Genomic DNA, 113,429 nt, shown 5'->3' on the forward strand with positions numbered 1-113,429 from the left:
ACCCACACCCCCTACCAGCACAAACCGGCAGAAAAGCTCGCCCTCGCTGCTTGACAAAAACCATAGGGACACCCCCCCCGGTGGGTGGGGTTGGGTGTGAAAGAGAGGGAGCGGCCTACCCCTACCAGGGCCGGCAGTCACTGGGCGAGACGCAGCCGCGGAGAACGGGAAGGGCAGGTTGCCGGGTGAGTTGGTGGTGAGATGGCGGTCGGTGCTCGAAGTCAGGGAACGGAGTGGTCATGGCTGACGCTGATCTGGTGTTCGTCGGGGGGCACGTCTTTGCGGCCGAGGAAGCAGCCACGCCCCGATCGGCGCTGGCGGTCAAGGACGGGCGGATCCTCGCGGTGGGCGGGGACGACGAGATCCGGGAGATGATCGGCGACCGGACCGATGTGGTGGAGCTCGGTGGGCGGCTTCTGCTTCCGGGGTTCCAGGACGCGCACGTCCACGCGGTCATGGGCGGGGTCGAGATGGGGCAGTGCGACCTCACCGGAACTGTCGACCGCGACGAGTACCTGCGACGGATCCGGAACTACGCCGACGAGCACCCGGACGCCGAGTGGATCGTCGGCGGTGGCTGGTCGATGGAGAGCTTCGAGAACGGGGTTCCCGACCGGCGTCTGCTCGATCAGGTGGTGCCGGACCGGCCCGTGTATCTGCTCAACCGGGACCACCACGCGGCCTGGGTCAACACCAGGTCCCTCGAGCTGGCGGGCATCACCGCCGGCACGCCCGACCCGGCCAGCGGGCGGATCGACCGTGACTCCGACGGCAACCCGGTCGGCGCCCTGCAGGAGGGGGCGATGGATCTTGTCACCGTCCCCGAGATGACGCAGACGGAAATGTACGAGGGGCTGCTCCGCGCGCAGGAGCTTCTGCACGGGCTTGGCATCACGGCCTGGCAGGACGCGATGCTGGCCGCCTCGAACGGATACGCCGACGTCTCCGACGCGTACGCGAGGGCGGCGCAGGACGGCACTCTGAGCGCGACCGTCGTCGGCGCCCTCTGGTGGGATCGGGACCGCGGGCTCGAGCAGATCCCGGAGCTGCTGGCCAACCGCGACCGTCTCACCGTCGGCCGGCTGCGCTGCGACTCGGTCAAGCTGATGCTGGACGGCATCGCCGAGAACTTCACCGCTGCGATGACCGAGCCCTACCGCGACTCCTGCGGCTGTGCGACGGCCAACCGCGGGCTCTCCTTCATCGATCCTGAGGCGCTTCCGGCGTACGTCACCGAGCTCGACAAGCTGGGCTTCCAGACACACTTTCACGCGCTCGGCGACCAGGCCGTCCGTAACGCCCTGAACGCGATCGAGGCCGCGCGGAAGGCGAACGGCCCCAGCGACACCCGCCCCCACCTGGCTCACCTGCAGGTGGTGCACGCCGACGACGTGCCGCGGTTCGCCCAGCTCGGGGCCACGGCGAATCTTCAGCCGCTGTGGGCCGCCCACGAGCCGCAGATGGACGAGCTGACCATCCCGTTCCTGGATCCGAGCCTGATCGCCCGTCAGTACCCGTTCGGCGACCTGCACCGCAGCGGCGCCCGGCTGGCCGGGGGCAGCGACTGGCCGGTCAGTTCGCCCGACCCGTTGCAGGGCATCCACGTGGCGGTCAACCGGGTGCTGCACGGGCAGCAGCGGGATCGCTTCCTGCCGGAGCAGTCGCTCGGCCTGCGCACCGCGCTGACGGCTTACACGGCCGGTTCGGCGTACGTGAACCGGCTCGACGACACCGGCAGCCTGCGCCCGGGTTTCCGGGCCGACCTCGTGGTCCTCGACCGGGACCCGTTCGCCGCGCCGCCCGGCGAGATCGGCGACGCCTCGGTGGCGCTCACTTACGTCGCGGGTAGTCGGGTGTACGGCTGACCGCGGCGGGCGCCACGCGCTGGGACGGGACGGTCACCACGCCGGGTCTCGGCACCAGCGCGCCGACGATGACGATCAACCCGAGCACGGCGATCGCGTCGACCCAGTAGTGGTTGCCGGTGACCACGACGACGATCACAGTGAGCACCGGGTGGGCGATCCACAGCCAGCGCTTCCAACCGGCGGTGGTGGCCATGAGCGCGAGCGCCACCACCACGGCCCAGCCGACGTGCAGGGACGGCATGGCCGCGTACTGGTTGCTGAGCGTGTCGGAGTCGGGCGCGCCGTAGACGGAGGGGCCGAACAGCCGGCCGGTGTCGACAATGCCGGCCCAGGGCAGCATGCGCGGCGGCGCGAGCGGGAACACCGCGTGGATGACCAGCGCGAACGCCGTCAGTGTGGCCAGGGTGCGGCGCATCCACAGGTACGTCTCGGGCTTCTTGACGTACATCCAGATGAGCGCGACCGCTGTGGCCGGGAAATGTACGTACGCGTAGAAGCAGTTGGCCGCCCGCACCCACCATTCGTGCGAGAGCAGGCTGGTCTGCAGGCCGGCCTCGTTGGGCAGGTGCAGCACCCGTTCGAAGTGCCAGATCGCCCCGGCGTTGTTCATCGCCTCGGTGACGTGGCCGTCGACGAGCAGACGCCCGGCCTTGTAGGCGAGGAACAGCACGGCCACCAGGGCAAACTCTCGCACCGCACGACGCACCGCTGTGCCGTTCATCTGCACCCCCAAGACGACCAAGGATCGTCCCGAAGTTGCAGACCCGGCAATCATTCACAGTGAGAAACTGATCACTGCCGGCGGCTGACGTTCGGGCGACGCGTACGTGAAGATCAATCGAACGACGAAGGTACCAGCGGCATGCCAACCCTGGTGATCAGCTCGTCGATCGAGATCCCGAACGTCTCGACGACCCGGACCCCGTCCGGTTCGACGGCGAACGTCGCCACGTCGGTGTAAACCCTGCTCACACAGCCACGTCCGGTCAGCGGATAGGTGCACTCGGGCACGAGTTTCGGCCGCCCGTCCTTGGCGAACAGGCTCATCATCACGAAGACCTGCTTGGCCCCGATGGCCAGGTCCATCGCTCCGCCGACGGCCGGGATCGCGTCGGGCGCGCCGGTCGACCAGTTGGCCAGGTCGCCGCCGGCTGACACCTGGAACGCGCCCATGATGCAGACGTCGAGGTGGCCGCCGCGCATCATGGCGAACGAGTCGGCGTGGTGGAAGTACGAGGCGCCGGGCAGCTCGGTGACCGGCTGCTTGCCCGCGTTGGTCAGGTCGGGGTCGATCTCGTCGCCGGTGGCCGGGCGGCCCATTCCGAGCATGCCGTTCTCGGTGTGCAGCACGACGCCGCTGTCCGGCCGCAGGAAGTCGGCGACCATCGTCGGCTGCCCGATGCCGAGGTTGACGTACGCGCCGTCCGGGATGTCGCGCGCGACGATCTCGGCCATCTGCTCGCGGGACAGACTCATCGCGGCACCTCGACGATCCGGTTGACGTAGATGGCGGGCGTGACGACGACCTCGGGATCGAGCGAACCCACCTCGACGATCCGCGACACCTGAGCGATCGTCACGGCGGCGGCGGTGGCCATCACCGGCCCGAAGTTGCGGGCCGTCTTGCGGTAGACCAGGTTGCCCATCCGATCGGCGACGTGGGCCCGGATCAGCGCCACGTCGCCGCGGATCGGGTATTCCAGCAGGTACTCGCGGCCGTCGATGACCCGCGACTCCTTGCCCTCGGCCAGCGGCGTGCCCACCCCGGTCGGGCTGAAGAACGCGCCGATCCCGGCTCCGGCCGCGCGCAGTCGCTCGGCCAGGTTGCCCTGCGGCACGACCTCGAGCTCGATCCGGCCCGCGCGGTACAGCCCGTCGAACACCCACGAGTCGGACTGCCGCGGGAAACTGCACACCACCTTGCGTACGCGACCGGCCGCCAGCAATGCCGCCAGCCCGGTGTCCCCGTTGCCCGCGTTGTTGCTGACGATTGTCAGGTCGCCCGCGCCGTGCTCGATGAGCGCATCGATCAGGTCGACCGGCATCCCGGCCATGCCGAACCCGCCGACGAGCACGGTGTCGCCGTCCTTGACGACCGAAACAGCGTCCTCCGCCGAAACGATCATGAAGGCTCCCCCAGCACCTGCTGGGCGATCCGGAAGGCCGTGTTGGCGGCCGGCACTCCGCAATAGATCGCGCTCTGCAACAGCACTTCCTTGATCTCGTCGTCGGTCAGCCCGTTGGTGCGGGCGGCGCGCAGGTGCATCGCCAGCTCCTCCTGGTGACCCAGGGCCACCAGCGCGGTCAAGGTGATCATCGAGCGGCTGCGGCGGTCCAGGCCGGGGCGGGTCCAGATCTCCCCCCACGCGTACGCGGTGATGAGCTCCTGAAAATCCCGGGTGAACGGTGTCGTGCCGGCCACGGCCCGGTCGACGTGCTCGTCGCCGAGCACCTGCCGCCGCACCCTCATGCCGGCCTCGCGCACCCGGTCGAGCGTGGCCGGGCCGCCGAAGTGGTCGTCGAGCAGCGCCGCCACCTCGTCCGGCTTCTCGGCCGGTGCGAGATGGGCCGCGTTCTCGAGCACCACCAGCCGGCCGTTGCGGACCCGGGTCGCTATCCGGGCCAGGCCCTCGGGCGGCGTCGGCAGATCGTCGGCGCCGGCGATGGCAAGGACCGGCGTGGTGATCTCGCCCAGCCGGTCCCGCACGTCGAACGCGGCCAGCGCCTCGCACACCAGCGCATAGCTTTCCGGGTCGGCTGCGCGCAGCGAGTCGAGCAGCGCCGCCGCCACCGCGGGCGACCGCTGGGCGAAGCCGGGCGCGAACCACCGCTGCTGGGAGGCGCCGACCACGGCATGCACCCCGTCGGCCCGGACGGTCTCGGCCCGCTGCCGCCAGCCGGTGCTCTCCCCGATCTTGGCCCCGGTGCAGACCAGCGCGGCCGACTCGACCCGCCCCGGCGCGTCGAGCAGCAGCTGCAACCCGACCGCGCCGCCCACCGAGACGCCCGCGTACCGGAACGGCTCGCCCGGCCGCAGCTGGTCGGCCAGCGTGAGGACCCCACGGGCCAGACCGGCGATCCCGAAGCCGCCGTACGCGGGTTCGCTGCCGCCGTGGCCGGGCAGGTCCCAGCCGACCACGTGGTGCCCGCCCTGGAGCTGCTCGGCTGCCCGCCGCCAGAGCGCCTCGGCCGAGGTGCCCAGCGACGGCCCGAGCAGCAGCAACGGGCGTCCGGGAGCGTCGACGAGCGTGGTCGCGGTCAGCATGGCTACTCCCCCGCTCGCGCCAGCACGGCGTCGATGATCTCGTCCGTAGCGCCACGGTACGGCCGCTGCGAACCGCCGCCGACCGAGCTGGCGTGGCCGGCAGGTTCAGCCGCCGCGGCCCCTTCGCGCGGGCCACCCGAAGCGGCGCCGGCGACTGAAGCGGCGCGGGTGGAAGATCCGTTTTGAACGCCGCCGGGGCCATCCCCACCCCCCGCCCGCCCTGGGGAAGAGGAAGGGGACTTTACGCGGCTGTCAAGCCCGCCCGGCCCGGTTATCCACAGGCCGGCCGCATCGGCACCACGCTGCGGGCCACCGGCCATGCCGTACTTGCGCTGCTCGGCGTCGATGCCAGGTCGGGCGGCGGCCAGCGTCGCGGCCATCCGCTGGTCATCGACGCGCAGACCCGCCAGCATGTCGGCGGTCTGGGAACCGGCGGTGACTGTACGGCGGGCGAGTGCGCGCAGGGTGGCCCACTCGACGTGCCAGGCGCCGTCGGCTCGCTCGTCCACCATCGTGGCGGCGGCCGTGTGCAGGGTCGCGGCGAGCGGCGGCCCGGCGAGAGCAGCCCGGCGCACCAGCACGGCCAGGGTCGGATTGCGCTTGTTCGGCATCGCCGACGAGCCGCCACTCTGGACGAGGGACAGTTCACCGATCTCGGGTCGCGCGAGCGTCAGCACGTCGTTGGCTATCCGGCCCCACGCGTCGGTGCAGGTGACGAGCGCGTCCCCGAACCGGGTGAACGACGCCCGGCTGGTGTGCCACGGCTGGTGCGGTGGCAGGCCCAGCCGCGCGGCAGTGGCGCCGACCCGGGCGACGGCCCGGTCGGGCGAGCCTTCGACGGCGACGACGGCGGCCAGGCTGCCGGCCGCGCCGCCGATCTGAACGGGCAGGTCGGCTGCGGCGGCGAGCAGGTCACGCGCGTCGAGCACTCCTTGCAGCCAGCCGGCGACCTTCAGACCGAACGTGATCGGCACCGCGTGCTGGGTGAGCGTGCGCCCCGCCATGTCGGTGTGCCGATGGCGGTCGGCCAGCGCGGCCAGGGTGACGATCTGGGCCGCGAGGTCGTCGCGGATGCGGGCGGCGGCGTCGCGCAGGCAGAGCACCAACGCCGTGTCGAGCACGTCCTGGCTGGTGAGGCCCCGATGAAGTTCTTCGGGAGCGTTCCGTGAGCGCAGGAGTGCCAGCAACGGGATGACGGGGTTGCCGCCGTCCTCGGACGCAGCGGCCAGCGCCGGCAGATCATCCGGCCCGGCCAGCTCGAGCAGGTCGGAACCGAGCGGACCGGCGCCGCGCGCATCGAGAGGGGGCGGGGAGGAATCGAGCCAGGCCGACTCGACGCGCAGCATGGCGGCCAGCACGCTCGCGTCGGTGCAGATCTCGCCGCTGCGGGCGTCGCCGGGCCAGAGCAGGTCGCTCATCGGCGCCGGCTCATCGGGCCTGCCGGGGATAGCTCAGGAACACCGTCTCACCCTCGCCCTGCAGGTGGATGTCGAAGAGCAGCCCACGCTGTTCGCGGGTGGTGATCAGCGTAGCGCGGCGCTCCGGTTCCAGGCCGTCGAGCAGCCCGTCCGGTTCGCTGCCGGGCAGGTAGGCGCGGGTGAAGAGCCGGTCGGTGAGGCCGCGGGCGAAGATCGTGACCGCGAAGAACGGGCGGCGGCCGGGCTCGGCCGGGCCGGGGGTCAGCGTCGAGAACCAGTAGTGACCGTCGCCGTCGGTCTGGGCGCGGCCCCAGCCGGTGAACGTGAAGCCGTCGCGGCGGATCGAGCCGGTCGCGCGCGGCACCCGGCCGTCCGGACCGGCCTGCCAGAGCTCGATCAGGGCGTCCGGCACCGGGGTTCCCTCGCCGTCCAGGACCCGCCCGTGCAGGCGTACGGCGTCGGGGTACCCCGCCGGGACCAGCAGGTTGCCACCTTCGAAGGGCAGCCCGAGGTGGAAGAACGGTCCGACGGTCTGACCGGGCGCGTAGCTCACGATTCCTCCAGGGGCGTGCGGTGCGTGCCGCTGAGCACGATGTCCCAGCGGTAGCCCAGGCTCCGCTCCGGTGTGGTCACGCTGTGGTCGTATGCGGCGACCAGCAGCTCGCGGGCCTTGGGGTCGGTGACCGACTGGTAGATGGGGTCGAGGTCGAACAGCGGGTCCCCCGGGAAGTACATCTGGGTCACCAGGCGCTGCGTGAAGTCCGTGCCGAACAGCGAGAAGTGGATGTGCGCGGGCCGCCAGGCGTTGACGTGGTTGCGCCACGGGTAGGCGCCCGGCTTGACCGTCCGGAACGTGTAGACGCCGTCGCCGTCGGTCAGGCAGCGTCCGGCCCCGATGAAGTTCGGGTCGAGCGGCGCTGGATGCTGGTCGCGCTGGTGCCAGTAGCGTCCGGACGCGTTGGCCTGCCAGATCTCGACGAGCTGGTGGCGCACGGGCCGGCCGTCGCCGTCGGTCACCCGGCCGGTGACGATGATCCGCTCGCCCAGGGGCTCGCCCGAGCGCTGGATGGTCAGGTCGGCCTCGGCGTCGTCGATGTCCGCGGCCCCGAAGCACGGCGCCCACAACTCGACGCCCTCGGGGTCGACCTGGTGCAGGTCCCGCGTCGGATACCGCAGCACGCTGCTGCGGTAGGGCGGGTAGTCCCGGCGCGGCTGCGGACCGCCACTCCCCCGCAGCTCGTCGATCTCGCGATAGATGTCCGCCTGGGTCGTCACGATGGCGACGCTAGACCAGCCCGCCGGACGCCACGATACTTACCTTCCATTGAACGGAAGGGGTGGCCTTGGCGGCCAGCGTGACCTCTCGTGCGCTCGATCTGCTGGGCGCGTTCGACGCCGAGCATCGCAGTCTGACGCTGAGCGAGCTCGCCCGCCGGGCCGGGCTGCCGCTGGCGACCGCCCACCGGCTGGTCGGCGAGCTGCACCGGTGGGGCGCGCTGTCGCGGCTGGCCTCGGGCGAGTACGTGATCGGGCGCCGGCTGTGGGATCTCGGGCTGCTCGCGCCGGTGCAGTCCGGGTTGCGCCAGGCGGCTTCGCCCTTCCTGCACGACCTGTACGGGGCCACGCTGGCCACGGTGCATCTCGCGGTCCGCGACGGGTGCGAGGTGCTCTACGTCGACCGGCTCGCCGGGCACGTCTCGGTCCCGGTCGTCAGCGCGGTCGGCTCGCGGCTTCCCCTGCACGCCACCGGGGTGGGCAAGGTCCTTCTGGCGTACGCCCCGGAGGCCGTCCGCGCCGAGGCGTTCGGCCGGCTGACCCGGATCACGCCGTACACCGTCACCCAGCCGGCGCGGCTCGCCGAGCAACTGCGGCGGGTCCGGGCCGAGGGGTACGCGACCACGGGCGAGGAGATGAGCCTGGGCGCCTGCTCGGTGGCCGTGCCCGTGGGCGGCGACAGCGTGGTGGCCGCGCTCGGCATCGTCGTGCCCGATCTGCGCCGCGACAAGGCCCGGCTCGTGGCCGCGCTGCAGGTGGCCGCGCGCGGGATCGCCCGTACGCTCGCTTCCGCTGAGTGAAAAAGGGGGCTTGCCGCCCGGCCCGCACTGCCGTTGGCTGACCCCATGCGCACCCAGGTCGCCATCATCGGCGCCGGCCCGGCCGGACTGCTCCTCGCCCACCTGCTGCACCGCGGCGGCGTCGACGCGGTGGTGCTCGAGACCCGCTCGCAGGAGTACGTGGCCGCACGCATCCGGGCCGGGATCCTGGAGAGCTCGACCGTGGAGCTGCTCGAGTCGGCCGGGCTCGGCGAGCGGCTGCGGGCCGAGGGGCACGAGCACCGCGGCATCTATCTGCAGATGCCCGGCGAGCGCCACCACCTCGACTTCGTCGACCTGGCCGGGCGGAGCGTGTGGGTCTACGGCCAGACCGAGGTGCAGAAGGACCTGGTCGCGGCGGGCACGGCCGAGGTCCACTACGAGGTGACGGATGTCGAGCCGCACTCGGTGGACGCGGACCCGTACGTCACCTTCATCGACTCGGCGGGAACCCGGCAGCGCCTCGACGCCGATGTCATCGCGGGGTGTGACGGCTCGTTCGGCCCGTCCCGCGCGGCGGCCGCACCGGCGGAGATGTACGAGCGGGTGTACCCGTACTCGTGGCTCGGGATCCTGGCCGACGTCGCGCCCTCGACCGACGAGCTGATCTACGCGTGGCACCCCGACGGTTTCGCGCTGCACTCGATGCGCTCCGAGACCGTCAGCCGCCTCTATCTGCAGGTGCCCAACGGCACCGACCCGGCCGACTGGCCCGACGACCGGATCTGGGCCGAGCTGGCCACCCGCCTCGGCCACGGTCAGGACGGCTGGAAGCTGACGCCGGGCCCGGTCACCGACAAGAGCGTGCTGCCGATGCGCAGCTACGTGCAGACCCCGATGCGGCGCGGCCGCCTGTTCCTGGCCGGCGACGCCGCCCACATCGTGCCGCCCACCGGCGCCAAGGGCCTGAACCTGGCCGTCGCCGACGTGGCGCTGCTGAGCACTGCGCTGATCGCCCTGCTGCGCGAGGGCGATTCCCGGCTCGCCGACAGCTATTCCGACGACGCGCTGCGCCGGGTCTGGCGGTGCACGCACTTCTCGTGGTGGATGACGACCATGCTGCACACCGGCGGCGACCCGTTCGACGCGCAGCTCCAGCTCTCCCAGCTGCGGTGGGTCACCACGAGCACGGCCGGAGCGACCGGACTGGCGGAGAATTACGCCGGCCTTCCGCTCGGATTCTGAGGATCCTTCCCGCGTACGCACCCCGGACGGAGGATCCCGACGCGGAACAGCCCTTGGCTGGATGCCGTGACCACGGACGACGATCGTGAAGTGGTCACGGACAGTCAAGGAGAAAATGATCGTGTCCGGCATCGCGGGCGCCCGCCTGCACGGCCGCTCGCCCCGCCTCATCATCGGCCTCGGGCTGCTGCTGATCGGCGCCGGCTCGGCCCTGACCGTGCTTCTGCTCGGGCCGGGCTCGAGCTGGCCCGCGCTGGTCGCCGGCTACGCGGTCATCGGCGCCGGCGTCGGCCTGGTCATGCCCACGCTCGCCGAGGCGGCGATGGCAGCGGTCCCGCGGGAGCGGGGCGGCATGGCCGCGGGCGCGGTCAACACGGCCCGCCAGCTCGGCTTCGCGATCGGCATCGCGGTGCTGGGCACGGCCTTCGCCGGACGCGCCCGGGCCCACCTGACCGACGCCGGCCTGCCGGACGCCGCGGACGCCGCCCACGGGCTGGCCGCCGGGCAGGCGGGCCGCATCCTGGCCGCCACCCCCGAGCCCGTGCGGGCCACCGTGGACGCCGCGCTGCGCGGCGCGGCCGTGGCCGGTCTGGACGCGGCCTTCCTGGTCGCGGCGGCCGCCGGCGTGGTCGCGGGCATCGCCGTGCTGCTGCTGGTCCGCCCGGCCCGAGCCGGACGGCCGTCAGACGACCGGGCCCCGCAGCAGGCCGTTCTCCATCAGTGAGACGGCCAGCTTGACCCGGGTGAACAGGGGCACGGTCTCGCACGTGCGGACCTCGCGGATCGCGGCGACCTCGCTGGTCAGGTAGCGGTACAGCGCCGCGGCGTCCGGGCACAGCGCGATGGCCACGAGCGACGCGGCGCCGGTCACCGCCGAGGCCCAGGCCAGCGGGCGGTGATCGGCGAGCCGGGCTCCCACCGAGGCGAGGTCGGCCGGCGCGACCGTGAACCACAGATACGCCATCTCGCGGAAGCCCAGCGCGGTGGTGGCTGTGTCCAGGTCGAACCGGATGTGGCCGGTCTCGGCCAGGTTCTGCAGGCGCAGCGCGACCTTGCGCTGCGTCCATCCGGTGGCCTCGGCCAGGGCCGCGTAACTGGCCCGGCCGTCGTGCCCCAGGGCGACGAGCAGCGGCCTGTCCTCGGCGGTCAGCCCGCCCGGGCCCGCGGGCTCGGGCGCGCCGGGCGCGCCGGCCAGCAGCTCGCGTCGCTGATCGCTGCCGAGCTGGTCGGCCGACGTGACCCAGTCCGCCTCGCCGCGCCCGATGAACCGGTGCAGCACCTGGTGCGACGTCAGTGACAGCACATTCGCCGCGCGGGGCAGGTGGTGGAGCAGCCCCTCCCGGCTCTCGGGCTGTCCCTCGTCCACGGTCACCTGACAGATCAGCTCGGCACCGCCGGCGCTGATCGAGACCCAGCTCGTGTCTGTTCGCTTGGCCAGCGCGGCCGCCGTGGCGGAGGCGGTGCCGGGCCGGCAGCCGATGCGCAGCAGCCACGAGCTCGTGGCGCCGGCCGAGTTCACGATGCCGAACACTCGTACCAGCCCGTGCGTGCGCATGCGCTGATAGCGCCGGGAGACGGTCTGCTCCGAGACACCGAGCACCATGGCCAGACGAGCGAAGGGAACCCGGGGCGAGAGCTGGAGCCCGTGAATGATCTGCCGGTCCAGCCGGTCGGTGGCGGCGGGCCCGGCCGGAGACAGCGCCGGCACTGCCGGATCGTAACCCCCAGCCCACGTCGCATGCATGCACAAGTGAATATATCCGCAGGTCAACGTGTGGGTGGATTCGACCGTGCGGGGACTGGCAAGGCGGGCCGGGACCGCTATCGTGGGGCGCGGCCGACCGCATTGGAGCATCTCTTGTCCTCGCCCCGCCTCGACGCCGAGGAACCCTCGCACGAGCTCGACGCCGGCCCGCCGTCGCCGGCGTCGACCAGCGAACGCCGGATCGGCTCGCTCGAGATCCTCGCCGGGCTGCTCGTGCTGCTGGTCGTCTTCCGCGACCCACTGTCCGATCTGGTCTCCGGGCCCGCGCTGCAGACCTGGACCACGGTGTTCGTCTCGGTGCTCGTGCAGGCCGCGCCGTTCCTGGCCTTCGGCGTGGCGCTGTCGGCAGTGATCGCGGTCTTCGTTCCGCGGTCGTTCTGGGCCAAGGCCCTGCCGAGCCATCCCGCGCTGGCCGTGCCGACGGCCGGGCTCGCCGGCGTGGTGCTGCCCGGCTGCGAATGCGGCAGCGTGCCGATCGCCGGCTCGCTCATCCGGCGCGGGGTCACCCCGGCCGCGGCGCTGGCGTTCCTGCTGGCCGCGCCGGCCATCAACCCGATCGTCCTCACCGCCACCGTCATCGCCTTCCCCGGCCGCCCCGAGATGGCTGTCGCCCGCGGGCTCGCCAGCCTGGTCGTGGCGGTGCTGATCGGATGGCTGTGGCTGCGCCTGGGCAAGAACGAATGGATCCGGCTGCCGCACCGGCCCGAGCTCGACACCCTGCCCAAGTGGCAGGCCTTCTGGGCCGCCTGCCGGCACGACGTGCTGCACGCCGGCGGCTTCCTGGTGATCGGCGCGGCCGCCGCCGCCACCATCAACGTGGTCGTGCCCGAGGCCTGGCTGACCAGTCTCGCCGCCAACGCCGTGCTGTCGATCCTCGTCCTGGCCGTCCTGGCCGTCCTGCTCTCGATCTGCAGTGAGGCCGACGCGTTCGTGGCCGCCTCGCTGAGCCAGTTCTCGCTCACGTCGCGGCTGGTCTTCCTGGTCGTCGGCCCGATGGTCGACCTCAAGCTGATCTCCATGCAGACCGGCGTGTTCGGGCGGCGGTTCGCCTCCCGCTTCGCCCCGGCCACGTTCGTGGTGGCGGTGCTGGTCGGCACGGCTTTCGGGGTGGTTCTGCTGTGAACAAGCTGACCCAGGGCGTCGTGTTGCTGCTGTTCGGCGGCGCGATCCTGCGCGCGTCCGTCACCGACCTCTACCTGCGCTACGTCAAGGAAGGGCTCCGCCCGTTCCTGATCGCGACCGGGCTGTTGCTGGTGACCGCCGCGATCATGACCCTCTGGTACTCGTTCCGCGAGACACCGTCCGACGAGGACGATCACGGGCACGAGCACCACGGGCCCAGCGTGGGCTGGCTGCTGATCCTGCCCGTGCTGGGGCTGCTGCTGGTCGCGCCGCCGGCCCTCGGGTCGTACGCGGCCAATCAGGCCGGCAGCGTCGTCGCCGAACCGGTCGGCGGGTCCGACTATCCGGCGCTGCCCGCGGGCGACCCGGTCGAGCTCAGCCTGGTCGACTACGCGTCGCGGGCCCTGTTCGACGCGGGCAAGAGCCTCGGCGGGCGCGAGATCAGTCTCACCGGGTTCATCACCGTCGCGCCGGACGGGTCGCCGATGCTGGCCCGCATGGTGCTCTCGTGCTGCGCCGCCGACGGCCGTCCCATCAAGATCGGCCTCGACGGGCGCACGCCGATCGACGTCCCCGCCGACACGTGGGTCCAGCTCACCGGCGTCTACACCGCACGCACGGCCAAGGACCCGGTCAACAACGTCGACGTGGCCTACTTCGACGTACGCACGTGGCAGGAGATCCCCGAGCCCAAGCAGCCCTACGCATGACCCCGACGGCGCCCGCGCCGGACCACCGACAGCGCCGGTGGCCGGCCGCAGCAGCCCTCGTGGTCGCCCTCGCCGCCGGTTCCTTCCTGTTGTTCGGCGGCACCGGCGACGCCCCCACGCCTCCGCCGCCGGCTCGCACCGACGCGAAGTCCGTGTGGCCCGGCGCGAAACGGGCCGACCTGCCCGCCGCCCTGCCCGACGGGCCGTTGTTCACGCCGACGATCTTTCTCGACGCGACGACCGCGGTCGGCACCGCGCCGTCGCCGGCCGGCGACCAGTCGCGGCTGCTGCTGCGCTCCGGCTCCCAGCTGCGCGAGCTGCGCCGTCTGCCGCTCGACGGCAACCCGCAGTTCGAGGCGTTCACGGCCGACGACAACCAGATCTTCTGGGCCGAGTCGACAGCCGGCTCTCCGGCCGTACGGCTGTGGACCGCCGACCGCAGCGGCGGCCCGGCCCGCCCGCTGACCGCCGACACCGGCCGGGCGGTGTTCTTCGGCAACCAGTACGACCTGGTGGTGGCCGACGGCGAGCTGCACTGGGCGGCCGCCCCGGGCGACGTCGCCGAGGCCACCGAGATCCGCTCGATCCCCGTCGGCGGCGGAAAGGTCACCGTACGCACCGAGCAGGGTCAGTGGTCGCAGTCGGCCTGGCCGTGGCTGGTCGACGACGGCAGCACGTCCGGCGAGCCCCGCCTGCGCAACCTGGCCACGTCGCGCGACGTGAAGATCGCCGTCAGCGGCCTCGACGTGCTCACCTGCGGACCGGTGTGGTGCCGGGCCATGGTGATGGGCGAGGAGACATTGACCCGCATCGACCTCGTCCGCCCGGACGGCGGCGACCGCCGCAAGATCGCCGGGGGCGCCGCCCAGTCCGCGATCACCGACGTCGCCGTCCTCGACCGCTTCGAGATTCTCTCGGAACCGGGCCCCGACACCGACCTCACCGGGGCGGCCGCGTTGGTCGTGTACGACATCACCACCGGTCGTACGGTCGACGTCGCGCCCGACGCCGACGGCGCCTTCGCCCGCGGCGGCATGCTCTGGTGGTCGACCACCACCGGCGACGAGGAGATCACCTGGCACACCCTGGACCTCCGGACCGTGCCCTAGGGTCTGTTGCGCAGCGGGGGTGGGAGCGAGGCGCGGTCCAGATTTCGTCTGGTGGTGGCCCGCGGAAGCCCGGCTCCCGGTGTTGGAACCGGGTTTTCGCGGGACGCCGCCAGGCGGGATCTGGGCCGCGCCGCAGCCCCGGCCCCGCTGCGCAACAGACCCTAGGTCTGTTGCGAGCCTGCGGCTCCCGCGCAGCCGGGCAACGGACCCTGGGCGATCATGACAAGTCCCACACTGCGCCACCGAACGTCCGCGCCCGCACGTCTTCACGGAGGACACTCACCTACCGTGAGGGAGCACGCATGCGGACGAGGGCCTTGACGGCGGCCTTGCTGATGGCAGTTGTCGCTGGTTGCAGGGCAGCCACCAGCCCGCCGAGCCGGCGCCCAGCGCCTCGGCCACCGTAACTCTCAGTGCGCCAACGGTCGCAGCGGAGAAGCCGCAGGCCCGCGCGGTCGCGTTGTCGCGCCTGCCAGCCAACCTGCGCGCCCGGGTGCCCCGGTTCGCGCCGCCACCCCCGGCCGCGCCCAAGGTGAAGGTGCCCGCCGACGGAACGGCCGGGTGGTTCTCCCGGATCCCGACCGACCAGAAGGTCGCCTTCATCACGATCGACGACGGCTGGGTCAAGCACCCGCTCGCGCTGCGGCTGCTCGAGGCCGCCGACGTGCCGGTCACGCTGTTCCTCGAGGTCGACGCGATCCGCTCCGACCCGCAGTACTTCGCCGAGCTCCAGTCGGCCGGGGCCACCATCGAGAACCACACGATCAGCCACCCCAACCTCAAGGGCCGGTCGTACGCCGCCCAGAAGCACGAGATCTGCGGCGGAGCCGACCAGCTGGCGACGCACTTCGGCCGCCGCCCGGTGCTGTTCCGGCCCCCGTTCGGCAGCCACGACCACACCACGCTGCGGGCGTCGCACGACTGCGGGATGAAGGCCGCCTTCTTCTGGAAGGAGACCACCAACAAGGGCAAGGTCCGCTTCCAGGAGGGCTCAGCCGTCAAACCCGGCGACATCATCCTCATGCACTTCCGCGACCGCTTCCCCGACGACTTCCTGGCCGTCCTCCAGGCGGTCCACCGGGCGGGCCTGACCCCGGCCCGCCTCGAGGACTACCTGCCCTGACCCCGGCGGCCACGGCGGCCTGAGACCAGCTGCCCTGGCGTCCACGGGCGCCGCGACCAGCTGCTCCGACACCGATGAGCGCCGCAACCAGCCCTCTGACGCCACATGAGCGCCGCAGCCAGCTGCTCCGACGCCGATGGGCGCCGCGACCGGGGACGAAACCGGTCGCGGCGCCCGCACCTGAAAGCGCGGCCGGCCTAGCCCGATGGCCGGCCGCGCGGCTCAGGCGGCGGAACAGGCCGCGCCGTTGAGAGTGAATCCACTCGGCGCCGCGCTGCTCCCGGTGTGGTTGGCCTGGAAACCGATCGAGACCGACGAGCCGGCCGCGATCGTGCCGTTGTAGCCGGCGTTCCGCGCGGTCACGGACCCCGACGTGGGCGAGTAGGTCGCGTTCCAGCCCGAGGTGATCGTCTGCCCGGCCGGCAGCGTGAAGCCGAGGCTCCAGCCGTTGACCGCCGAGCCGCCGGTGTTGGCGATCGTCACCTGCGCCGTCAGCCCGGTGTTCCACGAGTTCACCGTCGTCGTCACCCGGCACGCACCGCCGGCCGGCGGAGGCGTCGTCGTTGGCGGCGGCGTTGTCGGTGGCGGTGTCGTCGGTGGTGGCGTGGTCGGCGGCGGTGTCGTCGGTGGTGGCGTCGTCGGCGTGGTCGAATCCAAGCCGAAGAACGCGATGGCCAGCCGCGCCATCCCGCTCAGCGGCAACGAATGGCCGACCCCGGCCACGCTGATTCCCTCGACCGGCGCCGTCACTGCCGTGGACCCGTAGCGCGTACGGGTCCAATTGCTCTGCGGCGAATCGGTGAGCACCGGCGTCGCGCTCACACCGAGCACGTTCGTCCACTGCTTGATCTGCTCGCCGAAGTTCGGGTACCGCAGAGTGTCGTCCGTCGTGCCGTGGAAGACCTGCATGCGCGGGCGCCGGCCGGTGTAGCCGGTATAGGCCGCGCGCACCAGATCGCCCCACGCCTGCGCGGTCCGGCTCACCTGACCGTTGGCGCAGGCGCTGTTCCACATCGAGCCGTCGGTCGTGGCGAAACAGCCGAACGGGACGCCCGAGAACGCGGAACCGGCCGCGAACACGTCCGGATAGTCACCGAGCAGGACGTTGGTCATCATCGCGCCCGAGGACGCGCCGGTGACGAACGTGCGGTTCGGGTCGGTGCCGTACCGCTGCTGCACGTAACGCACCATCGACACGATGCCGGCCGGGTCGCTCGTGCTGTCGTGCCGCAGAGCGCCCGCCGTCGACACGTCGTAACACTGCCCCGACCGGGTCGCCGACGGGTACACGACGATGAACCCGTGCTGATCGGCGAGCGAGGCGAACTCCGTACCGGAGAAGAAAGCCGGCCCCGACCCGGTGCAGTAATGCACGGCGACCAGCAGCGCCGGGTTGGCGGCGACGCGGTCCGGCACATACAGGTGCATGCGCAGGTTGGTCGGGTTGGCGCCGAAGCCGGTGACCTCCTGCAGGCTCGCGGCCGACGCCGGCCCGGCCGGAGCAACGAGCGCGAGGCCCACCGCCATCAGCGCCGCGGCCAGGAGCCTTCTCATCGTGACGCGCAGGTCGCGGTGGACGGCCCGGTGCCGGTGCCCTGGAAGCCGAACTCGGTGCTGGCGCCCGCGTTCACCCCGCCGTTGTAGGCGACGTTGGTGAAGCTGACCGCGCCGCTCGAGCCGCTGGCCTGCGCGTTCCACGAGTTCGTGACCGACGAGCCGGACGACAGGGCGAGGCCGGCGGTCCAGCCGTTGATGCGCGCGGCGCCGGCGGTGACCTTCACGGTGGCGACGAAGCCGCCGGTCCACTGGTTCAGCGCGACCGTCGCGGTGCAGCCGTCACCGGCCGGAGGCGGGGTGGTAGTGCTCGGCGGCGGCGTGGAAGTGTTCGGCGGCGGCGTTGCCGTGCTCGGCGGCGGCGTGCTCCCGCCGTTCAGGGCGTCCAAGGCGGCGGTGTACGCGGCCTTCTTGTTGCCGCTGTTGTCGAACAGCAGCGGAGTGCCGCTGGCCCGCCACGAATCCGAGTCACGGATGCCCCACACGGTGATGCCGTTGCAGCGGGTCACCGCGAGACAGGCGCGCACGGCCGAGCCGTACGCGTTGGCCTGGGCCGTTCCGGAACCCTCGATGTCCAGCTCGGTGATCTGCACGTCGACGCCGAGATTGGCGAAACGCTGCAGGTTGGCCTGGTAGTCCGAAGGCAGCGGCGACTGCGCGTTGAAGTGCGACTGGAAGCCGACGCAGTCGATCGGGACACCGCGCGCCTTGAAGTCCTGCACCATGGCGAAGACGGCGTTGCTCTTCGCGTTCTGACCATCGGTGTTGTAGTCGTTGTAGCAGAGCTTCGCGGCCGGATCGGCGGCCCGGGCGGCCCGGAAGGCGGCCTCGATCCAGTCGTTGCCGGTCCGCTGCAGGTTGGAGTCGCGGCGGGCGCCGGAACTGCCGTCGGCGAAGGCCTCGTTGACGACGTCCCACGAGTCGATCTGACCCTTGTAGTGGGTCGCGACCTGAGTGACATGGTTGAGCATGGCGTTGCGCAGCGCGGTGCCGCTCATGTTCTGAGCCCAGCCCGGTTGCTGCTGGTGCCAGGCCAAGGCGTGGCCGCGCACCTTGGCCCCGATGGACTTGGCCCGGGCCACGATCTGGTCGGCGCTGCCGTACGAGAAACTGCCCTGGGTGGGCTCGGTGGCGTCCCACTTCATCTCGTTCTCGGGGGTGACGCTGTTGAACTCGCGGTTGAGGATCCCGGAGTACGTGGAGTCGGAGAGCTTGTACGCGGCTACGGCTGTGCCGAAGTAGCGGCCTTGCTCGGCAGCGGATGCGCCGAGGGTGGTGGCCGCTTCAGCGGTCGGGGCAAGGGCGACCGCACCGGCAGCAGCCACAACGGCGGCAGCGGCAGCGAAGAGGACACGGCGGTGCCTGGGGCGTGGGTCCATGGAGGTGCCTTTCCGAGCTGTGGAGCGTCGGTGGGAGCGCTCCCGGGGATGCGACAGAAAGTGACCCGGATCGATCGAGACATTATCGCCGTGTTTCGGTATCCACAACGGCCAATGTTCTTTCCAGTTGTTCGTTCGTGGTGTCGTTCGTGGGGTTGGGCTGGCTTTATGCCCGTGTTGTGTTGCCGGAAGTTTCGGGGATTCCCCTCCGCCGGGGGGCGCTTTTGCTTGCTTGCGCTGGGACGGCCGGGCCCGAGGGTGCCCACGCCAGGCTGAAAGGGAGCTACGCCTTGTGTGGGCACCCTCGGGCCCGGCCTTGCCGGGGTTTCACCTTGCGGTGGGGTTTGGTCGGCGCTTCTCTGAGCGCGTGGCTGGCCTTTGTCGGCCCGTGCGGGTGTGGGATCTGGCTTCCGCGTGGGGGACGAAGGTAGGGGGCCTGCTTGCGCGGGCCGGCGTGGGTGGTGGGGTGCGCGTTCGCACCGTGCCGCTTGCGCGGGCGGTGGGTGAGACCCCGCGATGGTTTGAGGTGGGGGGATCTCCACGGGTTGGCGAGGGCTTCGGCGTGCGCCCATCGGTTCGCTGGGGCGAGAGGCCAGGCAGGCGCTTCACTCCCCCAAGCCGCTGCGTGGTGAGGACACTCCGGAGCAGCTTCTTAAGCTTGCGCGCACGTGCTTTTCGCCGGCGTGCCTTTCTACGGCTGCCGCGGCGGTCACAACACCGCGCCGGTGCTGCTGTTTGCGTCTTCGCGGATGCGATGTTGGCGGGGTGGCGTTGAGGCGCGCTGCGGCTGCGATACGGTGCCGGGATGCAATCTGGGGTAGAGGCCGCCGTACCCGTGCTCTAGGTGCGTAACGTCGAATCCGCTCAAGCCTTCTATGCCCTGTTCGGCTATCGCAAGATGCAGACAGGCGGTGACGGCGACGCTCGCTGGTCATACCTGAAATGCGGTGAGCACACCCTCCTCCTGGCCTGCGTGCAACCTGCCCTGATCACGCACGAGTTGCCGCTGGTGATCTATCTCTACGTCACCGACCTCGGCGGGACACGCGAGCAGCTGGATTCCGCCGGCCACGACTACCAGCCGGCCGGCTACCCGGATCACGCGCCGGGCGGCGAGCTGCGCACCCAGGACCCGGACGGCAACGTCGTGCTCGTGGGTCAGCGCACGGCGGTAGCTGCAGACGCGCGAACCGCACCGAGCGCACCCGAGGCTCGTACCTCCTTGATGAAACAGGCGGCAGAGGCCATCAGCCGGCGCGGGGGCGCACCCGCAACCTGCCAAGTTCCGGCGGCCGACGGCAGCGCCTGTCCCCGGCCCGCGGAGATCAAGCTCGCCGACACCTGGGGAGCGACTGTCTGGGCGTGCCTGACGCACGCCGACGAGGCGCTGATCAACGCGCCGGGCGCGTTCATCGCCTCTGAAGACGCGCAAGGCCTCGGGCCCTGGCTCAGCCACCGCAGCGCAACGCCGTAACCGTATCGGGAGCGCGCTTCTTCGAGTGGGGCTCGGCGCGCGAATCGACCCGGGCCGCAGGGAGCCCGAACTTGGCGTTGTCGACGGCGGGAAACATCTAGTCTCATGCCGTGGACACGTCATTCGGATGGGTGTTGTTTGCGCTGCTGGGCGTCGCCCTGCTGTACCGGGTGATCCGAACGGCCGTCGCCCACGGCATCGCCGACGCCGAGGAGAAGCGGCGTAAGACCACCAGGAAGTCGCGATAGCCCGTTGGCCCGACATCGGCTGCCATCTCACCGAGACGCGGAAGACGCTCACAGAGCCCCCGCCACGAACTGCGGCTGTCTCCGTGCGCGGCTCACGCTACGGAGTGACACGGGTGTTCTGCCGATCCCCGTGTCAATCGTCAATGGTCATGCCTCAAGATCTGGTTGAGCACGACTCGCATTTGCGTGACCATGAGTTGTTTCTGCGTCAACCAGAACAATGTTGGTTGCCATTATTCGGGGTCGGTCGTGGATGTTCGGTGCGGCGGCGTGGAAGGTGTCGCAGTGCATGACGTAGACGTCGCCGGCTCGACCGGTCACCTCGACGACTCGTAGGTCCACGTCGTCGATACGGAGGCCGTCCATCATGTAGCGGCGCACACGTTGTTCGCCGCCGGCGTGTTCGGGTGGTTCCCAAAGCTCCCGAAGCCAGGAGTTCCCGCCGAGCGCGCGTCGAAGGCTACTGGGATGCGGGGCCTTGCCGGTGTCGTCGATGTAGCGGGTGACCAGGCGATGCGACCCCGTGAGGACAAGGGTGCCGCCGCCTCGCGCCGGGAGGTCCTGCAAGATCATGAAGAGTTGGAGGGCGCGCTCGCCGACGCCGGACCTCAGCGGGACGAAGTCGTTGTGCCAGGCGCCGCCGGTCGGTAGATCCCATTGCTTTGTCCGGGACGGAAAAGTGACCAGGAGCCGTCCCCATCGGCGCGGCGGTTGCCAGCGGCCGGCGCCAAGAAGATCGTCAAGGACGGCGCGGACCGTCGGACTGCCGAGGGCAGCGAACCCCGGCTCGGCCGTAAGAGCGCGCAGTCCGGTGGGCGGGCTCAAGGGCCACGTTGCCGCGCGGTCGCGCACAATCTGATTGCTGTCGCTGAGGTGCTCCCAGATTCGGTCGACCATTGCTGCCGCCTGAGATGCCTCTATCGCGCCGGGAAGAGACAGGAGGCCCGTGTCCCGGAAGCCAGCCAGCTGATCGTCATTCAGCATTGGGCTTCCTCTCGGTACACCGACTTCGTCAACCAGGGTGAACGAGGCAGCGAAACATGTCGCGTCAATTAGCGCGGGGCACCGCTCGAGAGCGGCGGATGAGCACGGTTTCAGGCTCGGGCTGCGTGATGGGTGTTGAGGCGTAGGTCGGCGTCTATTGCGGCGGTGGCGGCCAACAGCGGGGGTAGCAGGCGGCGGCGCATGGTGTCGACTGTGGCTCGGGCTGCGTGTACCGAGATGTTTACGGCGCCGGCTACTGCGCCTGCCCGGTTGTGGATGGGGGCTGCGATTGCTCGCAGGCCCTCTTCCAGTTCCTGGTCGATGATGGCGTAGCCCTGGGCGGCCACCCGGGTCAGCTCGGAGTGCAGCGCGGCGGGAGTCGTGAGCGTCTTGGCGGTCAGGCGGTCGAGGCGGGCGCGCGCCAGGTAGGCCTCCAGGTCGGGCTGGGGCAGAGCGGCCAGCAGCACCCGGCCCATCGAGGTGGCGTAGGCGGGGAAACGGGTTCCGAGGTTGATCGAGACGGCCATGATGCGGCTGGTGGGGACTCGGGCCACATACACGATGTCGTCGCCGTCCAGGATGGACAGCGAGGAGCTCTCGTGGACCTGGGAGACCAGGCGTTCCAGGTGGGGGGCGGCCACCTCCGGCAGGGAGAGGCTGGAGAGGAACGCGTAGCCGAGTTCCAGGACGCGCGGCGTCAGGCTGAAGTGGCGGCCGTCGGTGCGGACGTAGCCCAGGTCGGCCAGGGTGAGCAGGAAGCGCCTGGCAGCGGCCCGGGTGAGATCGCAGATGCGAGCGACCTCGCTGAGGGTCAGCTCGGGATGGTCGGCGTCGAAGGCCCGGATGACGGCGAGGCCGCGTTCCAGCGACTGGACGTGGTGGGGCTTCCTCATCGCAGCTCAGCCACGAGCGACCCCGGCGCGGGCGCGAGCAACACCGGCACGGCCACGAGCGGCCCCGGCGCGGGCGCGGGCAACACCGTCGCGGACCGGGGCGACACCGGGGCGGAAGTCAGTGGCGCCGGGTGGGGGGTGAACGGAGGGTCGGCCGATCTCGACCGCATACCGATCGATGAAGATCGTTGACGTGACACGGGCCACATTCTAGCGTTCACATCGAGAACCTTCGTTCGCAATGCGCACAGCCTACCGGAGGAACCGAATGCGACGTGTCTTCACGGGGATAGCTACGGGGATGGCGCTGATCGCGCTGATCGGCTCGGCTGCCGCCTGTGGATCGGACGGCGGATCCGGTGGCGACACCGATGCCGGCGGCGTCGACCAGGTGAAGGTGGGGGTCATCCCGATCGTCGACGTGGCCCCGATCTATCTCGGTCAGCAGAAGGGCTTCTTCAAGAACCGCAACATCGAGCTGACCATGGAGAGCGGGCAGGGCGGCGCGGCCATCGTGCCCGGTGTGGTCAGCGGGCAGTTCCAGTTCGGCTTCAGCAACTTCACGTCGCTGCTGATCGCGCAGACCAAGAATGTTCCGATCAAAACCGTAGCCAACGGCGTCGCGTCGACCGGCGAGCAGGGCAAGGACTTCGGCGCGGTCATGGTCAAGGCGGACAGTCCGATCAGGACGGCCGCCGACCTGGTCGGCAAGAAGGTCTCGGTCAACACGCTCGAGAACATCGGCGACACGACCGTACGGGAATCGGTGCGCAAGGCCGGCGGCGATCCTAAGAACATCAACTTCGTCGAGGTGCCGTTCGCGAACGCGCCGGCCGCGCTCGAGGAGGGTCAGGTCGACGCGGTCTGGGTCGTGGAGCCCTCGCTGACGCAGGTCAAGGCGGCCGGTGGGCGGATGGTGGCGTCCAACTACGTCGACGCGGCGCCGAATCTGAGCGTGGCCGCCTATTTCACCTCGGCCAAGCTCGCCGGTGAGGACGCCGACCTGGTCAAGCGGTTCACCGAGGCGATCAACGAGTCGCTGACCTACGCCGACGGACACCCGGACGAGGTGCGCGGGGTGCTCGGCAGCTACACGAAGATCGACGAGAAGACCCGGGCCGAGCTGACGCTGCCCAAGTGGCCGACCGAGATCAACAAGGAGTCGGTCGACACGCTGGCCAAGCTCGGCGGGCAGGACGGCATCTTCGACGGCGCCACCCCTGACGTGGCGAAGCTGCTTCCATGACGCGCGGCGCCGGCCTGCTCGGCGTGGCCGGGCTGGCCGGTCTGCTCGTCCTCGTCGAAGCGCTGCCGCGGCTCGGACTGGTCAACGACGACTACCTGCCGCCGACGAGCCGGATAGCGGCCGCCCTGGGCGACGAGCTCGTCACCGGCGAGTTCTGGCGGGCGGTCGGCGACACGCTGACGGGCTGGGCGATCGGGCTGCTCATCGCGGTGGCGGCCGGTGTCGTCGTGGGCATCCTCATCGGCGCTGTGCCGGTGCTGCGCGCGGCCACCGCGTCCACGATCGAGTTCCTGCGGCCGATCCCGTCGGTGGCGCTGATCCCGCTCGCGGTGCTGCTCTACGGCACCGACCTCGGCTCGACGCTGCTGCTCGTCGTGTACGCCGCGTTCTGGCAGGTGCTGGTGCAGGTGCTGTACGGCGTGGCCGACGTCGACCCGATCGCCGACGAGACCGCCCGCAGCTTCCGGTTCGGCCCGTGGGCGCGGGTACGGCACGTGCTGTGGCCGACCGCCCTGCCGTACGTCTTCACCGGCGTACGGCTGGCTGCTTCGGTCGCTCTCGTGCTGGCCGTCACCGCGGAGCTCGTCATCGGCGCGCCCGGCCTGGGCAAGTCGATCGCGGTGGCGCAGACGTCGGGGGCGGTGCCGCTGATGTACGCCCTGATCGCGGTGACCGGCCTGCTCGGCGTGGGCATCAACCTGGCTGCCCGGATGTTCGAGCGCCGGTCGCTGGCGTGGCATCAGTCCGTACGGGGGGAAGTGCCGGCATGAAGCGGGTGGCCTACGTCCTCGGGTTGCCGCTCGTGTTGTTCGCGGCCTGGTACGTGCTCAGCGCGGGCAGTGAGAGCTTCTACGCTCCCCCGCTGTCGAAGATCCTCGAGTCGTTCGGGAAGACGTGGACGCTCGACCGGCTCACCGCCGACGTGGTGCCGAGCCTGCTGCGGCTGACGGCCGGGTACGCGGTGGCCGCCGTGCTGGGGGTGGCCGTCGGCGTCACCATCGGCCTGAACCGGTGGGTGCGGGCCACGGTCGAGCCGGTGCTCGAATTCTTCCGCGCCGTGCCGCCGCCCGTGCTGGTGCCGGTCATCATTCTGTTCGCCGGCATCGGGGACGGCATGAAGGTCATCGTCATCGCCTTCGGGTGCGTGTGGCCGGTGCTGCTCAACACGGTCGAGGGCGTGCGGGCGGTGGACAGCATCCAGATCGACACGGCCCGGGCGTACGGGATAGGTGGCCCGGCCCTCATCGGGCGGGTGATCCTGCCCGCCGCGTCACCGCAGATCGCCGCCGGTCTGCGGCAGGCCCTCTCGATCGCGATCATCCTCATGGTGATCAGCGAGATGTTCGCGGCCAGCAACGGGCTCGGCTTCACCATCGTCCAGTTCCAGCGCAGCTTCGCCATCCCCGAGATGTGGAGTGGGATCATCCTGCTCGGTCTGCTCGGTTTCGTGCTGTCGCTGTTGTTCCGGCTCGCCGAGGGGCGGGCGCTCCGCTGGTACCACGGTCTGCGCGAGGCGCAGCGCAGATCCTGAGAGGTCCGACATGCTTGAGGTTTCCTCGCTGAACAAGGTCTACCGGTCGGGGGCGCGCGAGGTCGAGGCGCTGCGCGATCTGACGTTCACCGTCGACAGCGGCGAACTGGTCTGCCTGGTCGGGCCGTCCGGCTGCGGCAAGACCACGCTGCTGCGCTGCATCGCCGGCCTGCTCGAGCCCAGCGGCGGCAAGGTCCGCCTGGACGGGCGCGAGGTCAGCGGTCCCCCGCCGGGTCTGGCGATGGTTTTCCAGGAGTACGGGCGCAGTCTGTTCCCGTGGATGTCGGTGCGCGACAACGTCGAGCTCCCGCTCAAGCAGAAAAAGATCACTCGCCATCGACGGGCCACCCTGGTCGAACAGGCACTCGACGCAGTCGGGCTCGCCGGTACCGAGTCGGCATACCCGTGGCAGCTCTCCGGCGGCATGCAGCAGCGCGTGGCGATCGCCCGGGCGGTGGCATACGAGCCGTCGACCCTGCTGATGGACGAGCCGTTCGCCGCGGTCGACGCGCAGACCCGGGCCGACCTGGAAGACCTGGTGCGCGCGCTGTGGCAACGCCTCGAGGTGACCGTCCTGTTCATCACGCACGACATCGATGAAGCGGTCTACCTGGGGCAACGGGTCCTGATGCTGTCATCCTCGCCGACGGTCGTGCAGGACGAGATCACCGTCGACCTGCCCGCGGCCCGCGACCAGTTGCACACCCGGGCCGATCCGCGCTTCACCGAACTGCGAACTCACGTCTACGAGCAGATTCAGGCAGCCAAGCTTCAGCCCGGTGGCGCGAACGCGTCATCCTGAAGGGGAGAGCCTCAGGACGGGAGCTGTCACATGGAGATCTCCGGGATTTTCACCGCCATCATCATCGGACTCGTCATCGGCGCGCTGGGCCGGCTGGTCCTTCCGGGCCGGCAGAAGATCTCAATTTGGCTGACCCTGCTGATCGGCATTGTCGCCGCGCTGATCGGCACGTTCCTGGCCGCCGCGATCGGCGCCGACGACACCCGCGGCGTCGACTGGATCGAGCTGATCCTGCAGGTGGCGCTGGCCGCGGGCGGGGTGGCCCTGGTGACCCGGGCCCGGTCGCGCCGTTGACGACACCTTTGTTTCCGATCCATTGCGGAATACCGCCGGCGTGACGGATCACTGACGGCTGGTGACGGAGCAATGTCTTTTGTCGCTCCGTCGGTACCACCCTCATGGTGTGCATACGGGGCGATGTGCGATGCTGCGCGCCACATACGCAGCTCTCATTGTTCGGAGCCCTTCAGATGGCATCGTTCCTCTCCCTTGTTGCCGGGGTCGTCGTCGGTTTCGTGGCCGGGTGGCTGCTGCGCGCGCAGCGGTCCCCCAAGCCCGCCGCCGTTGAGACGCCCGCCCCCGGCGCCACCACCAGCGCGCCGGCGACGGCCGCCCAAGCCACTTCCACCGAGGACGAGCCGAAGGCCGAGCCGGCCACCGAGCCGACTCCCGAACCCGTCGCCGCCACTCACACCGAACCGGCTGCCGGCGCTGTCCCTGCCGCTGTCGCCGTCGCCGAGCCGGCTACGGAGACCAAGCCCGTCACGGACGCCGACGCCAAGCCCGTCGCGGCCGCCGAGCCGGCGCCGGCCGTGACTTCGGAGCCGATCACCGCCGAGCTCGAGCCGGTCGCCGTGGCCGACGAGCCCGCGGCCACCACCAGGCCCGAGGCCGCCGCCGCCCCGGAATTCGAGGCTCAGGCCGACGCGGAGCGCGTCACCACGCCCGAGCCGGTCGCCGCGCCCGAGCCGATCTCGGTCACCAAGGTGGAGCCGGTCGCGGTGGCCGTCGCCGCCGAGCCGGTGGCCGTGGTGGAGCCGCCCGCCGAGCCGGAGCCCGTGGCCAAGCCCGCCCCGAAGCCGCGCGCGGCCCGGACCCGTACGCCCGCGAAGCCCAAGCCCGCCGCCGTGACCGAGCCCCTCGCCGCGGGCGAGCCGGCCCCGGCCCCGGTCGCTGTCACCGAGCCCGCCGTCGCGTCGCCGGTGGTCGCCCCGGTCTTCTCCAGCGCTGACACCACCGCCGCCGTGCCCGGGATCGCCGAGGCCGACGAGGTCGCCGCCGTCCCGGCCCCGGTCGCCGTGGGCGCGATTACCGAGCCCGACGACCTCACCAAGATCGCCGGAATCGGACCCAAGATGGCGATGGCCCTCGCCGCCGGCGGCATCACGACGTTCCGCCAGCTGGCCGAGACCGACGTGCCGACCCTGCGCAACGCGGTCACCTCGGCCGGCCTGCGCCTCGCCCCCAGCCTGCCGACGTGGCCCGAGCGCGCCAAGCAGCTGGTCGACACCAGCAACTGAGCACCACCACGCGATGCCCGGCGGACTTCACGTCCCGCCGGGCATCGTCGTCTCTGCCGTTCGCCGACAACCGCACGACAGGCTCAGGGGCGGTGCGGCTCACGCGCCGGTTCGTCGCGGAAAGCGAGCCCGGCCGCGTCCATCGCCGAGCGCAGATGGCGAAGGGCGTAGGGCCCGACTCCGTGCAGTGCCTGCACCTCGCCGACACTGAGTTCGGCCACCTGCTCGAGCCGGACCACGCCGCGCGCGGTGAGCGCACGAGTCGCGGCAGCGCCGAGGTGTGGCAGTGGGATACCCGGTTCCGGTTCCGGCCGGCCGGCGGCAGACCGGGGATGTCCCTCGTGGTCCAGGACGGCGGCGCCGCGAGCCGAGAGCCGGTACCCGATGTCCAGCGATTCGGTCAGGCCGCGCTCCTTCAGCTTGCGCACGTTCTGCTTGAACGAGGCAGTGTCGCGGCCCATCCGTTGTGCGAGGTCGGGTGCCCGGGTGGCCGGCAGCTCGTCGACCAGCAACAGCGTCGCCCGGGTCCACGGCCCGGTCGGCGAGGCGCGATCGAGCCGGTCCAGCCACACGCCGATCGCGTCGATCTCCGCAGCGTCGGGCACCGCCTCCCGCAACGCCTGCCGCGGGTCGGCGCCGGCGTACCGCAGCCCGATCCGATACACCGGCCGGTCGGAGCGCAAACGGTCCAACCCCTGCCGCAGCGCCGCCAGCGAAGCCGCTCCGGCCCGGCGGGCGTCCGCAGCAGTCAGCGCCCTCACCGGCACGCGATCGACGGACGTGACCTCGACCAGTCCGACCGCGGTCCGCATCCGGGTACCGACCTTGACCCGGGGCCGCTCCCACCGGCGGAACGCCAGGTCGACATCGCCGGCACGGATCGCCGCCAATTCCGCGGGACGCATCTGCATGCCACCCATTCAACACACACCACGATCCATCCGACGGTCCCGCTCCGAAATCCGACGCCGTCACCGCAGGGACCTGATCGGGTGCACTACGACTCGTGCCCGGCCGGGCCGTCACTCTGCGCCTGTTGGTATGCGAGCCATCTTCTGGGCGATCGGCATCGTGCCCGCCTGCAGGCAACGGCAGCCGAGGCCGGACAGCGCCCCCACTCCAGACTCCGACAAGTAGCCCGCCTAACGCGTTGCGGCGGCGAGCCGGGCCGTGAGTGTCCGGATATGGTCCACCAGTTCGGCGGGCTCGTGCACCTGGAAGTCGAAACCCATGGTGGTCACATAGATGGCCAGCTCGTCGAGCGAGTGGGATCCGGTCCGCAGGGTGCAGCTGTGCTCATCGATCGGCTCCAGCGTTCCCGTGGTGGGCGAGACCCGTTCGGCTGCGGTTTCGAGGCCGACGTGCAGGGTGAACCGCGCCTGATAGCGGTAGGCCGAGGTGGAGATCGCCCGCGAGGTGTAGCCGCTGAGGTCGGGTTCCGGCAGGGTGCGCGGGGTGAAGCGGGGCCCGGTGGGCGTACGCGGTCGGAGGCGGTCCACCCGGTAGGTGCGCCAGTCCTGGCGGTCGACGTCCCAGCCGAGGAGGTACCAGCGCCGGCCCGCGTGTATCAGCCGGTGCGGCTCGGTCGTACGGATGGCGCCGGCGCCGTCGTGGGTGCGGTAGTCGAAGCGCAGGCACAGCGAGTCGCGGCAGGCGACCGCTATGGCGGTGAGGGTGTCCGGGTCGGCGGCGGGACCGGTGTGGGCCATCGGCACCGTGACCGCCTGCAGGGCGTTGATCCGGTGGCGCAGCCGGGACGGCAGCAGTTGTTCGAGTTTGACCAGGGCCCGCACCGAGGTCTCCTCGATGCCGGTGATCGAGCCGCCGGCCGCGGTGCGCAGGCACATCGCGATCGCGACGGCTTCGTCGTCGTCCAGCAGCAGGGGCGGCACGTCAGCGCCGGCGCTGAGCCGGTAACCGGCGGTGCCCGCCTGGGCCAGCACCGGGTAACCGAGCGCGCGCAGCCGCTCGATGTCGCGGCGCACGGTACGTGGGGTGATCTCCAGCCGCTCGGCCAGTTCGGCGCCGGACCAGTCCCGGCGGATCTGCAGGAGCCCGAGTAGTCGCAGCAGTCGTGCCGAGGTTTCCCACATGACCGAAGTCTGTCACCCAGCTAGGACCGAACCTGTCCTAAGTGGCTTCTAGCGTTGTGGGCATGGCAGACAACAGCGAGATCCGGCCCTTCACCATCGAGGTTCCGCAGGCCCAGCTGGACGACCTGCGAGACCGGCTCGCCCGGACCCGATGGACGTCGGACCTGCCCGATGTCGGCTGGAGCCGCGGAGTGCCGGTCGGCTACCTCCAGGGGCTCGCCGAGTACTGGCGCGACGGCTACGACTGGCGCGCGCACGAGCGCGAGCTCAACCGGTACCCGCAGTTCACCACCGAGATCGACGGTCAGAACGTCCACTTTCTGCATGTCCGCTCGCCCGAGCCCGACGCGCTGCCGCTGATCCTGACCCACGGCTGGCCGGGCTCGATCGTCGAGTTCATGAACGTCATCGGCCCGCTGACCGATCCGCGGGCGCACGGCGGCCAACCGTCGGACGCGTTCCATGTGGTGATCCCGTCGATCCCGGGCAGCGGATTCTCCGGGCCCACTCGGGCCGCCGGCTGGGACACCAACCGGGTGACCAGGGCGTTCGCCGAGTTGATGGACCGGCTCGGCTACGAGCGCTACGGGGCGCAGGGCGGCGACACCGGCGCGGTTGTCTCACCGGGACTCGGCCGGCTCAACCCCAGCCGGGTCGTCGGCGTACACGCGAACGGGCTGTCGGCGTTCACCGCGATCAACCCGGACGAGAGGGCCGAGCTGACTGACGCCGAGCGGGCACGGCTGGCACGCCTGGAGTACCTGAACACCGAGCAGTCGGGCTACGCCATGATCCAGATCAGCCGGCCCCAGACCCTCGCGCACGGCCTGCACGATTCCCCGGTCGGGCAGCTGGCCTGGATCGTGGAGAAGTTCAAGGAGTGGACCGATCCCGCCGCCGACCTGCCCGAGGACGCGGTGGACCGGGACCTGCTGCTCACCAACGTGATGCTGTACTGGCTGACCGGCACCGCCGGGTCCTCGGCCAACAGCTACTACGAGACCGCGCATGCCGGCGCGTGGGGTGCGAGCGAGCGGTCCACGGTACCGACCGGCGTCGCGGTGTTCCCCCACGACGTGTCGATCCGGCGCACCGTCGAGATCGAACACAACGTCGTGCGCTGGACCGAGTTCGACCGCGGTGGCCACTTCGCCGCCATGGAAGCTCCGGACCTGCTGGTCGGCGACGTCCGCGAATTCTTCGCCGGACTGCGCTGACCCCGGCGGGAAGGGTCTCAGAGCGACGCCACCGACTGTTCGACCCGGGCTCGTAGCTCTTCGGGCAGCGCGGCGTAGCCGGTGGCTACGGCCTTCTCCTGGCCTGCGCGGCTCGCGGCGTACGCCAGGAAGCTCTTGGCCAGTTCGGAGGAGCCCTGCCGGCAGGCGATCTCGTAGGTGACCAGGACGAGCGGGTACGCCAGCGGGTCGTCGATCCGGTAGTCGAGTTCCAGTCGCAGGTCGCCCCGGGTACCGATCACCTTGGCGCCGGATACGGTGCGGGCGGCTGCAGCGTCGCTCAGGGGCACGAAATCGCCGGCCGCGTTGCCGATTCCCGCGGTCGGCAGGTTGGAGAAGCGGGCGTACGAGGATTCGACGTAGCCGATCGCGCCGTCCGTGCGTTCGATCGCCGACACGACGCGGTTGCTGCCGTCGGCGGCCACGCCACCGACAGCCGGCCAGGCCGAGCCCGTCTTCAGCGTCCAGTCGGTCGGGGCCGTGGCGGCCAGGAACTTCGTGAAGTTGTCGGTCGTGCCGGAGTTGTCGGAGCGGTGCACCGGGCGGACGGGCGTGGACGGCAACGTCACGCCGGGGTTGTCGGCCTTGATCCTGGCGTCGTTCCAGCGGGTGATCCGGCCGGTGAAGATGCGGGCGATCGTGGGCGGGGACAGGTTCAGGTCGTCGACGCCGGTGACGGTGTACGCGAGGGCGATCGGGCCCACCACCATCGGCAGGTGCAGCACCGGGCCCCGGCAGCGCGCTGCCGCCTGCGCCTGTTCGGTGGCGGCGATCGGCGAGTCGGAGCCCACGAAGTCGCCGGCGCCGGCGTAGAAGGAGCGGCGGCCCTGGCCGGAGCCCACACTGGCGTACTCGATGGTCGCCTCGGCGCAGCTCACCTGGTAGTCCTTGATCCAGGCGCTCACGGCGTTGGTCTGCGCCGACGAGCCCTGCGCGGTGATCGCGCCCGGGGCGCAGTCGATCCAGGCGCGGTCGGGGGTGCTCGACGAGTCGCACGCGGCTACGCCGAGCAGCAGGAGGGCCGCGGCGATCACGCGGTTTCTCATGGCCGGCTCCTCAGCGGTATTCGGCGAAGCGTTTGCGGACGGACAGCGGCACCAGCAGGATCACCAGGCCCAGGGCGACGGCGGGGACGAACGGCCAGCCGGTGAGCAGGATGCCGGCGTCGCGCAGGGCCATGTCGAAGTCGTCCCGGCGGGACGCGGTGATCTCGGCGACGGCCGCGTCGTAGTACGAGAAGTCGAACGACGCGTCGCCGCGCCGGATGCCGGTCAGCGCGGTGATCGCTTCCGTCTTCCTCCCGGTGTCGGCGAGTTCGACGATCCGCTCGTGGCCGGCGCGGTACGCCTTCCAGCGCTCGACCACCTGCTCGGTGTAGTACGGGCCGATGTCGGGACCGCCGGCCACCGTCGGCAGACCGGAGTCGCCGGCCTCGAGCGCGTCGGCCTTGCGGTCGAAGTCCCGGCGGTAGACGTCGAGGCGGTTGCTGATCAGGTAACGCGACGTGTCGGCCGAGGCGTCGTAGCTGATCGCGCGGGCCCGGGTCAGGTCGAGGAACGGGATCAGGCTCTCGTCGCGGGCCCGGCTCAGCACCTGCCCCTGCAGGATCAGCACCGTCGCCATCGGCGCCAGCAGCAGCGCGGTCAGCACGGTGGCGGTGATCAGCGCCGGGTTGAACAGGCGGCGGAACCGCCGGGCCAGCCACACCTGGAACCCGATCAGCAGGATCAGCAACAACCCGCCCACGACCGCGGCGAGGGTCACTCCGGCGACCTCGGTCGCGCGCTTGTTCCCGTACGCCGAATCGAGCCTTTCCTCGCCGGCCTCGCGCAGGCTCGTGGCAGCCGGCAGCAGATCGAGGTGGAGGACGTTGGTGGCCTGTGTGTAATAGCCGGCGGCGGCCGTGCCCGCGGTGAGCGCCTGCCAGACGCGCTCGCGGTAGGCGCCCAGGTCGTGCAGGAGCCCGAGCACGATGGCGCGTTCCTCCTCGCTGGACGCGGTGGTGAGCGAGCGTTGCAGGCTCTCGTCGACCTGGCGGCCGCGCTCCCGGTAGGTGCCGAGCGCGTCGATGTTGCTGCCGGCCAGGTCGTCGCGGCCGGAGGTGAGCACGAGACGGGCGACCTGGGCGTCCATGTCGCTGAGGGCGAAGTAGAGGTCGGCCGCGTTGGCCGCCTGCGGGGCCGCCTCGTCGCCGATGATGCGGGCCTGCTGCTGCACGCGGGCCATGACCAGACAGGCCGCCACGAGCAGGACGGCGGCGGTCAGGACGGTGGCGCCGGCCCAGAGCCGCAGCCGGGCCGGAGTCTCGGGCCGGAAGGCCCTTTCCACTACGGGCACGGCCTCAAGGTAATGCACCCGCACCATTTACCGATCATCGGAGGACGCCATTTCCGGCCGTTAACCAGGCGTCCATCCGCCATTAAAGAATTGCTTGCGGAACCGCATTCGCACCATTATCCGGAAGTTGACCCGACCGCGCGGCCGGGCCACGGTCGGCCGCCATTCGGGACAGGACGGGCATCCCCGGTGCGATGCGGCACAATTCACCGGTGCGAATCGGTCGGATCCTGGCGGCGGCGGTCATCGTGCTCGCGGTGGTGGCGGGCTTCCTGACGTACGCGAGAGCGCAGTCCCACCGCGCGGTCAGCCTCGCCCCGTCCGGGCAGTATCCGGTCGGCCGTCTGACCGATCTGTGGGTCGACCGCTCCCGCACCGACCAGTTCGCCCCCGTCGGTGGCATGCCGCGCATGCTGTCGACCTGGGTCTGGTATCCGGCCGCGGCCGGCGCGCACGGACCCGAGTCGGCCTACGCGCCCGGCGAATGGGCGGGCCTGCAGCGTTTCGGCTGGGCCTCGACCAGGCTCGATCGCGTACGCACGGGGACCCGCGATCAGATCCCCTGGGCCGAGGGCCGCTTCCCGGTTGTGGTGCTGCTGCCCGACCTGGGGCTTTCGGCTCCGCAGTACGCGACGGTGGCCGCCGGACTGGCCGCGCGCGGCAACGTGGTGGTCGGGGTGACTCCGACCTACAGCTCGCGCCTCAGCGTCATCGACGGTCGCCCGGTCGCCGCCAGCGCCGCCGGCTCGTCGTCGGGCCGCGAGGATCAGCTGGTCTCGGTGTGGGCGGCCGACGCGCGCTTCGCCTCCGCCCGCGCCGGCCAGCAGTTCGGGGCCCGAGCCGACAACAGCCGGATCGCGTACGTGGGTCACGGCCTGGGCGGCACAGCAGCGATCGAAGCGTGCCGCCTGGACGGCCGATGCGCCGCGGCGGTCTCGCTGGACGGCTCCCCCACCGGGGCCGCCGCCACCGACGGCTTCAGCCGCCCGCTGCTGCTGCTCAACGCCGGCCCGAGCCCGTCCCTGCGCGGCCGCTCCTTCACCCTGACCGGCGCCGGCCGCCTGTCGTTCACCGACCTGGCCGCGTTCCGGGTGGCAGCGCCGTTGCGCTGGGCGCTGCCGCTCGGCTCCCTCGACGGCCGGCGCGCGCTGGACATCACCGTGGACTACACAGGCTCGTTCCTGCACTCCGCCGTCACCGGCGACACGTGGAAGGCGCCGGCCTACCCCGAGGTCCACGAGGCCACCGTTCTCAGCCGTTGAGCCCCCGGCGCGACACTCCGCTAGGGTGCTCCTTGTGACTGCCGGGTCGGCCTTGGGCCATTACCGAGTGGGGCGCCCGGCTGAGGCGTGACCCGCGGGCGGGCCCGTGGCCCGCCGCCGCTTTCTGTTCCGCCCGATCGTTCATTCCGGGACCGACAGAGAGCGACCCATGCCCAACCCTTTCAACCAGCAGATCATTGACGAGTTCCGCGCCAACGACGGCCGTGTGGGCGGCCCGTTCGCCGGCAGCGAGCTGATCCTCCTGACGACCCGGGGCGCCCGCTCCGGCAACGCGCACACCACTCCCCTGGGTGTCCTGCCCGACGGCGACCGCATCCTGGTGATCGCCTCGGCCGCGGGCGCGCCGCAGCACCCGGACTGGTTCCACAACGTCCGGAAGCATCCACGGGTGACCGTCGAGACCGGCTCCGAGACGTACGAGGCGACGGCCGTTCCCCTGGCCGGCGAGGAACGGGATCAGGCGTTCGCGCGGGCGGCCGCCGACGACCCCGGGTGGGCCGACTACCAGGCCAAGACGGCCAGGACGATCCCCGTGGTGGCCCTGAGGAGGATCTGAGAACGGCGGGCGGTCGTCACGGCCGCCCGCCGGCCCGGCTCACCACACCGGCCAGGAAGATGTCCACGCCGGCCAGGAACTGTTCGCGGTCGTCATGGCCGGGCAGCAGCGACGCCGACTCCTGGACGAGGGAGTCGGCGTCGTCCCGCGCCCACTGCCCGGCCAAGGCTTCGAGATACTGCTTCCGATCTGCGTCGTCCGCGGCCTGCCGGGCGCCCGCGGCGTGTTGGGCGGCCGCGCCGAGCACATAGTTGACCAGCGCCGCTCCCGCGTCGGCGAGGGCGGTTCCGCTGACGCCGAGCCGGTGCAGCGGCAATCCGAGGCTCTTCCAGATCTGCAGCACGGCCGGCTGGAACGGCTCGCGGGCGAGCTGCGCCCCGGCCCCACGGATGCGCGTCGATCGCATCGAAGATCCCCAGCGCCAGTGCACGGATCGCCAGTGCACGGATCGCCCGTGCCGGGTCGTCGTGGCCGGCCGCTTCGGCCAGCACCGGGCCGACGACACCGCCGGCCGCCGCGGCCAGCAGGTCGTCCTTGGTGGCGACGTGGTGGTAGATCGCGCCCCGCCCGGTCGACAGGTGGGCTGTGACCGCGCGCACCGTGAGGCCGCCCTCCCCGGCCGTACGGGTTCTCGACCAGCACGGCACGGTGCTCGCCGAGGTGCCCGACGACGGCTCCATGACCCGGCCCGAGGCACTTCGCGGGGACATCCGCCGCATCCTGCTGGAGTCACTCCCGGCCGGGACGGTGCGGTGGGGCAAGAAGCTGGTCGGCGTCACGCCCGGTCGCGAACTGACTTTCGCCGACGGTTCCACCGTCGCCGCCGAGCTGCTGGTGGGCGCGGACGGCACGTGGTCGAGGGTCCGGGCGCTGCTGTCGGACGAGAAACCGTCCTGTGCGGGCCTGAGCTATGTCGACACTTACCTGCACGACGTCGACGAACGCCACCCCGAGGCGGCGGCAGCGGTCGGCGAAGGGGCCATGTACGCGCTCGTCCCGGGTCAAGGATTTCTCGCTCACCGCGAGGCGGGCCGGGTCATCCACACGTACGCGGTGCTCAGCCGCCCGGCCGAGTGGTTCGCCGGCATCGACTTCGCCGACGGGCCGGCCACGCGGCAGCGGATCGCCGCGGAGTTCGCCGGATGGGCGCCCGGGCTCGTCTCCCTGATCACCGACGGGGACACTGTGCCGATCCTCCGCAGCATCTACCGGCTACCCGACCGCCATCGCTGGGAGCGCACCCCGGGCGTCACGCTCGTCGGCGACGCCGCCCATGTCACCGTGCCCGGCGGGGAGGGCGCGAACATCGCGATGCTCGACGGCGCCAAGCTCGGTCAGGTGATCGCCGCCCACCCGGACGACCCGGAGACCGCCCTCGCAGCCTACGAGGAGGTCATGTTCCGGCGGGCCGAGGTCGAAGCAGTCGCGGCCCACGAAACGATCGAGCTCATCTTCGGCGCCGGAGCGCCCCACGGCCTCATCGACCTCTTCAACGGCGCGAAAGCAGAAGATGCTCCGGCCTGACCCGGGGTTGCGGGCGTTACCAATTACGCAGGTCGCCCGGGCGGGGTGAGCGTTCTGGGCGCGCCAGCGCCCTGCTCACCCCGCCCGGGCCCTCGACGGGAGTTGCGGTCCGCACCACCCACCCCGCTACGACATCTGCATTTGGCCCTTGCTGTCGATCCGCGGAGAACTCAGGCGATTTTCAGCAGATAACTGTCGAGGGCTGCGTACGACTGTTCCGCTCCGCTTTCCATGCCGGATTGGATCATGCCGTCGCGGTCCTCCTGCGAGTCGAAGGTGGAGGTCGACGTCACCGTGGTGCGGCCGTTCTCCTCGGTGAAGACGTACTGCTCGGTCAGGATGTGGCCGGCCATCGGCTCGTACTCGAAGGTCCAGGTGAAGCCGTTGGGCGCATCGATGGCCCTGATCTCGCCCCGAAAGGCGTGCTCGTTGCCGTCGGCGTGCTCGACGAAGCGCCACTTGCCGCCGACCCGGAAGTCGATCTCGACGTCGAGCGGGTTGCCCCGGCCCCACCATTGACGAATGTGCTCCGGTTGGGTGTGGCAGGCGAAAACGACTTCGCGCGGCGCGGCGAAACTGCGGCTCATCACGATGGTCTTGTCGGTGGGGGTTTCCACGGCGATGCTCACGATTCCTCCTCGGAAACGAGTTGGCCCAGATAGGTGTCGAGCGCGTCGTACCTTTCCGTCCACAGCCGTTCGTATTGCGACGCCCAGTCCGCGACCGTGCGCACCTGGGCGGGGACGATGCGGCACCACCGCCGCTGGGCCTCGCGGGTGCGGACGATCAGGCCGGCCGCCTCGAGCACGTTCAGGTGTTTGGACACGGCCTGGGCGCTGATGGGAAAGGCTCCGGCGAGCTCCCCCGAGGTCGCGTCGCCCGTGGCGAGCCGGGCGAGGATCGCGCGGCGCGTGGGGTCGGCGAGAGCGGAGAAGACGCCGTCGATCTGATCCGGCATGACAACCACCTGGTTTATAAACTGGTAGGTTGAACATACGCCTCCGCGCCGGAAAGTCAAACCCCCGTCGGGTACGTCTCGAGTTCGAGGGTGTCCACGTGCAGCGGATGCAGCGGGCGCAGAGCGCGCGTCTCGTCGAACCAGAGGAACGCGTCGTAGCGGTCGCCGATCACCGACGGCACGTAGTTGGCCAGCCGTTCCTGCTCGGGGCGGTAGACGACGCCGATCGCCCGGTGCGGCAGCTCGTCGGCGAGCACATCGGGCCGCTCCCCCAGCGGCGGGAAGACGAACAGCGCCTGCGGCGGGGCCGTCGCGTGGAGCACGTCCTCGAGCGAGCCGGGACGACCGGGCGGCACCGGCAGCTCGGCCATCGGCGCGCCCCACGTGCGGCCGGCGATCACCGAGCCGCGGTGTCCGCCCAGGCCGACCAGAACGACCCGGTCGGCGCCGAAGCGTTCGCGGGCCAGCGAACCGATCGTGACCTCGCCCAGCGCGGCCTGATCGGTGGCGTTGGCGTCGCCGACGTGCGTGTTGTGCGCCCAGACGACCGCCCGCGAGTCGTCGCCGTAGTGATCGAGCAGGCGGGCCAGCGTGGCGTCCATGTGGCGGTCGCGCACGTTCCACGCCGTCGGGCCGCCGGCGACCATCGCGCGGTAGTAGTGCTCGGCCCCGGCCACGACCTCGGCGTTCTGCCACACGGCGAGGTCACGTCCGCGCAGGTCGATGAGCATCCGGACGACGGCGTCCGCGCAGCTCGCCCGCAGGAACTTCGCCGCCCACGCGTACGACTGCGGATCCTCGGAGTAGGCCGACAGACAGTGGTAGGCGGCCAGCGCCGGCTCGACGCCGCCGGGGTCGTGCTCGCGCAGCCAGGTCAGGATCTCGCGCAGCGACTCCCACATCGAGTAGACGTCGAGGCCGTGGAACCCGACCGGCACGTCCCGGGCGGCGTTGAACGCGCGCAGCCAGTCGGCGAAGTCGACGACCTCCTCGTTGCCCCACATCCACGTCGGCCACCGTTCGTAACCGAGCAGGGCCTCGACCGGCGTCGCGCCGCCACCCCGCACGGACGCGTCGACGCGCTCGCAGTCCGGCCAGTCCCCCTCGACCGCGACGAACGAGAAGCCACGCTCCGCGATCAGGCGCCGCGTCAGCGCGGACCGCCACACGTAGTACTCGTGCGTCCCGTGGCTGGCCTCGCCGATCATGACGACCCGCGCGTCGCCCACCCGGTCGAGCAGGACGTCGAGGTCCCCCTCGTCGACCAGGGGCCGGGCGATGGCGGCTACCTCATCCCCGTACCGGTGCATGGAACCGACGTACCCCGCCCGCTTTACCCCATACGTCCGACATTCCGCGACACGGCGGGCATCTCCAGAGTCGCCGGCAGCTGGCTGTGCAGCGGCCCGGGGAGGGCGTCGAGCGGGAACCAGCCGAGTTCGTCGAACTTGTGCGGCTCGCCGATCCGGGCCGCCGCCGGATCCAGGCGCACCGCGAAGATGATCGCCACCCAGTGCGAGCCGGGGCGCAGCACGTTGCGGACACCCAGCAGGTCGATCGCCAGCGGCGGGGTCGCGTACTCCTCGGTGACCTCGCGGGTGACCGCCTGCTCGAAGGTCTCGCCGAACTCGAGGGCGCCGGCGCCGCAGTCCCAGGCGCCGGGCTCGTCGCGCGCCCGGGCGGATCGGCGGGCGAGCAGGATGCGCCCGCCACCGTCGTGGCAGACGAAAACACAGGAAACGTCGGGGCCTTTCATGGAGATCATCATTCCGCATCGATGATCAGACCAATACGTACGGTAAAAGTCCGGTATCAGGTGATCGAAGGGACCCGATATAGCGTATGTTCTCCTACCGGTCCACCGTGGACCTCGATCTTGTCTAGGGGAGCCTTGGTGGAGGACCAGAAGCGCGAGGATCCCGTGCTGGTGCGGCCGTACGTCAAGGCCGTGGCCGAGGCCGAACGGGCGCCCGACGAGGAGGCCGAGACCTGGCCCACGCCGGCCGATCAGAAGGACGAGGCCGACACCCTCGTCCAGCCGGCCGTCGAGGACGAGCCGGCCGCGCCGGGCAAGCCGCGGCTGACCCTGCACCCGCTGGCCCGGGCCGGAATCTTCGTGGGCGGTGTCGCGCTCGCGCTCGGCGTGGTCGGCTACCTGATCTTCGGACCGGCCGCCGACCCGGCCCTGCCGCAGCCCGGCGTGGCCCTGCCCGCCGCGCCGGGCCAGGCGCCGCTCGATCAGATCCCCAGCGTCGCGCCCTCGGCGAAGGGGTCGGTCAGCCCGTCGGCGAGCGTCTCGGCCAGCCCTTCGGTGTCGGCCTCACCCAGCGCGTCGGTCCAGTCGCTGGCGCCGCTCGTGCCGACCGGCTCGGTGACTCCGCCGACGAGCGCGGCCGCACCACCGGTGGCCGACCCGACCCTGGCCCCGCCCGCGTCCGACCGCACCGGCAAGGTCACCGCGGCCAGCGGCCGCTGCCTCGCGCTGGGCAGCCTGTTCGGCTCGAACGGCAGCCCGGTGCAGGTCTCCGGCTGCATGTCGGTGGCCTACCAGTCGTTCACCCTGGCCACCGACGGCACGCTGCGGGTCAACAACAAGTGCGCGCAGTCGACCGGCGACGGCACGGTCCGGGTCACCGACTGCGGCGACGGTGAGTCGTCGCAGTGGCGGGCCGGCGGCGACGGCACTCTGATCAACTCGGCCGGCGGCGGCTGCCTGACCGACCCCGGCCGGTCCGGCGCGACGACGACGGTCAGCGCGTGTTCGGGTGACTCGAGCCAGACGTGGTCGCTGCCTTAGAGGCCAGCTTCGCGCGGTACATCGCGGCGTCGGCCTCGCGCAGCAGGCCCTCGGGGTCGGAACCGTCGCGGCTCAGGGCCACGCCGATGCTCACCCCGACCGTGACCCGGCCGTCGTCGATGGCGTAGGGCTCGGTCAGCCGGGCGGCGATGGTGTCCTCCACCAGCCGCTCGGCGCCGTCGGTGGGCAGGCCGTCGAGCAGCACCACGAACTCGTCGCCGCCGAGCCGGGCCACCGTGTCCGACTCGCGCAGCAGGCCGGTCAGCCGCCGCGCCACCTCGATCAGCAGCACGTCGCCGGCCGCGTGGCCGAGCGAGTCGTTGACCGCTTTGAAGCCGTTGAGGTCGAGCAGCAGCACGGCGAAGCGGTGGCCGGGCTGCCGGGCCGCGCGCAGAGCGGCCTGGCGCATCCGGTCGGCCAGCAGCACCCGGTTGGGCAGGCCGGTCAGCGGGTCGTGCAGGGCCGCGTCGCGCAGCTGCTCCTCCTGCTCGCGCAGCGCGGACACCATCGCGCCCCGGTCGAGGGCCGCGGCCAGCAGGGCGCCCGACTGGTTCATCATCTCGCTGCCGGGCGGGGTGCTCTGCTGGATGTGACCGACCGCGGCCAGCACGCCCCAGTCGCGGGTCGCGCTGCGCACCGGCACGACGAAGACAGCGTCACCGGCCGCGCCGTCGGCCAGCTCGAACAGCTCCCGCGGCGGGAACTCGCTGACCGGCATCGTGGTGCCGGCCAGCTCGTGCCCGGCCGGATACTCGCCCTCGATCCGCAGTTCGGTGTCGAGCGCGGGCACGGCGCCGTCGCGCCACAGACCGAGGCAGCCGGCGAAGGCGGTGGTGCGCTTGAGCCAGGCCATCTCGCGGGGATCGCGGTCGTGCGGGCCGAGCAGGTCGATGCCGAGCTCGTGCTGCACGTTCAGCGTCTCCTGGAGGCTGCACACCTGGCCGAACAGGTAGCGGGTGAGGTCCTCGGTGACGGGCAGGCCGCTCGGCGGGCAGCCGCACGAGTCACGCCGCACGAAGGTGGTCGGCACTCGGCGTACGGTCCGGGGCGCGTCGGGCCGGCCGGTCAGCTCGCCCAGGAGCCCGATCGCGGCCGCGCCGATCCGGCCCGAGGGCTGCCGCACGGTCGAGAGGCTGGGCCGCATGTACATGGCGCCGGCCACGTCGTCGAAGCCGACCACCGCCAGGTCGCCGGGGACGTGATGGCCGAGGCCGGTCAGGCGGCGGATCACGCCCATCGCGTTGCGGTCGGTGCCGCACACCACGGCCGTGGCCGGCATCCCGGCCGCCACCAGCAGGTCGGCCGCCAGCTCGCCGCCGCTCTCGTGGTTGTCGCCCGCGTCGAACAGCAGGCCGGGCGGCGGGGTCAGTCCGTGTTCGCGCAGCCCGTTCACGTAACCCTCGTGCCTCTCCCGAATGTCGAAGTGGGCCAGGTGCCCGGCGAACGCTATCCGCTCGTGACCGTGTTCGAGCAGGTGTGCGACCGCGGCCTGGACCCCGCTGCTGTTGTCGGCGAAGACGGCCGAGCACGCGGTCAACTCGTGGCCGACCGTCACCGCCGGGATGCCCGCGTCCCGCAGCGATCGCGCGTACGACTCGGAGATCGCCCCGGCCAGCACGATGACACCGGCCAGATGCCGCCACGCGACCGGCCGCCGATAATCGGGGACCCCGCTGCGGTCGGCGTTGTACGAGCCCGGATCGAGCGTCTGCAGCGCGATGAGGCGGTTGCCCGCGCACACGGCCGCCTCGTTCGCCCCAGCGATGATGGTCCCGTAGTAGTCGCCCCCGACGAAGGGCGACAGGACACCGTACGTGCGACCACCCACGGCCGACATGATCTCCCGAAATCAGCCGTCGAGGGTCGCAGATGAGAGATATCGGCGCAGATCCTGGGTTTCCCCGCTGACCGGCCGGGCGGCCAGGATGCAGGTGTCGTCGTCGGGATTGGTGCGCCGCAACCGCGAGAGCAGCTGGGCCAGCGGCTGCCCGGGCGCGGCCCGCACGGCCTCGTCGACGGTGGCGATCACCGAGGCCAGGCCGTCGTCGGGGCCGCGGCGGCGGTGCTCGACCAGCCCGTCGGTGTAGAGCAGCAGCACGTCACCGATCCGGAAGTCGAGCCGGGCGGTCTGGTAGGTCGCGTCCTCGACCACGCCCAGCATCGGGCCATCGGGGCGTTCCAGCGCGGCCGTGCGGCCGCCCCGGCTCAGCAGCGGCGGCGGGTGACCGGCCTGGGCCCAGACGATCTCGTTGCGGGCCGGGTCGAAGCGCGCGACCACGGCGGTGGACGCCAGCTCGGGCGTCTCGCGGGCCAGTTCGCAGGACAGCGTGTTCAGGTGCCTGAGCAGCTCGGCCGGGCAGCTGGTGGTGACCGCCAGCGCGCGCAGGGCGTGCCGCAGCTGGGCCATGGTGGTGGCGGCCGGGGTGCCGTGCCCGGCGACGTCGCCCACGGCCAGCAGCACCGAGCCGTCGCGCAGCTCGGCCGCGTGGTACCAGTCGCCGCCGACCAGGTCCTCCTGACCGGCCGGCAGGTAGCGCAGCGCCACCTTGAGCCCGGGCAGCACGATCGGGCCCTCGGGGATGGGCAGGATGATCCGCTGGAGCCGGGCGGCCAGCTCGTGCTCGGCGGCCAGGCTGCGGCGCTGCTCGTCGAGCTGGCGTTCGACGTCGGCCAGCCGCTTGGCGCCCGCCTCCTGCGCGGTGACGTCCTGCACGATGCCGTAGACGCGCAGCGGGCGGCCGTCGGCGTCCCGGCTGGCGTCGGCCACCGTACGCAGATGTTTGACCCGCCCGTTGACGCGCACCCGGGTGACCACGTCGACCCGGTCGCCCCGATCGAGCTGGGCCTTGGCCGCGGCCCGCAGGGGCTCGTCCGCCTCGACTGCGCTGCCGTCGGCGGCGCCCGGGGCGAGCGGGCCGAGCCTCGGGTCGCGCTCGTAGATGCGGTAGAGCTGATCGGACCAGTAGACCTCGCCGCTGACCAGGTCCCACTCCCCCCAGCCGAGGTTGCCGAGGCGCTCGGTGCTGGCCAGCCGGTCGCCCAGCCCGCCCGGGACCTCGTCGTGCCTGGTCCAGTTGAACAACAGCCCCTCGCCGAGCCGGTGGGCCCGCACCGTGTACATCCCGTCGCGCTGCGCGAACGGGCCGAGCACGGCGGGCGCCCCGGTGTCGAGGACCTGCTGGTAGACGGCCCAGCGGTCGCTCGCCACGACTTCGGGGAAGTGCTCCGAGGTGCGCAGGCCGAGCAGCTGGGCGCCGCGCAGGCCGTTCGGGGCGACCGCCTCGGGGCTCGCGGCCACCCAGACCAGCTCGGTCAGCCGGCCGGCGGGGTCGCGCTCGGCGCTGAGGAAGGCGGCCATGCCGGGCGTGATGTCGAGGACCCGCTGCACCATGCCGATCCACGGCGCGAACCGGCGCACCGGCACAGTGGGCTGGAGCGGGGTGCGACCGGTGTCGAGGCCCGACATCATCGGGGTGTCGGAGTCGGCCACGTCGAGCAGGCGGATCACGCTGGTCGCCACCTCGAGCAGGCCGCGGTTCTCTTCGGTGGCCATGCGCAGCAGATGACGGTGAGCGTCAGCCAGGCGGCAGCGGGCCCGGCCGGCCAGCAGGCCGACCGCGCGCTCGACGGTGAGACGGCCCGACTCGCCGGCCCCGGGCGGGGCGCTCGGGCGGAGGCTCTCGACCGCCGCCGCGTACGCCTGTGTCACTGCATGGCCTCCCCAGGCTCCGTTGTCCGGTTCCTGAATACGCCGGCGGAGCGGGGGTCGTCATCGGCCGTTCATCTCGACCGGTCGCTACCTGCGGCGGGACGGGACGCTGGTCACCCGACCGGGGGTGCCCCGATGGGGTATCGCAAGGGGTTTCACAGCTCGAAAAGGGAGCGCATGGCGTCGGTGAGGCGGGCCATGCTCGAACCGGTGACCATGCCGATGCGCTCCGCACCCACCTCGGGCGGGATCCGGCGCATCCGGTTGACCACGACGACGCCGGTGATCGGGTCCTGTTCGGTGAGGGGCACCGCGTACGGCGGCAGCTCGGTGACCCCGCGCTGGCGCACGATCGGCGCGCAGAACGGAGACGCGTTCTTGCGTTCGTTGTACGAGTCGGCCGAGAGCACGAGAACGCGGTAGCGCAGGTCGGTGCGGTTGCCGATAGTCCAGATCTCGCCCCGCTTCATGTGGGCGTCCCCGTCGGCATGGGACAACCCTACCGCCGCGCGATCTTAGGCCACCGCGGGGCACACCGGCCGAAAATGCCGTCGTGCTCACCGGGTGGGACGGTGATGAACCCTGATCGGCGCCGAGCCGTAAGAATAGGCGGCGTGGCTTGCTGCTAGGGAAGGGTGTCAATGATGTCGGAGAAGGCACAAATCGGGGTCACCGGCCTCGCGGTTATGGGACGGAACCTGGCTCGCAACTTCGCCCGGCACGGGCACACCGTGGCCGTGCACAACCGCTCCTACAACCGCACCAAGGAACTCGTCGAGGAATTCGGGCACGAGGGCACGTTCCTCCCGTCGGAATCCGCCGAGGATTTCGTCGCGAGCCTGGAGCGCCCGCGCCGCGTCATCATCATGGTCAAGGCCGGGGGGCCGACCGACGCCGTGATCGACGAGTTCGCCCCGCTGCTCGAAGAGGGCGACATGCTCATCGACGCGGGCAACGCGCACTACCTGGACACGCGCCGGCGTGAGGCGGCGCTGCGCGAGCGCGGCCTGCACTTCGTGGGCACGGGCGTCTCGGGCGGCGAGGAGGGCGCGCTGCACGGCCCGAGCATCATGCCGGGCGGCTCGGTCGAGTCGTACCAGGCGCTGGGCCCGCTGCTCGAGGACATCTCGGCCAAGGTCGACGGCGAGCCGTGCTGCGTGCACGTCGGGCCGGACGGCGCCGGGCACTTCGTCAAGATGGTGCACAACGGCATCGAGTACGCCGACATGCAGCTCATCGCCGAGGCCTACGACCTGCTGCGTCAGGTCGGCGGCCACTCCCCGTCCGAGATCGCCGACGTGTTCCGCGGCTGGAACGAGGGGCGCCTGGGGTCGTACCTGATCGAGATCACGGCCGAGGTGCTGAAGCAGACCGACGCCGCGACGGGCAAGCCGTTCGTCGACATCGTGGTCGACCAGGCCGAGCAGAAGGGCACGGGCCGCTGGACCGTGCAGGCCGCCCTCGACCTGGGCGTCCCGGTCAGCGGCATCGCCGAGTCGGTGTTCGCGCGGGCGCTGTCCGGCGGGGCCGACGTCCGGAAGGCCGCGGCCGACGCGGGCCTGCCCGGCCCGTCGGCGACGGCCGGCGCGCACGAGGGCGACCTGCAGGCCGACGTCGAGCAGGCGCTGTTCGCCTCCAAGATCGTGGCTTACGCGCAGGGCTTCCAGCAGATCCAGGCGGCCAGCAAGGAGTACGGCTGGTCGATCGACCCGGGCGCGATGGCGAAGATCTGGCGCGCGGGCTGCATCATCCGCGCCAAGTTCCTCGACTTCATCAAGCAGGCGTACGACAAGTCGCCCGAGCTGCCCACCCTGCTCGTCGACCAGTACTTCCTCGAGGCCGTCAGCGGCGCCCAGGACGCCTGGCGCCGGGTCGTCGTCACCGCCGCCCGGCACGGCATCCCCGCCCCGGGCTTCGCGTCCGCGCTGGCCTACTACGACGGCCTGCGCGCCGAGCGTCTGCCCGCCGCCCTGATCCAGGGCCAGCGCGACTACTTCGGCGCCCACACCTACCAGCGCGTCGACAAGAAGGGCGCCTTCCACACCCGCTGGGCCGCCGAGGGCACTCCCGAGGTCGAAGCCTGACACGATGGGGCTGAGGGTCGCGGTCGTGGGCGCCGGTATCGGCGGCCTGACGCTGGCCCACGCCCTGCGGCGCCGGGGCGTCGACTGCGTGGTCCTCGACCGCGACGCCGGCCCCGGCGCCACCGACGGTTACCGGCTGCATCTCACCGAGCAGGCCTTCGCGGCGCTCAACGAGGTGCTGCCGGAATCGTCGGTGCGGGCGCTGCGCGCCTGCGGCGCCGGCAACGACGCGTTTCAGCAGTTCGCCGTGCTCGACCACCGGGGCCGCACCCGCCTGCGGATACCGATCCGGCATTCCGGCGAGGTGCTGCTGATCGGCCGCCGCCCGTTGCGCGCCATTCTGGCCCGCGGCCTCGAACGTCACATCCGCTGGGGCACGACGGTGACCGAGCCCCCGGGCGCCGAGTTCGACCTCGTGGTCGCGGCCGACGGCACCGGCTCACGGATCGCCGGGCAGTGGGTGGGCCGGCCGACCGCGCGCCGGTCCGGAATCATCGGCCTGGCCGGGCGATCGCGACTTCCGCAGCGCATACCGGCCGGCCTGCGCGACGGGCTCGCCTTCATGATCGGCCCGGCCGGCGTGGGTGCCTTCCTGAGCCTGCAGGCCCGACGGGGCGAGGATCCGGCGGCCGAGGACCCGTACGTGGTCTGGTCGGTCGCCGCTCCCCTGGGCTCGGCCGACGGCGACCTGACAGCGCTGGCGCACCGGCTGACGGCGAGCTGGACCGGCGACCTCCACGCGCTGATCGACGGATCCGAACCCGGCAGCGTGGCCGCTTTCCCGTTCTACTTCCCGGCGGCGCTCGAGCCGTGGCCGGCCGGGCGCGTCACGCTGCTCGGCGACGCCGTCCACCCGATGCCGCCGACGGCCGGCGCGGGAGCGAGCACAGCGATCCTGGACGCCGTTCATCTCGCCCGCGACCTGGCCGCCATGCCGTTGGAGCGGGCCCTGGCGGCCTATCAGGCCCGGTTGCTCCGGTACGCGCCGCGCGCCGTCAACGAGGCGCGGCCCGCGCTGCGGTGGCAGCGGCGGCTCGCCGATCCGCTGCTGTTCGCCCTGGCCGTGGAGATCGGCCTGCCGCTCGCCGACGCGGGGTTGCGGCTGGCTCAGACCGCGCGCAGGACCGGCGCGCTCGACATGAGGGCGCCGGCCTCGTCGGCCGGGAGGGGCTTGGCCATGAAGAAGCCCTGGCCGAGGCGGTAACCCATCTCGCGCAGGCGGTTGAGCTGGGTCTCGTTCTCGATGCCCTCGGCGACGGCGCTGAGCTGAAGGTATTCGGCCAGCTGGGCGACCGCCGCGGCCACGGCCAGACGGCCCCGGTCCTCGCCGTCGGCGATGCCGTCGACGAACGACTTGTCGAGCTTGAGGACGTCGACCGGGAAGGCCCGCAGCAGGCTGAGTGAGGAGCTGCCGGTGCCGAAGTCGTCCAGGGCCAGCCGTACGCCCATCTCGTGCAGGGCGTGCAGCGTCTCGCGCACCTGACGGCCGTCGGCCACCGACGACTCGGTCACCTCCAGCACCAGGTTGCGCGGCAGCAGGCCGGTCTCGCTGAGCACCGTCGCCACCTCGTCGACGAAGCCCGACTCGCGCAGCTGCCGGACCGCCACGTTGACGTTGATCGCCTTGATCGCGCCGTCGCCGTGCTCCCGCTGCCAGCGGGCCAGCTGCTCGCACGCCTCGCGCAGCACCCACGAGCCGAGCGGCACGATGAGCCCGGACCGCTCCGCGACCGGGATGAAGTCGCCCGGCGAGACGAAACCACGCGTGGGATGCTTCCAGCGCACCAGTGCCTCGGCGCCGTGCAGCCGGCCGGTGACGATGTCGAAGACCGGCTGGTAGAGCAGGAACAGCTCGTGCCGGATGATCGCGTTGTGCAGCTCGCTGCCCAGGCGGGCGTGGTTGACGACCTCCTGCCGCATGCGCGGCTCGAACCTCGCCCAGGCCGCCTTGCCGCCCTCCTTGGCCGCGTACATGGCGATGTCGGCGTTGCGCAGCACCTCGTCGGCGGTCTCGCCGGAGCCGGCGATGGCCACGCCCACGCTGGCGTGGGCCAGCAGCAGGTGCTCGCCGACCTTGAACGGCTCGGCCAGGGCCTGGATGAGGCGGTCGGCGGCCGCCTCGGCCGAGGCCTCCTCCTCGATGTCGAGCAGCACGGCGAACTCGTCGCCGCCGAGCCGGGCCGGCAGGTCGACCTCGGACCGGGTGCGCCGCAGCCGCTGCGCGACCTGGTAGAGCAGCTGGTCGCCGACGGCCGGGCCCATCGTGTCGTTGACCATCTTGAAGTCGTCGATGTCGATCAGCAGCACGGTCGCCGCCTGATGCCCGGCCAGGCGTTCGGCCAGCGCGGCCGTGAACCGGGTGCGGTTGGCCAGCCCAGTCAGCGGGTCGGTCATCGCCAGCCGCTCGAGCTCGGCCTGTTGCTCGCGCAGCCCGCTCAGCATCCGCCGGTTGTCGCTGAGCCCGATCAACTGGCGGGCCACGACCAGCGCCGTGATCAGCACAGCGCCGATGATGACCACCTGCTCGCGGCGGTTCATCTGCTGAGCCGAGACGGTGGTGAAGAGCGCCGCGGTGGCGACGACGGCGACGAACGGCATCAGCTCGTAGACCGAGCGCCGCCGGCGTGCGGGGGCCGGGTCGGCGTTCGGGTGCTGCAGAGCCGCCCGCTGCCGGTACGCCGCGGCGGCGAACGAGACGGCGACGAGCGGGCTGCCGAGCACCGACAGCAGCAGTCGGAAGAAGTCGTTGCCGGCGATGAGCAGCACGGCGAGGGCGACCGCGACCATCGGCGCGACGGCCAGCAGGCGCAGCGAGAGGGAGTCGATCGGGCCGTCCGCGCGGCCCGCGGCCTTGCCGATGACGACCAGGCAGAGCAGGCCGGCCACGCCGACGACACCGGCCGTGGTCCGGGTGGCCAGATCGGTGCCGGTCGGCGCGAAGCTGAGCACGACGTACCAGAAGATCAGGGCGCCCGCGACGGCCACGGTGGCCCCGTCCAGCAGCACCCGGGCCCAGCCCAGCGACGTACGGTCGCCCATCGGCAGGCGCAGGAAGGCCGACATCACCCAGAACATGCCGAGCAGCATCGGCACGGCGACATACGTGGACATGCCCGCGTTGTTGTTGGCCAGCACCAGCGCGGTGCTCGAGCTGATCAGCAGGATGACCGCGCCGTGGCCGAGCTGGCGCCAGAAGGCGCGCACGACCCGCGGCAGCACAACCATGGCGCCGATGCGTTGCAGCGACCACGCCGCGGCGATCAGGGCGACGGGGCCGCCGATATAGCCGAGCACCACATCCTGCGGGTCGCGCACGAGAAGCCACACCGTGACCGCCAGGGCAGCCACGATCGCGACCAGCAGAGGTGTGAGCCCGCTACCGGCACGCCGGGCGGCGGGCCCCACGGGTTCAGTCATGCGCGTCCTAGGGCTTAGTCGGGGTCCCTACCGCCCTCCTGTCGGCCACCGGACGCGATTTCTGAGAGGTTCAGCCCCGGAGCGCCGCCGATACCACGGCCCGGGCCTCCTCCTGGATCCGGGCCAGATGGTCGGGGCCCCGGAACGACTCGGCGTAGATCTTGTAGACGTCCTCGGTGCCGGACGGGCGGGCGGCGAACCAGCCGGGCTCGGTGACCACCTTGAGGCCGCCGATCGGGGCGCCGTTGCCGGGCGCGCTGGTCAGCACGGCGGTGATCGGCTCGCCGGCCAGCTCCTTGGCGGTGACCTGCTCGGGCGAGAGCTTGGCCAGCACCGCCTTCTCGTCGCGGGTGGCGGGGGCGTCGATCCGGGCGTACGCGGGCTCGCCGAACTTCGCGGTCAGGTCGCGGTAGTGCTCGCTGGGCGTGCGCCCGGTGACCGCGAGGATCTCGGAGGCGAGCAGATCGAGCAGCAGGCCGTCCTTGTCGGTGCTCCACGGGCCGCCGTCGCGGCGCAGGAACGAGCCGCCGGCGCTCTCCTCGCCACCGAAGCCGATCGAGCCGTCGAGCAGGCCGGGCACGAACCACTTGAACCCCACCGGCACCTCGTCCAGGCGCCGGCCGAGGTCGGCGGCGACGCGGTCGATCATCGAGGACGACACCAGCGTCTTGCCGATGGCGGCCCCGGCCGGCCAGTCGGTGCGGGCCGCGAACAGATAGTTGATCGCCACCGCGAGGTAGTGGTTGGGGTTCATCAGTCCCGCGTCGGGCGTGACGATGCCGTGCCGGTCGGCGTCGGCGTCGTTGCCGGTGGCCAGCTGAAAGCGGTCCTTCTGCTGGATCAGGGACGCCATGGCGTACGGGGAGGAGCAGTCCATCCGGATCTTGCCGTCCCAGTCGAGCGTCATGAAGCCGAAGGTCGGGTCGACGTTCGGGTTCACCACCGTCAGGTCGAGCCCGTGCCGCTCGGCGATCGCGCCCCAGTAGGCGACACTGGCCCCGCCGAGCGGGTCGGCGCCGATGCGCAGCCCGGCCGACCGGATCGCGTCGAGGTCGATGACGGCGGGCAGGTCACCGACGTACGCGTCGAGGAAGTCGTAGCCGGAGACCGTGGACGACTTCCGGGCCCGGGACGCCGGCACCCGCTTGACGTCGCGCAGGCCGGCCGCGATGAGCTCGTTCGCCCGGTCCTGGATCCATGTGGTGGCGTCGGTGTCGGCCGGGCCGCCGTTGGGCGGGTTGTACTTGAAGCCGCCGTCGTCGGGCGGGTTGTGCGACGGCGTGACCACCACGCCGTCGGCCAGGCCGCTCGACCGGCCCCGGTTGTAGGTGAGGATCGCGTGCGACACGGCCGGGGTCGGGGTGTAGCCGTCGCGGCTGTCGATCAGCGTGGTCACCTCGTTGGCGGCGAACACCTCGAGCGCGGTGATCATGGCAGGCTCGCTGAGCGCGTGGGTGTCGCGGCCGAGGAACAGCGGACCGTCGGTGCCCTGGGCCCGGCGGTACTCGACGATCGCCTGGCTGGTGGCGGCGATGTGGTCCTCGTTGAACGCGTTGCGCAGGCTGGACCCGCGGTGGCCGGAGGTGCCGAACGCGACGCGCTCGCCGACGACCTCGGGGTCCGGGTGCTCGGTGTAGTAGCGCGAGACCACCTTGGGCACGTCGATGAGATCGCGCGGCTCGGCGGGCTGTCCGGCGCGGGGGTTGGCGGACATGGTGGTGGCCTCCTTCGGGGCATGAACCTGCCTGGAGCGTATCGATACCCCATGCCCGTGACAGCGGATCGGTACTCCGTTGTCCGGCCGTTGAGTTCCGGAACATCAACAAGGTGACTTTCGGTCACCGATTGGGCAGAGACAACCCGTTGACAACGGCGTGGGAGAACGGGGGTCGTCATGCACGTCTCGGTGGTCGACAACAGCGACGCGTCGGTGGTGGTCACGATCCGTGGCCATCTCGACATCGACAGCGGGACGACCCTGACGACGACGCTCGACCAGGTGCTCGGCCGGCCCGAGCCCCGGATCGTGGTCGACCTGTCCGGCGTCGAGTTCTGCGACTCGACCGGACTGAGCGCGCTGATCGTGGGTCACAACCGGGCCGTCGCCGGCGGGGGCTGGTTGCGGCTGGCCGCGCCCGGCGAGTTCCTCCAGCAGCTGCTCGACACGGTCGGGCTGACCTCGCGGCTGGGCGTCTATCCGACGGTGGGTGACGCACTGGCCGGACGTTAGTCTCGCGGGGTGCTGATTCTGCTGCCGCCTTCCGAGGGCAAGACCGCCGCTACCTTCGGTGAACCCGTCGACCCGGGCGCGCTGTGGTTGCCGGCGCTCGGGACGGCCCGGAAGCGGGTGCTGACCCGGCTGGTGGCGATGAGCAGGCGCACCAGCGCGCGGGCGGTGGCCGATTCGCTGTCCACGCTGGGGCTCTCGGCCGGGCAGGCGGACGAGATCAGCCGGAACGCCGTGCTGCAGTCGGCCCCGGCGGCGCCCGCTGCCTCGATCTACAGCGGGGTGCTCTACGAGGCGCTGGACGCGCACAGCCTCGCCCCGGGAGCGCGGGCCTGGGTCGACCAGCGGGCCGTCGTGTTCTCGGGGTTGTGGGGCGTGGTGCGCCTCGACGACCGGATCCCGGCCTACCGGCTCTCGGTCGGGGTGACCCTGCCGTCGGTGGGCGGGCTCACGGCGTACTGGAAAAAGGTGTTGCCGAAGGCGCTCGACCCGGTGGCCGCCGGTGGGCCGGTGCTCGACCTGCGCTCGGGGGCGTACGGCGCCATGTGGACCCCGCCCGGCAACGGCTCGGCGACCGTACGGGTGCTGCACGAACGAGTCGTCGACGGGGTGGCCCGGCGCTCGGTGGTCAGCCACTTCAACAAGGCCACCAAGGGCCGCATCGTGCGGGCCCTGGCCGAGGCCGGCGCGGAACCGGCCTCGGTCGACGAGATCGTCGCGGCCCTGCGCGACCTCAAGTACACCGTCGAGGAGCAGCCCGTCGCGGCGGGCCGCCCCCGTCAGCTCGACGTCGTGGTGGCCGAGCTCTGACCTGCGTGGCGGCCCTACTTGGCGGCCAGGATGTCGACGACGAAGCGCAGGTCGCCCTGCTCGTCGCCGTAGGCCTGGGCGGCCGGCACGTCGATCTGGATGCGGCTGCCGACCTTCTGGCCGGGGATGCTCTTGTCCCAGCCCTGGATGACGCGGCCGGTGCCGATCGGGGTGCTGAACGGCTCGCCGCGCTGCCACGACGAGTCGATGATCTGGCCGGTCTTGTAACCGACCAGCACGTAGTTGGCGGTGACGGTCTGGCCGGCCTTGACCGCGGGGCCCTTGCCGGGCACGAGGACGGTCACCTTGAGCTTGCTGACGGCGCCGGCGCCGCCCTTGACCACGGGCTCCTTCGCCAGCGCGGCCGGGGTGTCGACCGGTGCGGGCTGGCCCTCGGCGGCCGGCGGCACAGCCTCCGACGGCACAGCCTCGGTCGGCGCCTCCGCGCTGGGCTCCGCCGGCGCAGCGGCGGAGGCGGGCGCGGCGGCCGGTGGCGTCGCGGGCTCGGGGTCACCGCCCCGCACGGTGACGAAGACGGTCACCAGGACGGCGACCACGGCCAGCCCGGCGACGGCGCCGGCGATGGCCTGGCTGCGGCGCTTGGCAGTGTCGCCGGTGATGGGTCGGGCGGTCTCGGTGCTCATATGTCGTCGACTCTCCTGTTATCGGCGTCGGCCGGAAACTTCGGACACGGTACCTGTCCTCGTGACGAAGCCCACGCGGAACCTCGTCCGAACCACCTAGGCCCGTGATCACCCGAACGGGCGGTCACTCATTCCGCTCTTCACCGTCACGCATCGAAGTGCCATTGTTGACGCCCTGCACAGCTTTCTTCGCGCTGTGAATTGGTGAATTACTTTCGTGCTGTTGATCGGGAGGGTCGGTTGCCGTCGACCGCAGATGGTCGCCGCAGGCGCCGGACCGGCCATCGCGCCCGCTCCTCGGGGTTCGCCGAGGGCGGTCGTCAGTGGAACGAGGTGCTCTCCTCGGCCGCGGTGATCCTGGCCGGGGTGCTCGTCGTCATCGGGTTCGGCTTCATCGCCACCCGCGGGCTGAAGGGCAACGACGAGCCGGCCCCGCCCATCGACCCGCCGGCGCCGGCCCTGGGCGACCTGCGACTGCCCCCGCCGACCGGTAGCAGCAGCAGTCCGGGGCTCATTCCGCTGGGCAGCGCGTCGCCCTCGCCGTCACCCAGCATCACCCGGGCCACCACCGTGCCGCCGCCCTCGCGCGACCAGCTCCGGCTGGCCAAGGACTCCGTGCCCACGGTGGTCGACCTGGCGGCCGAGGGCGAGAGCGACTGGGTGCACTGGGGGCTCGACGGCACGTTCTCGCTCGAACGGGACAAGAAGGGCGACTTCCGCATCCTCGAGGGCGCCCCGACCGCGCCACGTTTCCGGCACTCGCTGAGTCCGCAGAAGTTCAAATGGAGCGGCGGTGACCCGGTGGCGAGCAGCGGCGGCACGACCACCGGCATCCGCACCTGCGGCAAGGGCAACGGGTTCACGCTCACGGCGCCGGCCGGCACCACGCCGCGGGTCCTCAAGCTCTATGTAGGTGTCTTCGCAGCACGCGGAAAGCTGACCGCGCGGCTGAGCACGGGCGAGTCGACCGGCACTACCGTGCTGGAGCAACGCGGTGACACGCTGCGCACGGCGGTTCTGACCGTGGCCTACCAGGCGCCGAGATCCGGCCAGGTACGGCTGAGCTGGACCACCGACGCCGCGTATGGGAAAGGTTGCGCAGGGGTAGCCCTGGAAGCGGCGACGCTTTCATGAAGTGTTCTCATAGCACTCCAGCCGGGATCCGGCGGTAGTGAGGAACGACCAGAGGGGTTGACGTGTTCGCGGGCTGGGGATCGTGGGTCGCCCGCTTCCGGTGGCCGGTGCTGTCCGTCGCGCTCGTCGCGGTGATCAGCGCGGGCATCTGGGGGCTCGGTGTTTTCGGCCAGCTCACCGAGGGTGGCTACAACGACCCGGACAGCGAGTCGTCCCAGGCCACCGAGGCCGTCCAGAAGGCGTTCGGCGCGCAGCGCGGCGACCTCGTGGTCATCTACACGCCGACCAAGGTCAAGATCACCGACGTCGCGCTCGGCCAGCGCATCCGGGCCAAGCTGACCGGGCTGCCCAAGTCGGCCGTGAAGAGCAGCACGTCGTACTGGTCGACCCGGTCGCCCCAGTTCGTCGCCCAGGACAAGGCCAGCGGCGTCGCCCTGGTCACGCTGGTCGGCGCGGACGACGGAGCCAAGCTCGACTCGTACCGTGAGGTCAAGGACAAGCTCGCCGTCCCGGGCGCCACGGTGCAGCTCGCCGGCGCTGTCGTGCTGGCCGACACGACCTCCACCCTCTCGACCGAGGATCTGGCCAAGGCCGAGATCATCTCGCTGCCGGTCGTCCTGATCCTGCTGCTCTTCCTCTTCGGCTCGCTGGTGGCCGCCTCGCTGCCGGTGCTCGTCGGCGGGGCAGCCGTCCTCGGATCGCTCGGCATCCTGCACGCGATCGCCGGCGTGCACGAGGTCAACTCGTTCGCGGTCAACGTGGCCAGCCTGCTCGGCCTCGGCATGGCCATCGACTACGGCCTGTTCATGGTGGGCCGGTTCCGCGAGGAGCAGTCGGCCGGACGAACCCCGGCCGAGGCCGTGCGCCGGACGGTCGCCACCGCCGGACGCACGGTCGTCTTCTCGGCGACCCTCCTGATGATCGCGCTGGCCGGTCTGCTGCTGTTCCCGCAGGGTTTCCTCAAGTCCCTCGCGTACGGCGGTCTGGCCGCGGTCGGCCTGGCCGCGCTCCTGTCCCTGACGTTGCTGCCCGCGCTCCTGGCCATCCTCGGCCCCCGCGTCGACAAGCTGCCGATCAAGCTGCCCGGCCGCGGCCGGGAAGGCGCCTTCTGGGGCCGCCTGGCCGCCGCGGTGCTGCGCCGCCCGGTCGTGGTGGCGCTACCCATCCTGGCCGGGCTCATCGTGCTCGCGGCCCCGATCGCCGGCGTCCGGTTCGGCGAGGCCGACGAGCGCACGCTGCCCGCGGGCAACTCGGCCCGACAGGCCATCGAGGCCCTCAAGGCCGACTATCCGCAGCTCAGCAGCAACGGCCTGCCGATCGTGCTGCGCGGCCAGGCCGACTCGGCCGCATTTGCGGTCACGCTGCGCCAGATCCCCGGCCTCGCCCAGATCGGCCCGGCCCAGCGCGCGGGCGACATCACCGTCTTCAACGCGGCGCTGCGCACCTCCGACCCGTTCAGCACCGAGGCGCGCGAGGTGGTCGACCAGATCCGGTCGCTGCCCGTGCCCAACGGCGCCGAGCTGCTGGTCGGCGGCACGACGGCCCGCAACGTCGACAGCCTCGCGGCCACCGCGGCGAAGCTGCCGTGGATGGTCGCCATGCTGGTCGGGGCGACGCTGCTGCTGATGTTCTTCGCGTTCGGCTCGATCCTGCTGCCGATCAAGGCGGTGGTGATGAGCGCGCTGAGCCTCAGCGCCACCTTCGGCATCCTGGTCTGGATCTTCCAGGACGGCCACGGCGCCTCCTGGCTGGACGTGACGCCGGCGCCGCTCGAAGCGGGCATCGTCGTGCTGATGGCGGCCGTGGTCTTCGGGCTGTCCACCGACTACGAGGTCTTCCTGCTCTCCCGCATGGTGGAGGCACGGGCCCACGGCGCCTCGACCAACGAAGCGGTGACGATCGGCCTGGCCCGTACGGGCCGGGTGATCAGCGCGGCGGCGGTGCTGCTGATCGTGGTGACCGGCGCGTTCGCGCTGTCGTCGGTGACCACCATGAGATTCGTCGGCGTCGGCATGATCGTGGCGCTGCTGCTGGACGCCACGGTCGTCCGGATGCTGCTCGTGCCGGCCGTGCTGGGGCTGCTGGGCAACGCGGCCTGGTGGGCGCCGGCGGCACTGCGAAGGTTGCAGGAGAAGGCCGGCCTGTCCGAGCACGCGGGCGAAGAGCCGCCGGCGTTGCCGTCCGCGCGGCAAGCGGTGGGCGAGTCCACGGTGGTGCTGGCGTTGCCGCCGGGGCCGTCAGCCCCGAAGTACTCCGCCTGGGACCGCGAGGCGGCGGGCGTGATGCTGCTGCCGCCGGAAATGATGGCGCGGCCGCTGCCCATCGGGGAGGAAGCAGCCACCCAGCTCCTCCCGAAGATCACCGGCCGGACGCCGCCCCCGCCCGCGGACGACGACATCGTCGACGCCGAGATCATCGAGGACGACGAGGTCTCGCCGGCCGGGAACGACGAACCGGACGACGAGCACGTCGACGCGGAAATCGTCGACGAGGAGCCGGCGGCCGCCACCGCCATCTCCGCCGCCTCTCCCGCGGCGGACGATGCCGCGAAGCCGGTCGACGCCTCGCCCGACGTTGATCTGACCGCCGATTCTTCGAACGAGAAGCCCTCGGCGCAGGCCACTTCTGCTCCGTCTGCTCCGGCCCCGGCTGCCTCGACGGCTCCGGCTCCTGCTTCCGGTGCTTCCGCTGGGATCGCCTCCGTGGATGCTGACTCCGCGGACGCCGATGAACCCGGCGCTGCATCGGTTGCTGAGGCCACTGCCCCGCCGGTCGCTGAGGACGACGCGTCGGCGATCGTTGACGACGATCCTTCGCCGCTGGCACAAAGCACCACTTCGCCGTCTTTTGACGATGAGCTGTCGCCGGCCGTGGGCGACGACCGCTCGCCGCTCGCTGAGGATGCGCCCTCGACCTCACTCACCCCCAGCACGCCGACAACCGCCGACGAAAACCCCCGGCTGGTCACTGAGGTCAGTGGCGTGCCGGTCGATCACGACGACCCGTCGCCGGTCACCGAGGATGCGCCTTCAACATCACTCACCTCAAGCGCGCCGACAACCGTCGACAACGGCCCGGGGCTGGTTACTGAGGCTGCTGTCCCGACGGCCGTAGACAACGACCCATCGCCGGTCGCGGGCGACGACCGCTCGCCGGTCGCTGAGTATGCGCCCTCGACCTCGCCCAGCCCCAGCGCGCCGACAGCCGCTGGCGACGACTCCTCGCCGGTCATGGAAACCACTGCCCCGGCGGCCGGCGAAGCCACGCTGGTCACCGGCTCGCCGGCCGCAGATGGCGACGAGTCGGTGGTCGCTGAGGGCAGACAGTCGCCGGTCGCTGAAGCCACTGGCTCGTCGATGGCCGGGGATCACCCGTCGTCCGTCGCTGAAGCCGTTGCCCCGCCGACCAGCGAGGACCACCCGTCGACCGTCGCTGACGCCACTACCTCGCCGACCGCTGAGGATTCCCCGCCGCCGGTCGCCGAAGCTTCGGCGACAGCTGTTGAGGACCCGGTTGCCGACGACGTGGTCGAGGGCGAGCCCGTGGCGGATCAGCTGTTCGCTTCCTCGTACCTGCCGGAGCCGTACTACCCGATGCCCGGCGTCTATCGCTCGGAGTCGCGGAGCACGCCCCCCGACTACTCGGCGCCCGACGACTTCTTCTTCGCGCCGTCGTCGGCCGGGACGTTCGCCAGTTCGCTGGAGCTGCCGGCCCCACCGGAGTCGACGGTCCCCTACTTCGGCGACCGGCCCGATTTCGAGAGCACCCGCAACCTCGCCGACCACCGCATCACGCGCAGCCCCGACGCCCCCGACCTGGACGCGACGACTTTCGAAGCCCCTAAGTTCGAGGCGCCGAACCGGCAGGTCGCCCGCACCTTCGAGGCGCCCGACCCGGCGACCTCGGGCAGCATCGTCCTGCCCGACCTCGACCAGCCCGCCACTCCCGATCGACCGGCCCCCGCGCCCGACGAGCCGACGCCGAGCTACCCGAGCACCACACCCGACCCGACATCGAGCTACCCGGCTACCGCACCGGAGTCGCTCTCCAGCTTCCGGGTCACCGCACCTGAGCCGACGTCGAGCTACCCGGCCACCACACCCGACGCGACGCCGAGCTACCCAATCACCGCTCCTGAGCCGACGTCGAGTTCTCCGGTATCGGAGCCGGCGTCGACGTACGCCGCAGCCGTGACCCCGGCGAGTGTCGAGCAACCCGAGCCCGGGCTCGACGTCACCCGCAGCTTCGAAGCTCCCGACCTCGACGCCACCCGGCGGCTCCAGGTGCCCGGCCTCGAATCGACCCGGCAGCTGGACGCCACCGCGATCGAACGCGCCCGCCGCCTCGAATCCCCGACCTCGAAGGCCGACCCGCTGCCGAAGCGCCCCGCGCCGGACCCCGGGACAGCCGCCGACTCCCCGCGCTCGGTACCTTTCGTGCCCGGAACAGGCGCGGATCCGCTGCCGAAACGTCTCACCCCGGCCGCCGGCACCGCCGCCGAACCCCTGCCGCGACGCCAGGTCACACCGCCGGCACCAGCCGAGCCCCTCCCTCAACGGAATGTCACGCCGCCCGCGGCGACCGAGCCTCTGCCCCGACGGAACGTCACACCGCCCGCAACAGCCGAACCTCTGCCCCGGCGAACCGTCACGCCGCCGGCCGCGACCGAACCCCTGCCTTCGCGGATCGTGCCGCCTCAGCGCTCCGCGCCGCCGCTCCCGGAGCCGTCGCGCGCGTCCGTGGCCGAACCACTGCCCCGCCGACCCCTGTTGCCGCCCGCGGCTGAGCCTCTGCCGCCCCGTTCCGAGTTGACCCGTCCGTCCGCCGTCGAGCCGCCGCGGACCGATCCGTCAGTCGCCGAGACCAGCGGGCGACGCACGGACCTGGGTGGGGTCTTCTCCCCGCGCCGGGGCGCCGACCCGGACCCGACCCCGCTGCGGCGACCCGCGACGCTGGGGCAACAGCCGTACTCGTTCCGGCCCGGCCAGGAGGCCGCCGGCCCGGCGACGCCACCGGCCCAACCGGCCGTGGAGGCGGCCCCGCCGGTCGACCCCTCCCCGGCGTACGCGTCACCACTGGCGCCCCCGCGCCGGCCCGCCGACCTCGGTGACCACCTGCGCGAGACCCGCCCGGCCGACCTCGGCGATCACCTGCGGGAGTCGCGCCCGGCCGACCTGGCGCAGTACAGCAGCCGTTCCCGTCGCGCGACCTCGGAGAAGACGAACCGCCCGGCCGAGGGGCCGAAGCCCGCACGCCGACCGGCCACGCTGGCCGACCAGCTGCCGAAACCGCGCCGCAGGCCCGACAGCGACCAGCCGGCCGAGTAGCACCAGCTGGTCAGCGGAAGACGAGGCCGCCGCCGACCTCGAGCACCTGGCCGGTGAGCGCGCCCGAGCCCTCCGAGACCAGCAGCCGTACGGTGGCGACCAGATCCTCCGGAACCAGTGCCCTCGGCAGTGCCTGGGTGGCCAGCAGCGGGGCGTGCGCCTCGACGTCACGTCCCCCGGCCAGCTCGGCCTCGCCCTCGGTGCGGATGGCGCCCGGCGACAGCGCGTTGACCGTGATCCCGGCCGGACCGAGCGCGCGGGCCAGCGACCGGGTGAGGCCGATCAGCGCCGCCTTGCTCGACACGTAGGCCGGGCCGGACGGGCCGCCCATCCGCACGGTCGGCGAGACCACGTTGACGATGCGGCCCCAGCCCCGCTCGGCCATGCCCGCGCTGAGCGCCTGGGCGAGCAGCATCGGCGCGGTGACGTTGACCGCGAACGTCTGCTGCCATTCGGGCAGCGGGAGCTCGGCGAAGTCCACGTTGGAGGCCTTGGCCGCGTTGTTGACGAGCACGTCGACGGCTCCGGCGCGGTCGGCCAGGTCGCGCACCGCGCCGGGGTCGGCCAGGTCGGCGTCGAGCAGCGTGGCCTCGGCCCCCAGGTCGCGGCAGAGCCGGGCGACGCTCTCGGCTTCCTCGGCGGCGGCCAGGTGATGCAGCCACAACTTGTGCCCCGGCCGGGCCAGCCCGACGGCGATGGCCGCCCCGATGCCCCGCCGAGCCCCAGTGATCAGAATCCGCCGCCCCATGGCGTTCACCCTATGCCGATCAACCCGGAAAAAGACCAGGTGAAGATCGATGTGTGGAACGACCCTGCCGGACGAACGACCCAGCAGAGGGCGAGCCTGGCGTCCCGGCGGCGCGGCGCGGAGAAAGCGACCCGCAACGTGACCGCGCAGCGAGGCGGCGAGGCCGAGCGGCCCGCTGGCGCTGGGTCGCTCGGCCTCGCCTGTCCTGATGGTGCCCGGTCGCGACGATCGTTACACCGGGCCGTTCACTGACGGTGGGCTGTGGATAACTCAGGGAGTCGGTTGCGAAAAGTTCTAGGATCGCTCCGCTGCCCCTGGGTGGGCGGGGGTGTGTGGTGGCCCAGTAGCACGACTAACGGCGTTCGGCCAGGGCGGTGGCGGGCACGGGTGGCATCGGCGCCGGCGGGGTGGGCGCCGGGCGGGTCGAGAGCCAGCAGCCGGTGGCGACGAGGGCGAAGCCGGCGAGCGTGCTGAGGCCGAAGTGCTCGTCGAGCAGGGCCACGCCGAGCAGCACGGCGACCACCGGGTTCACGTAGGTGACCAGGCCGGCGCGGGTCGAACCCACCTGGTGGATGAGCTGGTAGAAGGCGAGCAGGGCCAGCGCCGTACAGAAGACCCCCAGCACGGCCAGAGACGCCCAGGCCTCGGTTCGCACGGGTTCGGTGGGCAGCGCGAAGACCGTGAAGGGCAGCAGCGCCAGCGCGGTGATGCCGGTGGTGGCGCCGACCAGCGATTCGGTGGGCACGTCGGACAGGCGGCGCTGCACGAGCATCGTGGCGACCGCGTAGAGGATCGCCGCCACCAGAACCATGCCGGCGCCGAGCAGGCCCAGGCGGTCGCCGGAGAGGTCCAGGCCGACCAGCAGCGCGACGCCGCCGAAGCCGAGCACGAGACCGGCGACCCGGATCGGGGTGAGCCGCTCGGAGCGCGCCATGAGCAGCGCGATCGCCACCGGTTCGACGGCGATGAGCAGGCCGGTCAGCGAGGAGCTGATGTGCGTCTCGCCGTACGTGATCAGCAGGAACGGCCCGAGGATGTGGATGAACGACAACACGACGACCGGGCCCATGCGGCCACGCAGCTTGGCCAGCGAGCCCCGGGCGGCGGCGATCGGCAGCAGCACGAGGGCGGCGATCGCCACCCGGCCGAAGACCACGAGCAGCGGCGACAGGTCCTCGATGGCAATCTTGATCAGGAAGTACGGGATGCCCCAGAGCACCGAGACCACGAGGAAGAGAAACCAGGCGCGTCGATTCACACCTCGACACTGCTCCCGTACGGTAGTAAGCGGTAGTACCGACTTGCTGATGTAGTAATTAGGTGAGCTTATGATCGACGTACGCCGCGTGGCCGTACTCCGCGAAGTGGCGCGGCTCGGCAGCTTCAACCAGGCCGCGACCTCCCTGCGCCTGACCCCGTCGGCCGTGTCGCAGCAGATCGCCACCCTGGAGCGCGAACTCGGGACAGCGGTCGTCCTCCGCAGCACACGCGGCGTCGAGCTCACCGGCGCCGGGCGGGTGCTGGTCGACGCGGGCGAGGCGATCGCGGCCGAGCTGGCCCACGCCGAGCACGAGATAGCCCGGCTGGGCGCGGCCGACAGCCTGACCGTGGCCACGTTCACCAGCGGTGGCCAGGGCCTGCTGCCCGCCGCGCTGACCCGGTTCGCCGCCGAACGGCCGGGCGTCGAGTTCACCGTCCTCGAGAACGAGCCCGAGGACGCCCTGCCCCTCGTGCGCTCCGGCGCCGCCGACCTCGCGCTCGTCTATCACTTCGACGAGCTTCCCCCCGTACGACCGGGAGACCGATCCGGCCTCACCTATGCGCCGCTCCTGGACGACCCGATGTGGATCGTGCTGCCCGCGGCGCACCCCCTGGCCGGCCGCGAGTCGCTCACCATCGCCGAGCTGGCCGGCGAGCGCTGGGTCCACGGCTGCCTCGAGATCGTCGACATGCTCGGGCACTACGCGGCCCTGGCCGGCTTCGAGATCCGCACAGCCTGCCGCGGCACCGACTACGTCTTCGCCCAGTCGCTGGTGCGGGCCGAGGTCGGCATCAGCATGATTCCCCAGGTCGCCCTGACCGCCGGGGCCCAGCCCGGCCTCGCCGCCGTACCGCTGGCCCCGCCCTGCCCGTGCCGCTACATCGGCATCGTCACCCCGCGTCGCCGCCCCAATCCGCTGACGGACGCCCTGGTCCAGGCCCTGCGAGACACTGTCGCCGGCCTCCCCGTGCCGGCCTGACAGCTCACAGCTCACAGCCCACAGCCCACCCGCCCTGGGGGACCCCCACCCTAGAGACAGCGCCAAATTTCGCCGCCGAGTTTTCCACAGCCTGCCGAACCGGCACGTCCTCCATCCACAGGCCGTGGTGGAAGCGGAAGTCGGTGGGAAGCTCTCCGTACGGGACGGGCGCGGCCGATGAGTTTCCGGGATCAGTACAGTTCCTAGGTCAGAATTTGCTTGTGAGGGATGGTCAGTGGGCATGACGGGCGAACCTGAGACGGCCGCCAGGGTGGATGCGGAGCGCCTGGCGCTCTGCCTATCGGTGATCGCCGAGGTGGAGGCGCTGCCCGCGGAACACCCCGACGCGGTCGCGGTGCGGCGGGCCACCGCCGGGCTGTTCAAGACGGTGAAGCTCGCGCGCCGCCGGGAGCGACGCGAGGCGATCCTGGCCGCCGACCGTGCGGTCACCGAGGCGACGGCCACCGGCGCGCCGGGGCGGATCGACGACGAGACGGCGGGCATCCCGCTGCGCACCTCGGTCCGGTCGGGCACCGCCGGGGTGCTGCGGCAGGCGCGCGGCTGCTACGTCTGCAAGCAGCGGTTCACCCAGGTCGACGCGTTCTACCACCAGCTCTGCCCGGACTGCGCCGTCCTCAACCACGACCGCCGGGACGCCCGCACCGACCTCACCGGCCGGCGGGCGCTGCTCACCGGCGGCCGCGCCAAGATCGGTATGTACATCGCGCTGCGGCTGCTGCGCGACGGCGCCGATCTGACGATCACCACGCGCTTCCCGCACGACGCGGTGCGGCGCTTCTCCGCCATGCCGGACAGCGGCGAGTGGCTGCACCGGCTGCGGGTGGTGGGCCTCGACCTGCGCGACCCGGCCCAGGTGGTCGGGCTGGCCGATTCGGTGGCGGCCCGAGGCCACCTCGACATCCTCGTCAACAACGCGGCCCAGACGGTGCGTCGCTCGCCCGGTTCGTACGCGGCCATCGCCGCCGCCGAGGCCGAGCCCCTGCCCGACGGGCCGCTGCCCGAGCTGGAGTATTTCGGCACCGCGGGCGCCTCGCCGGCCGCCGCGCTGACTTCGGGCGCCCCCGTGCTCACGCCGCAGCAGATCACCGAGATGGCGCTGACCGCCCGGTCGGTGGCGATCGACGCCGGCGGCCTGGTGCCCGACACCGCGCCGACGAACAGCTGGAGCGACCGCGTGCACGAGGTCGACCCGCTGGAACTGCTCGAGGTGCAGCTCTGCAACGTCACGGCGCCGTTCGTGCTGGTCAGCCGCTTGCGTACGGCCATGACGCGCTCGCCGCACCCGCGGCGTTACGTGGTGAACGTGTCGGCCATGGAGGGCATCTTCGCCCGCGGCTACAAGGGCGCCGGGCACCCGCACACCAACATGGCGAAGGCCGCGCTCAACATGCTGACCCGCACCAGCGCGGTCGACATGTTCGCCGACGGCATCCTGATGACCAGCGTCGACACGGGCTGGATCACCGACGAACGCCCGCACCCGACCAAGATGCGGCTCGCCGAGGAGGGCTTCCACGCCCCGCTCGACCTGGTCGACGGCGCGGCCCGGGTCTACGACCCGATCGTGCGCGGCGAAAAGGGCGAGGACCTGTACGGCGTCTTCCTGAAGGACTACGCCCCGGTCGACTGGTGACGCGCGGACGAGCCACGGTCTACTGGTGACCCGCGGACAAGCCACGGTCTACTGGTGACCCGCGGACAAGCCACGGTCTACTGGTGACGCGTGGACAAGCCACGGTCTACTGGTGACCCGCGGACAAGCCACGGTCTACTGGTGACGCGTGGACGAGCCACGACCCGCGATGGGTCGTGGCTCGCCGTGTGTCGCTGTATCAGGTGCGAGACTGCAGGTCACCCATCGCGGCGGTCACCGTCATTGCGGTCGCCATCCTGACGGTCACCATCACGGCGGTCGTCACGGCGGTCGTCATCACGGCGGTCGTCGTCGTGACGGTCGCGGTCGTGACGGTCCCGGTCGTGACGGTCCCGGTCGTGACGATCCCGGTCGTGACGATCCCGGTCGTGACGATCCCGGTCGTGACGATCCCGGTCGTGACGATCCCGGTCGTGACGGTCCCGGTCACCGAAGCGGAACGGGAAACGGTCGCCGTGGTTGCGGTGGCCGTGGCCGAACCAGTCGCGGTCCCAGCTGACCTCGAGGGCCCACGTGAAGCGGCCGACGCGGTCGCAGTCGAAGTCGTCCCAGCGGCCGAAACGCTCGCCGATACGGCCCGCGATGATGCACTCGCCGCGGCTGTCGAAGTAGCGGATGACGCGGTCGCGGTCAGAACCCTGGGCGGCCGAGGCCGTCTTGGCAGTGCCCGCGTCCGTGCTGGTCGCCGCCAGGGCCGGGCCGGCGCCGACGGTGAGACCGGCGAGGATGCCCAGACCGGTGACGGAAAGCATCCGGGTAATACGGTTCATTTCACACCTTCTCTTGACAAAACGTCATGTCGAGAGAAGGAGATCATCTACACGCTGAGTAACAGAAAGATTTCGGAGCGTATGCCCCTAACGGGGAATAACGCCACGGATGGGATTAATCCGAGTGGTCGGGCCTACTCGGCTATTCGTCCGGTAGAGCCAGATACGCGGGCCGCAACACCTCCACGATCGGCCGGCCGTCCTGCGCCAACGGGGGCGGATCGAGCTGGTCGAGAAGCGCATCCGGCCTGCTCACAGCGCCGGGCCGGCCACCGACCGGCGCCGCCGCGGGCACGGTGCTCCCCCAGAACTCGTCCGCCTCACCCAGGTGCTCGCCCAGCCCGTCGGAGGGATCTCCGCCTCGGGCCCTCCCGGAATCGCCGGCCGGAGCAGTAGAGCCGAGGGCGGCCGAGGCCGCCGCGACCGCGTGGGCGTTGCGGAGCTCGCGCAGATGAACCAGCAACTCGTCCCGGCCCCGGCCGCGCCAGGTGAACGCGCCGAACGGATCCTCCTGGAAGCTGCGCGCCACGGCGTAACACGTCGCCGCGAGATGCACGCACGGCATGGGCCACCGCTCGCACGAGCAGTCCATCGCGACCTCGTCGAGTGACAACGGCACCAGACTGAGCCCCGCCGCGGCGAAGACGTCGGCGATCCCGGCCGGCATCCGGCCGCCCAGCAGCGAAGCCGCATAGCGTGCCTCGCCCGCCATGGTCTCTTCCAGCGCCGCCCATTCGGAGGCGCCGAAGGCACGCACCGCTATCCGCGCCCGGAACGCCCGCGGGTCGTCGGGCCCCCGCACCTGCGCCGTGACCAGACTGCTGGAGATGGTCAGGCTGCGCACATGCCCCGACCGCTCATCACGCCGCCCGCGCGCGAACGTCGGCCCCATCCGCAGCGACTCGAACGTGCTGAGGAAGGCGACAGCCAGCCGGTCGTCAGTCAACGATGGCCTCCGGGGCGAGGGTCAGCAGGTCGCGGATCTCGGTGGTGGACAGGGCAGTCAGCCAACCCTCGCCGTTGCCGACCACGCGGGCCGCGAGCACGCCCTTGTCGGCCAGCAGGCGGTCGATGCGTTCCTCGAGCGTGCCCAGGCAGACCAGGGTGTGGACCTGGACGTCGCGCTGCTGGCCGATGCGGAAGGCGCGATCGGTGGCCTGTTCCTCGGTGGCCGGGTTCCACCAGCGGTCGACGTGCACCACGTGGTTGGCCGCCGTCAGGTTGAGGCCGGTGCCGCCGGCCTTGAGCGAGAGCACGAAGATGCCGGGCCGCTCGTCGGCCTGGAAGTCGGCGACCATCGCGTCGCGGTCCCTGCGGGGCGTGCCGCCGTGCAGGTAGCGCACCGGCACCCCGAAGCGGGCGGCCAGATGCGGCGTCAGCATCGATCCGAAGCGGGCGAACTGGGTGAAGCACAGCGCGCTCTCGCCCTGGGCCAGCGCGCCGTCGAGGATCTCTTCCAGGCGTTCGAGCTTGCCGGAGCGGCCGGGCAGGGGCGAGCCGTCGCCCAGCAGCAGGGCCGGGTGGACGCAGGCCTGTTTCAGCTTGGTCATGGCGGCCAGCACGATGCCCTTGTTCCACCGGTGGGTGCTCTCGTCGAGCCGGTCGGTCATCTCGTCGAGGATCGCCCGGTAGAGAGTGCTCTGCTCGCCGGTCAGCCCGCACAGGTGCCGCACGTGCCGCTTGTCCGGCAGGTCGTCGACGACGATGGGGTCGGACTTGGTACGCCGCAGCATGAACGGGCGGGTGGCCTGGCGCAGCCGGGCGGCCGCGTCCTCGTCGCCGAAGCGCTCGATCGGCACGGCGAAGCGGGCCCGGAACGTGTGCGGCGAGGCGAGCACGCCGGGGTTCAGGTAGTCGAGGATCGACCACAGCTCGGCCAGCCGGTTTTCGACGGGCGTGCCGGTCAGCGCGATGCGCATCCGGGACGGGAAGCGCCGGATGGCCCGGGCGGCCGTGCCGGCGCTGTTCTTGACGTGCTGGGCCTCGTCGAGCACCACCCTGTCCCAGGCGATGGCGGTCAGTTCGTCGGCGTCGCGCACGGCGGTGGCGTACGTGGTCAGCACCAGGTCGGCGTCCCGGGGGACGACCCGCTCGTCGCCGTGCAGCACCGCGACGCGCAGCGAGGGCGCGAACCGGGCGGTCTCGCGTTGCCAGTTGCCGAGCACCGACAGCGGGCAGATCAGCAGCGCCGGCCCGTCGCGCTTGTGCAGCAGCAGCGCGAGCAGCTGGATCGTCTTGCCCAGCCCCATGTCGTCGGCGAGGCACGCGCCCAGGCCGAGCGAGTCGAGGAAGGCCAGCCAGGAGAAGCCGCGCCGCTGGTACGGACGGAGCGAGCCCTGCAACCCTTCCGGCGGATCGAGCAGTTCGAGGCGCTGTTCCAGATCGCCCGCGAGCAGGTGGGCCACCCACCCCTCGCCGCTGCTGGCCGTCACCGGCAGCGGCAGCTCCTCCGGCGGAAGCAGCTTGATCGTCTGCAGCGCGCGGCCGGCGGTCATCGTGCCGCCGCCGCGCGCGAGGAAGCGCAGCCCGGCGTCGAGGCGGTCGGCGTCGAGATGGACCCAGCGCCCGCGCAGGCGTACGAGGGGAACCTTCGCCTGGGCGAGGTCGGTGAGCTCGTCGGTGGTGAGCACCTGGCCGCCGAGCGCGAGATTCCAGTCGTAGTCGACCATGTGCGCGAGGTCGGCCGCCTGGTCGCGCAGCACCGGGGGCACCGGCTCGCGGGGGCGGACGTTGAGGCCGAGGCCGAGGCTGGGGCGGTCGCGCCACCAGGCCGGCAGCAGCACGCCGTAGCCGGCCCCTTCCAGCGCGGCGGCATGGGTGAGGAAGCGGTGGGCCTCTTCGGTGTCGAGCACCATGTCGACCGGGCGGGGCACGCGCAGCGCTGCCTCGAGGTCGGGGTAGAGCCGGACCGCCCGGCCCAGACCGCCGAGCAGGCGTTCCTGGGGATGGCTGGTCCAGCGGCGGAGCGGGGCGTACCGGTCGCGCCAGACGTCGGCCGCGGTCACCAGGGCGCTCGGTTCGTCGACGGCCTGCAGCAGGAATTCGAGCAGCCACGAGTCGCGGGGGGCTACGGCGGCCGGGTGGGGGCTCACCGCGTCGGGCTCTTCGGGACCGGGCTCGTCGAGGTGGCTGAGCCGGAAGCAGAGCCGCACGGCGGCGCCGGTCGTGGCGCCGGTGTGCCAGGCGTCGAGGCGCTCGGTCAGCTCGTCGACGAGGGCCGGGGCGGCGGTGAAGGACGGCTCGCCGGTGAGCGCGGCGAGCCAGCCGTCGCCCAGCCGCACGCCGGACTCGGCCAGCCGGGTGCGGACCAGGCCGTCGACCAGCCGCTCGAGGGCTGAGGCCAGCGCGTCCGGGGCGGGCAGGCCGGCCACGTCGCCGGGGCGGGCGCGCTCGGCCCGGGCCGCCGCGGGCAGCCGCCGCAGCAGGTCGTCGCGGTGGATGGCGTCGAAACCGGTGAGCACGGGCCGCCACCGGGCCACCGGACCGTGCGGGTGGACGGCGGGCAGCACGCGGCCCCGGCGGACGAGGTCGGCCGCGAAGTCGCACAGCTCGACCAGCCACTCGACCGAGTGGCCGGGCCGCCCGTCGAACTCGCCCAGCACCTCGTCGTCGACGAACGGCACCACCACGGCCGGCACCTGCCACGGGCGCAGCCGCGGCGTGCCGCGCCGGGGCGGCAGGCCCAGCTGCGGGGACGGCAGCGGCCCGGCACTCGTCGAGGGCAGCACCAGCGTGGCCGGCGCCCGCGTCTCGCCCGCCGGTAGACCCGCGGCCGGCACGGCGAACGGGTGATCGCCCCGCTCCGAGGCGGGCAGCGGACCCGCCTCGCCCCACAGATTGATCGAGCCGTCGCGCCCCACGAACCCGTGGAGCACGCGGACCTCGACTGCCACCAGGGAGGTCATCGCACCGACCACTCGACGGCGGGTGGCCGCACCCGGGCGCACACCGGCCCGCCCAGCTCGTCGGTGAGCCCGAGCGAAGCGGTGAGCACGCCGCCACCCTCGTGCGCCGCCCGCAGTACCGCGGTCGGCACGTCGCCGAACATCAACTTGGCCCGGCGGAACATGTCGAACCCGAGGTCGCCGACGTTTCCCCAGCTCAAGTACAGGAAGCGGGCCCCCGGACGGCCGTGCACCCAGGGCCCGCCGACGTCGAGCAACTCGTCGACCTCACGCGAGGTGATCTCGAATTCCCAGGTGGCCGACGAATCCCACGCCGGCACCAGGTCGACGACCGAACGCTGCCGCTGCACACCGACGTGCACGTTGGCCAGGCGCAGGGCATCGGCCTGCGCCCCGCCCCGCTGGGCCGGCAGGTCGTGACCCTCGATCCGAATGTGCACGTCGACGACCCTAGCCCCGGGGTCTGACAGAAACGCCTAGGAGCGGGCGTTGTCGCGGATCCAGGCGTCGGTCAGCCCGCCGAAGTGGGCCAGGAACTTCTCGTGCTCGTGCACCGGGTACGTCGCGCGAACGGTCTCGCGCAGCAGCGACCGGTACTCGTCCGACGTGACCCACTCGTAGACGATCTCGTCGACGTTGCCGAGGTAGCGCGCGCAGAAGTCGGCGTACCGGTCGGCCTCGAAGTAGTCGTCGGCGAGCCGGCGATAGGCGGCCAGCTTCTCGGCGTACGAGAGGGAAGGGTCGTCGCCGATCGCGAAGTAGGCCGCCGTGTCCGTGTCGAGGCGCGGCTTGCGGCCGGTGACGACGCAGTAGACCGTCCAGCGCAGCAGGGCGGCCATGGCCCACGGGAAGTAGTAGTGCAACGAGGTGATCGCCACGTCCGGACAGGCGTTGGCGTAGTCGATCGGGTGCACGTCGTCGCCGCGCACCAGCGACTCGCACGAGTTGAACTCCCACCGGAAGAACGCGTTGACCAGTCGCGAGATGGTCACCACCTCGTCGCCCTGAGCGGCGGTGAGGAACCCGTGCTGCACCTCGTAACGGTTGTGCATGGGCTGCTCGGGCCGGAACTTCATCACCATCGTCTCGGGCCCGATGGACAGCGAGCGCGCGAACACGTCGTACCCCTCGACCGAAGCCTGCAGGTGCATCAGCCGCTCGCCCGAGGCGTCGTACGCGGTGTGCAGCTCATCGGGGTTGCGGATCTTCGAGACGCCGACCCAGGCGCCGCCGTCGTACGGCTTCATGTACATCGGATAGCCCACCTGCGCCGCCGTCGCGTCCAGGTCGAAGGACTGGTTGTAGCGGGCCGCCGTGTACGCGTACCGGCTGTTGTCGAGCGGGTTCTTGTACGGCACCAGCACCGTCTCGGGCACCTTGAGCCCGAGCCGCATCATCGCGCAGTACGCCGCGTGCTTCTCCATCGACTGGAACGTGAACGGGCTGTTCAGCAGGTACACGTCGTCCATCAGCGCGATCTTCTTGAGCCACTCGCGGGGGTGGTAGTACCAGTAGGCGAGCCGGTCGATGACCAGGTCGTGGCGCGGCTTGTCGCGCAGGTTGAACGGCTCGATGGTGACCCGCACCGAGTTCGTCCGGTGCGACTTGCCGTCGGGCCCGGCGACCACCCCGAGCCGCCTCAACAGCGCCTCGTACGCCCGCGGCCAGTCGTCCTCCATCCCGAGCAAGAGTCCGATGGTGTGTTCTACGTCCGCCACGGTTTGCCTCCCCAGATCACAGCAGAGCCGTCAGTCGCCTGAGCAGCGACGTGAGATGCGGTTCGAGGGCGTCGCGCCACGCCGGCCAGTCGTGACCGCCCTCGATCTGCGCGAAGGTGACCGGGTACCCCTGCGCGCGCAACGCCTCGGCCATGCTCCGGTTGTTCGCCAGGTTCTCCTCGAGCCTGCCGCATGTCATCGTCACCGGCACGGCGGGGCCGTCGGGCGCCCGCAGCACCCGCCCCGTCCACCGCACGATCGGCAGGTAGCGCGCGAACCCCGATTCCTGCCGGTCGAAGCGGGGCTGGAAGAAGCTGCCGGACTGCAGGAACAGCCCGGCGAACACCTCGGGGTGGCGGCGCTGGCAGTGCAGCAGCGCGAGCGCGCCGAGGCTGGCGCCGACGGCGGCCACGGGCCGGCCGGGCGAGAGGCGGTCGGTGAGTTGCGGCAGGATCTCCTGTCCCAGCCCGCGGGCGTACGCGGGGAGGGCCGCGTACCACTCGTTGCGGTCCCCCGCCGGCAGCAGCACGACGTGACACGGCTCGACGCGGCCGGCGGTGATCGAGGCGGCGACGTAGCGGCCGAGGCCGGCGTGCTTGTCGTAGTCGTGTCCGTCGTGGGCGACCAGCACGCGGCCGGCGTTCCCGGCCGGCGACCAGATCCGGGCGGTCAGGGTGGCTCGCAGATTCTTCGAGGGCAGGTCGAGCGACCACCAGGTGCCGGCGGCCGCGGGCAGAGTCCACCAGTCGGGGTCACGCCGGAGAGAGACCCGTTCCATGAACGCACTCTAAAGGCCGCACGCTCCGGGCGCGCGGCTTGTTGAGGGTGGGATTCAGGGGGTGTACGTCTGGGTGGGCGACGGCTCGGGCGGCAGGCCGAACATCTCGGTCAGGCCGGTCACGCGCAGCTGCCGGTGCACGAACTCGCTCGGGTTGCGCAGCACGAACCGGGTGCCGACCTCGCGGGCCACGTTGTAGCCGCTGACCAGCGTGCCGATGCCCTGCGAGTCCATGAAGGTGACGTACGTGAGGTCGACGATCAGGGTCACCGGGCGCTCCCGCTGCACGGTGCCGATCAGGGTCTCGCGCAGGGCGCCCACGGTGGCCGCGTCGAGGCTGCCGCGCACGTCGACGACGAGCGCGCCGTCCGCCTGGCGCCGCGTGGTCATCACCGCCTCGCCCATCACCGAACCTCCGTACCGCCGGCCCCGCCCGTCGCCACCGTACCCCGCAAATCGCCCTACTCGCAGGCTGGCGCGTGTTTCCGGGACGTCGGCGGACACGGGGTCCGTACACATTTGACCGCCCAGCAGTTGCGGAGTGACCCCCCGTATGCGCAAAGTCACATAGGCGAGAGCCGATGACGGGAGGGGTGACATGGCCACAACTTCGGGACGGCCGGGCATCTTCGCGGTGCGCGACGTCCGGTCGCTCATCACCGAGACGGCGGAAGAGGGGCACGGACTCAAGAAGGCGGTCGGCGCGACGCAGCTGACCGCGATGGGCGTCGGCGCGATCATCGGCACCGGCATCTTCGTGGTGATCGGCGAGGGGGCCGGCATAGCCGGGCCCGCGGTCATCCTGTCCTTCGTGCTGGCCGCGGTCGCCTGCACGTTCTCGGCGCTGTCCTACGCGGAGCTGGCCTCGTCCATCCCGGTGTCCGGCAGCGCCTACACCTACACCTACGCCACGATGGGCGAGCTGGTCGCCTGGATCATCGGGTGGGACCTGATCCTCGAGTACGGGGTCTCGGTCGCGGCGATCGCCGTCGGCTGGGGCGGGAATCTCAACGCGTTCCTCGACGCGGCCTTCGGGGTGGCGCTGCCGGACGCGATCGCCAAGTCGCCCGAGGACGGCGGCGTCTTCAACCTGCCGGCCGTCTTCGTGGTCCTGGCCATCACGTTCCTGCTGATCCGCGGCGTGACCGAGAGCGCCCGGGTCAACTTCGTCATGGTCGTCATCAAGCTGGCCGTGCTGCTGTTCTTCATCGTCGTGGCGTTCGCCAACTTCGGCACCGGCAACTTCCAGCCGTTCGCCCCCGAGGGTGTGGACGGGGTGACGACAGCGGCCGCGGTCATCTTCTTCGCCTACATCGGCTTCGACGCCGTCTCGACCGGCAGCGAGGAGGCGAAGCGCCCGGAGCGCGACCTGCCGCTGGCCATCATCGGCTCGCTGATCATCTGCACGATCTTCTACGTGGCCACGGCGACCGGCGCCCTCGGCATCGCCTCGCCGGCGCAGATGGAGGCGAGCGACGCGCCGCTGGCCGCCGCGCTCGACCAGGGCGCCGGCATCAGCTGGGCGGCCGCGGTGCTCGCGCTGGGCGCGGTCGTCGCGATCACCAGCGTGGTGCTGGTCATCATGTACGGCCAGACCCGCATCTTCTTCGCCATGTGCCGCGACGGCCTGCTGCCCCAGCGGCTGGCCAAGGTCAATCAGCGGTACGGCACCCCGGCCCGGCTGACCCTCATCCTGGGCGGCCTGATCTCCATCCTGGCCGCCCTGGTGCCGCTGAGCGAGATCGTCAAGCTCGTCAACATCGGCACGCTGTTCGCGTTCGTGCTGGTCAACATCGGCGTGATCGTGCTCCGGCGCACCCGCCCCGAGATGCCGCGCCCCTACCGGGTGCCGTGGTCGCCGGTGCTGCCGCTGCTCGGCATCGCATTCGCCATCTATCTGATGACCGACCTGCCCTGGGACACCTGGGTCCGGTTCGTCGTCTGGCTGGCGATCGGCGTCCTCATCTACTGGCTGTACGGCTACAAGAACTCCCGCCTGCGCCGCGAGCACTCCTCGACCCCGAACTGGGCCCGCGAGCACGACCCGAACCCACCCGAGGACGGTGACCCGTCATGACCGACTGCACCGAGCGGCGCCCGGCGCAACAGCCCGACGGCCTCGTCGGCGAAGGCCGGGAGGGCATGACACAGGAGGCTCAGCCGTGACCGGCCCGGTGATCGTCGGCGTGGACGGCGGACCCACCTCCCCCGACGCCCTGGCCCTGAGCCGGTGGTTCGCCGAGACGTCGGACGCCGCGCTGATCGTGGCCGTCGTGCACCCGGCGCCGGCCGCGCTCGGCTCGGGCCGGGTGGACGCCGAGTGGGTGGCCGACCGGCACCGGGCCGCCCAGCGCGTGCTCGACGGCGCCCGCAAGGACCTGGCCGGCGTGACCAGCGAGGTCGACTACCGGATGGTCGCCTCCTCGTCGGCCTCGCACGGCCTGCACGACCTGGCCGAGCAGACCGGCGCCTCGATGATCGTCATCGGCTCGGGCCGGCAGGCCCCCAAGGACAGGCTGATGGCCGGCAGCACGGCCGAGCGCCTGCTGGCCGGCAGCATCTGCCCGGTCGCCATCGCCCCGGCCGGGCTGCCCGACCCGACGGACGAGCCACGCGTCATCGGGGTGGCCTACGTGGACACGCCGGACGGCCGGGCCGCCCTGATCGCCGCAGCCGAGCTGGCCCGCCGAACCGGCGGGACGCTGCGCCTCCACACCGTGGTGGCCGAGGGCGACGCGAGCCTGCCCTTCCTGATCGGCGACGACGTCGAGCGGGCGTTCCTCGACACGGCCCGCGAGACGTACGAGTCGTCGCTGCGCCGGGCGGCCGAGTCGGTGCCCGGCGTCACCGTCGAGTGGGCGGTGATCGCGGGCAACGTCGTCGACGCGCTGGCCGACCTGACCGAGGTCGACGTGCTCTATTGCGGCTCCCGCGGCTACGGCCCGGCCCGGCGCGTGCTGCTGGGCGGCGTCTCCACCCGCCTGGTCCGCCGCGCCTGCCGCCCGCTGGTCATCGTCCCCCGCGGGGGCTGACCACGGTATCTTGAGTCCCGTGACCGGTCACGTTTCCAGGGGGTGTGCATGACGGTCGAGATGGTCGCGCCGGCCTGGATGCATGAGCAGGTGACGGCGGAGCAGTACGCGTCCTGGACCGAAGAGCAGTGTGCGGGCATCGAGATCGTGGACGGGATGGTTCTCGTGAGTCCGAGCGCGTCCAAGCGGCACAACCGTCTGGCCCGGCTTCTTGCCAACGCCTTGGACTCCGCCGCGGGGCCGGACTGGAACGCCGACACCGACTTCGATGTCCGGCTGCACGACGTGCCGTTGAACAATCGCCGGCCCGACGTGACGGTCTACCGGGCGGAGACCATCGACGTCACGCCGACCCGCCCCGAACATGTGCTTCTGGTGGTCGAGGTGGTCTCACCCGGGTCGGAGACCACCGACCGGATCGTCAAGGCTGAGCAGTACGCGCGGGCCGGCATCCAGTTCTATTGGCGTGTTGAGCAAGCCGCCACCGGCGCGCCGCTCGTCTACACCTACATCCTGGACGCCGCGACCGGCCGCTACCGCGACAGCGACGTCTTCACCGGCGTGGTGAAGCTGACCGTGCCCTTCTCCGTCGAGATCGACCTCGGCCGGCTCTGATCAGCCGGCCCGGTGGCGGCCGGCGCCCGCGTCGACGGCGACGGCGGTCGGCTCGTCGGCGGCGCGCTGGTCCCAGGGCGAGATCGACGGGCGGGGCGAATCGGTGTTCAGGTCCTGGATGGGCACGTAGACGCGGGCGTCGACGGCCTCGGCCAGCAACAGGGCGGCCACCATCGCGGTCGGCCGTTCCTGCGGGTCGCGGTTGAGGCAGCGCGACAGCAGATCCTCCACCTCGGGCGGCAGGCCGTCGAGTTCGGGCAGCGGGTCGGGGTCGAGATAGCGCTGGGCGTGCACCAGCTCGGTGGGCGACTCCGCGCGCCAGGGCAGACGGCCGGTGATGCACTGGTGCAGCACCGTGCCGAGGGCGAACATGTCGCTGGCGGGGGTCGGCGGGTGGTTCTCGAAGAGCTCCGGGGCCACGTACGCGGGGGTTCCCATCACCGGCATGTCGGGGTCCGCGTCGGGCACACCGGCCACGGCCGCGATGCCGAAGTCGAGCACCTTGGCGCCGGACGGCGTGAGCATCACGTTGGCCGGCTTGATGTCGCGATGGACGACCTCGTGGTTGTGCGCGGCGGCGAGCGCGGCCGCCACCTCGGCGCAGATGCGGACCCCGATGCGCCAGTCCATCGGGCCCGCGGCCAGGTGCGCGCCGAGTGTCTGGCCCTCGACCAGCTCCATCACGATGTACGGAACCTCGTGGGCGCCGGGGTCGGGCCGGGACGTGCCGAAGTCGTGCACCCCGGCCACGTTGGGGTGGGCCAGCCGGGCCGCGGAGCGGGCCTCCGACCGTACGAGATCGACGCCGGCCACCTCGCCCAGCGTGCCCGACACCGCGGGCGCCATGATCTTCACGGCGACCGGGCGGTCGAGCACCCGGTCGTGGCCGCGCCACACCTCGGACATGCCGCCGACGCCGATGCGCCGTACGAGCTGGTAGCGCCCGCCGAGCGTCCGCATGTACCGCCTCCTCGTAATCTTCGGATCGCGGTACCCCTCGACCAGCGGGCAGAAACGCTGTCCGGAGGGACTGTATGGAGATACAGTCCCTCGCGTGACGCGCTACGGACCGATGTTCGGACCCGACTACACGTTCCTCGGTGTGCCCGCCTGCGACTGGCAGGACCCGCCGACGTACGCCGATGCCGACGTCGTCATCCTCGGCGCCCCCTTCGACGGCGGCACCTCCCACCGCCCCGGCGCACGGTTCGGACCGCAGGTCATCCGGGGCACGGACTATCTGCCGGCCGACGCCTCCCGCCCGCACCTGGCGATGCGCGTCGATGCCCTCAGCGGCGACCTGACCGTGAAGGACGCCGGCGACCTCGAGGTGTTCAGCGGCGAGATCCAGCGCAGCTGCGACACGATCGAGGACGCGGTCGCCTTCGTCACAGCGCACGGCGCGATCCCGGTGATCCTCGGCGGCGACCACACGATCACCTGGCCCGACGTGGCCGGCGTGGCCCGCCACCACGGCGCGGGCGCCATCTCGGTCATCCACTTCGACGCGCACGCCGACACCGGCGACATCGAGTTCGGCTCGCTCTACGGCCACGGGCAGCCGATGCGCCGGCTCATCGAGTCGGGCGCGGTCCGCGGCGACCGGTTCCTGCAGCTCGGCCTGCGCGGCTACTGGCCCGGCCCCGAGACGCTGGACTGGATGGCCGACCAGGGCATGAACTCGTTCCACATGAGTGAGATCGTCGACCGCGGCCTCGACGCCGTGCTCGACCAGGCGTTCGCGATCGCCCTCGACGGCTGCGACGGCGTCTTCCTCTCGGTCGACATCGACGTCTGCGACCCCGGTCACGCCCCCGGCACCGGCACGCCCGAGCCGGGCGGGTTCACCTCGCGCCAGCTGCTCGACAGCGTCTCGCGCGTCTGCCACGAGCTGCCCGTGGTGGGCATGGACATCGTCGAGGTCTCGCCGCCGTTCGACCACGCCGAGATCACCGCGATGCTCGGCAACCGGGTCGTGCTGGAGGCCCTGTCCGGGATGGCCCGCCGGCGCAAGGACGGCAGCGGGCCGCGCTGGAACCGCGCCACGCCGCTGCTCGAGGGGCGCGGGACCCAGCCGCCGCTCGGCTCGCGCGAGTCACGCCCGCCGCTGGCCGGCCGCGATCACCAGCACTCGCTGCCGCCCGCCGAGAGATGACGCAGAGTTACCGTCCTGAAGCGGCGAGCGTCGATCTTTCCGCGTCGCCCCTCATCACATCCTTGCACCGTACGGCGTTTTCCGGACCATACGATGCGCCTTTCGACCAGCTTCCGTGATCCACGCAGCTGCGCACTTGTTCGCCCCAGATCCGTCACGCAGAGTGCCAGCATGTCCCTCGACACCGCCCCGCCCCTGTCGCCCTATCAGCAGATCGCCGCCGAACTCCGCCATCAGATCTTCACCGGCAGCCTGGCTGTCGGCGCCAAGCTCCCGTCCGAGCACACGCTGGCCGGCGCGCACCGCGTCGCCCGCACGACCGTCCAGTCGGCCCTGCGGGTGTTGCGCACCGAGGGTCTGATCTCGTCGCGCAAGGGCGCCGGCAACTTCGTCACGGCCCTGGCTGTCGTGGACGCCCACCGCTGCCCGGCCCGCGTCGAGCTCGACCATCAGCAGGTCGGCTGGCTCAGCCGGCTCCCGCGGCCCGCCCACGGCCTCGACCGGTTGCTGCACTGCGAACTGGAACACCCGCACCCGGGCTCGCACGCCGGCCTGGGCCAGCACGCCGCGGGCATCGGCTGGTGGGTCCAGTGGTCCCTGTCCGCCTCCGAGATCAACGCCATTGCGAACTGCACGGCCGTACGCACCGCGGGCCACCACGACGACAACCACTGCCTGCTCTATCGCGACCATCCCGGCCGCCACCTCTTCGGCAGCGACTACTCAGCCTGATCACGGCCCCGTGATTCCCGACCTCATGTGCACACCGAACGCCCCAGCCCTAGCCGGCAACCTGCTTCGTGTAGCGCCGGCACGGCACGAGAATGACCCCTTCCTGGTGCCGTGCCTCGTAGTCGAAGGCCCCCGCGTCAGCCCATCCCGACCGCTCGTAGAACCGCCGTGCCCGCGAGTTCCCCGGCACGACCGCCAGCCAGGCGGTCGCATGCCCACCCGCGGCCACCAGTCGTTCCGCCTCCGCCAGGAGCGCCCCGGCGACCCCGCTCCCGCGAAAGGAAGTGTCGACATAAACCTGTTCGACCTCCTCCCCCACGACCATCACAAACCCGGCGACCACGCCACCGACCACAGCGACAGTCGTGTCCGCCACCCGCTCCCCGGCCCGAACCCCGAACGATTCCCCCGTACGAGTCCGCACCAGAACGTCCGGAACGTTGCCCAGGTGCCCGTCCCGCCATCCGACAGCCCAAATGACGGCCACAGCCGGCACGTCGTCACGCCGAGCGGGCCGCAAGGTCACCCCAACCGGCCGCCCCTGGGCGCCGGCGCCCACCGGAACAGCCGGCCGATCCACCCGTCCCGCTGAGCCGGCCCCGGGTCGCGTCCCGGCCTCAACCCGGCTCACCACCCTCCCCAGCGCATCCACCAGGAGTTCGCGCGCGGTCTCGCGCCCCATCGACGGATCGCCCAGCACCACCGGCAGAGCCAGCCCGTCGATCAACGCCAGTGCCTGCCGGGCGGCGTCGATCGCCGCCGCACCCGTCCCGAAGGCTCCTTCCCGTATCCCCGCGTCGATCTCCGCCGCCAGCAGCTCACGCCACCGCAGGTAGTCGTTCAGCACGTCGGTCCGCAGCTCCGCATCCCGCAGAGCCCACCGCCACGACTCGGCCCAGACCCGCCAGGACGTATCCCCGTCGACCGCCCCCGTCAGGTAGGAGGCAACAACCACCAGCCGCTCCCACGCCCCGTGCACGCCGGCCAACTGCTCCCCCACGGCAGCGAAGTCGGCCCGGGCCGCATACCGGAAGACAGCTCGCAACATGTCCTCGCGGCTGCCGAAGTAGTACTGCAGGGTCGACACCCCGACTCCGCTGACCGCGGCTACGTCCGAGAACCGGGTCGCCTCGGCACCCCGCTCGGCCACGACAGCACAGGCAGCAGCCAGCACGTCATCCCGATTGCGCGCAGCCCGCCCATCCCGCACCGCGCATGTCTACCACGCCCGCCCCCGCTGTTCGCCCTACGTCACAGCCGGGACGCCAACGAGCGACTCAACGAAAAGTGGTCATCCGCTTCCGGAGAGCGACGCCAGCGAGTGACATGGATCAACGCTGCGTGTTCGAGCAGCACGCAGCGTCATCAGGAGTGGCCACGGTTCTGATTTTCTTCGCGGCGAGTTTCCTTGACGGAGCAAAGGACCGCGGAATTTCGCCACCGCCGAGGAACGGCAGTCGAGTGTGAACATTCGCCGGGCGCATTCGTCGCATGAGGATCTGACCGATTGTTGCGAGCAGATTACACGCGGAATGGAGCCAGAATTCCCGGCGATCCCGCCGGCAGCTCGACCTCCCCCATTCGGTCGCGAGCGATGATACAGCCCGGCCCACCTCGGTCAAGCACACCCACCCCCCACGCCACCTCGTCGGCCGCCCTCATCGGCAGACACTCACCGCGAGTGACCAACCGGCCTGCCCTCCACAGCTCTCACCTCAGGGACCCCGAGCAGCCTGTGGACAACCGACGCCGGGCGCCACCGATCGCGCGTAGCGTTGGGACACCCCGTGGGCGGGGTGGGCAGGCGAGGAGGCTTGAGGCGTGGATCACCTGATCGACCGGGCCTGCGCGCTCATCGCCATCCCGTCCACAGCAGACCGGCCGCACGAGCTGCAGCGCGCTCTCGAGCTGGTCCTGGCCTTCGTCGGTCCCGGCTTCCACGTCCGGCGCTTCGAGTCCAACGGCAAGCCCAGCGCCCTGGTCCACGCCGGGGACGCCACCGCCTTCCGGGTCGTCCTCAACGCCCACCTCGACGTCGTCCCCGCCGCCGAAGACCAGTTCGTCCCGCGGATCGACGGTGACCGCCTGTACGGCCGCGGCGCCCACGACATGAAGCTCGCCGCCCTGGTCATGGCCGACGTCTTCCGCCGGCTGGCCCAAGACCTGCCGTACGACATCGCCCTGCAGCTGGTCACCGACGAGGAAGTGGGCGGCGCCGACGGCACCGCCCATCAGATCGCCGCCGGCGTTCGCGGCGGCTTCGTCGTCATCGGGGAGCAGAGCCGGCTTCAGATCGTCACCGAGTCCCGCGGCCTGGCTCATGTCCGGCTCACCGCGACCGGCCGCGCCGCTCACGCCGCCTACCCCTGGCTCGGCGAGAACGCCCTGGTCAGGGTGGCTGACGGTGTCTCCCGGCTGCTGGCGCGCTATCCCGTGCCCGAGGCCGAGGTGTGGCGCACCACCGTCAACGTGGCCCGGTTCGACACGTCCAACCGGGCCGTCAACCAGGTGCCCGACGAGGCCGGCGCCTGGCTCGACATCCGGTTCCCGCCCGAAGACGCCGATTTCGCCGGCCGCACGTCCGAGCAGATCGCCGAGCACCTCGCCGGGATCACCGGGCTGACCGCCGCCGTGGAGGCGCTGGGCAGTCCGCACCACGCCGACCCCGGCAGTCTCGAGGTCGGCCTGCTGCGGGCCGCCGCCCGGGAGGCCGGCTTCGCCGGGAATCTGCTGGCCAAGCACGGCGCCGCCGACGGCCGCCACTACACGGCGGTGGGGGTTGACGCCGTCATCTTCGGGCCGGGCGGCGACGGCCAGCACAGTGCGCTCGAGTGGGCCGATCTGACGACCGTGACCCCGTACGGGAACGCCCTGCGATCCTTCCTCAGATCGATCCCGGCAGATCCTCGTCGGCCAGCAGCAGCCAGCGGACCCGGCGGACCAGTTCGGCCGGGTTGAACGGCTTGACCAGGTAGTCGTCGGCGCCGACGGTCATGCCCAGGTCGATGTCGACCTTGCGGCCGTGCCCGCTCATGATGAGGACCGGGATCCGCGCGGTCTCGGCCGACGAGTGCAGTTCGTAGCAGACGCTGAGACCGTCGAGGCCGGGCATCGAGACATCCAGGATGATCATGTCGGGCTGCTCGGTGACCACCATGCGCAGGGCCGAGGCGCCGTTGTCCGCCGTGACCACCCGGTAGCCGGCCGCGACCAGCTTGTGGGTGACGAGCTCACGGACCGCCTCGTCGTCGTCGGCTACGAGGACGGTGGGGTCGGCGAGATCGGTGCACCAGTCCGCGACGGGCACGGGATGGCCGAGCTCCGGCGCGACAAACGTGGGAACCATGGATACCGCTGCTCCGACCATTGATCTCTCCCCTTGATCCGCGGTTGCACTCGTCGAACGCCAGCCACCATCGGCGGGGTCGACCGGGGATGGGAGGAGATCGTCGGTTGCACAACGGGAGCAGGCCGGCCACGGCTTGGACCAAGCGCTGGAAGAAGAAATGGCGGAGTTCCTCCTTGTGGGAGAAACCCCGCCACCGACAGTGCGGCCGTTTACCGCTCGCACCTCGCGTCAGTCCGGAACGCTAGTGCACCCGGATCGACGCCGAGGCACGGAGCCCGCACTTCGTGATAACGCTCTCATCTGCTGCTACCTGCGGTGACGGCTCAGATCAGCTCCGTACGCAGGTCGTGCGCCCCGTCGTGCCGGGTGGCCTCGTAGTACACCCGCCGGCGCCCGTCCGGCAGCGCCACCAGCGACAGGTAGCGCAGCCCGTTCGGCGCGTGCGGGCTGCCCAGCGGCTCCCCCGGCTCGGCCGTGAGCTCGCCGAAACTGCCGTCGTCGAGCCGCTTGCCGCGGGCCACGCCGGTGCGCTCCTCCCAGTTCTCGCCCGCCGTCGCCCGTCCGTCGTAGGCGACCGTGATCTCGTCCCCCTCGACCTGAACCGACGAGACCCGGACACCCCGGGCGTCCCACTCGCCGGGCCGGCCGGCCAGGGCCGTGCCCCGCCAGGTCCAGTGCACGCCGTCGGGACTGGTCGCGTACTCGGTGGTCATCCGGTCGGCGTCGTCCCAGCGCTCGAGCGGGTGCACCGACGCCCACAGGTGCCACCCGTACGCGTCCTGGTGCAGTACCGGGTCCTTGACGCCCACCGTCTCGTCGCCGGCCAGCACGACCCGCGGCGTGGCTGTGGCCAGGCCCTCCGGGGTCGCCGCCTCGAGCAGTTCGACCCGCCAGTGCTTGGTGCCGGGCGTCGCCGCGCTCACGTAGAGCCGCCACCGGCCGTCGTCCGTGCGCACCAGGGCCGGCCGTTCCAGCGACTCGGCGCCGAACTGCTCCTTGGTCACCTCGGCCACGGTCTCGAAGGTGAGGCCGTCGGCCGAGCGGGCCACCACGTTGGCGATGCCGCGCCCCTCGCCGATCGGGAGCCGCACGCGGTACGCCAGGTAGATGTGACCGTCGGCGGCGATCGAGCTCGGCGCGCCCGACCAGGCCCCCGGTTCGTCACCCGGCGGCTCGACCACGACGGTGGATCCGTCCCAGCGGGGCAAGGGCAGGGTCGTGATTCCCGTGGACAAGGCGGCTCCTAGGTGTGGTCGGCGGTGACGCGACGAAGGGTAGACCGCCAAGTTTGCAACATCTATGGGCAAAGTGGGGATTAGTGGGCCGCGGCGTGTCGGTCGACGGACAGCCAGTCGTCGTACGACTCCCCCGTGACCTCGGTCAGCAGCGCGATGTCGTCCTGGAAGCGCGGCAGCAACGCCGCCCGCTCGCCGGGCGTGGTGACCGGCCGCGTGCCCTGCTTGCGGTGCAACAGCGTCAGCAGCGGGCCGCGAGCGGCCAGGCGCAGCGGCACCGGGAACCGGTGCCCGAAGGCACCCCCGCCGCGGAGGAGAAAGCGCAGAACCTGGTTGACGCCGTTGTCCTCGACGACGTGCCGATTCACGTTCTCGCGCGGCACGGCGGTGACGATCCCCGTCCGTACGCCCAGGAACTCGCACACCCGGTCCAGCGTCGCCGCCGGCGCGTCCTTGAGCTCCTTGTAGCGCAGCAGCAGAACCTGCTCGCGCGGGAAGTGTTCGTAGAGGTGGCGCAGCTGTTCGCCGTAGCGCCCGAGCCCGGCGTAATGCCAGAACGGCGCCCACCCGGCCGCGATGCGCGCGGGCTCGGCGCGACATGCGGTGAGGAAGTCGGCCTCCGGCTCGAGCCCGGCGTTCCACAGGTGCGTCCAGTTGGAGTGGGCCCGGTCGACCGGGTCGCGCAGCAGCACGATCAGCCGCGCCGACGGCACGAGCGACTTGATCCGCTCGTGCGAGGCAAGATCGTGCAGGTAGAACGGCGTGGCCTCACCCAGCAGCGTGCCGCGCGGCGCCGGGTCGAACAGCGCCTCGTAGTCGGACTGCCGCCACACGTGCTCCTGATAGGTCTGCACGTCACCCGGGCCGCCGTGGGCCGGCGGCGGGCCGTCGGACAGGAAGAACTTGGGTTCCTTGAAGGACGGCAGGAACAGGTCCGGATGACCGGTCAGCGCGGCGTGAAGGGCGGTCGTTCCCGCCTTGGGCACACCGGCGATCAGAAAGTCGGGGAGCGCCATGGAGTCTCCTGTCGTGCGCCTCTCGAAGTGACCCTTAGCCTACAGATTAAGTAGGCGTTCGCGACCTCCGTGAGCACTTCAGGTGCGGGACAGCAGCCGGCGCCACCACGGGACGCGCCGGTATCGCGAGCACTCACCGGGCCCGCACAGCGAGCATTCCGTTCCTCGTCGGTAGTGCCGGTGGGCGTCAGGATCATGCCCGCAGACACACAGGGCTTCATCAGCGTTCATCGTCTCACCAACGGTAAGGCGGCCCGGAGGCTACGGGGGCGCATCGACTGGGTGACCTGCGTGAATACCTACCCGCGCGGGCACAGTTCGACTCATCGATGAGCCGGCAACCATCCTGCAACCGAATCCCTACGCTGCGTGATGTCCGTATACGGTGACCCAATTCACTGCGAGTAATCCGGCATTCTGGACCTGCCCGATTTACACGTTCAGGGCGGTGTATGGCGTGATTACCGAGTAATGCCGTGACGCGCCATCGCTGGGGGCATATGTCCATTACTACTGCTATCAATGTGACGAAAATCGTCGGCAGTTGTCCATGTGAATACACTGCGGTCATCCGGTTGGCGCGAATGATCCACCCGGTCCCCGGTAGGTTGTCTTTTCGGTCAGTTGACGCTTGGTAGCGGCTTGCTACGTTGGTCCACAGAAGCGAAAGCCCTACGCTTCTTACCGTCAGATTTGCCGATCGAACCGCATTGCCGCCCCCGGGAAGGGACCGACATGGAGTTTTCGACGCCCGCCACGAACACGTGGGGTGACGGAAGTACGTCACCGACTGTAAGCGTGGTGATCCCGACCCTCAACGAGGAGCGCAACCTCCCGCACGTTTTCGCCAAGCTGCCGGCGAACATCGACGAGGTGGTTCTGGTCGACGGCGGCTCGAAGGACCGGACGGTCGAGGTCGCTCGCGAGCTCCGCCCCGACGTGGTCGTGGTGCAGCAGACCCGCACCGGTAAGGGCAACGCCCTGGCCTGCGGCTTCGAGGCGTGCACGGGCGACATCATCGTGATGATCGACGCTGACGGCTCGACCGACCCGGCCGAGATCCCGCTGTTCGTCAAGAAGCTGACCGACGGCGCCGACTTCGTGAAGGGCAGCCGGTTCAACCACGGCGGCCACAGCCACGACATCACCAAGCTGCGCAAGCTCGGCAACGACGGACTCAACGTCGTGGTCAACGTCCTGTTCGGGACGAAGTTCACCGACCTCTGCTACGGCTACAACGCGTTCTGGCGCACCGTCGTGCCGGTCCTCGACCTGCCCGACACCAAGCTGCCCCGCAAGACCGACGGCACCAAGCACTGGGGCGACGGCTTCGAGATCGAGACCATGATCAACATCCGGGCCGCGGTCGACGGGATGAAGGTCGGCGAGGTCGGCAGCATCGAGCACCGCCGGATCCACGGCGAGACCAACCTGAACACGTTCCGGGACGGCTTCCGCGTGCTGCGCACCATCTTCAGCGAGTTCGGCCGCATGCGCAGCCAGAAGCGCACCGGCGAGCGCCGCCCGGGTGGCGTCATCGTGCACCAGCAGCCCGGCACCCGCGCCCACGGCATCAAGCCCACGCCGGCCCCCGCCGCCGAGGTTGCCCGTGAGCGTGACGAGGTCGGCGCCGCGAGCACCGACATCAAGCCGCTGAACTGAGTTCACCGCGCCCGTCCCCACCCCTCGCTTCAGGAGACGCTCCCGTGGATTCCACCCCCCTCGACACGACCATCGTGATCCCGACGCACACCGAGGACCGCTGGTCCTCGCTCGTACGGACAGTCGCCTGCGCTCTGTCGCAGCAGGCCGAGCCGGCCGAGGTCGTCGTGGTCACCGATCACAACCGCAGCCTCTTCGAACGCATCCAGCGTGAGCTGCCGGGCGTGACGGTCCTCGAGAACGCCTACGCCAAGGGCGTCTCCGGCAATCGCAACACCGGCGCCTTCCACGCGAAGACCGCCCTCGTCGCCTTCATGGACGACGACATCACGGCCGGCCCCGAATGGCTGGGCCGGCTCGTCGAGCCGTTCGCCGACCCCCGCGTGGTCGGCACCGGCGGCGGCATCCTCCCCGACTGGGAGGGCCCCGCCCCCCGGTGGATGCCCGAGGAGTTCCTGTGGGCGGTCGGCGGCTCGTACGCCGGCATGCCCACCGAGACCTCACCGATCCGCAACGTCTGGTCGGCGAGCATGATCGTCCGCCGTGAGGTGTTCGACGCCGTCGGCGGCTTCCGGGTCGGCTTCGGCAAGCTGGGCGACCGCAACCGGCCCGAGGACACCGAGCTCTGCCTGCGGATGAGCGCGCACGACGGCGGCCAATGGATGTACGTGCCGAGCGCGACGATCCGCCACGAGGTGCCCGCGAACCGCTCGACGTTCCCCTGGTTCGTCAAGCGCTGCTACGCCGAGGGTCGCGGCAAGGTGCAGATGGCCGGCCTCGACGACGGCGGCAGCGACACCCTGGGCGCCGAGCGCTCCTACCTGTGGTCGCTGCCCAAGGCGGCGCTGCGCAACCTCGGCGCCGGCCTGACCGGCAAGGGCGCCGACAACTTCCTGCGCGCCGGGGGCATCGTCGCCGGCGTGGCCGCGGCCGGCTGGGGCGGCGTCGTCGAGACGGTCGCCGCGAAGCGCGCCCCCAAGACCCAGAAGACGCTGGAGACCGCCCGATGAGCGCCGACCTCAACAGTGCCGCCATTCCGGCCCAGCGCAGCGCCCCGGCCGCCGAGCAGGCCACCGTTCCCGGCATCGTCCGCGACATCGAGCTCGCCGAGCCGCTGCCGCTGCTCCCGGCGGTGCAGGCCGACGGCCGCCGCGCCGAGCAGGCGTGGCTGCTGATCCGCTTGTTCTCCGAGCCGCTGGGCTTCCTGCTGCTCGACCTCCCGGAGCAGGGCCTGGCGCCGGCCGAGCTGGCGAAGGCCGTCGAAGCCGAACTGGGCGGCGAGGTGCGCAGGCGTCTCGGCGACGTGCCGGTGCCGGTGCACGGCCTCAACCCGGCCAGCGAGCCCGACTTCCTGGCCCAGCGGCGCGCGGTGCTCACCACCGCCCCGCACATCACCGTGGTCGTCTGCACCCGCGAGCACCCGGCCGAGCTCACCAAGTGCCTCGACAGCCTGCTCGCCCAGGAATATCCGGCCTTCCGGGTCCTGGTCGTCGACAATGCGCCGGTCAGCGACGCGACCGCCGAGGTCGTGCGGGCCGCGGCCGCTCGCGGCCCGGTCGACTACATGGTCGAGCCCAAGGGTGGCCTGTCGTTCGCCCGCAACGCCGCGGTCAAGGCCGCGCCCGGCCAGATCCTGGCCTGGCTCGACGACGACGAGGTGGCCGACCCGCACTGGCTGGCCGAGGTCGCCCGCGCGCTGCACGAGCACCCCGACGCCGACGTGATCTCCGGTGTGATCGTCCCGGCCGAGCTCGAGACGAAGGCGCAGATCTGGTTCGAGCAGTTCGGCGGGCACAGCAAGGGCCGCGGGTTCAAGGCCGACGAGTTCGGCCCGCACACCCGGCACATCCAGAGCCCGCTCTACCCGCTGCCACCGTTCGGCACCGGCGCCAACATGACCTTCCGGCCCGGCGTCATCGAGCGGATCGGCCTGTTCGACACCGCGCTCGGCGCCGGCACCCCGGCGATGGGATCCGAGGACACCCTGGCGTTCACCCAGGTGCTGCTCACCGGAGGCACGATCGTCTATCAGCCCAGCGCGGTCACCCGGCACTACCACCGGCGCGACCTCGAGGGCCTGCGCAAGCAGATGGTCGGCTACGGCACGGGGCTGGTCGCCGCGTACACGAGCCTGCTGCTCTCCCGTCCGGTTCTGATCTTTCCGCTGCTCAGGCTGGTGCCGAGCGCGCTGAAGGACATGACCGGAAAGGACACTGCGCGCACTGCGACCATCCGCGAGGACTTCCCCCAGGAGCTGCTGTCGGCCAACCGGCGTGGCATGCTGGCGGGACCGCGCGCCTACCTCAGATCGCGCCGCGCGGCACGGGCTAAGGTACGCGCCACCCACGCTTAGCTCCATCCAGCGCTTCTCGCGCAGGACAGACCGGGCGCGTTGCCCGTAACGCGTCCCGGCCTCAGCGCCACGACGTACACGGAGGCCCACAACCCATGCAGCAACGCTCGGCCGATACGCCGGAACAGCCGGCGCCGGACTCCACCGTCCGGATCGTGGTCGGCGCCGCCGGCGAAGCCTTCCCGTCGCCGGACGCCACGGCGGTGATCTCGACCGTCGACAAGGACGCCACGACCCGCCTCGAGGTGGGCGACAAGACCGTCAAGATCCCGGTGGGCCCGGACGACTCGTCGGACACCCGCTACATGCCGGCCCCCGTGCTCACCACCACCGGCGGCTCGACCGCCCTGGCCGAGCCGGCCGCGGCCGAGCCCGAGACCGGCGCCGACCATCGGCCCGAATTCGCCCTCGCCGGCGGCCTCGCGGCCGTGGTCGGCCTGCTGGGCCTGGTCGTGCCGAACGGGCCGCTGAGCCTGTTCCTCGAGCTGGTGTTCGTCCTGCTCGGCCCCGGTGCGGCCATCATGTCGGTGGCCAACGTGCGCAACCGGCTGGTCTCCTGGGCGCTGACCGTGGCCGGCAGCATCGCGGTCGTCACCATGCTGTCCGTGCTCACCCTGTGGGCCAAGGTCTGGGAGCCGACAGCCTGGCTGGGCGCGCTCGGCGCGGTCACCCTGGTCGGGTCGATCGTCCAGTTCACCCGCCTCACCCGCTCGGGCGTGCCACTCATCCTGGGCCGGGTCGGCAAGCCTCGCGACACTGTGGACAACGGCGTCGTGCTGGGCGCCGTCCCGTTCGTCACCCTGGTGCTCGGCGTCGGCCTCTGGGCGCTGGCCCTGGCTCAGCTCGACCCGGACGACGTCGGCCTCTACGGCTTCAGCGCCGCGCTCGGCGTGCCGTTCGTCATCGGCGCCGTGCTGCTGTTCATCGGCTTCGCCGTCGAGCTGTTCGGCCGGGCCCGCCCGCTCGTGCTCGTGGCCACCCTGATCGTCGTGCCGATCATCATGCAGGCCACCGTGCCGCTGCTGGACGGCACCATCGAGTACGCCTGGACGTACAAGCACATCGGCGTCGTCGACCTGATCAACGCCAACAGCAGCCTGATCAGCGGCAGCGACATCTACCAGCAGTGGCCCGGCTTCTTCGCCGCGGTGGCCATGCTCTCGAAGGTCTCCGCCGTCGACGGGCTCTCGTTCGCGGCCTGGTCGTCGCTGACGTTCGCCCTCATCACCTCGCTGATGGTGGCCGCGCTGCTGCGCCAGTTCACCAAGGACCGGCGGATCATCGCGCTGGCCGTGCTGCTGTTCCAGGCCTGCATGTGGGTCGACATCGGCTACTTCTCGCCGCAGGCGATGGTGTTCGCGCTCATGCTGGCGTTCTGGGTGGTCGTGACCCGCTGGCTGATCGGCCCGCCCGCGATCAAGGCCGAGCCCAAGGGCCGCATCGGCCGGCTGCGCGCCTGGGCCGTGCAGGGCATGCCGCAGGGCATCGAGACCGACCCGCGCACGCGTCGCTGGGCTGCCTTCGGCGCGGCCGGCCTCTTCGCCGCGATCGTCGTCTCGCACCAGCTGACCCCGGTGCTGATGATGGTGCCCCTGTTCGCCCTCACCATCCTGGGCATCCTGCGCCCCCGGGTGTTCCTGGTCGGCCTGGTCGCGATCATGCTGATCTTCTTCGTGCCCCGGCTGGGCTCGGTCAACAGCCAGTACAGCCTGTTCAGCTTCGACCTGCTGTCCAACGCCTCGGGCAACTCGGCCAGCTGGAACACGCCGGAGCAGGAGTTCTCGGCCACCGTGTCGCGGTTCCTGGCCATCGGCCTGTGGCTGACCGCCCTGGTCGCGGTCTTCCTGACCCGCAAGCGGCTGGGCCGGGTGCTGGTGCCCGCGCTGATCGGCTTCCTGCCGATGGTGACCCTGGTCGCCGGCAACTACGGCGGCGAGGCGATCTACCGGGTCTTCGCGTTCTCGATGCCCTTCGTCGGCCTGCTGATCGGCGTGCTCTGGGCCGGCAAGGGCCGGCGCGGGGTGCCCGCGATGCTCGCCTCCGGCGTGCTCCTGGCCGTGCTCATGCTGGCCGGTCTGCAGGGCCTGCAGGGCCAGCTGATGGTGCACCAGGTGCGGGCGACCGACATCGAGGCGGCGCAGTACTTCTACGCCAACGCCGAGCCCGGCTCGGGCCTCGTGCTGGTGGCGCCGAACTTCCCGACGAAGCTCGAGGCCAACTACGGCGAGTTCAACAAGGGGCACGTCTCGGTCGACATCTCGCTGATCGGCGACCCGCTGTTCACCGGCAACATCAACGGCAGCCGGCTGCCCGACATCGAGACGTACATCCGCGCGATGAACTACCCGACCAACTACCTGGTGGTCAGCGACGCGATGGACGACTACACCGACTACTTCGGCACCGCCGACGACAACGCGATGCAGTCGCTCGACGCGGCGCTGCGCGGGTCGGCCAACTGGCAGGTCTTCTACCAGGGACCCGGAGTGGCGATCTTCAAGCTGGTCGGCGCCGCGGCGACGCCGGCGGCCAACTGAGTACTGGGCGATGAGTGAACGCCCGCCCGGCATCCCGGGCGGGCGTTCGTCCGTTTAGTCTGAAGACTGTGAAGCTGCTCAAGCTGGGCAAGAAGCAGATCGTCATCGTGGTGATCGTCGTCCTGGTCGTGTTCGCGTTGCTGACCGCGAACCGCGCCGACGACGGCGCGGGCGAGCAGGAGGCCGGCTCGCTCGACAACGGGGCCGTGGTGGCCTGCGACGACTTCGCCGCCGGCTCGGCCCGGGCACGCACGGACTCCACCCGCCTGGCCCTGGCCGACAAGGTCACGGCCTCGGCCGCCAAGAGCGACAACGATGCCGTACGCACGAGGGCGATGGAACTGGGGCGCAGCGCCGACGAGGGCAACGCCGCCTGGCGTACGGCCTCGACCGCCCTCACCCAGGCCTGCGAGGACGCCGGCTGGAGAGCGCCGTAGCTCTGGTCCGTAGCTACGGCCGGCTCAGCGCTTGAGCGTGGAGGCCTTGTCGAAGCCGGTGCGGGCCACCCACTGGTCGTACGTGACCGAGGCCTCCGTGAAGCTGCCGTTGAGGATGCCGAAGTGGTTGTCGCCGGTCTCGTACTTGTTCTGGTCGATGACCATGTTGGGCGAGGCGCCGCCGTCGATCTGGAGGCGGTAGACGGCCGCGTTGTCGTTGCGGGTCACCGTGTTACCGGTGATCTTCAGGCCCTCGATGCTGCCCGCGAAGTCGCTACCGGTCGCCAGCAGGAACGTGAACTTCGACATGTCGCTGAAGACGTTGTTGCTGACCGTCAGGCCGGCCGCGCAGCGCAGCACCAGGCCGGTGTCGTTCGCGAAGCCCTCGGGCCCGGTACCGCCGATCGCCTTGTTGTTGCTGAAGACGTTGTTGGCGCAGCCGCCCCCGTTGCCGGTGCCGGTCTCCATCACGCCGTCGTTCGTCTCGAACGTGTTCCCGGTGATCGTGGTGTTGGCGGCGTCGTAGATCTCGATCCCGCCGCCGTCGACGCCGTAGTCGGTGGACGGCCCGTAGTTGCGGCGCACGGTGTTGTTGCGGAACACCGGGCCCGGCCGGGCCGTGATGAAGGTGGCTGACAGCCCGTACCCGCCGAAGTCGTCGTCGTCCGGGTCGGTGTTCTGGATGATCCGGTCCTGGTCGTGCACGTCGTTGCCGTCGACCAGCACGCCCTTGCCGCCGCGGCTGATCGAGATGCCGCCGCCGTTGTGGAACACGTCGGAGCCGGTGACCCGCACGTCCTGCGACTCCGTGACGAGGATGCCGTAGCAGCCCACCGGCTTGCCGGCCGCGTTCTCGCCGTGGCTGTCGCGCACGGTCACGCCGCGGATGGTCACCTTGCTCGTCTTGTGCACGCGGATGCCGCTGCCGTGGTCGCCGGTGACGTTCACGTCGGCGTTCGGCTTCGGCACACACCCCCGGACGGTGAGGTCGGCGATCGTCGTGCCGGTGGCCGCCACCAGCACGCCGTCGCGCACCCCGGCCACGCCCTCCACGGTCGCCTCCTCGCCCGGGGCGCTGCTGACGCTCAGGTCGGGCCGCGACACGGTGAAGGGCGCGTAGGTGCCTTCGCGTACGAAGATCTTCGAGCCGGCCGGGGCCACCTGCACGGCGTGCGCGATCGTCCGCCACGGCTTGGAGGGGCTGCCGTCCGCGTCGTCCTCGCCGCGGGTCGACACCCAGTAGCCCGGGCCGGCTCTGTCCACGTCGGGCGCGGACTCGTAGAAGTAGTTGAAGTATCCGGCGGCGCCCGTGCCGACGAGCAGAAGCACGACGACCAGGCCCAGCCACCGGCGGCGGGAACCGGCCGGAGCGCGATGGCTGCGCTTCGCCCGGTGGTGCGCTCCGGTCACCCGATGAAGACCGGGTCGTTCGACATCGCCTTGTAGGCCGCCAGCGACGCCGCCGTCGAGTCGATCCGCCAGTTCTCGCGGGAGGTCGGGTGGGTGTCGGTGTCGAACCAGACCGCCGCGCCGACCGCGGGGTGCGCCTTGATCCACTCGTGCAGCGAGGCGATCCACTCGGGCTTGGTGCTGCCGCCGCGGTCGATCACCGAGACCTCGGAGATCATGATGGGCTTCCGGGACGCGTACGTCTCGTAGAACTCGTCGAACATCTCAGCCGGCGACTGCGTCTGGGCGAAGCCCGACACGCCCGCCCAATCGACGTATTCATCACCCGGATAATAGTTCTTGTACGCGTTCCAATCTTCACTGGGGCGCGAATTCCAGTTCGGGCTCCAGACCCACGAGACGTTGTCCGCCCCCTCCTCCTCAAAGATCCGGTGGATGCGGCGAAATGCCTGGATGTAGCCGTGGGTGTCCCTGTTGTTGGCCGGTCCGCCCCACTTGTAGAAATCGCGGTTCATGTCCCACGCCCAGCGCATCAGGGTGGGTTTTTTCCGGTCGGCCATGCGCCGTGCGGCCCGCGCGATGAGTTTGTCCGACGAACCGTCATTGACGTCTTTGTATTCGGGCCCGCGCCACGAAATCATCAGCGTGCTCTTGTTCGACACGTACCCCAGCGAGACCGGCAGCTTGTCGGTCCACGAGAAGTAGCGGTGCACGATGCGCTCCGGGCGCCCGAGCTGGCGGCGGCGCAGGTCGATCCCCGAGCTCACGCTCCGGCCCTTGAGGTCGACGTACGCCCCGAGCATGACCTTGCCGTTCTCGAACGGCACAGCTCCGCCGCCCTCGGTGACCGAGGTCGCGGCCGGCTCGCCGGTGGACGGCACGGGCGAGTGCGACACGACGGGCGGCACGGTGTCGTTCGACCGGTACTTCTGGCAGCCGGCCAGCGGCACGGCGGCAGCGGCGAGGGCGCTCAGGCCCAGCAGGTTCCGGCGCCTCATGTCAGGTTACGACCGAACGTGCGGGCCACCTTACGGGCCACGCGCCAGCCGGGCTGGGCGATCTGCTTGACCTTGGGAGCCAGGCCGGGCTCGCCGTGCTGGACCAACTCGACCAGGTCGGCGCCGCTGTGGTCGGGAGTGGGCTGGAGCCGGGGGACGGCGAGCCGCTTCTCCCCCGGGGTGTGCAGCCGGCGGCCGACCTCGGTGGCGTTGTCGTACCCGGTGGACGCCACCAGGTCACGTACGCGACGGCTGTTGTACCCGTGCGGGTAGGCGAAGGACCGTACCTTCACCTGCAGGCGCTGCTCGAGCTGCTCGTGGCTGCTGGTGATCTCGTCGCGCAGCTGAGCCGGCGGGAGCACGTCGAGCGGGTGGTGGATCAGGCTGTGGTTGCCGATCTCGACGCCCGCGGCGGCCACCTCGCCCAGCTCGTCCCAGGTCAGCATCGGCCCGAAGTCGGGGGCCGACTCGCCGAGCCAGCCCGCTGTGCCACCGAGGTGACCGACCGAGGCGTAGAGCGTCGCGCCCGCTCCGGTCTCCTTCAGCACGGGCACGCCCTCGGTGAGGAAGTCGCGGTAGCCGTCGTCGAACGTGACCGCGATCAGCTTCTCGCTGCTGCGGGCGGCCAGCCGGTCGAGCGCCTCGGTCAGGCCGACCAGGCGGTAGCCCGCCTCGGCGAGCGCCTGCAACTGCTCCCTGAGCAGCGCCGGAGGCACCGCGAGGTCGCGCATCGGGCCGCCCACGGCGGACACGGAGTGGTACATGAGCGCCGGAAGGGTGCTCCAGCCCGGCCTCGTCGTCACGGTCACGCGGTCGTCCTCGTACGCCTGGTGGTCTGAGGTTCCACGCTAGGTGGAACCCTTGCGCTGGTCGCGGGTTTCTCCGTTTTGTCCCTCTGCCGAAAGTCGTAGGCGAAGTCCCGCTCCGGGCAGAGGCGCGCTGGGATCTCCACTCGGAAGAGTGAGGTTATGACATTCGATCCGCTGCGCTGCGCGGAGGCTACTTGTCAGGCGGCCGTCGTGCTAGGGGCCACGCTGGTCCCCGCCGCCTGGCAAGCCCTCGATCCGGGGCTGGCCGCCGTCCTCGCGACCATGTTCGTGGTCGTCTCGGCGGCCATCTACGCCCTGCACGCGGTCACTTTCGACTCGTTCCGGCTCACCGGCCGCATCTCGAGTTTCCCGACCGGACCGCGCGATGAGTGAACCGTCAAGCTTTCCCGCCCGTACCCCCGGGCGACCACGGTTCTTCAGCACCCGGGGGCGACGGGATATGTTCCGATTGATTCACTTGCAGGCCGAGAGCGGCTTACCTCGCATAAGCGTGGCTTCCGACGGTTACGCCAGTGCCCGGATCGCGCTGACCCGATATCGCAGCGCCCCGGCCGCCTATTTCGGCGTCGGCCGGTTCGACCACGAGGGCACCCTGGCCGAGATAATCCTCGACCGGCTCTGCGGCCCGCTCGGCGACTGCCCGCGCCCGGCCACCCTCGTGCACGCCGCCACCTACTACCGCCTCTGCGAGACCTGCGCGACCGGGCTCGACGTGCTCACCGTGCCCGAACTGGCACGCCTGTTGGGCATCGCGTGCCGGCTCGCCCCGGTACCGGCCCGCGCCGGGCGCCACGCCGCGCCCGAGGAGCACTCGCCCGCCGGCAATCGGATCGCCCGCGAGTTCGCCACCCGCGTCGACGACCCGAAGTGGCGCCGCGAGCTCTGCGCCGAACTGACGCACACGCCGGGCGCGGTCAACGGCCTGCTGATCGGGGTGGGCGCGCTGACCCACCGCGACGTGCTCGATCTCTACCCCCGGCTGCGCACGCTGGCCGACGAGCTGCCCGTCATGGTGCGCGAGGAACTCGCCCGGGCGACGGTCCGCCCGCTCTCCCCGGCCGGCGTCGCCGGCCTGCGCCTCGGCCTGACGGCTTAGGGCTTCAGGGCGATACGGCGTACGCGGGCTGTCGCCGGGCAGTCCGGGCAGGCGGTCACGTACGCGTAGCGGCCGTGGATGGTGAGGCCCGACGGCGTGGTGTGCCGGGCCGAGGCGACGACCCGGTGCCGGCCGGGCCCGGTCACGCGCAGCAGGGCCCAGACGCGGTCGCCGCTGTGCAGGCCGTTGCGCGCGCGGTCGAGCACGTAGAGGCCGCCCGGGCCCCAGGCCAGATCGGTCACCGCGGTGAAGCCACCGGCGTACACCTCGGGCGGGCGGCCGGGCACGACCCGCCACACCCGCGCCCGGCCCGGCGGGAACGGGTAACCCGTCAGCTCGCCGACGTAGAACGCGCCGTCCGGCCCCTGGGCCACCGCGGTCGGCACCGGCCGCATCCGCACCGGTGTGCCGCGCGGCGTGCCGTCGGGCAGCCGCTCCGGAGCCGGCACCAACCGGCTCGGGAACGACGCCACCGTGGACCGCCGTCCGCGTGGCATCAGCCGGACCAACGTGTCCCCCTCGGTCACGTAGACCCGGCCCCGGCGGTCGACCGCGGCATCGAAAGGACCGGCCGACACACCCGGGTCGGGTGGCCCGGCCGGAGCGCCCAGCAGGGCAGCGACCAGCAATGAAGCCATGAACATGTGAATCCCCCCGTGCCACCGTTATAGGGCCCGGGCCGGGGGATGTCAGTCCTCGATCCGACCGCCGATACGGTGACGGCCATGACGCTCACGTTCGACGACCTCGTGCGCCGGGCCCGGTCCCTCGTCAGCGGCGGGCAGCGGGCCGTGCTCGGCATCGCCGGACCGCCCGCCGCGGGCAAGACCACGCTGGCCGAGCAGCTCGTCGCCGCGCTCGCCCCGGCGCCGCCGACGGGGCTGACCGCCGGGGCGTGGGTGGCGCACGTGCCGATGGACGGCTTCCACCTGGCCGACGCCGAACTCGAGCGCCTCGGCCGCCGGGAGCGCAAGGGCGCACCGGACACCTTCGACGCCCTCGGCTACGCGGCCCTGCTGCGCCGGCTGCGCGACGACCAGGACGACGTGATCTATGCGCCCGGCTTCGAGCGGACCCTCGAGCAGCCGATCGCCGGGGCCATCCCGATCGGGCGCGCGGCCCGGCTGATCGTCAGCGAGGGGAACTACCTGTTGCTGCCCGGCCCGTGGAGCGCGGTGCGGTCGTTGCTGGCCGAGGTCTGGTACGCCGACCTCGACCAGCCGGAACGCCTGCGCCGGCTGATCGACCGGCATGTGCGCTTCGGCAAGGACGAGACGGCCGCGGTGGCCTGGGCCACGGGCACCGACGAGCACAACGCCGTGCTGATCGCCGCCACCCGCGAGCAGGCCGACCTCGTCGTGCCGGCGTCGGTCATCCACCGGGTGGGCGCGCCGCCGCCGCGGGGTGCATAGTTCAACCCGTGTCCGTGGGTGAAACAGTCGAGACCGAGCCGAGCCGCCGCCGGCCGGGCCGCGCGATCCGCTTTGCGCTGATCCTGATCGCGGTGTTGCTGCTGCTGTTCGGCGTGCCGTGGTTCCTGCTGCTCTTCTCGGGCAACGCGTGGCCGCTCCCGGTGCGCGTGATCGGCACAATCGTCTTCGTCGCCGTGCTGGTGGCGTTCCCGCTGCTGATGTTCTCGGGCCACGGCCGCCACCACCGCGACGGCCCGGCCGTCATCGCCGACACGACGCTCGGCGTCATCTGGCAGCTGTTCGTGTGGTCGCTGCTCGGCCAGATCCTGACCGGGGTCCTCTGGGCCTCGGGGGTCGACGGCCCGGCCCGCTACCGCATCGCCACCGTGGCCATCCTGGTGGTCGCGCTGGTCCTGCTTCTCTGGGGCTACACGGAGGCCAGGCGCGTTCCCCGGGTACGCCGGGTCGAGGTGGCGATTCCCCGGCTCGGCCGCGGGCTCGACGGCTTGCGGCTCGTGCTGCTGACCGACACCCACTACGGGCCGATCGAACGGTCGCGCTGGTCCCGCCGGGTGACCGAGGTGGTCAACACGCTCGACGCCGACGTGGTGGCCCACACCGGCGACATCGCCGACGGCGAGGTGGCCCAGCGCCGCAGCCAGGCGGCGCCGCTCGGCGACATCCGGGCGTCGATGGCCCGCGTCTACGTGACGGGCAACCACGAATACTTCAGCGGAGCCCAGCGCTGGGTCGAGCACATGGCGTCGCTGGGCTGGGAGGCCCTGCACAACCGCCACGTGGTGGTGTCGCGGGGCGGCGACTCGCTGGTGGTCGCGGGGGTCGACGACCGGACTGCGGCCGGGTCGGGCGTGCCGGGCCACCATGCCGACCACGAGGCCGCGCTGGCCGGCGCCGACCAGTCGCTGCCGGTGCTGCTGCTGGCACACCAACCGGCCCAGATCGCGGGGGCGGTGGCGCACGGGATCGACCTGCAGATCTCCGGGCACACGCACGGCGGGCAGATGTGGCCCTTCCACTACCTGGTCCTCACCGACCAGCCGTCGTTGCAGGGGTTGTCGCGGCACTCGGAGCGCACCCAGCTCTACACCAGCCGGGGCACGGGGTTCTGGGGGCCGCCGTTCCGGATCTTCGCGCCGAGCGAGATCACGCTGCTGACGCTGCGCGCGGGCTGACGGGTCGCGGAGTTCCGGGCGCGCCGTCTGCGACCGGAAGATCTCGCGCGAACGGCCATGGTGACGGGCGCCATGGTGGTCGGGCCCGTAATTGCGTTGAAGACCTTCGGGTTGGCGATGAGGATGGGAAGACCGCCTCCCCCACCCCGACCAGAGGACTGGTTCAATGCGCCTGCTTCGCGATCTGTGGGCCACCTCGAGGAGCCGATCGGCCCTCGCGATGGCTCTCATCCTGCTCGGCGCAGCGGGGTCGGCGGGAGCGCTGGCGCTGGCCGGGCAGGTTCTCGTCAACCGGTCCATGCCGTTGTTCACCGTGCTGGCCGCCGCGCTCGTCGCGTCCGTGCTCAGCGACGTCTTCGTCGGGCTGGTCACCGCCCGGCTGACAGCCGACTGGGCAGCCAAGGTGCGGCGCGGGCTCAACCGGGTCGCCTTCGGGCAGGACCTCCCGACGCTCGAGAACACGCCGGTCGGTGAGCTGCTCGACCGCATCGACTCCGACGTGTACGAGGTCGGCTCCCAGCTCCGCGGCAGTGGCGTGCGGATCGCCCAGTCGGTGGCGGTGGCGGTCTTCTCGATCGTGACCGCGTTCTTCGTGTGGTGGCCGGCCGGCATCGGCATGGTGCTGGTGTCGATCCTGCTCTACGTCACGATGAACAAGCCGATCCAGCGCATCTCCCCGCTGCGGATCTCGGAGGAGGAGTCCTGGTCCGACCTGGCCGCGGTCATGGAGGAATCCATCCACGGGCAGGACGACGTGCGCACGAGCCTGGCCGCGCCGTACGTGCGCCGGCTCTACGCCCAGCGGGCGGCCGAGGTGCTGCGACGGGGGCGCCTGGTGTGGCGCTCGTCGGCGCGCATCACCCTGGGGGCCGGCGCGATCACCCGCACGCTGATCGCCGTCCTGGTCGTCGTCGGCGCCTGGGCCCTGATCAACGGGCACATCGACGGCGCTCGCCTGACTGCCGTGTGGCTGCTCGCGCTCGGCTTCGGCGGCACGCTCGAACACGTCACCCGCATGGTGCCCGAGCTGCAGAACGCGCTGGGCGCGTGGAGCCGCGTGCAGATGCTGCAGGACGTTCCGCAGGAACCGACCGAGGGCGTGGCCCCGGTCAGCGGCGACCTCGCCGTGCGGAATCTGACCTTCCGGTACAGCGAGTCGGACAGCGGCCGGCCGCCGGCGCTCCGTGACGTCAACCTGACCTTCGCCCGCGGTCGCTCGTACGCGCTGATCGGCCGGACCGGATCGGGCAAGTCGACGCTGGCCAAGGTGCTGACCCGAGCCGTCGAGGTGCCCCGGGGCACGGTGTTCCTGGGCGGCGTCGACCTCAACGACATGGCAGTCGAGGAGCTGCGCCGCTGGACGGCGATCGTCCCGCAGCGTACGGAGATCCTCGCCGGCACCCTGTCCGAGAACATCGCCCTGTTCGATCCCGAGCTGCTGGGAAAGGCCGCGACCGCGCTCGACGAGCTGGGCCTGACGGCGTGGGCCGCCAGCCTGCCCGAAGGCCTCGACACCAAGCTGGGCGAGGGCGGCTACAAGCTGTCGGCCGGTCAGGAACAGCTCGTCGCGTTCGCCCGCATCCTGGTGCGCGACCCCCAGGTGGTGATCCTCGACGAGGCCACCGCGCGGATGGACCCGGTCACCGAGTCGTGGGTCCAGCGCGCCACCGACCGGCTGCTCACCGGGCGTATCGGCGTGATCGTCGCCCACCGGCTGTCGTCGGTGCAGCGCTGCGACGAGGTGGTCGTGCTGGCCGACGGCGAGGTGCTCGAGTCCGGTCCGCTGCGCGAGTCGCGGCGCTTCGCCGAGCTGATGGCGAGCAGCGCCCTGGCCGTGCCCGCCGCAGCCGGCGGCGGCACCCTGCTCGTCGAGGAGCGGGAACGCGACTGGGACACCGCCGCGCAGGTCGAGCTGGGCGCCGAGGCGCTGGCCAACAAGCTGCCGCCGGTCGACCCGCCGCCGCTGCCGGAGGAGCCGCCGACCCGCACCATGCGCGAGATCGTGCAGCTGACCCTGAACGACAAACGGTACGGCTGGGGCGCGGTCAGCCTCTTCGTCGTGCTCGTGCTGCTGGGCCTGGACGGCGCGATCCTGCCGCTGCTCTGGGCCAACGTGGTCGACGGGCTGGGCAGCCCGCTCTATCCGGCGGTGGGCATCGCGGTCGGTCTCATCGTCGCGATCCCGACGCTCTACTACACGGGCGCCTGGTTCCCGGAGTGGTGGGTCCGGCAGATGCTGCGGATCAGCCTGCGCCTGGTGCACGGCCAGATCGGCCCGCGCCGGGTCAGCAAGCACACGCCGGCCGAGGTCGTGGCCCAGGGCGGCGACACCGAGCGGGTGGTCATGCTGGCCGACAACCTGATCGACAACGCGACCAGCCTGGTGCTGATCGTGGCGATGACGTGGGCGTCGGGGTCGATCGTGCCCGCTCTGTTCTTCCTGGGCACGATGGTCGTCAGCGGACTGGCCGCCACCCTGTTCGGGCCGCGGCTCGAGCGGGCGGCCCGCCGCACGGTCGCGGCCCGGGCCGCGTTCGCCACCGCCCTGGTGTCGTCGCTGTCGGCCGCCCGTACGGTCAAGCTGGCCGGCGCCACCAAGCCGGTGCTGGCCCACCTGGCCCGCCTCGACGGCGCCCGCAGCGAGTTGCAGCGCCGCGAGATCGCCATCCAGGTGTGGGCGCGCTCGACGCCGTCGATCGCCAGCGGCCTGCTGCCGATCGCGGCCTGGGGCCTCTACCTGGCCGGGAGCCTGTCGGCCGCGGCCACCCTCATCGCGGTGGCTACGCTCGGCGCGGCCCGTTGGTTCGCCTGGACCACGGCGTCGCTGGTCTCGCAGTTCCCGTCGGCGCGGGTCTGGACGAGGCGGACGGTAGCCATGACCGGCACGTCCGAGTACTCGTCGGACGTCGCCGGCGTCGACCTGTCGACCGGCACGGCGCCGGCGCCGCCGAGCGCTCCGCGCAACCCGCTGCGGACGTTGGAGCTGCGCCACTTCAGCGCCGTCCACGAGAACGGCACGGTCGGCGCGCAGGACGTCGACCTCACGGTCGAACGCGGTCAGCTCGTGCTGGTGGTCGGGCCGGTCGGCGCCGGCAAGTCGTCGCTGCTGCGCGCCCTCGCGGGGATCGTGCACCACACCGGCGAGCTGCGCTGGAACGGCGAACCGGTCGACGAGCCGGAGGTCTTCCTGCGGCCCAACCAGGTGGGCTACGTCGCCCAGCTGCCGCGCGTGCTCTCCGGCACGGTCGCCGACAACATCCAGCTGGGGCACGAGGTGGACGCGGCGGACGCGGTGTCGACGGCCCAGCTGGAACACGACCTGGCCGCGGCCGGTGGCGGCCTGCAGCTGCTCATCGGGCACAAGGGCACCCGGCTCTCGGGCGGCCAGCTGCAGCGGCTCGCGCTGGCCCGGGCGCTGGCGCCCCGGACGGAGCTGCTGATCGCGGACGACGTCTCGTCGGCGCTCGACGTGACGACGGAGCTGGAGTTGTGGCGGGCCCTGCGCGCCCACGGCGTCACGGTCGTCGGGTCCACGTCGAAGCGGGCGGCGCTGAGCCAGGCCGACCGCGTGGTGGTGCTGATCGCGGGCAAGGTGGAGGACCAGGGCTCGTGGCACGAGCTGGAGGACCGCTGGGGCCACCTGGCGGGGTGAGAGTGAGCTGAGGCCGGAGTGGGCGGGGGTCCACTCCGACCTCAGCGGCTCATTCGCCCGGCGGGGGCGGCGAGGGCTCGACCGGCGGGCCGGGCTGCTGTGCCGCAGGTGGCGCCGGTGGGGCGGGCGGCTGCGCGGTGGGCGGCGCCCACGCGGCCGGCGGCGCCCACGGGCCGGGCGGCGGCACTGCGGGCGGCGGCGCCCACGGGTGCTGCGGTGGCGGGAAGCCTTGTTGCGGGCCGGGCGGGTACGTGGCGGGCGGGGCCCAGGGGTGGTGGTGCGGCGGGGCCGGATAGGCCGCGCCCGCCGGGCCGAGCGGGTAGTGAAACATCGGGGCGGGTGGGTGGAACGGCTGCGCTCCGGCCGGAGCGTAGAGCGCCGGACCCGCGTACGGAATGAGTCGTTGACCTTGATCGGGCCGGAAGTAGCGGCCGGCCTGCCTGGTCGCCAGCAGCACGATGATCGCGACCGCCAGCAGTGCCGCCGACGGCGCCGCGAACGCCAGGACCGCGTCGTAGACGAGCGACCACCCCCCGCTGTCGAGGTCGTAGAGGCGGCCGTAGAAACCGTCGTCCCGCCACTCCTGCTCGAGCACGATCTCGCCGTCGTCGCCTTCGATCGGCTCGCCGAGCGAGCTGAAGGCGACCACCCCGATGGCGCCCACGAACCCGCCGAGCAGGCACGACACCAGGCACAGGGCCACCGGCGCCGACAGCCCGACCCAGGTCAGGATGCGAGCGACGTTGCTGCCCCGGCCCACGAACGTCAAGGTCGCTCCGAGCCACACCGTCAGCACCAGTAACGGCAGGCCGAACAACAGCGTGAACCCCAGGCTGCTGTCGCGTTCGGCGGACACTTCCCACTCATCGGCGCCGCTCACCCGCGCGGCCTGATCGATCAGCCCGTCGTAGTGGATCGCGTCGGCGATCAGCACTCCGACGGTGAGCAGCAGAAGTCCCACCAGCGTCACCTGGAACCAGAAGGCGACACCGACCACTGTGGGCCGGACGGGCACGGGCGAAGTCACGGACGCACCGTACGGTCCGGCCCCCGGGCGCGGCAGCCCCGATCGGCCACATTTGGATCAAGAAGAAAGCCGGGACTCCATCTGCTTCACGGCGGCCACGACGGTGTCGGCCGGGATGGCGAAGCCGACCCCGATGCTGCCCGAGTCGGACTCGCTCGCGGTGGCGATCGCGACGTTGATGCCGACCACATGACCGGACAGGTCGACCAGCGCGCCGCCCGAGTTGCCCTGGTTGATGGCGGCGTCGGTCTGCAGGAGGCCGCCGAGCTGCTCGCTGCCGCCACCGGTAGCCGACTCGGTGGCCGTGTCAATGCTGCGGTCGACGGCCGAGACGACGCCCGAGGTGACCGTGTTCTCGAGGCCCAGCGGCGCCCCGAAGGCCAGTACGGTGTCACCCACGGCGACGCTGTCGTCGGTGCCGAACGTGACCGGGGTCAGGCCCGACAGCCCGGTCGCCTGCACCAGGGCCAGGTCGTGGGTGGTGTCGGTCGCGACCACCCGGGCCGGTACGGTCTGCCCGGACGAGAGCCGCACGCTGACCGTGCCACCACCCTCGATGACGTGGTTGTTGGTCAGGACGAGCCCGTCGGCGGCGAGCACCACGCCCGAGCCCAGCGACGAGGATCGGGCGGTGTCGACGAGCACGGTGACCACGCTCGGCTGCACCTGCTTGACGACGGCGGCCAGGTCGTCGCCCTCGGTGACGGTGGCCGCTGCGGCCGCGGCCGTCGGAACGGTGGCGGCGGCCGGGTGGTCGATCAGGTAGCGCTCGGCGACCACGCCGCCCGCGGTGCCGCCGGCGGCGATCAAGGCGAGCACGGCGGCCCCACCGGCGACCCGGCGCGGCCACCGGCGATCACCGGACCCGCCCGGGGGCGGCACGAACGGCGGCGGCGTCACCTGGTCGTGCTGGTCGTGGGTGGGCCGGGTCATCAGGTCGGTCATGGCAACGCCTCGCTTCGTTGGCTGATGAGCCAACAGTGACCCCGAACCTTGTCGGCCACCGGTGAGTCGTCTGTGGGTTGGCTGTACGCGCCGGATCACCCCGGGACCGCCCCCTAGGCCGAAAGTCGCAGCGGCCTAGGGGTTTCTTCGAACGCGGGTCCGATGCCCCGCACAGGCAGCGCCCGGATGCTGGAGTCATCCCCTCAACCAGCAGGAGGCACCAGATGTCGGCACGAGGAATGCTCACGGTGGTCGGTTCCGCGGTCGGCGGCGTGATCGGCTGGAACGCTCCGCCGCCGCCCGACCCGGCCTGCATCCGCGAACTGCTGGCCGAGGTCGGCATGCCGGCCGGCTCCCCCGGCGATGATCTCACCGAGGCTGTCCGGGTCTTCCAGGCCCGGGTCGGCCTGCAGACCGACGGCGTGGCCGGGCCACGCACTGTTCACCTCTTGACCAGGTACGCGGCGGAGCGGCGGGCGTGGCGGCTCGACTTCGCCGCCTAGAGTCTGAGGATGACGGCGTCCGACCTGATCACCTACTACGACGACGCGACCGGCGAGCGGTTCGGCCTCACGGCGGGCGAGCTCGGCGGATGGACGGCGGCGACGACCGCGCTGCTCACCGACCACTGCGGGCTGGGCCCGGGCCGCACCGCGGCGGTGCTGCTGCCGCCGCACTGGCAGACGGCGGCCGTCCTGCTGGGAAGTTGGTCGGCCGGTCTCGAGCTCTCGATCCGGGGCTGGGCGACGGCGGGCCTGGAGTCCGCCGGTGAACCGCTCGACGTGACCTTCGTGGAACACCGCCGCATCGGCAACTGGCTCGACGAGGTTCCCGCCGGCCGGCACCAGTTCGTGCTCGGCCTGGCCCCGCACGGCGCCGCCACGGGCGAGGTGCCGGCGGGTTACCACGACTACACCACGGCGCTGCGCCCCTACCTCGGCACCCACCCGCCGCACCACACCGTCGACGAGCTTCGCCCCGCGGTCTCCGACGGCACGACCTACCAGGAGTACGCCCGGACGGCGGCCGGCGTCGCCGAGCACAACGGCACCCGGGCCGGCGACCGCGTGCTGATCGACACGGCGCTGCAGGAACAGCCGTTGATCTGGCTGCTCGCCCCGCTCACCGCCGGCGCCTCGATCGTCCTCTGCGCGAACCTCGACCCGTCCCGCCTCGACGAGCGGATCGCCAAGGAGCGCGTCACGGTAGTCCTCCGTTGAGCTCGTCCACTGCGGACGATCACCTCATGGAGATCGACGCGTGCGCCCGGTAGCCTGCCGCGCATGGAGGTTTTCGATCAACTCGCCGAGCAGTACCAGGGCGAACACAGCCACAATCCCTTTCAGGCCGCGCTGATCGAACGGATCGCCGTCCTGCTCCCGGCCGGCACGTCGGTGCTCGACCTCGGCTGCGGGACGGGGGTGCCGACCGCCCAGATTCTGACCGGTTCGGACCATCGGGTCGTGGGCGTGGACGTCTCCGAGGGAATGCTGCGCCTGGCCCGCGAGCAGGTGCCGGCGGCCGAGTTCGTGCACGCCGACTTCACCCGCCTGGCCGACGACTTCGGTCAGTTCGAGGCCGTGACCGCGTTCTTCTCGCTGCTGATGCTGAGCAAGGCCGACATCGAGCGCACCCTCGACAAGGCCCGGGGCTGGTTGAAGCCCGGCGGCTACCTCGCCCTCGGCATGGTCAACTTCGACGGCGACAGCCTGCCGTTCGACTTCATGGGCATGCCGGTGACCGTTTCCGGCTACCTGCAGGACGACCTTTCAGCCGTGCTCGAGGCGCACGGCTTCACCGTGGTCAGCATCGAGACGGTCTCGTTCACCCCGGCCGACGGCCCCGAGGAGAGCCAGATCTTCGCCCTGGCCCGCACGAGCTAGTCGTCGAACGTCACCGTCACCGCGGCCGACGCCGGGATCGTCTGGCAGGTCAGGACGAACCCGGCGGCCACCTCGGCCGGTTCCAGCGCGAAGTTGCGCCGCATGGTCACCTCGCCGTCGACCACCCGGGCCCGGCAGGTGCCGCAGACGCCGCCCTTGCAGGCGAACGGCAGGTCGGGCCGGGACCGCTGGGCGCCCTCGAGCACGGTGGCGCCCACGGCCACGGTGACGGTGGTCGACCGGCCGTCGAGCAGCACGGTCACTTCGCTGCCCTCGGTCGGAACACCGGTTTCCCGTACGGGTTCCGGCGGCGCCTCATCGACCCAGAACAGCTCGCGGTGGATCCGTTCGGGCGCGACCCCGGCCTCCCCGAGCACCTCGGTGGCGTCGACGACCATCCCGTACGGTCCGCACAGCCACCAGTGCTCGACGGCCGGCACGTCGAGCAACATCGGCAGCAGGGTGCGCAACTTGGCCCCGTCGAGCCGCCCACTGAGCAGATCGACCTCGCGGGCCTCGCGCGACAGCAGGTGCACCAGCTCGAGCCGGGACGGGTGGCTGTCCTTCAGGTCGGCGAGCTCCTCGGCGAACATCACCGTGTCGGCCCGCCGGTTGCCGTAGAGCACCGCGACCTGGGCCTTCGGGTTGCGCAGCAGCGACGTCGCGATCGACAGCACCGGCGTGATCCCCGAGCCGGCCGCGATCATGACGTGCCGCCCGCCCGCCTCCAGGTCGGGCGTGAACGTGCCGGACGGCGGCGCGACCTCGACCGCGTCGCCCACTCGCAGCTCGTGCACCAGCCACCCCGAGACCAGCCCACCGGGCACCTCGCGCACGCCGATCCGGGGCCGGGCGCCGGCCGGGGCGCAGATCGAGTACGACCGGCGCTCGTCCCGCAAGTCGCCGGGCCGCCGCACGGTGAGCGACTGCCCCGGCCGGAAGTCGTAGACGCCGGCGAGGTCGTCAGGAACGTCGAAGGTCACCGCGACCGCGTCGGGGCAGAGCCGCTCGACGTCGGCGACGCGGAGCGCGTGGAAATCCCGCACGTCAGATCTCCTTCACGTGCTCGAAGGGCTCCCGGCAAGCCGGGCACCGTCGCAACTCCCGGCAGGCGGTCGCGCCGAACGCGGCCAGCCGCTCCGTCTGCCGCTCGCCGCAACGCGGGCAGGCGATCGGCTCCTCGCGGGCGCCGAGTCTGAGTGGCACCGGTCCGGCAGCGCGCCGGGGCGCCGGACCGGGCGGCGAGATGCCGGCCGCGGCCAGCTTGGCCCTGCCTTCAGCCGAGATCCAGTCGGTGGTCCAGGCCGGCGCCAGCTGCGTGCGCACGCCCGCGTTCTCGTAACCGGCCCGGCGCAGCGCCCGAAGCAGGTCCGCACGGATCGCCTCCATGGCCGGGCACCCCGAGTAGGTCGGCGTGATCGTCACCTCGACACCGTCGCCGGTCTGCCGCACCTCGCGCAGGATCCCCAGCTCGGCCAGCGTGACCATGGGCAGCTCGGGATCGGTGACCGTCGCCGCCACCTCGGCCGCGCTCACCACGCCGGCCGGCCCCTGGGACTCGGCCGCGCTCACCACGCCGCCCAGCCCCTGGGACTCGGCGGTGCTCACCATCGCGAGGCTGGCAGACCGCAGCTCACCGCCGGGCGCGCTCACCAGACACCGCCGGGCGTCGCACGGGCCAGCCCCTGCATTTCGGACAGGATCTCCGCCAGCTCGCCACCATGCCGGCCGTCGCGCCCGGGCGTCTTGCCGAGCGCCGCTTCCTCATGCGTCGCCGTTCCAGACACCGGCGCATCGCGCGTCGCGCTCCCGGACGCCGGCGCATCGCGCGTCGCGCTCCCCGGTGCCGGCGCGTCGAGCGTGGCCGCGGCGAGCACCTGGGCCAGGACGGCGTCGAACTCGGGGCGCAACGAGGCCGGGTCGACGGCCACGCCGGTCAGGCGCTGCTCGATCGGGTGCGGCTCGAAGAGCTCGTCGATCAGGGGCCACACCGCGTCCAGGCCGGCCTGCATGCGCTGGCGGGAGAGCGGCGTGCCGTCGCCGAGGCGAACCGTCCAGCCCGCCGCGTACTCGCGGTGGTAGGTGACCTCCTTGACGCCCTTGGCGGCGATCGCCGAGAGCACCGGGTCGCGGCTCGCCGACAGCCGGTCGAGCAGCGCCAGCCGCCACGTCGCGAAGACGAGCAGCCGTGCGATCAGGTGGCCGAAGTCGTCGTCGCGCACCTCGGCCAGGCGGACGTGCCGGAAGTCCGCGGCCTCCCGCAGGTAGGCCAGGTCGTCCTCGTCGCGGCCGGCGCCCTCGGCCTCCCCGGCCCGGGTCAGCAGCAGCCGCGCCTGGCCGAGCAGGTCGAGCGCGATGTTGGCGATCGCCATCTCGTCCTCGAGCTCGGGGGCGCGGGTCACCCACTGCTGCAACCGGTGCGACAGGATCAGCGCGTCGTCAGCGATCATCAGGCAGTAGGCGGCCAGGTCGGCGCCGTCCACGCCCTCGGGCAGGGTGGTGGGCACCCCGGCCAGCGGGTCGGCGAACCCGGTGCCGTACGCCCAGCGGGCGTCGTCGTCGTGGTCGGTGAGGGCCTGGTAGGCGTCGTCGAAGCTCATCGCGGCCTCAGATGTGCGGCACGGAGTCGGGGATGGCGTAGTACGTCGGGTGCCGGTAGGCCTTGTCGCCGCTGGGCCCGAAGAACGCGTCCTTGTCGTCCGGCCCCGAGGCCACGACGTCGTCGGACTTCACGACCCAGATGCTGACGCCCTCGTTCCGGCGCGTGTACAGGTCGCGCGCGTGGTGCAGCGCCATCTCGTGGTCGGCGGCCCGCAGCGATCCGACGTGGACGTGGTTGAGACCGCGCTTGGCCCGCACGAACACCTCGAACAGCGGCCACTCGTGCTTGATCTCGCCGCTCATGCCGGCACCCCCTGTCGTTTCGCCGCGTGGGCTGCTGCCGCCTCGCGGACCCAGGCGCCCTGTTCGTCGGCCCGGCGCCGGTGGGCGATGCGTTCCCGGTTCATCGGCCCGTCGCCCGAGATCACGCGCTTGAGCTCCGACCAGTCGATCTCGCCGAAGTCGTAGTGCTCGCGCTCGGCGTTCCAGCGCAGGTCGCCGTCGGGCAGGGTGACGCCCAGCGCCCCGGCCTGGGGCACGCTCATGTCGACGAAGCGCTGCCGCAGCTCGTCGTTGGTGTGCCGCTTGATCTTCCAGGCCATCGACTGGGCCGTGTTGGGCGATTCCGCGTCGGGCGGGCCGAACATCATCAGTGACGGCCACCACCAGCGGTTCACCGCGTCCTGCACCATCTCGCGCTGGGCCGGCGTGCCGCGCATCATCGTCATCAGCAGCTCGTAGCCCTGCCGCTGATGGAACGACTCCTCCTTGCAGATGCGGATCATCGCCCGCGCGTACGGCCCGAAGGAGCTGCGGCACAGCGGCACCTGGTTACAGATGGCGGCGCCGTCGACGAGCCACCCGATCACGCCGACGTCGGCGAACGTCAGGGTGGGGTAGTTGAAGATCGAGGAGTACTTCTGGCGGCCCTCGATGAGCCGGCGGGTCAGGTCGCCCCGGTCGGCGCCGAGCGTCTCGGCCGCCGAATAGAGGTAGAGCCCGTGTCCGGCCTCGTCCTGCACCTTGGCCAGCAGGATCGCCTTGCGGCGGAGCGACGGCGCCCGGGTGATCCAGGCGCCCTCGGGCTGCATGCCGATGATCTCGGAGTGGGCGTGCTGGGCGATCTGCCGGATCATGGTCTTGCGGTAGCCCTCGGGCATCCAGTCGCGCGGCTCGATCCGCTGATCCTTGGCGATGGTCGCCTCGAAGACCTGCTCACTCATGACGCCTCCCAGCTCGCTCGGTCATGACGCGCCCCAGCTGAAGAACCCTTGCCCGGTCTTGCGGCCGAGCTCTCCGCGCGCCACCTTGTCGCGCAGCAGTTGCGGCGGGGCAAAACGCTCCCCCAGCTCGCGGTGCAGGTGTTCGGCGATCGCCAGGCGCACGTCGAGGCCGATCAGGTCGGTGGAGCGCAGGGGGCCCATCGGGTGCCGGTAGCCCAGTTCCATGGCCCGGTCGATGTCGGCCGCGTCGGCGACGCCCTCGTCGAGCATGCGGATCGCCTCGAGCCCCAGCAGCACGCCGAGCCGGCTGGTGGCGAACCCGGGCGAATCCCGTACGACGATGTCGCTCTTGCCCAGCCCGGCCACCCACCCCCGGGTCGCCTCGCACGCGACGTCACCGGTCTGCGGGCCGGTCACGATCTCGACCAGCTTGCTGGCCGGAACCGGGTTGAAGAAGTGCATGCCGAGGAACCGCTCGGGCCGCCGCAGGCCCTCGGCCAGCCCGGTGATCGACAACGAGCTGGTGTTGCTGGCCAGCACCGCGGAGTCGCCGACGGCCTGCTCGGCCGCGGCCAGCACGCGCACCTTGAGGGCCGCGTCCTCCGGTACGGCCTCGACCACCAGGTCGGTGTCGACGTTCAGCCCGGCCACGTCGTCGAGGAGCATCAGTCGTTCGAGCACCGAATCGGCGGACTCGCTCAGCGCGCCCTTCTCGGAAGCGCGCAGCAACCCCATCGCCACCCTGTCGCGGGCGGCCGCCGCAGCCGCCGGGTCACGTTCGACGAGGCAGACGACCGAACCGGCCACCGCGAAGACCTGCGCGACACCGGCCCCCATCCGCCCGCCACCGATGACAGCGACGACCTTGGGCACAGCCGCAGCCGGCGCGCTCATGACCGACCGCCGGCCAGGAAGGCGTCCATCCGCACGCGTTTCTCCTCCGACTCGAAGAGGATCGCCTGGGCCAGGTCGTCGGTCAGCGGGTGACCGGCGCCGTCGGCGACCAGCTTGGTGAGGCGCAGCGCGAGCGCACCCGAGCGGGCCATCCGATCGAGCACCGCGTGGGCCCGCTTCAGCAGCTCGCCGGCCGGCACGACCTCGGCCACCAGGCCGAAACGCAGCGCGTCGTCGGCGTCGAGCCGACGACCGGCCAGCAGCACCTGCTTGGCGACCGAGGCGCCGGCCAGCTCCCGCAGCCGCCAGCAGGCGCCGGCCGCCGCGAGGATGCCGAGACCCGGCTCGGGGTTGCCGAAGATCGCGGCCGGTGAGGCCAGCCGGACGTCGCACGCGTACGCCAGCTCGGCGCCCCCACCCAGCGCGTAACCGTCCACAGCGGCCACCGTGGGCAGCGGCAGCCGGGCCACGCGGTCGAACAACCGGCTGTTGATGCCTTGCAGCGCCTGCTCCCGGCCACGCTCGCGCAGCTCGCCGATGTCGGCCCCGGCGGCGAACGTGCCGCCGTCGCCGGTGATCAGCAGCAGCCGCGGCCGTTCTTCCAGGGCCGCGCACACGTCGTGGAGCTCGCCGATCATCGCCGCGTTGATCGCGTTGCGGGCCTCGGGGCGCCGCAGCGTGACCACCACGCGGTCGTCGAGCTCCTCGACGTGCAGCGTGCTCACGGCCGCTCCACCAGCAGGGCGACGCCCTGGCCGACGCCGACGCAGAGGGTGGCCAGGGCCCGGCGGGCGTTCTCGCGTTCCATGCGGCCCAGGAGCGTCACGGTGAGCCGGGCGCCCGAGCAGCCCAGCGGGTGGCCCAGGGCGATCGCGCCGCCGTCGGCGTTGACCCTTTCCTCGTCGAGCTTGAGCCGCCGGATCACGGCCAGCGACTGCACGGCGAAGGCCTCGTTGAGCTCGACGGCCTCGAGGTCGCTCGCGCCCCAGCCGGCCCGGGCCAGGGCCTTCTCGGTGGCGGGCACGGGACCCAGGCCCATGATCTGGGGCGGGACGCCCGCGCTGGCCGCCGTGACGATCCGGGCGCGCGGGGTCAGCCCGTACCGCTCGACCGCCTCGCCGCTCGCCACGACGAGCGCGGCGGCGCCGTCGCTGAGCGGGGACGACGAAGCGGCCGTGACGACCCCGCCGGCCCGGAAGACCGGCCGCAGGGCGCCCAGCTTCTCGAGAGTGGACCCGCGGCGGGGGATCTCGTCGGTGGTCACCTCGCCGACCGGCACGATCTCGCCCTCGAAACGGCCGGCGTCGATGGCCGCGATCGCCCGCTGGTGGCTGCGCAGCGCGAACGCGTCGCTCTCGGCGCGGGTGATGCCGTCGAGCGCGGCGACCTCTTCGGCCGTCTCGCCCATGCTGAGCGTGATCCGGCGATCCTCGGGGCCGGTGCCGGCCTCTTTGTCGTGCGCCTTGAACAGCGGGTTGGTGAAGCGCCAGCCCAGCGACGTGTCGACGACCTCGCCGGGGCGCGCCCATGGGGTGCCGGGCTTCTGCATCACCCACGGCGCGCGGGTCATCGACTCGACGCCGCCGGCCACGATCAGGTCGGCCTCGCCGGCCCGGATCTGGTTGGCGGCCGAGACGATCGCGGTCAGGCCGCTGGCGCAGAGCCGGTTGACCGTGTAACCCGGCACCGTGTCGGGCAGGCCGGAGAGCAGCACGGCCATGCGGGCCACGTTGCGGTTGTCCTCACCGGCCTGGTTGGCCGCGCCGAGCACCACCTCGTCGATCGCGCCGACCGGCACGCCGGCCCGGTCGACCGCCTCACGGACGACCAGCCCGGCGAGGTCGTCGGGGCGGATGCCGGCGAGCGCTCCGCCGTACTTGCCCTGGGGAGTGCGGACGCCGCCGACGAGGTAGGCCTCAGCCATTGTGTGTTCCTCCGGTGCTCAGACGTGGTGACGGGACTGGAGGGTGAAGAACCGGCCGGTGACGAAGTGGTCGTCGCTCAGCGAGGCCGTGGCGGCCGGATTGGCGCCGGAGCCGTGCAGGTCGCTGAACGCGGCGGTCTGGTTCACGAACACCCCTCCCGTCAGATTTTCGGCGAGGTGCACCCCGGCGTCGAGCGCCGCCTCCCGCGCAGCGGAAAGGACCTCGGGATTCGTGGAGTGGACGAGCGCGGTGAGCGCACCGTGGGCCCGGACCGTCTCGACCAGGACGCGCAGGCTGTGCGCGGTCGACTCGGTGGCGATGACGAACGAGACCGGGCCGAACCATTCCCGGGTGTACGCCTTCTCGTCGGCCGCGTCGAGCCGGATCACCACGGGCGTGCGGATCGTGGCGCCCGGGTTGTTCTCATCGGCGACCTCGGCCGTGGGGTGGATGACGCTCGCCGCGCTGTTGGCCTCGGTGAGCCGGGCCAGGACGCCGTCGTTGACGATCGCGCCCAGCGTGCCCGCGGCCCGGGCCGGGTCGCCCAGCAGCTTGTCGAGCGCGGCGGCCAGGTCGGCGCCGAACTCGTCGACGCTGCGGTGGCCGGCGTCGGTCTCGATGCCGCCCTGCGGAACCAGGATGTTCTGCGGGGTGGTGCACATCTGCCCGCTGTAGAGCGACAGCGAGAAGGACAGGTTGCGCAGCAGGCCCTTGTAGTCGTCGGTGGAGTCGACCACGACCGTGTTGAGGCCGGCCTTCTCGGTGTAGACGACGGCCTGGCGGGCGTTGGCCTCGAGCCAGTTGCCGAACTCGCTGGAGCCGGTGAAGTCGACGATGCGGACGTCGGGGTGGGTGGCCAGGGTGGCCGCGATGCCGTCGCCGGGCTCCTCGACGGCCAGGGTGACCAGGTCGGGGCTCTGGCCGGCCTCGGCCAGCACCTCGCGGCAGATCTGCACGGTGATGGCCAGCGGCAGCACGGCGCCCGGGTGCGGCTTGACGATCACCGGGTTGCCGGTGACCAGGCCGGCGAACAGGCCCGGATAGCTGTTCCAGGTCGGGAAGGTGTTGCAGCCGATGACCAGGCCCACGCCGCGGCCGACGACCGTGCTCGTCTTGGTGAGGCGCAGGGGGTCGCCGCCGCGCTGCGGCTTGGCCCACTCGGTGGTGGCCGGGATGCGGGTGGTGGCGGCCAGCGCGTACGCCACGGCCTCGAGGGCCCGGTCTTGCGCGTGCGGGCCGCCGGCCTGGAACGCCATGACGAAGGCCTGGCCGGTGGTGTGCTGGACGGCGTGGGCCAGCTCGAACGAGCGGGCGTTGATCCGCTTGATGATCTCGGCGGCGACGCCGGCGCGACCCTGCGGGCCGACGGCGCGCCAGGCCGGGGTGGCGGCGCGGGCGGCAGCGACCAGGGCCAGCGGGTCGGCCTTGGGGTAGCTGACGCCGAGCTCGAGGCCCCAGGGCGAGCGCTCGGTGCTGACCGTGCCGGCGGCGCCGGGCACCTCGATCGGGAACGGGCCGCCGAGCAGGGCCCGGAACGCACGCTCACCCTCGGGCGCGGCCTGCTCGCCGTAAACCGATTTGCTCGGCGACTCGGGGAAGGCCGACCAGTAGTCGCGGACGGTCGTCGCCCGGACAGCCTGATCGAGCAGCTCGGCATGCCTCTCGTAGAACCCGGCGGGGGTCGTCATCCTGCGCTCCCTTGCGCTCGCGTGCCATCATTATCTACCGTCCGGTCGGTCGGTAATCAAGCCCGGGAGAGAGAATGGCACCGACACCCGCGAAGGAACCTCGTCGGCGTGGGCGTCCCGGTCATGACCAGGATGCCGTGCTCGCCGCGGCCGTGCGGCTGTTCAACGAGCGCGGCTACGACTACACCAGCATGTTCGACATCGCCGTGGCGCTGGGCATCACCAAATCCAGCGTCTACCACCACATCGCCGGCAAGGAACAACTTCTGCA

General features: G+C 71.6%; 105 protein-coding genes (1 of these 105 running past the window's edge). 49 read left to right on the forward strand and 56 right to left on the reverse strand.

What is annotated here, in order from left to right:
- Positions 1–239: 239 nt before the first annotated feature.
- The gene (locus KXC43_RS37370) at positions 240–1,865 is read left to right on the forward strand and encodes an amidohydrolase (protein WP_221380955.1); all 1,626 of its coding nucleotides are present in this window, start codon (positions 240–242) and stop codon (positions 1,863–1,865) included.
- Here KXC43_RS37370 and KXC43_RS37375 read toward each other — a convergent pair.
- The 7 genes from KXC43_RS37375 to pcaH all read right to left on the reverse strand — a co-directional run bounded on the left by KXC43_RS37375 (position 1,831) and on the right by pcaH (position 7,826).
- The gene (locus KXC43_RS37375) at positions 1,831–2,562 is read right to left on the reverse strand and encodes a phosphatase PAP2 family protein (RefSeq protein WP_308129430.1); all 732 of its coding nucleotides are present in this window, start codon (positions 2,560–2,562) and stop codon (positions 1,831–1,833) included. The two genes, KXC43_RS37370 and KXC43_RS37375, sit on opposite strands and share 35 nt — an antisense overlap.
- A 140-nt stretch (positions 2,563–2,702) precedes the next feature.
- Positions 2,703–3,344, reverse strand: a complete 642-nt coding sequence (locus KXC43_RS37380) for a 3-oxoacid CoA-transferase subunit B (protein WP_221380957.1) — start codon at positions 3,342–3,344, stop codon at positions 2,703–2,705.
- Complete coding sequence (locus tag KXC43_RS37385) at positions 3,341–3,994, reverse strand: 3-oxoacid CoA-transferase subunit A (RefSeq protein ID WP_221380958.1); 654 nt, start codon at positions 3,992–3,994, stop codon at positions 3,341–3,343. Before KXC43_RS37385 ends, KXC43_RS37380 begins: the two co-directional genes overlap by 4 nt.
- Complete coding sequence (gene pcaDC, locus KXC43_RS53620) at positions 3,991–5,133, reverse strand: bifunctional 3-oxoadipate enol-lactonase/4-carboxymuconolactone decarboxylase PcaDC (RefSeq protein WP_221380959.1); 1,143 nt, start codon at positions 5,131–5,133, stop codon at positions 3,991–3,993. The genes KXC43_RS37385 and pcaDC overlap by 4 nt, the downstream gene beginning before the upstream one ends.
- Before the next feature lie 2 nt (positions 5,134–5,135).
- Positions 5,136–6,551 carry a lyase family protein gene (locus tag KXC43_RS37395; protein WP_221380960.1) on the reverse strand — a complete coding sequence of 472 codons (1,416 nt, stop codon included), beginning with the start codon at positions 6,549–6,551 and terminating at the stop codon, positions 5,136–5,138.
- A 10-nt stretch (positions 6,552–6,561) separates the two neighbouring features.
- Entirely contained in the window at positions 6,562–7,104 is a 543-nt protein-coding gene (pcaG, locus tag KXC43_RS37400; RefSeq protein ID WP_221380961.1) for a protocatechuate 3,4-dioxygenase subunit alpha, read from the reverse strand.
- Entirely contained in the window at positions 7,101–7,826 is a 726-nt protein-coding gene (pcaH, locus tag KXC43_RS37405) for a protocatechuate 3,4-dioxygenase subunit beta (RefSeq protein WP_221380962.1), read from the reverse strand. The genes pcaG and pcaH overlap by 4 nt, the downstream gene beginning before the upstream one ends.
- Positions 7,827–7,906: 80 nt before the next feature.
- Here pcaH and KXC43_RS37410 point away from each other — a divergent pair, with 80 nt between their 5' ends.
- The 3 genes from KXC43_RS37410 (at position 7,907) to KXC43_RS37420 (ending at position 10,553) form a co-directional block, all read left to right on the forward strand.
- A complete protein-coding gene (locus tag KXC43_RS37410; protein ID WP_308129431.1) occupies positions 7,907–8,626 on the forward strand; it encodes an IclR family transcriptional regulator in 720 nt (239 codons plus the stop codon).
- A 45-nt stretch (positions 8,627–8,671) separates the two neighbouring features.
- Positions 8,672–9,829, forward strand: coding sequence for a 4-hydroxybenzoate 3-monooxygenase (locus KXC43_RS37415; protein WP_221380964.1), 1,158 nt, complete (start codon positions 8,672–8,674; stop codon positions 9,827–9,829).
- A 121-nt stretch (positions 9,830–9,950) separates the two neighbouring features.
- Entirely contained in the window at positions 9,951–10,553 is a 603-nt protein-coding gene (locus KXC43_RS37420) for an MFS transporter (RefSeq protein ID WP_308129432.1), read from the forward strand.
- On the opposite strand, the gene KXC43_RS37425 is transcribed toward KXC43_RS37420, so the two are convergent.
- Entirely contained in the window at positions 10,512–11,537 is a 1,026-nt protein-coding gene (locus KXC43_RS37425; protein WP_221380965.1) for an Lrp/AsnC family transcriptional regulator, read from the reverse strand. The two genes, KXC43_RS37420 and KXC43_RS37425, sit on opposite strands and share 42 nt — an antisense overlap.
- A gap of 150 nt (positions 11,538–11,687) precedes the next feature.
- Here KXC43_RS37425 and KXC43_RS37430 point away from each other — a divergent pair, with 150 nt between their 5' ends.
- From KXC43_RS37430 to KXC43_RS37445, 4 genes are all read left to right on the forward strand, one after another.
- Positions 11,688–12,716: a permease gene (locus KXC43_RS37430; protein WP_221380966.1), complete on the forward strand. Its 1,029-nt coding sequence runs from the start codon at positions 11,688–11,690 to the stop codon at positions 12,714–12,716.
- Positions 12,713–13,426 (forward strand): TIGR03943 family putative permease subunit, encoded by a 714-nt coding sequence (locus KXC43_RS37435; RefSeq protein WP_221380967.1) that lies wholly within the window; start codon positions 12,713–12,715, stop codon positions 13,424–13,426. Before KXC43_RS37430 ends, KXC43_RS37435 begins: the two co-directional genes overlap by 4 nt.
- A complete protein-coding gene (locus tag KXC43_RS37440; RefSeq protein WP_221380968.1) occupies positions 13,423–14,535 on the forward strand; it encodes a hypothetical protein in 1,113 nt (370 codons plus the stop codon). Before KXC43_RS37435 ends, KXC43_RS37440 begins: the two co-directional genes overlap by 4 nt.
- A gap of 460 nt (positions 14,536–14,995) precedes the next feature.
- Positions 14,996–15,658, forward strand: a complete 663-nt coding sequence (locus tag KXC43_RS37445) for a polysaccharide deacetylase family protein (protein WP_255645512.1) — start codon at positions 14,996–14,998, stop codon at positions 15,656–15,658.
- Between the two features lie 222 nt (positions 15,659–15,880).
- On the opposite strand, the gene KXC43_RS37450 is transcribed toward KXC43_RS37445, so the two are convergent.
- Both KXC43_RS37450 and KXC43_RS37455 read right to left on the reverse strand, forming a co-directional pair.
- Positions 15,881–17,212, reverse strand: coding sequence for an extracellular catalytic domain type 1 short-chain-length polyhydroxyalkanoate depolymerase (locus KXC43_RS37450; RefSeq protein WP_221380969.1), 1,332 nt, complete (start codon positions 17,210–17,212; stop codon positions 15,881–15,883).
- Positions 17,209–18,591 carry a glycoside hydrolase family 10 protein gene (locus KXC43_RS37455; RefSeq protein ID WP_221380970.1) on the reverse strand — a complete coding sequence of 461 codons (1,383 nt, stop codon included), beginning with the start codon at positions 18,589–18,591 and terminating at the stop codon, positions 17,209–17,211. Before KXC43_RS37455 ends, KXC43_RS37450 begins: the two co-directional genes overlap by 4 nt.
- A gap of 844 nt (positions 18,592–19,435) precedes the next feature.
- Here KXC43_RS37455 and KXC43_RS37460 point away from each other — a divergent pair.
- Both KXC43_RS37460 and KXC43_RS37465 read left to right on the forward strand, forming a co-directional pair.
- On the forward strand, positions 19,436–20,065 hold the full coding sequence (locus KXC43_RS37460) for a VOC family protein (protein WP_255645513.1): 630 nt from the start codon (positions 19,436–19,438) through the stop codon (positions 20,063–20,065).
- Between the two features lie 110 nt (positions 20,066–20,175).
- Positions 20,176–20,313 carry a hypothetical protein gene (locus KXC43_RS37465; protein ID WP_221380971.1) on the forward strand — a complete coding sequence of 46 codons (138 nt, stop codon included), beginning with the start codon at positions 20,176–20,178 and terminating at the stop codon, positions 20,311–20,313.
- A 147-nt stretch (positions 20,314–20,460) separates the two neighbouring features.
- Here the strand turns inward: KXC43_RS37465 and KXC43_RS37470 are convergent, their stop codons facing one another.
- Both KXC43_RS37470 and KXC43_RS37475 read right to left on the reverse strand, forming a co-directional pair.
- The gene (locus KXC43_RS37470; protein WP_221380972.1) at positions 20,461–21,297 is read right to left on the reverse strand and encodes a phytanoyl-CoA dioxygenase family protein; all 837 of its coding nucleotides are present in this window, start codon (positions 21,295–21,297) and stop codon (positions 20,461–20,463) included.
- Positions 21,298–21,407: 110 nt separating this feature from the next.
- Positions 21,408–22,190, reverse strand: coding sequence for an IclR family transcriptional regulator domain-containing protein (locus tag KXC43_RS37475; protein ID WP_221380973.1), 783 nt, complete (start codon positions 22,188–22,190; stop codon positions 21,408–21,410).
- A 268-nt stretch (positions 22,191–22,458) separates the two neighbouring features.
- Here KXC43_RS37475 and KXC43_RS37480 point away from each other — a divergent pair, with 268 nt between their 5' ends.
- The 6 genes from KXC43_RS37480 to KXC43_RS37505 all read left to right on the forward strand — a co-directional run bounded on the left by KXC43_RS37480 (position 22,459) and on the right by KXC43_RS37505 (position 27,289).
- Complete coding sequence (locus tag KXC43_RS37480; protein ID WP_255645514.1) at positions 22,459–23,436, forward strand: ABC transporter substrate-binding protein; 978 nt, start codon at positions 22,459–22,461, stop codon at positions 23,434–23,436.
- A complete protein-coding gene (locus KXC43_RS37485) occupies positions 23,433–24,206 on the forward strand; it encodes an ABC transporter permease (protein ID WP_221380974.1) in 774 nt (257 codons plus the stop codon). The genes KXC43_RS37480 and KXC43_RS37485 overlap by 4 nt, the downstream gene beginning before the upstream one ends.
- Entirely contained in the window at positions 24,203–24,967 is a 765-nt protein-coding gene (locus tag KXC43_RS37490) for an ABC transporter permease (protein WP_221380975.1), read from the forward strand. The genes KXC43_RS37485 and KXC43_RS37490 overlap by 4 nt, the downstream gene beginning before the upstream one ends.
- Before the next feature lie 10 nt (positions 24,968–24,977).
- Positions 24,978–25,769, forward strand: coding sequence for an ABC transporter ATP-binding protein (locus KXC43_RS37495; RefSeq protein WP_221380976.1), 792 nt, complete (start codon positions 24,978–24,980; stop codon positions 25,767–25,769).
- Positions 25,770–25,799: 30 nt separating this feature from the next.
- Positions 25,800–26,063, forward strand: a complete 264-nt coding sequence (locus KXC43_RS37500; RefSeq protein ID WP_221380977.1) for a GlsB/YeaQ/YmgE family stress response membrane protein — start codon at positions 25,800–25,802, stop codon at positions 26,061–26,063.
- Positions 26,064–26,239: 176 nt separating this feature from the next.
- A complete protein-coding gene (locus tag KXC43_RS37505; protein ID WP_221380978.1) occupies positions 26,240–27,289 on the forward strand; it encodes a helix-hairpin-helix domain-containing protein in 1,050 nt (349 codons plus the stop codon).
- 83 nt (positions 27,290–27,372) lie between these two features.
- Here KXC43_RS37505 and KXC43_RS37510 read toward each other — a convergent pair whose 3' ends face one another.
- On the reverse strand, positions 27,373–28,200 hold the full coding sequence (locus KXC43_RS37510) for a hypothetical protein (protein ID WP_221380979.1): 828 nt from the start codon (positions 28,198–28,200) through the stop codon (positions 27,373–27,375).
- Between the two features lie 231 nt (positions 28,201–28,431).
- The gene (locus KXC43_RS37515) at positions 28,432–29,382 is read right to left on the reverse strand and encodes a helix-turn-helix transcriptional regulator (protein WP_221380980.1); all 951 of its coding nucleotides are present in this window, start codon (positions 29,380–29,382) and stop codon (positions 28,432–28,434) included.
- 62 nt (positions 29,383–29,444) lie between these two features.
- On the opposite strand from KXC43_RS37515, the gene KXC43_RS37520 reads away from it, so the two are divergent.
- Entirely contained in the window at positions 29,445–30,599 is a 1,155-nt protein-coding gene (locus tag KXC43_RS37520; RefSeq protein WP_255645515.1) for an epoxide hydrolase family protein, read from the forward strand.
- Between the two features lie 17 nt (positions 30,600–30,616).
- On the opposite strand, the gene pstS is transcribed toward KXC43_RS37520, so the two are convergent.
- Complete coding sequence (gene pstS / locus KXC43_RS37525) at positions 30,617–31,663, reverse strand: phosphate ABC transporter substrate-binding protein PstS (protein ID WP_221380981.1); 1,047 nt, start codon at positions 31,661–31,663, stop codon at positions 30,617–30,619.
- A 10-nt stretch (positions 31,664–31,673) separates the two neighbouring features.
- Positions 31,674–32,954, reverse strand: a complete 1,281-nt coding sequence (locus KXC43_RS37530) for a GlnX family signal transduction membrane protein (RefSeq protein WP_308129433.1) — start codon at positions 32,952–32,954, stop codon at positions 31,674–31,676.
- A gap of 212 nt (positions 32,955–33,166) precedes the next feature.
- On the opposite strand from KXC43_RS37530, the gene KXC43_RS37535 reads away from it, so the two are divergent.
- Both KXC43_RS37535 and KXC43_RS37540 read left to right on the forward strand, forming a co-directional pair.
- The gene (locus KXC43_RS37535; protein ID WP_221380983.1) at positions 33,167–34,216 is read left to right on the forward strand and encodes an alpha/beta hydrolase; all 1,050 of its coding nucleotides are present in this window, start codon (positions 33,167–33,169) and stop codon (positions 34,214–34,216) included.
- Between the two features lie 169 nt (positions 34,217–34,385).
- Positions 34,386–34,793 (forward strand): nitroreductase family deazaflavin-dependent oxidoreductase, encoded by a 408-nt coding sequence (locus tag KXC43_RS37540; RefSeq protein WP_221380984.1) that lies wholly within the window; start codon positions 34,386–34,388, stop codon positions 34,791–34,793.
- A gap of 16 nt (positions 34,794–34,809) precedes the next feature.
- Here the strand turns inward: KXC43_RS37540 and KXC43_RS51705 are convergent, their stop codons facing one another.
- The gene (locus KXC43_RS51705; protein WP_255645516.1) at positions 34,810–35,199 is read right to left on the reverse strand and encodes a hypothetical protein; all 390 of its coding nucleotides are present in this window, start codon (positions 35,197–35,199) and stop codon (positions 34,810–34,812) included.
- Positions 35,200–35,378: 179 nt separating this feature from the next.
- Between KXC43_RS51705 and KXC43_RS37550 the strand changes: the two genes are divergently transcribed.
- Complete coding sequence (locus KXC43_RS37550; protein WP_308129434.1) at positions 35,379–36,317, forward strand: FAD-dependent oxidoreductase; 939 nt, start codon at positions 35,379–35,381, stop codon at positions 36,315–36,317.
- Between the two features lie 170 nt (positions 36,318–36,487).
- Here the strand turns inward: KXC43_RS37550 and KXC43_RS37555 are convergent, their stop codons facing one another.
- Genes KXC43_RS37555 through KXC43_RS37570 form a run of 4 tightly spaced genes read right to left on the reverse strand, consistent with a single transcriptional unit; the run spans position 36,488 to position 39,031 of the window.
- Positions 36,488–36,946 (reverse strand): SRPBCC family protein, encoded by a 459-nt coding sequence (locus tag KXC43_RS37555; protein WP_308129435.1) that lies wholly within the window; start codon positions 36,944–36,946, stop codon positions 36,488–36,490.
- Positions 36,943–37,275, reverse strand: a complete 333-nt coding sequence (locus KXC43_RS37560; RefSeq protein WP_221380986.1) for an ArsR/SmtB family transcription factor — start codon at positions 37,273–37,275, stop codon at positions 36,943–36,945. The genes KXC43_RS37555 and KXC43_RS37560 overlap by 4 nt, the downstream gene beginning before the upstream one ends.
- Before the next feature lie 56 nt (positions 37,276–37,331).
- A complete protein-coding gene (locus KXC43_RS37565; protein WP_221380987.1) occupies positions 37,332–38,585 on the reverse strand; it encodes an erythromycin esterase family protein in 1,254 nt (417 codons plus the stop codon).
- Positions 38,586–38,608: 23 nt separating this feature from the next.
- On the reverse strand, positions 38,609–39,031 hold the full coding sequence (locus KXC43_RS37570) for an NUDIX domain-containing protein (protein ID WP_221380988.1): 423 nt from the start codon (positions 39,029–39,031) through the stop codon (positions 38,609–38,611).
- Positions 39,032–39,169: 138 nt separating this feature from the next.
- Between KXC43_RS37570 and KXC43_RS37575 the strand changes: the two genes are divergently transcribed.
- The gene (locus KXC43_RS37575) at positions 39,170–40,072 is read left to right on the forward strand and encodes a ricin-type beta-trefoil lectin domain protein (protein WP_221380989.1); all 903 of its coding nucleotides are present in this window, start codon (positions 39,170–39,172) and stop codon (positions 40,070–40,072) included.
- On the opposite strand, the gene KXC43_RS37580 is transcribed toward KXC43_RS37575, so the two are convergent.
- The 3 genes from KXC43_RS37580 to KXC43_RS37590 form a co-directional block, all read right to left on the reverse strand.
- Positions 40,026–41,900, reverse strand: a complete 1,875-nt coding sequence (locus tag KXC43_RS37580) for a substrate-binding and GGDEF domain-containing protein (protein ID WP_221380990.1) — start codon at positions 41,898–41,900, stop codon at positions 40,026–40,028. The genes KXC43_RS37575 and KXC43_RS37580 overlap by 47 nt on opposite strands.
- A gap of 21 nt (positions 41,901–41,921) precedes the next feature.
- Positions 41,922–43,781, reverse strand: coding sequence for a SpoIIE family protein phosphatase (locus tag KXC43_RS37585; RefSeq protein ID WP_308129436.1), 1,860 nt, complete (start codon positions 43,779–43,781; stop codon positions 41,922–41,924).
- Positions 43,782–43,936: 155 nt separating this feature from the next.
- On the reverse strand, positions 43,937–44,251 hold the full coding sequence (locus KXC43_RS37590; RefSeq protein ID WP_221380991.1) for a type II toxin-antitoxin system PemK/MazF family toxin: 315 nt from the start codon (positions 44,249–44,251) through the stop codon (positions 43,937–43,939).
- Between the two features lie 174 nt (positions 44,252–44,425).
- Here KXC43_RS37590 and gnd point away from each other — a divergent pair, with 174 nt between their 5' ends.
- Together gnd and KXC43_RS37600 are read left to right on the forward strand one after the other, a co-directional pair.
- The gene (gnd, locus tag KXC43_RS37595) at positions 44,426–45,865 is read left to right on the forward strand and encodes an NADP-dependent phosphogluconate dehydrogenase (RefSeq protein WP_221380992.1); all 1,440 of its coding nucleotides are present in this window, start codon (positions 44,426–44,428) and stop codon (positions 45,863–45,865) included.
- A gap of 4 nt (positions 45,866–45,869) precedes the next feature.
- Complete coding sequence (locus tag KXC43_RS37600; RefSeq protein WP_221380993.1) at positions 45,870–47,069, forward strand: FAD-dependent oxidoreductase; 1,200 nt, start codon at positions 45,870–45,872, stop codon at positions 47,067–47,069.
- Here the strand turns inward: KXC43_RS37600 and KXC43_RS37605 are convergent.
- Both KXC43_RS37605 and pgm read right to left on the reverse strand, forming a co-directional pair.
- The gene (locus KXC43_RS37605) at positions 46,973–49,282 is read right to left on the reverse strand and encodes a putative bifunctional diguanylate cyclase/phosphodiesterase (protein ID WP_221380994.1); all 2,310 of its coding nucleotides are present in this window, start codon (positions 49,280–49,282) and stop codon (positions 46,973–46,975) included. The two genes, KXC43_RS37600 and KXC43_RS37605, sit on opposite strands and share 97 nt — an antisense overlap.
- 70 nt (positions 49,283–49,352) lie before the next feature.
- Positions 49,353–50,996, reverse strand: coding sequence for a phosphoglucomutase (alpha-D-glucose-1,6-bisphosphate-dependent) (gene pgm, locus KXC43_RS37610; protein ID WP_221380995.1), 1,644 nt, complete (start codon positions 50,994–50,996; stop codon positions 49,353–49,355).
- 180 nt (positions 50,997–51,176) lie between these two features.
- Here pgm and KXC43_RS37615 point away from each other — a divergent pair, with 180 nt between their 5' ends.
- Positions 51,177–51,512, forward strand: coding sequence for an STAS domain-containing protein (locus KXC43_RS37615; RefSeq protein ID WP_221380996.1), 336 nt, complete (start codon positions 51,177–51,179; stop codon positions 51,510–51,512).
- 9 nt (positions 51,513–51,521) lie between these two features.
- Positions 51,522–52,319 carry a peroxide stress protein YaaA gene (gene yaaA, locus KXC43_RS37620; RefSeq protein ID WP_221380997.1) on the forward strand — a complete coding sequence of 266 codons (798 nt, stop codon included), beginning with the start codon at positions 51,522–51,524 and terminating at the stop codon, positions 52,317–52,319.
- A 14-nt stretch (positions 52,320–52,333) separates the two neighbouring features.
- Here yaaA and KXC43_RS37625 read toward each other — a convergent pair whose 3' ends face one another.
- Positions 52,334–52,963, reverse strand: coding sequence for an FKBP-type peptidyl-prolyl cis-trans isomerase (locus KXC43_RS37625; RefSeq protein ID WP_221380998.1), 630 nt, complete (start codon positions 52,961–52,963; stop codon positions 52,334–52,336).
- Between the two features lie 240 nt (positions 52,964–53,203).
- On the opposite strand from KXC43_RS37625, the gene KXC43_RS37630 reads away from it, so the two are divergent.
- Both KXC43_RS37630 and KXC43_RS51710 read left to right on the forward strand, forming a co-directional pair.
- Positions 53,204–54,097, forward strand: a complete 894-nt coding sequence (locus KXC43_RS37630) for a hypothetical protein (protein WP_255645519.1) — start codon at positions 53,204–53,206, stop codon at positions 54,095–54,097.
- 62 nt (positions 54,098–54,159) lie between these two features.
- Positions 54,160–59,424 (forward strand): MMPL family transporter, encoded by a 5,265-nt coding sequence (locus KXC43_RS51710; RefSeq protein WP_308129437.1) that lies wholly within the window; start codon positions 54,160–54,162, stop codon positions 59,422–59,424.
- A gap of 10 nt (positions 59,425–59,434) precedes the next feature.
- Here the strand turns inward: KXC43_RS51710 and KXC43_RS37640 are convergent, their stop codons facing one another.
- Positions 59,435–60,172, reverse strand: a complete 738-nt coding sequence (locus KXC43_RS37640) for an SDR family NAD(P)-dependent oxidoreductase (protein ID WP_221380999.1) — start codon at positions 60,170–60,172, stop codon at positions 59,435–59,437.
- A gap of 352 nt (positions 60,173–60,524) precedes the next feature.
- Positions 60,525–61,430, reverse strand: coding sequence for a DMT family transporter (locus KXC43_RS37645; protein ID WP_221381000.1), 906 nt, complete (start codon positions 61,428–61,430; stop codon positions 60,525–60,527).
- A gap of 70 nt (positions 61,431–61,500) precedes the next feature.
- Between KXC43_RS37645 and KXC43_RS37650 the strand changes: the two genes are divergently transcribed.
- Positions 61,501–62,412: a LysR family transcriptional regulator gene (locus tag KXC43_RS37650; protein ID WP_221381001.1), complete on the forward strand. Its 912-nt coding sequence runs from the start codon at positions 61,501–61,503 to the stop codon at positions 62,410–62,412.
- Between the two features lie 241 nt (positions 62,413–62,653).
- Positions 62,654–64,066 carry an SDR family NAD(P)-dependent oxidoreductase gene (locus KXC43_RS37655; protein ID WP_221381002.1) on the forward strand — a complete coding sequence of 471 codons (1,413 nt, stop codon included), beginning with the start codon at positions 62,654–62,656 and terminating at the stop codon, positions 64,064–64,066.
- Positions 64,067–64,284: 218 nt separating this feature from the next.
- Here KXC43_RS37655 and KXC43_RS37660 read toward each other — a convergent pair whose 3' ends face one another.
- The 7 genes from KXC43_RS37660 to KXC43_RS37690 all read right to left on the reverse strand — a co-directional run bounded on the left by KXC43_RS37660 (position 64,285) and on the right by KXC43_RS37690 (position 71,663).
- A complete protein-coding gene (locus tag KXC43_RS37660) occupies positions 64,285–64,857 on the reverse strand; it encodes a hypothetical protein (protein WP_221381003.1) in 573 nt (190 codons plus the stop codon).
- Between the two features lie 142 nt (positions 64,858–64,999).
- Positions 65,000–65,803 (reverse strand): SWIM zinc finger family protein, encoded by an 804-nt coding sequence (locus KXC43_RS37665; protein ID WP_221381004.1) that lies wholly within the window; start codon positions 65,801–65,803, stop codon positions 65,000–65,002.
- Positions 65,796–68,762, reverse strand: coding sequence for a DEAD/DEAH box helicase (locus KXC43_RS37670; protein WP_221381005.1), 2,967 nt, complete (start codon positions 68,760–68,762; stop codon positions 65,796–65,798). The genes KXC43_RS37665 and KXC43_RS37670 overlap by 8 nt, the downstream gene beginning before the upstream one ends.
- Positions 68,759–69,202, reverse strand: a complete 444-nt coding sequence (locus KXC43_RS37675; RefSeq protein WP_221381006.1) for a DUF5990 family protein — start codon at positions 69,200–69,202, stop codon at positions 68,759–68,761. Before KXC43_RS37675 ends, KXC43_RS37670 begins: the two co-directional genes overlap by 4 nt.
- Before the next feature lie 36 nt (positions 69,203–69,238).
- Positions 69,239–70,480 (reverse strand): ATP-grasp domain-containing protein, encoded by a 1,242-nt coding sequence (locus KXC43_RS37680; RefSeq protein ID WP_221381007.1) that lies wholly within the window; start codon positions 70,478–70,480, stop codon positions 69,239–69,241.
- Between the two features lie 16 nt (positions 70,481–70,496).
- On the reverse strand, positions 70,497–71,258 hold the full coding sequence (locus KXC43_RS37685; RefSeq protein WP_221381008.1) for an alpha/beta hydrolase: 762 nt from the start codon (positions 71,256–71,258) through the stop codon (positions 70,497–70,499).
- 54 nt (positions 71,259–71,312) lie between these two features.
- The gene (locus KXC43_RS37690) at positions 71,313–71,663 is read right to left on the reverse strand and encodes an STAS domain-containing protein (RefSeq protein ID WP_221381009.1); all 351 of its coding nucleotides are present in this window, start codon (positions 71,661–71,663) and stop codon (positions 71,313–71,315) included.
- A 193-nt stretch (positions 71,664–71,856) separates the two neighbouring features.
- Between KXC43_RS37690 and KXC43_RS37695 the strand changes: the two genes are divergently transcribed.
- The 3 genes from KXC43_RS37695 to KXC43_RS37705 all read left to right on the forward strand — a co-directional run bounded on the left by KXC43_RS37695 (position 71,857) and on the right by KXC43_RS37705 (position 74,905).
- Entirely contained in the window at positions 71,857–73,335 is a 1,479-nt protein-coding gene (locus tag KXC43_RS37695; protein ID WP_221381010.1) for an amino acid permease, read from the forward strand.
- 85 nt (positions 73,336–73,420) lie between these two features.
- Positions 73,421–74,290 (forward strand): universal stress protein, encoded by an 870-nt coding sequence (locus KXC43_RS37700; RefSeq protein WP_221381011.1) that lies wholly within the window; start codon positions 73,421–73,423, stop codon positions 74,288–74,290.
- 48 nt (positions 74,291–74,338) lie between these two features.
- A complete protein-coding gene (locus tag KXC43_RS37705) occupies positions 74,339–74,905 on the forward strand; it encodes a Uma2 family endonuclease (RefSeq protein WP_221381012.1) in 567 nt (188 codons plus the stop codon).
- On the opposite strand, the gene KXC43_RS37710 is transcribed toward KXC43_RS37705, so the two are convergent.
- The gene (locus tag KXC43_RS37710; protein ID WP_221381013.1) at positions 74,906–75,865 is read right to left on the reverse strand and encodes a serine/threonine-protein kinase; all 960 of its coding nucleotides are present in this window, start codon (positions 75,863–75,865) and stop codon (positions 74,906–74,908) included.
- Positions 75,866–75,959: 94 nt separating this feature from the next.
- On the opposite strand from KXC43_RS37710, the gene speB reads away from it, so the two are divergent.
- Both speB and KXC43_RS37720 read left to right on the forward strand, forming a co-directional pair.
- Positions 75,960–77,060, forward strand: coding sequence for an agmatinase (gene speB, locus KXC43_RS37715; protein WP_221381014.1), 1,101 nt, complete (start codon positions 75,960–75,962; stop codon positions 77,058–77,060).
- A gap of 171 nt (positions 77,061–77,231) precedes the next feature.
- On the forward strand, positions 77,232–77,792 hold the full coding sequence (locus tag KXC43_RS37720; protein ID WP_221381015.1) for a GntR family transcriptional regulator: 561 nt from the start codon (positions 77,232–77,234) through the stop codon (positions 77,790–77,792).
- 49 nt (positions 77,793–77,841) lie between these two features.
- Here KXC43_RS37720 and KXC43_RS51715 read toward each other — a convergent pair whose 3' ends face one another.
- Complete coding sequence (locus KXC43_RS51715) at positions 77,842–79,002, reverse strand: GNAT family N-acetyltransferase (protein ID WP_308129438.1); 1,161 nt, start codon at positions 79,000–79,002, stop codon at positions 77,842–77,844.
- Positions 79,003–79,613: 611 nt separating this feature from the next.
- Between KXC43_RS51715 and KXC43_RS37730 the strand changes: the two genes are divergently transcribed.
- The gene (locus KXC43_RS37730; RefSeq protein WP_221381016.1) at positions 79,614–80,750 is read left to right on the forward strand and encodes a M20 family metallopeptidase; all 1,137 of its coding nucleotides are present in this window, start codon (positions 79,614–79,616) and stop codon (positions 80,748–80,750) included.
- Here KXC43_RS37730 and KXC43_RS37735 read toward each other — a convergent pair.
- The 3 genes from KXC43_RS37735 to KXC43_RS37745 all read right to left on the reverse strand — a co-directional run bounded on the left by KXC43_RS37735 (position 80,677) and on the right by KXC43_RS37745 (position 83,392).
- A complete protein-coding gene (locus KXC43_RS37735; protein WP_255645521.1) occupies positions 80,677–81,138 on the reverse strand; it encodes a response regulator transcription factor in 462 nt (153 codons plus the stop codon). The two genes, KXC43_RS37730 and KXC43_RS37735, sit on opposite strands and share 74 nt — an antisense overlap.
- Before the next feature lie 326 nt (positions 81,139–81,464).
- Positions 81,465–82,376: a glycoside hydrolase family protein gene (locus KXC43_RS37740; RefSeq protein WP_221381018.1), complete on the reverse strand. Its 912-nt coding sequence runs from the start codon at positions 82,374–82,376 to the stop codon at positions 81,465–81,467.
- 80 nt (positions 82,377–82,456) lie between these two features.
- Positions 82,457–83,392, reverse strand: coding sequence for a sulfotransferase family protein (locus tag KXC43_RS37745; RefSeq protein WP_221381019.1), 936 nt, complete (start codon positions 83,390–83,392; stop codon positions 82,457–82,459).
- Positions 83,393–84,190: 798 nt separating this feature from the next.
- Between KXC43_RS37745 and KXC43_RS37750 the strand changes: the two genes are divergently transcribed.
- The 5 genes from KXC43_RS37750 to KXC43_RS37770 all read left to right on the forward strand — a co-directional run bounded on the left by KXC43_RS37750 (position 84,191) and on the right by KXC43_RS37770 (position 90,381).
- On the forward strand, positions 84,191–85,054 hold the full coding sequence (locus tag KXC43_RS37750) for a glycosyltransferase family 2 protein (RefSeq protein WP_251799559.1): 864 nt from the start codon (positions 84,191–84,193) through the stop codon (positions 85,052–85,054).
- Between the two features lie 44 nt (positions 85,055–85,098).
- On the forward strand, positions 85,099–86,064 hold the full coding sequence (locus tag KXC43_RS37755) for a glycosyltransferase family 2 protein (protein WP_221381021.1): 966 nt from the start codon (positions 85,099–85,101) through the stop codon (positions 86,062–86,064).
- Entirely contained in the window at positions 86,061–87,407 is a 1,347-nt protein-coding gene (locus KXC43_RS37760; RefSeq protein ID WP_221381022.1) for a glycosyltransferase family 2 protein, read from the forward strand. Before KXC43_RS37755 ends, KXC43_RS37760 begins: the two co-directional genes overlap by 4 nt.
- A 95-nt stretch (positions 87,408–87,502) precedes the next feature.
- Positions 87,503–89,944, forward strand: a complete 2,442-nt coding sequence (locus KXC43_RS37765) for a hypothetical protein (RefSeq protein WP_221381023.1) — start codon at positions 87,503–87,505, stop codon at positions 89,942–89,944.
- A 68-nt stretch (positions 89,945–90,012) separates the two neighbouring features.
- The gene (locus KXC43_RS37770) at positions 90,013–90,381 is read left to right on the forward strand and encodes a hypothetical protein (RefSeq protein ID WP_221381024.1); all 369 of its coding nucleotides are present in this window, start codon (positions 90,013–90,015) and stop codon (positions 90,379–90,381) included.
- Positions 90,382–90,405: 24 nt separating this feature from the next.
- On the opposite strand, the gene KXC43_RS37775 is transcribed toward KXC43_RS37770, so the two are convergent.
- From KXC43_RS37775 to KXC43_RS37785, 3 genes are read right to left on the reverse strand one after another with little or no spacing between them, the layout of a single operon-like run.
- The gene (locus KXC43_RS37775) at positions 90,406–91,791 is read right to left on the reverse strand and encodes a right-handed parallel beta-helix repeat-containing protein (RefSeq protein ID WP_221381025.1); all 1,386 of its coding nucleotides are present in this window, start codon (positions 91,789–91,791) and stop codon (positions 90,406–90,408) included.
- A complete protein-coding gene (locus tag KXC43_RS37780; protein ID WP_221381026.1) occupies positions 91,788–92,789 on the reverse strand; it encodes a glycoside hydrolase family 26 protein in 1,002 nt (333 codons plus the stop codon). The genes KXC43_RS37775 and KXC43_RS37780 overlap by 4 nt, the downstream gene beginning before the upstream one ends.
- Positions 92,786–93,598, reverse strand: coding sequence for a polysaccharide deacetylase family protein (locus KXC43_RS37785; protein WP_221381027.1), 813 nt, complete (start codon positions 93,596–93,598; stop codon positions 92,786–92,788). Before KXC43_RS37785 ends, KXC43_RS37780 begins: the two co-directional genes overlap by 4 nt.
- A 159-nt stretch (positions 93,599–93,757) precedes the next feature.
- Here KXC43_RS37785 and KXC43_RS37790 point away from each other — a divergent pair, with 159 nt between their 5' ends.
- Together KXC43_RS37790 and KXC43_RS37795 are read left to right on the forward strand one after the other, a co-directional pair.
- The gene (locus tag KXC43_RS37790) at positions 93,758–93,991 is read left to right on the forward strand and encodes a hypothetical protein (RefSeq protein WP_221381028.1); all 234 of its coding nucleotides are present in this window, start codon (positions 93,758–93,760) and stop codon (positions 93,989–93,991) included.
- A 118-nt stretch (positions 93,992–94,109) separates the two neighbouring features.
- Entirely contained in the window at positions 94,110–94,715 is a 606-nt protein-coding gene (locus tag KXC43_RS37795) for a hypothetical protein (RefSeq protein WP_308129439.1), read from the forward strand.
- On the opposite strand, the gene KXC43_RS37800 is transcribed toward KXC43_RS37795, so the two are convergent.
- A complete protein-coding gene (locus KXC43_RS37800; RefSeq protein ID WP_255645522.1) occupies positions 94,712–95,353 on the reverse strand; it encodes a ScyD/ScyE family protein in 642 nt (213 codons plus the stop codon). The two genes, KXC43_RS37795 and KXC43_RS37800, sit on opposite strands and share 4 nt — an antisense overlap.
- A gap of 87 nt (positions 95,354–95,440) precedes the next feature.
- Between KXC43_RS37800 and KXC43_RS37805 the strand changes: the two genes are divergently transcribed.
- From KXC43_RS37805 to KXC43_RS37815, 3 genes are all read left to right on the forward strand, one after another.
- Positions 95,441–96,127, forward strand: coding sequence for a nucleoside/nucleotide kinase family protein (locus KXC43_RS37805; RefSeq protein ID WP_221381031.1), 687 nt, complete (start codon positions 95,441–95,443; stop codon positions 96,125–96,127).
- Positions 96,128–96,135: 8 nt separating this feature from the next.
- The gene (locus KXC43_RS37810) at positions 96,136–97,320 is read left to right on the forward strand and encodes a metallophosphoesterase (protein WP_221381032.1); all 1,185 of its coding nucleotides are present in this window, start codon (positions 96,136–96,138) and stop codon (positions 97,318–97,320) included.
- A gap of 166 nt (positions 97,321–97,486) precedes the next feature.
- Positions 97,487–100,972, forward strand: coding sequence for an ATP-binding cassette domain-containing protein (locus tag KXC43_RS37815; protein ID WP_221381033.1), 3,486 nt, complete (start codon positions 97,487–97,489; stop codon positions 100,970–100,972).
- A gap of 49 nt (positions 100,973–101,021) precedes the next feature.
- Here the strand turns inward: KXC43_RS37815 and KXC43_RS37820 are convergent, their stop codons facing one another.
- The gene (locus KXC43_RS37820; protein ID WP_221381034.1) at positions 101,022–101,999 is read right to left on the reverse strand and encodes a hypothetical protein; all 978 of its coding nucleotides are present in this window, start codon (positions 101,997–101,999) and stop codon (positions 101,022–101,024) included.
- Between the two features lie 57 nt (positions 102,000–102,056).
- Positions 102,057–102,944 (reverse strand): S1C family serine protease, encoded by an 888-nt coding sequence (locus tag KXC43_RS37825; protein ID WP_221381035.1) that lies wholly within the window; start codon positions 102,942–102,944, stop codon positions 102,057–102,059.
- A 224-nt stretch (positions 102,945–103,168) separates the two neighbouring features.
- Between KXC43_RS37825 and KXC43_RS37830 the strand changes: the two genes are divergently transcribed.
- From KXC43_RS37830 to KXC43_RS37840, 3 genes are all read left to right on the forward strand, one after another.
- Entirely contained in the window at positions 103,169–103,447 is a 279-nt protein-coding gene (locus tag KXC43_RS37830; RefSeq protein WP_221381036.1) for a peptidoglycan-binding protein, read from the forward strand.
- A 9-nt stretch (positions 103,448–103,456) separates the two neighbouring features.
- Positions 103,457–104,164 carry a TIGR03089 family protein gene (locus KXC43_RS37835; RefSeq protein ID WP_221381037.1) on the forward strand — a complete coding sequence of 236 codons (708 nt, stop codon included), beginning with the start codon at positions 103,457–103,459 and terminating at the stop codon, positions 104,162–104,164.
- 63 nt (positions 104,165–104,227) lie between these two features.
- Positions 104,228–104,827 (forward strand): class I SAM-dependent methyltransferase, encoded by a 600-nt coding sequence (locus KXC43_RS37840; RefSeq protein WP_221381038.1) that lies wholly within the window; start codon positions 104,228–104,230, stop codon positions 104,825–104,827.
- On the opposite strand, the gene paaE is transcribed toward KXC43_RS37840, so the two are convergent.
- The 9 genes from paaE to paaN form a co-directional block, all read right to left on the reverse strand.
- Complete coding sequence (gene paaE / locus KXC43_RS37845) at positions 104,824–105,873, reverse strand: 1,2-phenylacetyl-CoA epoxidase subunit PaaE (protein ID WP_221381039.1); 1,050 nt, start codon at positions 105,871–105,873, stop codon at positions 104,824–104,826. The genes KXC43_RS37840 and paaE overlap by 4 nt on opposite strands.
- A 1-nt stretch (position 105,874) precedes the next feature.
- On the reverse strand, positions 105,875–106,366 hold the full coding sequence (gene paaD / locus KXC43_RS37850; RefSeq protein ID WP_438870939.1) for a 1,2-phenylacetyl-CoA epoxidase subunit PaaD: 492 nt from the start codon (positions 106,364–106,366) through the stop codon (positions 105,875–105,877).
- Positions 106,367–106,476: 110 nt separating this feature from the next.
- Complete coding sequence (gene paaC / locus KXC43_RS37855) at positions 106,477–107,427, reverse strand: 1,2-phenylacetyl-CoA epoxidase subunit PaaC (protein WP_221381040.1); 951 nt, start codon at positions 107,425–107,427, stop codon at positions 106,477–106,479.
- Between the two features lie 7 nt (positions 107,428–107,434).
- Entirely contained in the window at positions 107,435–107,731 is a 297-nt protein-coding gene (gene paaB / locus KXC43_RS37860) for a 1,2-phenylacetyl-CoA epoxidase subunit PaaB (RefSeq protein ID WP_221381041.1), read from the reverse strand.
- Positions 107,728–108,651, reverse strand: a complete 924-nt coding sequence (paaA, locus tag KXC43_RS37865) for a 1,2-phenylacetyl-CoA epoxidase subunit PaaA (RefSeq protein ID WP_221381042.1) — start codon at positions 108,649–108,651, stop codon at positions 107,728–107,730. The genes paaB and paaA overlap by 4 nt, the downstream gene beginning before the upstream one ends.
- A gap of 21 nt (positions 108,652–108,672) precedes the next feature.
- Positions 108,673–109,545, reverse strand: a complete 873-nt coding sequence (locus tag KXC43_RS37870) for a 3-hydroxyacyl-CoA dehydrogenase family protein (protein WP_221381043.1) — start codon at positions 109,543–109,545, stop codon at positions 108,673–108,675.
- Entirely contained in the window at positions 109,542–110,270 is a 729-nt protein-coding gene (locus KXC43_RS37875; RefSeq protein WP_221381044.1) for an enoyl-CoA hydratase/isomerase family protein, read from the reverse strand. Before KXC43_RS37875 ends, KXC43_RS37870 begins: the two co-directional genes overlap by 4 nt.
- Entirely contained in the window at positions 110,267–111,469 is a 1,203-nt protein-coding gene (locus KXC43_RS37880; protein WP_221381045.1) for a thiolase family protein, read from the reverse strand. Before KXC43_RS37880 ends, KXC43_RS37875 begins: the two co-directional genes overlap by 4 nt.
- Before the next feature lie 18 nt (positions 111,470–111,487).
- The gene (gene paaN / locus KXC43_RS37885) at positions 111,488–113,158 is read right to left on the reverse strand and encodes a phenylacetic acid degradation protein PaaN (protein WP_221381046.1); all 1,671 of its coding nucleotides are present in this window, start codon (positions 113,156–113,158) and stop codon (positions 111,488–111,490) included.
- 74 nt (positions 113,159–113,232) lie between these two features.
- Here paaN and KXC43_RS37890 point away from each other — a divergent pair, with 74 nt between their 5' ends.
- Positions 113,233–113,429: the start of a TetR/AcrR family transcriptional regulator gene (locus tag KXC43_RS37890; RefSeq protein ID WP_221381047.1), read on the forward strand. Its footprint extends 406 nt past the window's final position; 197 of the gene's 603 nt are visible here — the first part of the coding sequence; it begins with the start codon at positions 113,233–113,235; its stop codon lies beyond the right edge, outside the window.

Origin of the sequence: Paractinoplanes polyasparticus, from assembly GCF_019710575.1 — a bacterium.
GTDB classification, from domain to species: Bacteria; Actinomycetota; Actinomycetes; order Mycobacteriales; family Micromonosporaceae; genus Actinoplanes; species Actinoplanes polyasparticus.

Bases quoted from the DNA above. Each gene is read 5' to 3' on its own strand.
- pstS (WP_221380981.1), bottom strand. From the start codon at position 31,663: ATGAGAAACCGCGTGATCGCCGCGGCCCTCCTGCTGCTCGGCGTAGCC.
- KXC43_RS37490 (WP_221380975.1), top strand. From the start codon at position 24,203: ATGAAGCGGGTGGCCTACGTCCTCGGGTTGCCGCTCGTGTTGTTCGCG.
- KXC43_RS37660 (WP_221381003.1), bottom strand. From the start codon at position 64,857: ATGAACCGTATTACCCGGATGCTTTCCGTCACCGGTCTGGGCATCCTC.
- paaC (WP_221381040.1), bottom strand. From the start codon at position 107,427: ATGAGCTTCGACGACGCCTACCAGGCCCTCACCGACCACGACGACGAC.
- KXC43_RS37720 (WP_221381015.1), top strand. From the start codon at position 77,232: ATGTCCCTCGACACCGCCCCGCCCCTGTCGCCCTATCAGCAGATCGCC.
- KXC43_RS37495 (WP_221380976.1), top strand. From the start codon at position 24,978: ATGCTTGAGGTTTCCTCGCTGAACAAGGTCTACCGGTCGGGGGCGCGC.
- KXC43_RS37520 (WP_255645515.1), top strand. From the start codon at position 29,445: ATGGCAGACAACAGCGAGATCCGGCCCTTCACCATCGAGGTTCCGCAG.
- KXC43_RS37385 (WP_221380958.1), bottom strand. From the start codon at position 3,994: ATGATCGTTTCGGCGGAGGACGCTGTTTCGGTCGTCAAGGACGGCGAC.
- KXC43_RS37540 (WP_221380984.1), top strand. From the start codon at position 34,386: ATGCCCAACCCTTTCAACCAGCAGATCATTGACGAGTTCCGCGCCAAC.
- KXC43_RS37605 (WP_221380994.1), bottom strand. From the start codon at position 49,282: ATGACTGAACCCGTGGGGCCCGCCGCCCGGCGTGCCGGTAGCGGGCTC.
- KXC43_RS37710 (WP_221381013.1), bottom strand. From the start codon at position 75,865: ATGCGGACGCTCGGCGGGCGCTACCAGCTCGTACGGCGCATCGGCGTC.
- KXC43_RS37440 (WP_221380968.1), top strand. From the start codon at position 13,423: ATGACCCCGACGGCGCCCGCGCCGGACCACCGACAGCGCCGGTGGCCG.
- KXC43_RS37505 (WP_221380978.1), top strand. From the start codon at position 26,240: ATGGCATCGTTCCTCTCCCTTGTTGCCGGGGTCGTCGTCGGTTTCGTG.
- paaA (WP_221381042.1), bottom strand. From the start codon at position 108,651: ATGAGTGAGCAGGTCTTCGAGGCGACCATCGCCAAGGATCAGCGGATC.
- KXC43_RS37825 (WP_221381035.1), bottom strand. From the start codon at position 102,944: ATGACCGACCTGATGACCCGGCCCACCCACGACCAGCACGACCAGGTG.
- KXC43_RS37705 (WP_221381012.1), top strand. From the start codon at position 74,339: ATGACGGTCGAGATGGTCGCGCCGGCCTGGATGCATGAGCAGGTGACG.
- gnd (WP_221380992.1), top strand. From the start codon at position 44,426: ATGTCGGAGAAGGCACAAATCGGGGTCACCGGCCTCGCGGTTATGGGA.
- KXC43_RS37475 (WP_221380973.1), bottom strand. From the start codon at position 22,190: ATGAGGAAGCCCCACCACGTCCAGTCGCTGGAACGCGGCCTCGCCGTC.
- KXC43_RS37500 (WP_221380977.1), top strand. From the start codon at position 25,800: ATGGAGATCTCCGGGATTTTCACCGCCATCATCATCGGACTCGTCATC.
- KXC43_RS37650 (WP_221381001.1), top strand. From the start codon at position 61,501: ATGATCGACGTACGCCGCGTGGCCGTACTCCGCGAAGTGGCGCGGCTC.
- KXC43_RS37470 (WP_221380972.1), bottom strand. From the start codon at position 21,297: ATGCTGAATGACGATCAGCTGGCTGGCTTCCGGGACACGGGCCTCCTG.
- KXC43_RS37570 (WP_221380988.1), bottom strand. From the start codon at position 39,031: ATGAAAGGCCCCGACGTTTCCTGTGTTTTCGTCTGCCACGACGGTGGC.
- KXC43_RS37450 (WP_221380969.1), bottom strand. From the start codon at position 17,212: ATGAGAAGGCTCCTGGCCGCGGCGCTGATGGCGGTGGGCCTCGCGCTC.
- KXC43_RS37455 (WP_221380970.1), bottom strand. From the start codon at position 18,591: ATGGACCCACGCCCCAGGCACCGCCGTGTCCTCTTCGCTGCCGCTGCC.
- KXC43_RS37590 (WP_221380991.1), bottom strand. From the start codon at position 44,251: ATGAAGCGGGGCGAGATCTGGACTATCGGCAACCGCACCGACCTGCGC.
- KXC43_RS37735 (WP_255645521.1), bottom strand. From the start codon at position 81,138: ATGGTTCCCACGTTTGTCGCGCCGGAGCTCGGCCATCCCGTGCCCGTC.
- pgm (WP_221380995.1), bottom strand. From the start codon at position 50,996: ATGTCCGCCAACCCCCGCGCCGGACAGCCCGCCGAGCCGCGCGATCTC.
- KXC43_RS37560 (WP_221380986.1), bottom strand. From the start codon at position 37,275: ATGCCGGATCAGATCGACGGCGTCTTCTCCGCTCTCGCCGACCCCACG.
- KXC43_RS37485 (WP_221380974.1), top strand. From the start codon at position 23,433: ATGACGCGCGGCGCCGGCCTGCTCGGCGTGGCCGGGCTGGCCGGTCTG.
- KXC43_RS37515 (WP_221380980.1), bottom strand. From the start codon at position 29,382: ATGTGGGAAACCTCGGCACGACTGCTGCGACTACTCGGGCTCCTGCAG.
- pcaDC (WP_221380959.1), bottom strand. From the start codon at position 5,133: ATGCTGACCGCGACCACGCTCGTCGACGCTCCCGGACGCCCGTTGCTG.
- KXC43_RS37765 (WP_221381023.1), top strand. From the start codon at position 87,503: ATGCAGCAACGCTCGGCCGATACGCCGGAACAGCCGGCGCCGGACTCC.
- KXC43_RS37370 (WP_221380955.1), top strand. From the start codon at position 240: ATGGCTGACGCTGATCTGGTGTTCGTCGGGGGGCACGTCTTTGCGGCC.
- KXC43_RS37415 (WP_221380964.1), top strand. From the start codon at position 8,672: ATGCGCACCCAGGTCGCCATCATCGGCGCCGGCCCGGCCGGACTGCTC.
- KXC43_RS37600 (WP_221380993.1), top strand. From the start codon at position 45,870: ATGGGGCTGAGGGTCGCGGTCGTGGGCGCCGGTATCGGCGGCCTGACG.
- KXC43_RS37840 (WP_221381038.1), top strand. From the start codon at position 104,228: ATGGAGGTTTTCGATCAACTCGCCGAGCAGTACCAGGGCGAACACAGC.
- KXC43_RS37565 (WP_221380987.1), bottom strand. From the start codon at position 38,585: ATGCACCGGTACGGGGATGAGGTAGCCGCCATCGCCCGGCCCCTGGTC.
- KXC43_RS37800 (WP_255645522.1), bottom strand. From the start codon at position 95,353: ATGGCTTCATTGCTGGTCGCTGCCCTGCTGGGCGCTCCGGCCGGGCCA.
- KXC43_RS37835 (WP_221381037.1), top strand. From the start codon at position 103,457: ATGACGGCGTCCGACCTGATCACCTACTACGACGACGCGACCGGCGAG.
- KXC43_RS37880 (WP_221381045.1), bottom strand. From the start codon at position 111,469: ATGGCTGAGGCCTACCTCGTCGGCGGCGTCCGCACTCCCCAGGGCAAG.
- KXC43_RS37655 (WP_221381002.1), top strand. From the start codon at position 62,654: ATGACGGGCGAACCTGAGACGGCCGCCAGGGTGGATGCGGAGCGCCTG.
- KXC43_RS37815 (WP_221381033.1), top strand. From the start codon at position 97,487: ATGCGCCTGCTTCGCGATCTGTGGGCCACCTCGAGGAGCCGATCGGCC.
- paaB (WP_221381041.1), bottom strand. From the start codon at position 107,731: ATGAGCGGCGAGATCAAGCACGAGTGGCCGCTGTTCGAGGTGTTCGTG.
- KXC43_RS37745 (WP_221381019.1), bottom strand. From the start codon at position 83,392: ATGGCGCTCCCCGACTTTCTGATCGCCGGTGTGCCCAAGGCGGGAACG.
- KXC43_RS37690 (WP_221381009.1), bottom strand. From the start codon at position 71,663: ATGGGCGAGGCGGTGATGACCACGCGGCGCCAGGCGGACGGCGCGCTC.
- KXC43_RS37640 (WP_221380999.1), bottom strand. From the start codon at position 60,172: ATGGGGCGGCGGATTCTGATCACTGGGGCTCGGCGGGGCATCGGGGCG.
- KXC43_RS37625 (WP_221380998.1), bottom strand. From the start codon at position 52,963: ATGAGCACCGAGACCGCCCGACCCATCACCGGCGACACTGCCAAGCGC.
- paaN (WP_221381046.1), bottom strand. From the start codon at position 113,158: ATGACGACCCCCGCCGGGTTCTACGAGAGGCATGCCGAGCTGCTCGAT.
- KXC43_RS37695 (WP_221381010.1), top strand. From the start codon at position 71,857: ATGGCCACAACTTCGGGACGGCCGGGCATCTTCGCGGTGCGCGACGTC.
- KXC43_RS37790 (WP_221381028.1), top strand. From the start codon at position 93,758: ATGACATTCGATCCGCTGCGCTGCGCGGAGGCTACTTGTCAGGCGGCC.
- KXC43_RS37670 (WP_221381005.1), bottom strand. From the start codon at position 68,762: ATGACCTCCCTGGTGGCAGTCGAGGTCCGCGTGCTCCACGGGTTCGTG.
- KXC43_RS37380 (WP_221380957.1), bottom strand. From the start codon at position 3,344: ATGAGTCTGTCCCGCGAGCAGATGGCCGAGATCGTCGCGCGCGACATC.
- KXC43_RS51705 (WP_255645516.1), bottom strand. From the start codon at position 35,199: ATGCGATCGACGCGCATCCGTGGGGCCGGGGCGCAGCTCGCCCGCGAG.
- KXC43_RS37480 (WP_255645514.1), top strand. From the start codon at position 22,459: ATGCGACGTGTCTTCACGGGGATAGCTACGGGGATGGCGCTGATCGCG.
- KXC43_RS37870 (WP_221381043.1), bottom strand. From the start codon at position 109,545: ATGAGCGCGCCGGCTGCGGCTGTGCCCAAGGTCGTCGCTGTCATCGGT.
- KXC43_RS37510 (WP_221380979.1), bottom strand. From the start codon at position 28,200: ATGCAGATGCGTCCCGCGGAATTGGCGGCGATCCGTGCCGGCGATGTC.
- KXC43_RS37760 (WP_221381022.1), top strand. From the start codon at position 86,061: ATGAGCGCCGACCTCAACAGTGCCGCCATTCCGGCCCAGCGCAGCGCC.
- KXC43_RS37395 (WP_221380960.1), bottom strand. From the start codon at position 6,551: ATGAGCGACCTGCTCTGGCCCGGCGACGCCCGCAGCGGCGAGATCTGC.
- KXC43_RS37830 (WP_221381036.1), top strand. From the start codon at position 103,169: ATGTCGGCACGAGGAATGCTCACGGTGGTCGGTTCCGCGGTCGGCGGC.
- KXC43_RS37805 (WP_221381031.1), top strand. From the start codon at position 95,441: ATGACGCTCACGTTCGACGACCTCGTGCGCCGGGCCCGGTCCCTCGTC.
- KXC43_RS37780 (WP_221381026.1), bottom strand. From the start codon at position 92,789: ATGAGGCGCCGGAACCTGCTGGGCCTGAGCGCCCTCGCCGCTGCCGCC.
- KXC43_RS37685 (WP_221381008.1), bottom strand. From the start codon at position 71,258: ATGGAACGGGTCTCTCTCCGGCGTGACCCCGACTGGTGGACTCTGCCC.
- KXC43_RS37615 (WP_221380996.1), top strand. From the start codon at position 51,177: ATGCACGTCTCGGTGGTCGACAACAGCGACGCGTCGGTGGTGGTCACG.